This is a genomic window from Phyllobacterium zundukense, from assembly GCF_002764115.1.
Taxonomy (GTDB): domain Bacteria; phylum Pseudomonadota; class Alphaproteobacteria; order Rhizobiales; family Rhizobiaceae; genus Phyllobacterium; species Phyllobacterium zundukense.
In genome coordinates this window covers 288358-402868 of sequence record NZ_CP017943.1, presented here as the reverse complement: position 1 = coordinate 402868, position 114511 = coordinate 288358, and the positions used below count along the sequence as shown (strand labels likewise).

Annotated in this window: 104 protein-coding genes and 17 pseudogenes (2 of these 121 running past the window's edge); 70 read left to right on the top strand and 51 right to left on the bottom strand. The window is 56.8% G+C overall.

Annotated features, from left to right (window positions below):
- From traD to BLM14_RS27610, 3 genes are all read left to right on the top strand, one after another.
- Positions 1-18, top strand: partial view of a type IV conjugative transfer system coupling protein TraD gene (gene traD / locus BLM14_RS27620; protein WP_162293265.1) — the final stretch only. It extends 198 nt beyond the left edge of the window; the window shows 18 of its 216 coding nt (coding positions 199-216); the start codon falls outside the window, past its left edge; it ends in the stop codon at positions 16-18.
- Positions 5-1924 carry a Ti-type conjugative transfer system protein TraG gene (gene traG / locus BLM14_RS27615; protein ID WP_100003244.1) on the top strand — a complete coding sequence of 640 codons (1920 nt, stop codon included), beginning with the start codon at positions 5-7 and terminating at the stop codon, positions 1922-1924. Before traD ends, traG begins: the two co-directional genes overlap by 14 nt.
- A gap of 375 nt (positions 1925-2299) precedes the next feature.
- Complete coding sequence (locus BLM14_RS27610) at positions 2300-2557, top strand: WGR domain-containing protein (RefSeq protein WP_100003422.1); 258 nt, start codon at positions 2300-2302, stop codon at positions 2555-2557.
- Between the two features lie 124 nt (positions 2558-2681).
- Here the strand turns inward: BLM14_RS27610 and BLM14_RS27605 are convergent, their stop codons facing one another.
- Positions 2682-2993, bottom strand: a complete 312-nt coding sequence (locus BLM14_RS27605; protein WP_162293264.1) for a DUF736 domain-containing protein — start codon at positions 2991-2993, stop codon at positions 2682-2684.
- A gap of 454 nt (positions 2994-3447) precedes the next feature.
- Here BLM14_RS27605 and BLM14_RS31640 point away from each other — a divergent pair, with 454 nt between their 5' ends.
- Complete coding sequence (locus BLM14_RS31640) at positions 3448-3624, top strand: hypothetical protein (RefSeq protein WP_165788418.1); 177 nt, start codon at positions 3448-3450, stop codon at positions 3622-3624.
- A gap of 30 nt (positions 3625-3654) precedes the next feature.
- Here the strand turns inward: BLM14_RS31640 and BLM14_RS27595 are convergent, their stop codons facing one another.
- The 3 genes and pseudogenes from BLM14_RS27595 to BLM14_RS27585 all read right to left on the bottom strand — a co-directional run bounded on the left by BLM14_RS27595 (position 3655) and on the right by BLM14_RS27585 (position 5062).
- Positions 3655-3810 carry a zincin-like metallopeptidase domain-containing protein gene (locus BLM14_RS27595; protein ID WP_418314278.1) on the bottom strand — a complete coding sequence of 52 codons (156 nt, stop codon included), beginning with the start codon at positions 3808-3810 and terminating at the stop codon, positions 3655-3657.
- 78 nt (positions 3811-3888) lie between these two features.
- Positions 3889-4141 (bottom strand): annotated as a pseudogene (locus BLM14_RS32265) (cation transporter); the annotation flags it as partial.
- Between the two features lie 55 nt (positions 4142-4196).
- A pseudogene (locus BLM14_RS27585) lies at positions 4197-5062 on the bottom strand (ArdC family protein).
- A gap of 413 nt (positions 5063-5475) precedes the next feature.
- On the opposite strand from BLM14_RS27585, the pseudogene BLM14_RS32260 reads away from it, so the two are divergent.
- The 10 genes and pseudogenes from BLM14_RS32260 to BLM14_RS27530 form a co-directional block, all read left to right on the top strand.
- Positions 5476-5608 (top strand): annotated as a pseudogene (locus tag BLM14_RS32260) (VapC toxin family PIN domain ribonuclease); the annotation flags it as partial.
- A 209-nt stretch (positions 5609-5817) separates the two neighbouring features.
- Positions 5818-6486 carry a GntR family transcriptional regulator gene (locus BLM14_RS27575; protein ID WP_100003241.1) on the top strand — a complete coding sequence of 223 codons (669 nt, stop codon included), beginning with the start codon at positions 5818-5820 and terminating at the stop codon, positions 6484-6486.
- Positions 6487-6673: 187 nt separating this feature from the next.
- Positions 6674-7213 carry a hypothetical protein gene (locus BLM14_RS31635; RefSeq protein WP_204252051.1) on the top strand — a complete coding sequence of 180 codons (540 nt, stop codon included), beginning with the start codon at positions 6674-6676 and terminating at the stop codon, positions 7211-7213.
- On the top strand, positions 7210-7848 hold the full coding sequence (gene bioD / locus BLM14_RS27560; RefSeq protein ID WP_100003240.1) for a dethiobiotin synthase: 639 nt from the start codon (positions 7210-7212) through the stop codon (positions 7846-7848). Before BLM14_RS31635 ends, bioD (BLM14_RS27560) begins: the two co-directional genes overlap by 4 nt.
- Complete coding sequence (locus BLM14_RS27555; protein ID WP_100003239.1) at positions 7845-9116, top strand: adenosylmethionine--8-amino-7-oxononanoate transaminase; 1272 nt, start codon at positions 7845-7847, stop codon at positions 9114-9116. Before bioD (BLM14_RS27560) ends, BLM14_RS27555 begins: the two co-directional genes overlap by 4 nt.
- Positions 9113-9632, top strand: a pseudogene (locus BLM14_RS27550) (3-oxoacyl-ACP synthase); the annotation flags it as partial. The gene BLM14_RS27555 and the pseudogene BLM14_RS27550, both read left to right, overlap by 4 nt.
- Positions 9633-9816: 184 nt before the next feature.
- A complete protein-coding gene (locus BLM14_RS27545; protein WP_100003238.1) occupies positions 9817-10323 on the top strand; it encodes a putative pterin-binding protein in 507 nt (168 codons plus the stop codon).
- Positions 10324-10332: 9 nt separating this feature from the next.
- A complete protein-coding gene (locus tag BLM14_RS27540; RefSeq protein WP_100003237.1) occupies positions 10333-12330 on the top strand; it encodes a putative bifunctional diguanylate cyclase/phosphodiesterase in 1998 nt (665 codons plus the stop codon).
- Between the two features lie 126 nt (positions 12331-12456).
- On the top strand, positions 12457-13164 hold the full coding sequence (locus BLM14_RS27535; protein WP_100003236.1) for an FkbM family methyltransferase: 708 nt from the start codon (positions 12457-12459) through the stop codon (positions 13162-13164).
- Complete coding sequence (locus tag BLM14_RS27530) at positions 13161-13415, top strand: hypothetical protein (RefSeq protein ID WP_100003235.1); 255 nt, start codon at positions 13161-13163, stop codon at positions 13413-13415. The genes BLM14_RS27535 and BLM14_RS27530 overlap by 4 nt, the downstream gene beginning before the upstream one ends.
- A gap of 336 nt (positions 13416-13751) precedes the next feature.
- Here BLM14_RS27530 and BLM14_RS27525 read toward each other — a convergent pair whose 3' ends face one another.
- A complete protein-coding gene (locus BLM14_RS27525; RefSeq protein ID WP_100003234.1) occupies positions 13752-14654 on the bottom strand; it encodes an Abi family protein in 903 nt (300 codons plus the stop codon).
- Between the two features lie 266 nt (positions 14655-14920).
- Complete coding sequence (locus BLM14_RS31365; RefSeq protein WP_133123929.1) at positions 14921-15253, bottom strand: hypothetical protein; 333 nt, start codon at positions 15251-15253, stop codon at positions 14921-14923.
- 602 nt (positions 15254-15855) lie between these two features.
- Between BLM14_RS31365 and BLM14_RS32500 the strand changes: the two genes are divergently transcribed.
- From BLM14_RS32500 to BLM14_RS27500, 4 genes are all read left to right on the top strand, one after another.
- Positions 15856-16455, top strand: a complete 600-nt coding sequence (locus BLM14_RS32500) for a cold-shock protein (protein ID WP_100003421.1) — start codon at positions 15856-15858, stop codon at positions 16453-16455.
- A 127-nt stretch (positions 16456-16582) separates the two neighbouring features.
- A complete protein-coding gene (locus BLM14_RS27510) occupies positions 16583-16879 on the top strand; it encodes a hypothetical protein (RefSeq protein ID WP_100003232.1) in 297 nt (98 codons plus the stop codon).
- On the top strand, positions 16869-17453 hold the full coding sequence (locus BLM14_RS27505) for a type II toxin-antitoxin system VapC family toxin (protein WP_100003231.1): 585 nt from the start codon (positions 16869-16871) through the stop codon (positions 17451-17453). Before BLM14_RS27510 ends, BLM14_RS27505 begins: the two co-directional genes overlap by 11 nt.
- 58 nt (positions 17454-17511) lie before the next feature.
- Positions 17512-17862, top strand: a complete 351-nt coding sequence (locus BLM14_RS27500; RefSeq protein WP_100003230.1) for a hypothetical protein — start codon at positions 17512-17514, stop codon at positions 17860-17862.
- A 346-nt stretch (positions 17863-18208) separates the two neighbouring features.
- On the opposite strand, the gene BLM14_RS27495 is transcribed toward BLM14_RS27500, so the two are convergent.
- Complete coding sequence (locus BLM14_RS27495; RefSeq protein ID WP_100003229.1) at positions 18209-18514, bottom strand: hypothetical protein; 306 nt, start codon at positions 18512-18514, stop codon at positions 18209-18211.
- 67 nt (positions 18515-18581) lie between these two features.
- On the opposite strand from BLM14_RS27495, the gene BLM14_RS27490 reads away from it, so the two are divergent.
- The 17 genes and pseudogenes from BLM14_RS27490 (at position 18582) to BLM14_RS27420 (ending at position 31535) form a co-directional block, all read left to right on the top strand.
- Complete coding sequence (locus BLM14_RS27490; protein WP_100003228.1) at positions 18582-18833, top strand: hypothetical protein; 252 nt, start codon at positions 18582-18584, stop codon at positions 18831-18833.
- A gap of 252 nt (positions 18834-19085) precedes the next feature.
- A pseudogene (locus tag BLM14_RS32855) lies at positions 19086-19280 on the top strand (GntR family transcriptional regulator); the annotation flags it as partial.
- A gap of 24 nt (positions 19281-19304) precedes the next feature.
- Positions 19305-19820: a GntR family transcriptional regulator gene (locus BLM14_RS27485; protein ID WP_237143691.1), complete on the top strand. Its 516-nt coding sequence runs from the start codon at positions 19305-19307 to the stop codon at positions 19818-19820.
- 68 nt (positions 19821-19888) lie between these two features.
- The gene (locus BLM14_RS27480) at positions 19889-20686 is read left to right on the top strand and encodes an ABC transporter ATP-binding protein (RefSeq protein WP_100003420.1); all 798 of its coding nucleotides are present in this window, start codon (positions 19889-19891) and stop codon (positions 20684-20686) included.
- Between the two features lie 64 nt (positions 20687-20750).
- Positions 20751-21605, top strand: coding sequence for a lysine/arginine/ornithine ABC transporter substrate-binding protein (locus BLM14_RS27475; protein ID WP_100003226.1), 855 nt, complete (start codon positions 20751-20753; stop codon positions 21603-21605).
- 81 nt (positions 21606-21686) lie between these two features.
- The gene (locus tag BLM14_RS27470) at positions 21687-22397 is read left to right on the top strand and encodes an ABC transporter permease (RefSeq protein WP_100003225.1); all 711 of its coding nucleotides are present in this window, start codon (positions 21687-21689) and stop codon (positions 22395-22397) included.
- Positions 22398-23123: an ABC transporter permease gene (locus BLM14_RS27465; protein WP_100003224.1), complete on the top strand. Its 726-nt coding sequence runs from the start codon at positions 22398-22400 to the stop codon at positions 23121-23123. It abuts the gene before it with no gap.
- A gap of 70 nt (positions 23124-23193) precedes the next feature.
- Positions 23194-24354, top strand: coding sequence for an enolase C-terminal domain-like protein (locus BLM14_RS27460; protein WP_100003223.1), 1161 nt, complete (start codon positions 23194-23196; stop codon positions 24352-24354).
- A 33-nt stretch (positions 24355-24387) separates the two neighbouring features.
- Complete coding sequence (locus BLM14_RS27455; RefSeq protein ID WP_100003222.1) at positions 24388-25503, top strand: NAD(P)/FAD-dependent oxidoreductase; 1116 nt, start codon at positions 24388-24390, stop codon at positions 25501-25503.
- Complete coding sequence (locus BLM14_RS27450) at positions 25484-25807, top strand: (2Fe-2S)-binding protein (protein ID WP_100003221.1); 324 nt, start codon at positions 25484-25486, stop codon at positions 25805-25807. Before BLM14_RS27455 ends, BLM14_RS27450 begins: the two co-directional genes overlap by 20 nt.
- A complete protein-coding gene (locus tag BLM14_RS27445; RefSeq protein ID WP_100003220.1) occupies positions 25804-27312 on the top strand; it encodes an FAD/NAD(P)-dependent oxidoreductase in 1509 nt (502 codons plus the stop codon). The genes BLM14_RS27450 and BLM14_RS27445 overlap by 4 nt, the downstream gene beginning before the upstream one ends.
- Positions 27309-27596, top strand: a complete 288-nt coding sequence (locus tag BLM14_RS27440) for a RidA family protein (protein WP_335672093.1) — start codon at positions 27309-27311, stop codon at positions 27594-27596. Before BLM14_RS27445 ends, BLM14_RS27440 begins: the two co-directional genes overlap by 4 nt.
- Before the next feature lie 150 nt (positions 27597-27746).
- A pseudogene (locus tag BLM14_RS32245) lies at positions 27747-28025 on the top strand (arginase family protein); the annotation flags it as partial.
- Between the two features lie 102 nt (positions 28026-28127).
- Positions 28128-29201, top strand: coding sequence for an ornithine cyclodeaminase (locus BLM14_RS27435; protein WP_165788419.1), 1074 nt, complete (start codon positions 28128-28130; stop codon positions 29199-29201).
- Positions 29201-30163 (top strand): citrulline utilization hydrolase CtlX, encoded by a 963-nt coding sequence (gene ctlX, locus BLM14_RS27430; protein ID WP_100003218.1) that lies wholly within the window; start codon positions 29201-29203, stop codon positions 30161-30163. The genes BLM14_RS27435 and ctlX overlap by 1 nt, the downstream gene beginning before the upstream one ends.
- A gap of 40 nt (positions 30164-30203) precedes the next feature.
- Positions 30204-31007: a dimethylarginine dimethylaminohydrolase family protein gene (locus BLM14_RS27425; protein WP_100003217.1), complete on the top strand. Its 804-nt coding sequence runs from the start codon at positions 30204-30206 to the stop codon at positions 31005-31007.
- A 108-nt stretch (positions 31008-31115) separates the two neighbouring features.
- Positions 31116-31535 carry a serine hydrolase gene (locus tag BLM14_RS27420; RefSeq protein ID WP_100003216.1) on the top strand — a complete coding sequence of 140 codons (420 nt, stop codon included), beginning with the start codon at positions 31116-31118 and terminating at the stop codon, positions 31533-31535.
- A 107-nt stretch (positions 31536-31642) separates the two neighbouring features.
- Here BLM14_RS27420 and BLM14_RS27415 read toward each other — a convergent pair.
- From BLM14_RS27415 to BLM14_RS27405, 3 genes and pseudogenes are all read right to left on the bottom strand, one after another.
- Positions 31643-32464 (bottom strand): annotated as a pseudogene (locus BLM14_RS27415) (transposase family protein); the annotation flags it as partial.
- A 149-nt stretch (positions 32465-32613) separates the two neighbouring features.
- The gene (locus tag BLM14_RS27410) at positions 32614-33906 is read right to left on the bottom strand and encodes an ISNCY family transposase (RefSeq protein WP_100003215.1); all 1293 of its coding nucleotides are present in this window, start codon (positions 33904-33906) and stop codon (positions 32614-32616) included.
- 420 nt (positions 33907-34326) lie between these two features.
- A pseudogene (locus BLM14_RS27405) lies at positions 34327-34812 on the bottom strand (aminotransferase class I/II-fold pyridoxal phosphate-dependent enzyme); the annotation flags it as partial.
- A gap of 691 nt (positions 34813-35503) precedes the next feature.
- On the opposite strand from BLM14_RS27405, the gene BLM14_RS27400 reads away from it, so the two are divergent.
- Both BLM14_RS27400 and BLM14_RS27395 read left to right on the top strand, forming a co-directional pair.
- Positions 35504-35707, top strand: coding sequence for a hypothetical protein (locus BLM14_RS27400; RefSeq protein WP_237143690.1), 204 nt, complete (start codon positions 35504-35506; stop codon positions 35705-35707).
- A pseudogene (locus BLM14_RS27395) lies at positions 35697-37719 on the top strand (recombinase family protein); the annotation flags it as partial. The gene BLM14_RS27400 and the pseudogene BLM14_RS27395, both read left to right, overlap by 11 nt.
- Here the strand turns inward: BLM14_RS27395 and BLM14_RS32240 are convergent.
- A pseudogene (locus BLM14_RS32240) lies at positions 37717-38337 on the bottom strand (transposase); the annotation flags it as partial. The pseudogenes BLM14_RS27395 and BLM14_RS32240 overlap by 3 nt on opposite strands.
- A 69-nt stretch (positions 38338-38406) precedes the next feature.
- Positions 38407-38609 (bottom strand): annotated as a pseudogene (locus tag BLM14_RS32850) (integrase core domain-containing protein); the annotation flags it as partial.
- Between the two features lie 52 nt (positions 38610-38661).
- Here BLM14_RS32850 and BLM14_RS32845 point away from each other — a divergent pair.
- Positions 38662-38910 carry a hypothetical protein gene (locus tag BLM14_RS32845; RefSeq protein ID WP_418314277.1) on the top strand — a complete coding sequence of 83 codons (249 nt, stop codon included), beginning with the start codon at positions 38662-38664 and terminating at the stop codon, positions 38908-38910.
- Between the two features lie 66 nt (positions 38911-38976).
- On the opposite strand, the gene gabT is transcribed toward BLM14_RS32845, so the two are convergent.
- The 8 genes and pseudogenes from gabT to BLM14_RS27345 all read right to left on the bottom strand — a co-directional run bounded on the left by gabT (position 38977) and on the right by BLM14_RS27345 (position 49043).
- Positions 38977-40305 (bottom strand): 4-aminobutyrate--2-oxoglutarate transaminase, encoded by a 1329-nt coding sequence (gene gabT, locus BLM14_RS27380; protein WP_100003214.1) that lies wholly within the window; start codon positions 40303-40305, stop codon positions 38977-38979.
- 363 nt (positions 40306-40668) lie between these two features.
- A pseudogene (locus BLM14_RS27375) lies at positions 40669-40892 on the bottom strand (SDR family oxidoreductase); the annotation flags it as partial.
- A 46-nt stretch (positions 40893-40938) separates the two neighbouring features.
- The gene (locus tag BLM14_RS27370) at positions 40939-42942 is read right to left on the bottom strand and encodes a CocE/NonD family hydrolase (protein ID WP_100003213.1); all 2004 of its coding nucleotides are present in this window, start codon (positions 42940-42942) and stop codon (positions 40939-40941) included.
- Positions 42943-43533: 591 nt separating this feature from the next.
- Positions 43534-44589, bottom strand: coding sequence for an ABC transporter ATP-binding protein (locus BLM14_RS27365; RefSeq protein WP_100003212.1), 1056 nt, complete (start codon positions 44587-44589; stop codon positions 43534-43536).
- Positions 44586-45602, bottom strand: coding sequence for an ABC transporter ATP-binding protein (locus BLM14_RS27360; RefSeq protein WP_100003211.1), 1017 nt, complete (start codon positions 45600-45602; stop codon positions 44586-44588). The genes BLM14_RS27365 and BLM14_RS27360 overlap by 4 nt, the downstream gene beginning before the upstream one ends.
- Positions 45599-46492: an ABC transporter permease gene (locus tag BLM14_RS27355; RefSeq protein WP_100003210.1), complete on the bottom strand. Its 894-nt coding sequence runs from the start codon at positions 46490-46492 to the stop codon at positions 45599-45601. The genes BLM14_RS27360 and BLM14_RS27355 overlap by 4 nt, the downstream gene beginning before the upstream one ends.
- Before the next feature lies 1 nt (position 46493).
- Complete coding sequence (locus BLM14_RS27350) at positions 46494-47432, bottom strand: ABC transporter permease (protein ID WP_100003209.1); 939 nt, start codon at positions 47430-47432, stop codon at positions 46494-46496.
- Positions 47433-47453: 21 nt separating this feature from the next.
- Positions 47454-49043 (bottom strand): ABC transporter substrate-binding protein, encoded by a 1590-nt coding sequence (locus BLM14_RS27345; RefSeq protein WP_100003208.1) that lies wholly within the window; start codon positions 49041-49043, stop codon positions 47454-47456.
- Positions 49044-49317: 274 nt separating this feature from the next.
- On the opposite strand from BLM14_RS27345, the gene BLM14_RS27340 reads away from it, so the two are divergent.
- Together BLM14_RS27340 and BLM14_RS27335 are read left to right on the top strand one after the other, a co-directional pair.
- Positions 49318-51342, top strand: coding sequence for a CocE/NonD family hydrolase (locus tag BLM14_RS27340; RefSeq protein WP_100003207.1), 2025 nt, complete (start codon positions 49318-49320; stop codon positions 51340-51342).
- A 122-nt stretch (positions 51343-51464) separates the two neighbouring features.
- Positions 51465-52568 (top strand): mandelate racemase/muconate lactonizing enzyme family protein, encoded by a 1104-nt coding sequence (locus tag BLM14_RS27335; protein WP_162293263.1) that lies wholly within the window; start codon positions 51465-51467, stop codon positions 52566-52568.
- On the opposite strand, the gene BLM14_RS32840 is transcribed toward BLM14_RS27335, so the two are convergent.
- The gene (locus BLM14_RS32840; RefSeq protein WP_418314276.1) at positions 52489-52914 is read right to left on the bottom strand and encodes a LysR family transcriptional regulator; all 426 of its coding nucleotides are present in this window, start codon (positions 52912-52914) and stop codon (positions 52489-52491) included. The genes BLM14_RS27335 and BLM14_RS32840 overlap by 80 nt on opposite strands.
- A 385-nt stretch (positions 52915-53299) precedes the next feature.
- Between BLM14_RS32840 and BLM14_RS31360 the strand changes: the two genes are divergently transcribed.
- From BLM14_RS31360 to BLM14_RS27310, 4 genes are all read left to right on the top strand, one after another.
- The gene (locus BLM14_RS31360) at positions 53300-53593 is read left to right on the top strand and encodes a helix-turn-helix transcriptional regulator (protein WP_157929623.1); all 294 of its coding nucleotides are present in this window, start codon (positions 53300-53302) and stop codon (positions 53591-53593) included.
- Between the two features lie 358 nt (positions 53594-53951).
- Positions 53952-54863 (top strand): dihydrodipicolinate synthase family protein, encoded by a 912-nt coding sequence (locus BLM14_RS27320; RefSeq protein WP_100003205.1) that lies wholly within the window; start codon positions 53952-53954, stop codon positions 54861-54863.
- Positions 54856-56373, top strand: a complete 1518-nt coding sequence (locus BLM14_RS27315) for an aldehyde dehydrogenase (RefSeq protein ID WP_100003204.1) — start codon at positions 54856-54858, stop codon at positions 56371-56373. Before BLM14_RS27320 ends, BLM14_RS27315 begins: the two co-directional genes overlap by 8 nt.
- On the top strand, positions 56370-57716 hold the full coding sequence (locus BLM14_RS27310; protein WP_100003203.1) for an NAD(P)/FAD-dependent oxidoreductase: 1347 nt from the start codon (positions 56370-56372) through the stop codon (positions 57714-57716). Before BLM14_RS27315 ends, BLM14_RS27310 begins: the two co-directional genes overlap by 4 nt.
- Positions 57717-58349: 633 nt before the next feature.
- Here the strand turns inward: BLM14_RS27310 and BLM14_RS27305 are convergent.
- The 3 genes from BLM14_RS27305 to BLM14_RS27295 form a co-directional block, all read right to left on the bottom strand.
- Positions 58350-59984, bottom strand: coding sequence for a flavin-containing monooxygenase (locus tag BLM14_RS27305; RefSeq protein WP_100003202.1), 1635 nt, complete (start codon positions 59982-59984; stop codon positions 58350-58352).
- 510 nt (positions 59985-60494) lie between these two features.
- Entirely contained in the window at positions 60495-61262 is a 768-nt protein-coding gene (locus BLM14_RS27300) for an SDR family NAD(P)-dependent oxidoreductase (RefSeq protein ID WP_100003201.1), read from the bottom strand.
- 136 nt (positions 61263-61398) lie between these two features.
- Entirely contained in the window at positions 61399-62172 is a 774-nt protein-coding gene (locus BLM14_RS27295) for an SDR family NAD(P)-dependent oxidoreductase (RefSeq protein ID WP_100003200.1), read from the bottom strand.
- 430 nt (positions 62173-62602) lie between these two features.
- Between BLM14_RS27295 and proX (BLM14_RS27290) the strand changes: the two genes are divergently transcribed.
- Positions 62603-63574: a glycine betaine/L-proline ABC transporter substrate-binding protein ProX gene (proX, locus tag BLM14_RS27290; protein ID WP_100003199.1), complete on the top strand. Its 972-nt coding sequence runs from the start codon at positions 62603-62605 to the stop codon at positions 63572-63574.
- Between the two features lie 122 nt (positions 63575-63696).
- Positions 63697-64446, top strand: a complete 750-nt coding sequence (locus BLM14_RS27285) for an SDR family NAD(P)-dependent oxidoreductase (RefSeq protein ID WP_100003198.1) — start codon at positions 63697-63699, stop codon at positions 64444-64446.
- 343 nt (positions 64447-64789) lie between these two features.
- Here BLM14_RS27285 and BLM14_RS27280 read toward each other — a convergent pair whose 3' ends face one another.
- The 4 genes from BLM14_RS27280 to BLM14_RS27265 form a co-directional block, all read right to left on the bottom strand.
- Positions 64790-65524 carry an SDR family NAD(P)-dependent oxidoreductase gene (locus BLM14_RS27280; RefSeq protein ID WP_100003197.1) on the bottom strand — a complete coding sequence of 245 codons (735 nt, stop codon included), beginning with the start codon at positions 65522-65524 and terminating at the stop codon, positions 64790-64792.
- Complete coding sequence (locus tag BLM14_RS27275) at positions 65511-65969, bottom strand: SDR family NAD(P)-dependent oxidoreductase (protein ID WP_100003196.1); 459 nt, start codon at positions 65967-65969, stop codon at positions 65511-65513. The genes BLM14_RS27280 and BLM14_RS27275 overlap by 14 nt, the downstream gene beginning before the upstream one ends.
- Positions 65970-66223: 254 nt before the next feature.
- Positions 66224-67249, bottom strand: a complete 1026-nt coding sequence (locus BLM14_RS27270; RefSeq protein ID WP_100003195.1) for a quaternary amine ABC transporter ATP-binding protein — start codon at positions 67247-67249, stop codon at positions 66224-66226.
- Positions 67250-67259: 10 nt separating this feature from the next.
- Positions 67260-68222: an ABC transporter permease gene (locus tag BLM14_RS27265; RefSeq protein WP_100003194.1), complete on the bottom strand. Its 963-nt coding sequence runs from the start codon at positions 68220-68222 to the stop codon at positions 67260-67262.
- Between the two features lie 288 nt (positions 68223-68510).
- On the opposite strand from BLM14_RS27265, the gene BLM14_RS32580 reads away from it, so the two are divergent.
- Complete coding sequence (locus BLM14_RS32580) at positions 68511-68729, top strand: hypothetical protein (protein ID WP_335672092.1); 219 nt, start codon at positions 68511-68513, stop codon at positions 68727-68729.
- A gap of 58 nt (positions 68730-68787) precedes the next feature.
- Positions 68788-69165, top strand: a complete 378-nt coding sequence (locus BLM14_RS32230; RefSeq protein ID WP_335672095.1) for an enolase C-terminal domain-like protein — start codon at positions 68788-68790, stop codon at positions 69163-69165.
- A gap of 195 nt (positions 69166-69360) precedes the next feature.
- Here the strand turns inward: BLM14_RS32230 and BLM14_RS27255 are convergent, their stop codons facing one another.
- Positions 69361-70311, bottom strand: coding sequence for a LysR substrate-binding domain-containing protein (locus tag BLM14_RS27255; RefSeq protein WP_100003193.1), 951 nt, complete (start codon positions 70309-70311; stop codon positions 69361-69363).
- A 158-nt stretch (positions 70312-70469) separates the two neighbouring features.
- On the opposite strand from BLM14_RS27255, the gene BLM14_RS27250 reads away from it, so the two are divergent.
- From BLM14_RS27250 to proX (BLM14_RS27240), 3 genes are all read left to right on the top strand, one after another.
- Positions 70470-72020: a trimethylamine methyltransferase family protein gene (locus tag BLM14_RS27250; RefSeq protein WP_100003192.1), complete on the top strand. Its 1551-nt coding sequence runs from the start codon at positions 70470-70472 to the stop codon at positions 72018-72020.
- Between the two features lie 37 nt (positions 72021-72057).
- Complete coding sequence (locus BLM14_RS27245) at positions 72058-73161, top strand: GlxA family transcriptional regulator (RefSeq protein WP_100003191.1); 1104 nt, start codon at positions 72058-72060, stop codon at positions 73159-73161.
- Between the two features lie 303 nt (positions 73162-73464).
- A complete protein-coding gene (gene proX / locus BLM14_RS27240) occupies positions 73465-74436 on the top strand; it encodes a glycine betaine/L-proline ABC transporter substrate-binding protein ProX (protein ID WP_100003190.1) in 972 nt (323 codons plus the stop codon).
- A gap of 339 nt (positions 74437-74775) precedes the next feature.
- Here proX (BLM14_RS27240) and BLM14_RS27230 read toward each other — a convergent pair whose 3' ends face one another.
- Complete coding sequence (locus BLM14_RS27230) at positions 74776-75858, bottom strand: FAD-binding oxidoreductase (RefSeq protein WP_237143687.1); 1083 nt, start codon at positions 75856-75858, stop codon at positions 74776-74778.
- Complete coding sequence (locus BLM14_RS27225) at positions 75848-77101, bottom strand: aromatic ring-hydroxylating oxygenase subunit alpha (protein WP_100003188.1); 1254 nt, start codon at positions 77099-77101, stop codon at positions 75848-75850. Before BLM14_RS27225 ends, BLM14_RS27230 begins: the two co-directional genes overlap by 11 nt.
- Positions 77102-77272: 171 nt before the next feature.
- Here BLM14_RS27225 and BLM14_RS27220 point away from each other — a divergent pair, with 171 nt between their 5' ends.
- Positions 77273-78154, top strand: a complete 882-nt coding sequence (locus BLM14_RS27220) for a LysR substrate-binding domain-containing protein (protein WP_237143686.1) — start codon at positions 77273-77275, stop codon at positions 78152-78154.
- 128 nt (positions 78155-78282) lie between these two features.
- Here BLM14_RS27220 and BLM14_RS32220 read toward each other — a convergent pair whose 3' ends face one another.
- Entirely contained in the window at positions 78283-78498 is a 216-nt protein-coding gene (locus BLM14_RS32220; RefSeq protein ID WP_237143719.1) for a helix-turn-helix domain-containing protein, read from the bottom strand.
- Positions 78499-79434: 936 nt separating this feature from the next.
- Complete coding sequence (locus BLM14_RS27210) at positions 79435-81084, bottom strand: MFS transporter (protein ID WP_100003186.1); 1650 nt, start codon at positions 81082-81084, stop codon at positions 79435-79437.
- 426 nt (positions 81085-81510) lie between these two features.
- On the opposite strand from BLM14_RS27210, the pseudogene BLM14_RS32215 reads away from it, so the two are divergent.
- Together BLM14_RS32215 and BLM14_RS27205 are read left to right on the top strand one after the other, a co-directional pair.
- A pseudogene (locus BLM14_RS32215) lies at positions 81511-81736 on the top strand (hypothetical protein); the annotation flags it as partial.
- Positions 81737-81785: 49 nt separating this feature from the next.
- A complete protein-coding gene (locus BLM14_RS27205; protein ID WP_100003185.1) occupies positions 81786-83261 on the top strand; it encodes an NAD-dependent succinate-semialdehyde dehydrogenase in 1476 nt (491 codons plus the stop codon).
- 439 nt (positions 83262-83700) lie between these two features.
- On the opposite strand, the pseudogene argF reads toward BLM14_RS27205, so the two are convergent.
- A pseudogene (gene argF, locus BLM14_RS27200) lies at positions 83701-84617 on the bottom strand (ornithine carbamoyltransferase).
- A 433-nt stretch (positions 84618-85050) separates the two neighbouring features.
- Between argF and BLM14_RS27195 the strand changes: the two are divergent.
- The 7 genes and pseudogenes from BLM14_RS27195 to panD form a co-directional block, all read left to right on the top strand.
- Positions 85051-85272: pseudogene (locus BLM14_RS27195) on the top strand (VOC family protein); the annotation flags it as partial.
- Positions 85273-85467: 195 nt separating this feature from the next.
- The gene (gene bioB, locus BLM14_RS27190; RefSeq protein WP_100003184.1) at positions 85468-86472 is read left to right on the top strand and encodes a biotin synthase BioB; all 1005 of its coding nucleotides are present in this window, start codon (positions 85468-85470) and stop codon (positions 86470-86472) included.
- Positions 86469-87614 (top strand): 8-amino-7-oxononanoate synthase, encoded by a 1146-nt coding sequence (locus BLM14_RS27185; RefSeq protein WP_100003183.1) that lies wholly within the window; start codon positions 86469-86471, stop codon positions 87612-87614. The genes bioB and BLM14_RS27185 overlap by 4 nt, the downstream gene beginning before the upstream one ends.
- On the top strand, positions 87611-88249 hold the full coding sequence (gene bioD / locus BLM14_RS27180) for a dethiobiotin synthase (protein ID WP_100003182.1): 639 nt from the start codon (positions 87611-87613) through the stop codon (positions 88247-88249). Before BLM14_RS27185 ends, bioD (BLM14_RS27180) begins: the two co-directional genes overlap by 4 nt.
- Complete coding sequence (locus BLM14_RS27175; RefSeq protein WP_100003181.1) at positions 88246-89511, top strand: adenosylmethionine--8-amino-7-oxononanoate transaminase; 1266 nt, start codon at positions 88246-88248, stop codon at positions 89509-89511. The genes bioD (BLM14_RS27180) and BLM14_RS27175 overlap by 4 nt, the downstream gene beginning before the upstream one ends.
- A 2-nt stretch (positions 89512-89513) precedes the next feature.
- The gene (locus BLM14_RS27170; RefSeq protein WP_100003180.1) at positions 89514-90500 is read left to right on the top strand and encodes a beta-ketoacyl-ACP synthase III; all 987 of its coding nucleotides are present in this window, start codon (positions 89514-89516) and stop codon (positions 90498-90500) included.
- Positions 90501-90536: 36 nt separating this feature from the next.
- Positions 90537-90971: an aspartate 1-decarboxylase gene (panD, locus tag BLM14_RS27165; RefSeq protein ID WP_100003418.1), complete on the top strand. Its 435-nt coding sequence runs from the start codon at positions 90537-90539 to the stop codon at positions 90969-90971.
- Between the two features lie 459 nt (positions 90972-91430).
- Here the strand turns inward: panD and BLM14_RS32210 are convergent.
- From BLM14_RS32210 to BLM14_RS27150, 3 genes and pseudogenes are all read right to left on the bottom strand, one after another.
- A pseudogene (locus BLM14_RS32210) lies at positions 91431-91776 on the bottom strand (3-oxoacyl-ACP synthase); the annotation flags it as partial.
- A 325-nt stretch (positions 91777-92101) separates the two neighbouring features.
- A complete protein-coding gene (locus BLM14_RS27155; protein ID WP_100003179.1) occupies positions 92102-93928 on the bottom strand; it encodes a DGQHR domain-containing protein in 1827 nt (608 codons plus the stop codon).
- An 18-nt stretch (positions 93929-93946) separates the two neighbouring features.
- The gene (locus BLM14_RS27150; RefSeq protein ID WP_100003178.1) at positions 93947-94900 is read right to left on the bottom strand and encodes a DNA-methyltransferase; all 954 of its coding nucleotides are present in this window, start codon (positions 94898-94900) and stop codon (positions 93947-93949) included.
- A 550-nt stretch (positions 94901-95450) separates the two neighbouring features.
- Here BLM14_RS27150 and BLM14_RS27145 point away from each other — a divergent pair.
- Together BLM14_RS27145 and BLM14_RS27140 are read left to right on the top strand one after the other, a co-directional pair.
- On the top strand, positions 95451-95705 hold the full coding sequence (locus BLM14_RS27145; protein WP_237143684.1) for a hypothetical protein: 255 nt from the start codon (positions 95451-95453) through the stop codon (positions 95703-95705).
- Positions 95706-96074: 369 nt separating this feature from the next.
- Positions 96075-96653 (top strand): hypothetical protein, encoded by a 579-nt coding sequence (locus tag BLM14_RS27140; RefSeq protein ID WP_133123930.1) that lies wholly within the window; start codon positions 96075-96077, stop codon positions 96651-96653.
- A gap of 35 nt (positions 96654-96688) precedes the next feature.
- Here BLM14_RS27140 and BLM14_RS32385 read toward each other — a convergent pair whose 3' ends face one another.
- Together BLM14_RS32385 and BLM14_RS27130 are read right to left on the bottom strand one after the other, a co-directional pair.
- Positions 96689-97219, bottom strand: a complete 531-nt coding sequence (locus BLM14_RS32385; protein ID WP_157929622.1) for a CHAD domain-containing protein — start codon at positions 97217-97219, stop codon at positions 96689-96691.
- Positions 97212-98270, bottom strand: a complete 1059-nt coding sequence (locus BLM14_RS27130) for a CYTH and CHAD domain-containing protein (RefSeq protein WP_162293262.1) — start codon at positions 98268-98270, stop codon at positions 97212-97214. The genes BLM14_RS32385 and BLM14_RS27130 overlap by 8 nt, the downstream gene beginning before the upstream one ends.
- Positions 98271-98871: 601 nt before the next feature.
- On the opposite strand from BLM14_RS27130, the gene BLM14_RS27125 reads away from it, so the two are divergent.
- The 5 genes from BLM14_RS27125 (at position 98872) to BLM14_RS27105 (ending at position 102864) form a co-directional block, all read left to right on the top strand.
- Complete coding sequence (locus tag BLM14_RS27125) at positions 98872-99114, top strand: hypothetical protein (protein ID WP_100003174.1); 243 nt, start codon at positions 98872-98874, stop codon at positions 99112-99114.
- The gene (locus BLM14_RS27120) at positions 99114-99431 is read left to right on the top strand and encodes a hypothetical protein (RefSeq protein ID WP_100003173.1); all 318 of its coding nucleotides are present in this window, start codon (positions 99114-99116) and stop codon (positions 99429-99431) included. Before BLM14_RS27125 ends, BLM14_RS27120 begins: the two co-directional genes overlap by 1 nt.
- A 128-nt stretch (positions 99432-99559) precedes the next feature.
- Positions 99560-99787 (top strand): hypothetical protein, encoded by a 228-nt coding sequence (locus tag BLM14_RS27115; protein WP_100003172.1) that lies wholly within the window; start codon positions 99560-99562, stop codon positions 99785-99787.
- A gap of 486 nt (positions 99788-100273) precedes the next feature.
- Positions 100274-101449, top strand: coding sequence for an FMNH2-dependent alkanesulfonate monooxygenase (ssuD, locus tag BLM14_RS27110; protein WP_100003171.1), 1176 nt, complete (start codon positions 100274-100276; stop codon positions 101447-101449).
- Positions 101446-102864 (top strand): FAD/NAD(P)-binding protein, encoded by a 1419-nt coding sequence (locus BLM14_RS27105; protein ID WP_157929621.1) that lies wholly within the window; start codon positions 101446-101448, stop codon positions 102862-102864. The genes ssuD and BLM14_RS27105 overlap by 4 nt, the downstream gene beginning before the upstream one ends.
- Positions 102865-102918: 54 nt before the next feature.
- On the opposite strand, the gene BLM14_RS27100 is transcribed toward BLM14_RS27105, so the two are convergent.
- The 11 genes and pseudogenes from BLM14_RS27100 to BLM14_RS32205 all read right to left on the bottom strand — a co-directional run.
- On the bottom strand, positions 102919-104166 hold the full coding sequence (locus tag BLM14_RS27100; protein WP_100003169.1) for an SfnB family sulfur acquisition oxidoreductase: 1248 nt from the start codon (positions 104164-104166) through the stop codon (positions 102919-102921).
- 24 nt (positions 104167-104190) lie between these two features.
- The gene (locus tag BLM14_RS27095) at positions 104191-104994 is read right to left on the bottom strand and encodes an ABC transporter ATP-binding protein (protein WP_100003168.1); all 804 of its coding nucleotides are present in this window, start codon (positions 104992-104994) and stop codon (positions 104191-104193) included.
- Between the two features lie 75 nt (positions 104995-105069).
- Complete coding sequence (locus BLM14_RS27090) at positions 105070-106404, bottom strand: ABC transporter substrate-binding protein (RefSeq protein WP_100003167.1); 1335 nt, start codon at positions 106402-106404, stop codon at positions 105070-105072.
- A gap of 99 nt (positions 106405-106503) precedes the next feature.
- Complete coding sequence (locus BLM14_RS27085; RefSeq protein WP_100003166.1) at positions 106504-107544, bottom strand: branched-chain amino acid ABC transporter permease; 1041 nt, start codon at positions 107542-107544, stop codon at positions 106504-106506.
- A gap of 3 nt (positions 107545-107547) precedes the next feature.
- Positions 107548-108444 (bottom strand): branched-chain amino acid ABC transporter permease, encoded by an 897-nt coding sequence (locus BLM14_RS27080; RefSeq protein ID WP_100003165.1) that lies wholly within the window; start codon positions 108442-108444, stop codon positions 107548-107550.
- Positions 108444-109265, bottom strand: a complete 822-nt coding sequence (locus BLM14_RS27075) for an ABC transporter ATP-binding protein (RefSeq protein WP_237143718.1) — start codon at positions 109263-109265, stop codon at positions 108444-108446. Before BLM14_RS27075 ends, BLM14_RS27080 begins: the two co-directional genes overlap by 1 nt.
- A gap of 230 nt (positions 109266-109495) precedes the next feature.
- Positions 109496-110599: a dimethylsulfone monooxygenase SfnG gene (sfnG, locus tag BLM14_RS27070; RefSeq protein ID WP_100003163.1), complete on the bottom strand. Its 1104-nt coding sequence runs from the start codon at positions 110597-110599 to the stop codon at positions 109496-109498.
- Between the two features lie 23 nt (positions 110600-110622).
- On the bottom strand, positions 110623-111219 hold the full coding sequence (msuE, locus tag BLM14_RS27065; protein WP_100003162.1) for an FMN reductase: 597 nt from the start codon (positions 111217-111219) through the stop codon (positions 110623-110625).
- 400 nt (positions 111220-111619) lie between these two features.
- Positions 111620-111901, bottom strand: coding sequence for a DUF982 domain-containing protein (locus tag BLM14_RS27055; protein WP_157929620.1), 282 nt, complete (start codon positions 111899-111901; stop codon positions 111620-111622).
- A 76-nt stretch (positions 111902-111977) separates the two neighbouring features.
- Positions 111978-112541 (bottom strand): FMN reductase, encoded by a 564-nt coding sequence (gene msuE / locus BLM14_RS27050; protein ID WP_100003417.1) that lies wholly within the window; start codon positions 112539-112541, stop codon positions 111978-111980.
- 400 nt (positions 112542-112941) lie between these two features.
- A pseudogene (locus BLM14_RS32205) lies at positions 112942-113055 on the bottom strand (Tn3 family transposase); the annotation flags it as partial.
- Between the two features lie 79 nt (positions 113056-113134).
- On the opposite strand from BLM14_RS32205, the gene BLM14_RS31480 reads away from it, so the two are divergent.
- Entirely contained in the window at positions 113135-113320 is a 186-nt protein-coding gene (locus tag BLM14_RS31480) for a hypothetical protein (RefSeq protein ID WP_162293248.1), read from the top strand.
- Between the two features lie 65 nt (positions 113321-113385).
- On the opposite strand, the gene BLM14_RS27040 is transcribed toward BLM14_RS31480, so the two are convergent.
- On the bottom strand, positions 113386-113607 hold the full coding sequence (locus tag BLM14_RS27040) for a hypothetical protein (RefSeq protein WP_100003159.1): 222 nt from the start codon (positions 113605-113607) through the stop codon (positions 113386-113388).
- A 272-nt stretch (positions 113608-113879) separates the two neighbouring features.
- On the opposite strand from BLM14_RS27040, the gene BLM14_RS27035 reads away from it, so the two are divergent.
- On the top strand, positions 113880-114511 hold the 5' portion of the coding sequence (locus tag BLM14_RS27035) for a DUF6088 family protein (protein WP_100003158.1). The gene runs 76 nt beyond the window's last position; 632 of the gene's 708 nt are visible here — the first part of the coding sequence; the start codon lies at positions 113880-113882; its stop codon lies off the right edge, out of view.

Here is a 114511-nt window from a genome sequence, read left to right as displayed (position 1 = left end):
CGCCATGACGGTGAATAGGCTCGTGCTAGCCATCATGCCGGCGACGCTGATGATCACCGCTGCGATCTTCGTGCCGGGCATCGAGCATTGGCTGGCAGCCTTCGGAAAGACGGCGCAGGCGAAGCTGATGCTCGGCCGGATCGGCCTTGCCCTGCCCTATTTAATAGTGGCCGCGATCGGCGTGATCTTTCTCTTCGCTGCCAATGGTGCTGCGCACATCAAGGCAGCAGGCTGGAGCGTCGTGGCGGGCGGCGCGGCAACAATCCTGATCGCTGTGACGCGCGAAGCGATCCGTCTTTCTGGCATCGCCGGCAATGTCCCAGCAGGACAGTCCGTGCTCGGATACGCGGACCCCGCAACGATGCTCGGCGCCTCCGCCACGTTGTTCGCCGGCGTGTTCGCACTTCGCGTCGGGCTTCGCGGTAACGCCGCTTTTGCCAAGTCAGCGCCGCGCCGTATCCATGGCAAGCGCGCGGTCCATGGAGAGGCCGACTGGATGGGCATGACGGAGGCCGCAAAGATGTTTCCGGATGCGGGCGGCATCGTCATGGGCGAGCGCTATCGTGTCGACCGCGACAGCGTGATGGCTGTGTCGTTCCGGGCCGACGCGCAGGAGACATGGGGTGCGGGCGGCAAAGCGCCGCTGCTTTGCTTCGACGGCTCGTTCGGTTCGTCGCACGGCATCGTCTTCGCCGGGTCCGGCGGCTTCAAGACGACGTCGGTGACCATCCCGACCGCGCTCAAATGGGGCGGCGGGCTCATCGTGCTCGACCCGTCGAGCGAGGTCGCGCCGATGGTGGTCGATCATCGACGAAAAGCTGGCCGCAAGGTGATCGTGCTGGATCCTTCCAGCCCCGCGACCGGTTTCAACGCGCTCGACTGGATCGGCCGCTTCGGCGGCACAAAAGAAGAAGACATCGTCGCGGTCGCGACATGGATCATGACCGACAACGCCCGGGCCGCCTCGGCGCGCGACGACTTCTTCCGCGCCTCCGCCATGCAGCTCCTGACCGCGTTGATCGCCGATGTTTGCCTCTCCGGTCACACGGCTGAGAGCGAACAGACGCTGCGGCAAGTGCGTAAGAATCTCTCCGAGCCCGAGCCGCAGTTGCGCCAGCGCTTGCAGGAGATCTACGACAATTCGAACTCGGATTTCGTCAAGGAGAATGTCGCGGCCTTCGTCAACATGACGCCCGAAACCTTCTCCGGCGTCTATGCCAATGCCGTTAAGGAGACCCACTGGCTTTCCTACCCGAACTATGCCGCGCTGGTGTCGGGAACGACGTTTTCGACGAGCAATCTCGCCGCGGGCAACACGGACGTATTCATCAATATCGACCTCAAGGCGCTTGAGACGCATGCGGGGCTCGCACGCGTCATCATCGGCGCCTTCCTCAACGCGATCTACAATCGCGACGGCGCGATGCAGGGCAGGGCGCTCTTCCTCCTCGATGAGGTGGCGAGGCTCGGTTACATGCGGATCCTGGAGACGGCGCGCGACGCCGGTCGCAAGTATGGCATCACGCTTATCATGATCTATCAGTCGATCGGCCAGATGCGCGAGACCTATGGCGGTCGCGATGCCGCCAGCAAGTGGTTCGAGAGCGCGAGCTGGATCTCGTTTGCCGCGATCAACGATCCCGAAACCGCGGACTACATCTCGCGCCGCTGCGGCATGACGACGGTCGAGATCGACCAGGTCAGTCGCAGTTTCCAGGCGAAAGGCTCCTCGCGCACGCGATCGAAACAGCTCGCCGCGCGGCCGCTGATCCAGCCGCATGAAGTCCTTCGCATGCGGGCCGACGAACAGATCGTCTTCACCGCAGGTAACGCGCCGCTCAGATGCGGTCGCGCGATCTGGTTCCGGCGCGCAGACATGAAAGCATGCGTCGGCGCGAACAGGTTTCAATCGGAGAAAACATGATAGGGTCTGTAGGTATCACTCTTTTGGGGGTTGTAGTCGCACGCCTCGCTTCACGCTGAGATACATCGCAGCGAAATGGTGTGGGGGATGATTGGGACGCCACCCCGGAACATCAATTGAGCCCATACCATGTACCACGGGACCGGCACCGTGTAGTTTCAGATGACTCCGCTCCGTCATCGCTTTCATGTGATCCTTGATCGTATTGGGCTGGTGCCCGTAGCGCGGGCTGTTTCCATTACCGTGACGCGCCCCATTTCCAGCCAATAAGCATTGGCGGCTTGCGAGCTACTCATCACTACCATGAATCAATTGCGCCTAACCGATTCATAAGTGTCGTTGGACGCAAGGACGAAGATCAACGATTCTGGTCCCGTGATCTTGCAACCTTACCATCTCTATATCGAACGCACCGATGCCTCAAGGAACATGGCACGTTACTATGCCATGTCGATCGAACCCAATCTGTTTGGCGACATCTGTCTCTTGCGCAAGTGGGGCCGCATCGGATCGAACGGGCAAATGATGGTCCATCATTTCGGCCGGGAAGACGAGGCGGTTGGGCTATTTCTCGATCTCCTCCGGCAGAAACGAAAGCGCGGCTATCGCCCTCGGGCTGTGAAAGCGACATGAGAAAGGCCCATGGGTGTCTCTGGCGACGCAACTATCGCGCCTGCGTAAGCGCAAATCCAGCATTTACGGCATTGCTGGGTGTTCCAGAATTTCGGCCCCGCCTGGTGGCGGGGCCTTGGCCGGATCAATCCCGTTTGGGGCGAGACCAGATTAGTTGGTAGCCGTCCTCGCTTTCGACATCGGCGAGTGTTGCGTAGATCGGAGTCGGGAAGCTCGGGTCGTCCAGCTTGACCGAGAGGTAGTCGCGGTCCGTCTGCTCGGAGCGCTTCTGCCAGGCGGCACCCAGCTCGACGTTACCCCCGTAGATGCGAAAGTGCGGTCCTTTGTCGGAGGGGTTGTCGATGCGGGCGATGCGAGCCTTGACGTTGAGCGCGAGGGTGCGGATCGAACCGGTGAAGCCGTTTTCGGTGGAGGTAAAGGTGCCGATGGTTGCCATTGTCATGTGCCTTTCGTTTGTTTCGGGCCGCGCCCTTCGCGGCCTCGATGGCTGTCCAAGGATCGGCGACGATCGGACCGCACCTGAAAGGCCGCAATGAAATGGAGGGCGGCCGTGTGCAACTTTCTTGTTTCGCGAGGAATGGCGGCGCAGCCGACAGGGGAAGAAAGTTGCCAATGGCCGTTGCGGGAGGACGATCGAGGTGAAGCCGCTCTCCGATCAGACATGCCTCATCGAGCCCGCAAAAGGGCTGGTCAGCGATACCGGGGGAAGGAACACGATAATGGTGGCTCGCCAGCAGACTTCGTCGCCCCGACACGGCCCAGCGGCAACCCGCTCGCCTGTCTCTAAGTCACAGCGTCGATTTCGGACGCGACAAACTCGGCCGGCCGGGCAGTTGCCTTCAATCATCAACTCGGTATCGTCGGGCTGCGATTCGTTACCTGGAGGATTTATGCGTCAGCAGACAAAGCCGTTTATCGTTGAAATCAAGCAGTCCCGAAAGCTCAAACCGACCGACCGGAAAACATCGATCTGGGGGAAGCTGGACCTCACGTCGGACGAGCACGCCGTCGCGGAGAGAGAGCCCAACGAGCTGTCGGCCGTTGCGGGTGGCAACGATCGACCTTGACGCCTAAAATCCAACGGGTCTCTGTCGGCCTTAATGGTCGGGCGAGAGACCGTGCAGGAAGCTGACAGCACGCTGGGCATGCGCCGCGGCCTGAAAGATGGCCCGCTCGTCATCGGATACGACCTTCAGCCACGAGGCAAGGTAAGACGTATGGTCCGGCCGTGGCTCCGGCTCAGCGCGACGCATAGGAAGCAGCTTACGAGCTCCACAAGATATCCTGACAGTCAAGCAAGATCCGGCTATCGCCGTAGCTGAGCTCCGGGCCTAAGCCGTCTTATGTTCCTCGCGGGCTGCCTCTCGGATTTCTTTCGCCGCATCATCGTTCATGGCGGCAATGGCGAGGCCGACAATCAGGTCAGGCCATACAGACCGGGTGTATGCCGTCAAGAGGCAAGCCGCGATGATCGCGATATTCGCCAGCGTGCAAAGGAACGCAGCCGTTGTGAGACTACCGCTGTGCCGTTGGAAAACGCATCAGCATGATCGCGCACGTAAGATTAACCTCAAGCGCGGCGACGGGCAGACCATCCAAGTGCCACAAGGATCAGGCTAAGCCGAAGGCGATATTGCGCTCAGCTCGGCGGCTGTTGCGCGTGCATCCAATCGGCGGCAGCCTGCGCTTTGCTCGCAGTCGTAAAGACCGCCCGCGCGTCGTCCTTCAGCACCTTAAGCCAGGATGCCACATAAGCTGCGTGGTCAGGACGGGGATGATGCGCCAGGCCAAGATCGGCCAGGATATAGGCTGAAGCAAGTTCGGCGGTCAGTTCTTCGACTGCCAGGGCCTCGCGAGTAAAGTGTTTGGTGAAGTCTCGATCGAGCCGATGCTTGGCGCCCGTGGCATGCGCAGCCTCATGGACATGAGTGCCGACGTGAGCGACAGCATCGCGGAAGACATCGAAGTCCGGCATAAAAATGTGGTCAAGATCGATGCGGTAGTATGCAGCCTCGGCCCAAAGGTAACAGGGATGCCGAGCGCACTGATGAAGGCCTCGGCATCCGGGATTCGTTCAGAGTCAGGCAGGATGGGAGCGGCGGGAGGCGTGAAACCTTCGACCTGAGAGCTATTGAAGACCGAGAAGGCGCGTGCGAAGAGGCGTCGCGGGGGGCGCTCATCTTCGCCGACGGCATCATCGTCACTACGTGCTGCAAACTCCTTCCAGAGTACGACGGTCGTTGCGCGTTCGCCCTTGCGGACCTGGGCGTCGAGCGCTTGCCATTGCCGGTATGTGCCCCAGATGCCGCTTCCGAAGCCGTTAGCCTGAGCAGCGATCCAAAGAGCGAGCGTATTGACGCCGCGATAGGCCTTTCCGGAAGAGATGTTGGTTGGGCGAGCAATCGAGCTTCCATCGTGGTGCCAAGGCATCCGCCATTCGCCGGCGCCGGCCTCGATCTCGGAGGTGATGCGGGTATAAACGTCGGTGCGGTCTTGCGTATCCATGGTCGGAACTCCTGTCCCGCCGGGGCCAATCCCCGGCGGCGGAGCAGCCACCTGCGATGGCCCAAGGGTCGACCGCGCACTCGAAGAGCCGCAGCGTGAGCGAAGGACGGCGATCAGCCGTTGCGCGGGCGGACCTGACATCGCGCGCTCCGCCGAACGCCCGGGGTTGGTCCGACGGGGATCCGATCAGTGGGAGCAGACGTGGCGCTACGCTGCCTAAGGTCCGACGAACTAAGCCATCAAGAGCCGCCTCGATTCGCTGGAGAACCTGCTTCACGATGGTCCGTTGCAGAGGCAACAGACGCTTCTCCTTCAGCAAAGTCTTGGCGTCCTCAGCAGAGTGTGACCAGGCTGGCCGATGGCGCGGTGATACAGGCATGGGGGTAGCAGGTTGGCTGGCAAAGCACGGAACATTTGGCCGTTTCGTCGCCCATCCAGCACTGCTGAACTTTGGGGATTGCTTCTCTTATTGCCTGTGCGAAGGACTATCGATTGCCCTTGCTTTTCAAGGGCAATGACTTTCCACAAACCGACATGGAGGCGGCGCAACGCCGTCGGAACAGCGGCGACGGTTCGCTCTCGCCCAGCGTCCAATCCTCCCTCGACGCTAATTTCCGACACTTCTTAACCCGCCTTCGAGCCAGCGCTGCACAACTTGCATGACGAAAACCATACCGGCGGCGCATAGACGCTTTATATGTGAAAAACATTCGCCCGGGCTCGACAGGCTCCCGGAAGCAAAATATCTATAATATATGAGCACAACGAATGCAGACACCATCGCCAACCGCATTAGCCGTATTCTTGCTGACAGGATCGTCACCGGCCAGCTGGAGCCGGGTACGAAACTGCGGCAGGATCACATTGCCGAGGAATTCGGGGCGAGCCATGTGCCGGTCCGGGAAGCCTTCCGCAAACTGGAGGCGCAGGGGCTGGCGGTCAGCGAGCCGCGGCGCGGCGTCCGGGTCGCCTCTTTCGATTTTAAGGAGGTGCGGGAAGTGGCGCTGATGCGTGCCGAGCTTGAAGGTCTGGCGCTGCGGCAGGCTGCCCAACATTTGACATCCTCAATTCTCGAACAGGCCGAAGAGGCAACTGTTGCCGGGGACAATTCCCGCGATGTGCGCTCCTGGGAGGAGGCGAACCGGCGATTTCACCGGCTGATCCTCGTGCCATGCGGCATGCCGCGGCTGCTTGCCGCGATCGATGACCTTCATTCGGTAAGCGCGCGTTTCCTGTTTTCCGCCTGGCGATCCGATTGGGAAGTGCGGACTGACCATGATCATCGCGCTATCCTCGGATTTCTGCGCCAGGGTAACGTCGACAACGCCGTTGCCGTGCTTGAGCGCCACGTCCAGTGGATCGGGCAAAAGCCTGTGAGAAGTGCCACAGGTTCGACGCGAGACGCTTTCGCGATCGTCGGCTAGCACACCCACCCTTTAAATCCTGCTGCTGTGCAGCCCTACAAAAGCCGATCAAATTTCGACGGCCGCGTCTAACGCGGTTGCGTTTTCTATCGCGCTGGCTAAAGTTATAGATAAGTATTGATTCTATCTATAATTGCCTTACCCACCTAAGAGTTGAGAAACTCCCCGCATGCCGGAGGCGCCAGAGTTGCAATCCATCGATCCACTTACCTCAGGCGCAATTTTTTCAGAGGTCAAAATAATCTATAATTTACTGTTCGATGAGTTACTGTTTCCGGCGCACATCGTCCACAGGGCGCAATTCGACTCAAACGCAGTACAGATGAGCCAGCTGTTATCCCCTCAACTTGTCGACCAGGCCAGCGATCGCCGTCGGGTGATTTTCGACCTTGCGGCCTATGTTGGCAACACCGTCGCTATCGATGGCAGTGACCCAGTGGATGTCCATGGCGATATCGATGCCGGTATTGATGCGCATTCACCCCTCGGCGAGTTAACCGCAGGCAGGGGTTCAGCCCCCGCCGTCGCCGCCCTGTACAGCGATCAATCGCCAAGCCTGATCGGCGGCCAAGGCGCTGTGCGGCTGCCGGCGGTACTGCCTCCTGACCCATCAATGGTGGCCGGCATGAAAACCATTCCGGCAAAGCCGCCCGGCGGAAAACCTGTCACAGGACAAAGACATCGCAAGGCACCGTCCCCACAGCGTCCGAAAAGCAGGGCAGCATGACGATGCGTTTTGTCGTCACGGGAACGGACACCAACATCGGCAAGACGGTATTTTCGGCAGCATTGGCCGATGCGCTTGGTGCTGCTTACTGGAAGCCCGTCCAGTCGGGCCTTTCAGGAGAAACGGATAGCCAAACAGTCCAGCGTCTCGGACGGATACCGCCTGAACGTATTTTCCCAGAGGCGTGGCGGCTGAAGACGCCGGCTTCGCCGCATGTGGCTGCCAGGATTGCCCAGGTTCGGATTGACCCGGAAGCGCTGTCACCTCCGTCGGTAGAGTCTCCGCTTGTCATCGAAGGGGCGGGCGGCGTGCTGGTCCCCTTGACGCAAAGCCAAGTGTTCGCCGATGTTTTTGCCCGCTGGCAGATTCCGGTGATCCTTTGCGCCCGCACCGAGCTTGGAACGATCAACCACACGCTGCTATCACTTGAAGCTCTGCGCCGGCGTTCCATTCCGGTTTTCGGCGTTGCGTTCATCGGCAACGAACAGACCGATACGCTGGAGATCATCCCCCAACTCGGCAACGTAACCTGTCTTGGACGGTTACCGCTGCTTGCTCCCCTGACGCCTTGTGCATTGCGCCAGGCGTTTCAGATTCATTTCGACATTTCCTGTTTTCAGAAAGGGCTCCTGTGACCCGCTCCGCTGTCTGGCATCCATTTACCCAGCACGCACTTGAACCGGCAATGAAGCGCATTGCCAGGACAGACGGCGCTTATCTCTTCGATGATCAGGGCAATGCGATCCTCGATGCCATCTCCTCCTGGTGGGTCATTACGCACGGCCATCGGCATCTGCGCATCATGGAGGCGATCCGCCGCGCCAGCGAGACCTATGACCAGATCATCTTTGCCGAATATACCCACGAGCCGGCGGAGGAACTGGCGAGAGGACTGGTCGCCATTGCCCCTGCCGGTCTCGACCACGTGTTCTATTCCGACAGCGGCTCGACCTGCGTGGAGGTGGCGCTGAAGATGGCCCTGGGCTTCTTCCACAATTCGGGCACGCCGCGCTCCCGCATTGTCGTCATGGAGTATGGCTACCATGGCGACACGATCGGGACGATGTCGGCGGGCGAACGGGGCGTGTTCAATATGGCCTATGAACCCATGCTTTTCGATGTGGATAGACTGCCGTTTCCAATGCCGGGACGAGAACAGGACACGCTCGACGCCTTCGAGGCATTCTGCCGCGGCGGACAGGTTGCAGCGCTGCTGATTGAACCGCTGGTTCTCGGAGCAGGGGGCATGCTTATGTACCCGGCATCGCTTCTGGCTGAACTGAAGGCGATCGCGACACGGCATGGCAGCCTGATGATCGCCGATGAAGTGATGACCGGGTGGGGCCGCACGGGCACTCTCTTTGCCTGCGAACAGGCGAACATCGCACCGGATATCCTGTGCACGTCAAAAGGCTTGACCGGCGGGTCCCTTCCTCTGGCGGCGACCTTGTGTTCGGCGGAAATATTTGACGCACACCTTTCCACCGATCGAAGCCGGACCTTCTTCCATTCGAGTTCCTACACTGCCAATCCGATCGCCTGTGCCGCAGCGCTGGCCAACCTTGAGGTCTGGAAGACGGAGCCGGTCACGGCACGTATCCAGTCGCTCGTCGCCATGCATGGCGCCAGGCTGGAGCGGTTCAAGGCTGACGCCCGTTTCGGTAACGCGCGTCAGGCCGGGACGATCGTTGCGCTTGACGTCAATGTCCCGGCGACCGGTTACCTCTCGGAGGCTGGGCCGAAGCTCAGGACATTCTTCAAGGCAAGAAATCTCCTGATCAGGCCGCTCGGCAATGTGATTTACCTGATGACGCCCTATTGTGTGACGGATGCGGATCTCGACCGGATCTACGATGCCATTGATGAGGCAGCGGACATGATTGTCCAAGGCGGTGACCGATGAACCCGGTCAAGGCAAGCCGTATCGCCGGGTTTGGCCAGTACGACCCAGAGCGCCGTGTTGAAAATGCGCAGATCGAAAACCAGCTTGATCTCGAACCAGGCTGGATCGAGCGCCGGACCGGCATCCGCGCGGCGCTGGGTCGTGGAAGGAGAACTGCTTACCGATCTTGCAGCAAAGGCGGGTTGGCTAGCGCTGAACAATGCCAGCATAGACCCTGGCGACATCGCGTTGACGATCGTGGCCACCTCGACCCCAGACCATCTGCTGCCGCCCTCGGCTCCGTTGCTAGCCCATCATCTCGGCTTGGCGAATTCCGGTGCGGTCGATCTTGCCGGCGCCTGCTCGGGATTTATCTACGCGCTGACATTGGCCGACGGCTTTGTCCGCACGCAAGGCAGACGTGTATTTTTGGTGGCATCCAATATCCTGAGCCGGCGCATCAATCCCGCGGAACGTGCCAGTGCCGTGCTTTTTGCAGATGCTGCGGGCGCTGTCGTTCTGGTCCCATCAGGAGAAAATGTGGGGCTTGGTCTGGCCCGCGCGATTTCGCAGATGCGTGTGCGGTTCTCAAGCTTTTACCTTCGCACTTCGTTGAAGGTCATTCATCTCACCCAGCCAGCAAGGAGGCGAAGCTATGTCATTTTTTGATGCCGCTTTAGTCTGCTTGCTCTAATAACCTCAATATAACGGAGATATGCAAATGAACTTTATCCGCCTTTTGGTCTCTATCGCGTTGTCGATCATCACGATTTCAAATGCATTCGCCGGGTCGCTTGCCAAGCCTGAAGGCAAGGCAATTCTGATTGTATCCGGAAAAATCGAAAACACGAACAATGGCTCCGCGGCAGAATTCGACCGCGCGATGCTGGAAGAAATTGGCTTGCAGACCATCGAAACGGCGACTCCATGGTACGACACCCGCGTACGCTTCGAGGGCGTACCTCTCGATAAGCTGATGGAACTGGTGGGGGCGACAGGAACGAAAGTGACGGCAGTCGCCCTCAACGACTACGTGACCACGATTCCCCTGGATGATTTCAAGAAATTCAAGGTCGTGCTCGCCCTGAAGCGCGATGGGAATTACATGCCCATCCGCGATAAAGGGCCATTGTTCATTGTCTATCCTTATGACAGCGATCCGCAGCTGCAAAGCCAGACCTATTACACCCGGTCCGCGTGGCAGGTGGCCAAGCTGATAATCGAATAGAGACACAGCGTGAAACGGATACTCGGGATCATCATCTGCTGCTTTGTGGTGGCGACGGCCTACATCGCCTATGTCATTGCCGAGCGGCAAACTGCGCTGCAGAAGTTTGCCCGTTATAACGACTCCTGGGCCGTGGCTCAGACGCTGTCCGAATATATGAGGCTGGAGCATCGCCTCGCTGCCTATGCCTTGGGCATGGATGTTGATCGCGATGAGGTCCGCCTCCGTCTTGATATTATGATTGGCCGCGTGGAACTGTTGAAGCACGGCAATCTAGGTGCTTTTGTGGAGCTGGATCCTCAGCGACGCGAGCTGCTTGTGAAGCTTGGTGATGTTCTAGACATGCTGGATCAGCGTCTGGACAGCCTGGATTCCCAAGGTATCAAGACCATGCTGCAATCGATGACCGCTCTGGATGCATCCATGACTGCGCTTGCATCCACTGCGGTTGAGTTCGATGTGGGCTTGATCGACGCGGCCCAAGCAGAATTAAGACAGCTCCATCTGGTCTATACCGGGCTTGCAGGCGGGCTCATTCTCTGCGGGGTGGGGCTGGTTGTTCTGCTCCTGCACCACAACAGTCTCCTGGACGGTGCTCACCGCAAGATGAAGGATTTGACGGATAACCTCCGCGAAGCGTCAGGGGAATTGACGCTTCAGAACTATCGTCTGAAACATGTTGCCCACCATGACGCGCTCACCGGGCTTCCCAATCGTATTTTGTTTCGCTCAGACCTGGAAGCGCGGTTGAAAACTGCGATAGCTGGCGGACCAACTGCCGTGATCTTTCTCCTTGATCTCGATGGTTTCAAGGATGTGAACGATACGCTGGGGCATGACGTCGGTGACGGTCTTCTCCAGGCCGTCGCAAGTCGCCTCACGAAACTCAGTCGGCAAGGCGACTTGATCTGTCGGTTAGGCGGCGATGAGTTCGCGATCCTCAGCGCGGGTCTGACCGACAAACAGGCTTTCGATTTTGCCCGTCACGTGATGGATGAAATCAGTTTTCCCTACCAGGTCAGTGAACGGGAGATCAAAATCGGTACTTGCGTCGGCGTTGCCATATCGGAAGCGGAACCCGACGCAGATGAACTGTTCAAGCACGCGGACCTTGCGCTTTACGAAGCAAAGTCTCTCGGCTCTGGCCATGTTTGTGTTTTCCAATCCCAGATGCAAACAAGATTGACGGAGAAAAAGTCTTTCGAGGCAGATCTTAAGCAGGCGCTGCGTAATGGAGAGCTGGAAGTGTTCTACCAACCGCAAGTCAACACGATTACACGCGAGATTTGTGGCTATGAGGCCCTCCTGCGGTGGTTCCATCCCGTACGCGGCCAAGTCCCCCCGTTAGAATTCATTCCGGTCGCCGAAAATATCGGGCTGATCCATGAATTGGGGGAGTGGGTTTTAAGAACGGCTTGCCTGGAGGCAGCCCGTTGGCCAAGGTCGCTCAAAGTTGCGGTCAATCTGTCGCCTGTACAGTTCCGCAGCCGAAATCTTATTCAGAGCGTCGTTACCATACTCACTCAAAGTGGTCTCGATCCGAACCGACTTGAGCTTGAGATCACCGAATCGGTACTCCTGGACAAGAATGAACAGACGCTCGACACTTTGACGCAATTGAAGGCAATCGGCATCCAGATTGCGATGGACGACTTTGGAACTGGATACTCGTCACTTGGCAGCCTCAGGAGTTTCCCCTTCGATAAAATCAAAATCGATCGCTCGTTTATCCGCGACGTTACAACCCGCGCGGATGCCTTCGCCATCGTCGAATTGGTGACAGGGGTCGGGCGAAGCCTGGGGATGACCACAATCGCTGAAGGCATCGAAACCGAAGAGCAGTTCGCATGCGTCAAACAGGTTGGATGCGAGCAGGTCCAAGGCTACTTGCTGGGCATGCCCGCACCTGCATCGCGATTGGAGCACCTTCGCCAAGTTGTCAATTACGATGATTCGACAGATTGCGGAAATCTGATCGATGCCAAAACGGCATCTGGCAGAGGATAAAACGTTCCGTTCAGTTTCACATCGTCGTCCTAAGACATAGCTATGCTTTGAAAAAGGAAAGTCGGTGCAGGCGGTTGTTTCCCCGTCTGGCAGCTGCAACCCGATAGGCAACCAAAGGAGTTTGGTTTGGAATTACTGACGGTTCACGGAATTAGGGTACCTCTAACATCTGATGAGGTTTCACCCGCTATCTGGCAGGCGCTTACAAGTGGCAGCTACGAAGCCAAAGAGGCCAAGTCGGTCTTCAAGGCCGTGCGGCCGAATGATCGGGTGCTGGAGCTTGGGACAGGGATCGGCATCATCACGTCGCTTATTGCAAAGGCCCCGGGGGTCCGGGTGTGGTCATTCGAAGCAAACCCATCCACAGCGGCACTTGCCCATCGTGTGATCAGTGCAAACGACCTTGGCAATGTCGTTTTGGCCCAGGGAATATTGACTGCAGGTGAACCGTGTATCTTGCCGTTCTATGTTCGAGAGGATCTCTGGATGTCGTCCATGGACAAAAATCAAGGACCCTACCAGCGCGAAATATCACTGGTGTCGATCAACATCGATAAATTCATTGCGGATCATGCCATCAACGTTCTTGTCATGGACATTGAGGGCGCTGAGCGAGATTTACTTGGACGATCTGAACTCCCCCATATCGAGCGAATCTTCCTTGAACTGCACGACCACCTCTACGGATTGTCCGGCATTCGGGAAATTACACAGGCCTTGGCAGCGAAAGGCTTCGCCTACGACCCTCGTGGTTCCAACGGCCCCTGTGTCCTGTTTGCCAAAGACGAGGGCGTAAGAGAGTTTGAACCGGAGGTTTTCGAAGCGACGGATTGAAAGCAAGCGATTCGATGCGACACTGCCAGCCTTCGAGCGCACCAGAAGAGGCCGATTCCCAGTGGCCGTCGTTCACTGATACCGGCGCCATGGTCAGGATCAACGACAGAAAAGACCGTGAGGCCGTGCGCGCTGCGGTGCAGGAGGAAGGTTTGAATCGCTCCAGCGCAGAAACCGGTATTGCGCTGGAAACCGTGCGGACAAAAACCGAGAACAAGGCGCACCGCGAGACAAGACAGGCCGCGGAATGATCCAGGACCAATGAGAAGCCGATAGATGGCGGCGGCAGCGATCACGCCTATCGCACGCAGGCCGAGGCGGGTGCGGCACAACGTGCTCAAAATGCGGTAGAGATGGATCCGAAGCGGCCTATGCCGACGATATCAACCAGTCACCCCAGGTTGAGCGTCTGGCGCAGGAGCAGGCCGAAATCCTGAAGCAGAAGCAGCAGGAGACCGAAAAAAGCGCAGACGCAAAAAACGTGCATCGGCAAAAACAGTGAGACTAGAGATCAGAGAACCGGCCATTGCCGGTTCTCGTTCGGGGGGCGTCGCTTGTAGGCGTCACCGCTTGATGAGCATGGCGACTCAACGCCATACCGCTCTTTGCTGCCACCGGTTCGGAAAATGAAGGCGGGCAGGGGTAATTGCCGGGTATTCATCGAGCAATGCCTGCAGTCGGTCCGACCATTGAGACATTGGTGATATCTTCTTCATGAAGATTTGCGCGACCGCCAGTTGCGCGTATATGCGTCCCTGATCAGCAAAATCATCGGCGAACTCTCGCGGCGCGAATGGCCTGATTGTGAAGGTTCTGTTCCACAGCCTGGAATGGTGTGCGCAGAGGTTTCGGATGTAAGACAAACAATGCGGCCATGATTTCATCGCTGGCTCAGGAATGCTGAATTCTCTGGCTATTCTCTTCCGGTTTCCCTTTTCCAGACCTTTTATTGCCATTGAAACAGGCCCAAAGGAAAGCGCTTCGAATAGCATCCAGCTTGGCGGCATAGGAGGATTCGAATAGTGATCGTAATAGTGGGCCATAAACAGATCGCGGCGTCTTGGCTCGTTGTGTCCAATGTCTTTCTTCGCACGCTCGAGAAAATCGCCGTGGTCGTACCTTGGATCGAAGTGCGTGGGGTCCAGATACCAATGCGGCCCATGATCAACTGCAAGTACAGTCGAGAGCGCCGCGCGCAACGCGATCTCGATACGCTCGATGGCGTCCAAGAGCAACAACCGCAGCTTCCGGTCAAAGGTATAAAGATCGACGATGTCGTGGAAGCTTGGAGTATTAACGAACCTGTGTCTGTCTTCGCCTTGTCCGCCTTTTTGAAAAGGCAGCATGTACCCTGAAAGCCTGTAATATCCTACATATCGCAGATACTCTCTAGCCAACGCTTCGTCAGTGATCGCCAGCCCTCTCTCCCGCAGGAGTTCGATATGCTGTTTAATCGATAGAGCTGGCTTGTCGAACTGAATTCGGGGCAAAAGAAAACCTCCCTGGTGCGCATTGTTAAGAGGCGTGGGAGGTGTTGTTAGGCTTAATATCGTTGTGACCTCCCTTTATGTCAAGCACTTCTGACAACGCCGATCATTATTTACCGCGACCAAGCGAACCTTGATCTTCTAAAATGCTGCGCCCTGACGCGAAGAGCGACAAGAGGTTTCGGCGACCCATTCTATTCCGATCCTGTGTCGAATTCGGCCGAGCGCGACCCCTTAGCCTGCAGATCGTGCGGAATCCGAATAATTACTCATCCGGTTCCAGTCTGTTCATCCTCATGATCCGTTTCGGCAGATACCTCATCCTCCAGCATTTGAATTTTATCGGCAGCGGCATCAACGAAATGGGACCATATCTTTGCAAGGTTGTCTGCGGCATTGCGGTATGTCTCGTCGACATCCTGTTCATTCATCAGCTCAAGAACTTCGTTAAAATCACGCTGCCCTTTTTGAATGACTGCGCGCAAACGTTTGGCGTGATCGAGACTTAGCCCAGGTCGGTCGAGAGCCTGAGGCACTTCCTCCACCAGCCGTTTTACAAGATCCGCGTGTCCTCGAAGTCTTGGGATCCAGTCAATCGACATCGTTTCATTCCCCAAACGTTTTGCCACACCCTCAGCAACTAAAGAAAAACCGGTATGATGACAACTTGTAAAGCGGCGGTGCTTTTGAGGTTGTTCCCGCTGGCAAACTTCTCTTAGGTGGAGACACTATTGTTGAAGGATTCGATCAGAAAGTCGTTGTTGCCCACGTTCGGCTTCTCCATACCGAAGGCTTCCTGGAGAATTCACCACCATTGGCTGGCTATCGATTGACTTGGAAGGGACATGATCTTCTGGATGAGATCCGCGCCCCTATCTATCGCATGTGAAAGATAGCGCGCGTACACGAATCTGACCGTAAGTCAGCCTTTCGGCCTGGAGTTCGCGGTTGAGTCATACTTTTCAGCGGGAGCTAAAATAGAAACGTCCATTTTGCGGGAGTTTTCGTAAACCGGTGAGCCAGGCTTTTGGAAGTCGTTACAACGATTGTACGTGCAGCCGATATTCTGAGCCTGTCGCGACGTCAGGATCTCATTGCGAAAGCGAGACATGCGCCATAATTGCATTTGACACGACCGCGTCGTCCGATGGTAATATTATCCTCACGGAAGCGCAGTGTGCCCTCCATGCCAATCGAGACGATCATGGGCAAATATCGAGACCATCGCGAGCCACGCCGGCATCGGCATGACGATGACCTCGTTTCCTTTTCGGAACGGACGTCCGAGCCAAGCTACTTTCAGCGCGCGCCGACTATGACCGCAGACCCTGTCGACGCGGAGGTGATCTGGTTCAACGCCAGCAAGGGTTTTGGCTTCGTCAAACTGTCGGATGGCACGGAGGCCTATCTGCACGTCCGACAGTTGGAGGCAGCCGGAAGCCGCGGTGTTTCCGAGGGGACGCGTCTCAAGGTCACGGTCGAAGAAAGTCCAAGAGGCCATCAGGTTGTGCAAGTCCTGGAAATCGACCACCAGATCGCTAAAACTCCAGCACATCCGCACCGCGCGGGAGGGTCCAATGCCGAGACAGGTGACCAGCTGGAAAGCGCGGGCACGGTCAAATGGTACAATTCCGAAAAGGGCTTCGGCTTCATTGCTCCCGATAACGGTGAGAAGGACGTCTTCGTCCATGCCACAGCGCTGACCCGCTCAGGGCTCAGCGTGTTGGTGGAGGGACAGAAGGTTTTTGTCGAATGCGGGCAAGGCAAGAAAGGCCCGGAAGTCCAGAGCATTCGCCTGGGCTAGACGCCAACGCATGGGCCATGCCCCGAAATGGCCCTTCATACAAAGAAAAAGCCCGCGGCCGACCTAAAGATGCGCCTTGCTTTCATGTGGAACGGTATCCGTGTTATGTTGAACACAGGAGGCATGCATGGGTACCCAAATCCGTTCCGCTGCAGAAAGCGAGGCAAAGGTTGCGTTGACCCGCAACAAGCTCGTGCTTGAGCAAGCGCGGGCCGTTGGCCTTCTCGGCACCGCGAAAAATACACGGTTGTCGGGGCGTGTACCATCGGAGTTGATCGAAGCCGCGAAGAAGCGAGCTCACGTTACTTCCGACACCGAACTGTTGGAACTGGCACTCTCGCGGTTGGCACTGGGGGACGATTTTGGCGCCCGCCTCGTCGGCCGGAAAGGCAGCATTCCAACGGACATCGATCTTGGGGTTTGATCTGTTCGAGACGCTCCGATCACTGAAGCCCCAGAAACGCCTGGGAAGGCTCGAACGTCGGGCCGATGATGATTTGCCTTGGGTAGATGGCGAGCCAACCATTGGTGGTCCATTGTTTCTTGACACCAGCGTCTATCTGGATGTGCTGCAGGGGCGATCGCCGGCAGAGGTCGATGCGCTTCTAACGTATCGGCTATGTCACCATTCGGCTGTGTGTCTCTCTGAGTTGACCCACGCGTTTGGCCGCCTGGATCCGAAACAGGCTTCAACGAAGTCGGCCCTGGAAACAATTCAGGCGACGGTAGAGGACATACCGGAGCACAGACTTCATGCGCCGGACGCAGCTACCTGGGGGCAAGCCGGCGTCCTCGCCGGGTTGCTCATTCGGTTGAGCAACTTGCCAAAGGGTAAGGGTCTCGAGCGCCGGTTTGTCAACGATGCTCTGATTTTCCTGCAGGCGCGGCAATTGGGTGCGAGTGTGCTTACCGGAAACATCCGGGATTTCGACTATCTTTCCCAGATCATTCCAACCGGGCGCGTCATTCTGTACCGATCTCCTGCAGCGCCACGATGAGGCGGAAGGCAAGACGCTGCTGTCGGCGACCCAGGCTATTTTGTCGAGCTTTAATTCAATGATTGTGAAGATGGGCGATGTCCCGACGGAAAAACAGCAGGGCGAACCGCTAGTGAGCTTGCCGGTGCGCATGTTTTCTTGGTGCTTACGGGGACTCCTGAGAATGACCGCTTGCCGCGTGAAAAAACCCAATGGAGGGAAAGAAATGGACAACAGCGAACTACTGGCCAGGCTTAAGGTCAGACGGTCTATCGCAATAACTGCGATATTAAAGAGCGGAGAGAATGACAAATCGCTTATTGCACTCAGTGCAATACAGGGATCGATCAGCGCCATCGAAGCATACATGGCGGAAAAAGCGGAACCTACTGGGTCGCCTTGGAACGATCCGGACTTCAAGCTGGCTTAGTGGCCGGCCCAAATGAATGACGCCCTAACCGGAGCAGGGCGATTAGTGCGAAATGGGTCAGTTGGCTGCGGCCAACAGGTCTGCGATCCCGCCAGCTTTGAGGGTCGCGTAACATGGGGGCGGAAAGAAGCAATGTGGCTTCCAAACCCGTCGCTAAGATAATGCCAGAAAGAGAACCCGAGCTTTTTGCAGATCTTCATCAGCCGTAGCCATGGTATCGGGCGTAAGACGGAAGTATCGGCTGACCGGACGCTTGCATTTCCATCGCGAAGGATGAAGCTGGATGCTCAACTGGATTTTGCCGCTTGCCGCGTATCGATTCTTCGCAACATGGCGACGCGAGTTCTCAAATCCCTGATCCGTCGAGCTCTTGGGCGTCGTCGCCTTCCCAGGGTGAGGGCATTGAGGTGCGATTGAGATTGACCGAGGGCATCGGCATCCAGCACTTCAATTCCGGCTCGGCATATTCGATGATGTGCCCGGGAGAGGAATCTGAAGCACGCCAGCCTTCTGCACCGAACTGATCGCCATGCGACCAATACGCGAGGTCAACTTCTGCCGGCCCCTGTTCGGACGGGCGGATCGTGACGAGGATCCGACTGCCGTCCTTCGGCGCGGTTGTCATGTGGTGCCAGCGGTCTGGCTCGTCCATCGTTTTCCTCCTGCTTTGCTGCAGGTTGTAAGTGTCGCCTCGCCATCGAAAACGGTCAACTCAAAGTTTGCACAACCCATCCTGCGTATTCCGCTGGATATCCTTCTACCACGGCACTTTCCCGCTCCTAGACATCCTGTTCGGCCTCGACGATGGCGACGAAGCGGCGCTTACCGACGGCATCACAGGAGCCGAACGGCTGGTTTGCCGCTGGGCGATGATCGTCCCGTCCTCAAGGCCTCTCGATGACTTGCGATCCGGTGATTGCCTGGTGATCTGGAAACTCGACCGGCTTGCCGCTCTCTTTCGCATTTGCTGACGATTGTCACCGATTTGAAACAGCAAGGCGTCGTTATGGCGTCTTCCATTAGAACTTCATGGCGCAACTTGCCGGGTGCAGGATTGTGATCCCGATTAAACGGACGTGCTCTAGCGTCCAACATTGGTGCTTCAACCTGGCCAAAAGGCAACTTCGAGCCATGGCATGCTTGACACAGACGATTGGTTAGTGCAGATTGCCGGCAATCGGCATTCGGCAAGCTATGCCTGACAAAGTTCATTGAGAGGTCCCATGCAGAATAGCCAGGCTGAGAAACAAAGTGTCACCAGCAGCCTTAACGTTCTCCGGAATGTTTCCATCTCGGAACTCGTCTATCAGCAGGTGCATGAGAAGATACTGTCAGGGGAGCTGCTGCCCGGTGAGCACATGAACGAGAACCGGCTGGCTGCCTCACTCGGCGTTAGCAGGGCATCCGTTCGTGAGGCACTTCGGCAGCTCGAGAAGGACGGGTTGATCGAAATCACCAAGAACAAAGGGCCGTTTGTTCGCGACATGCCACCTGAAGAGGCGTGGGAGCTTTACGACATTCGCGCTTGTTTGGAGGCGCTCGCTGCAGAATTGGCTGCGAAAAACCGCACCGAAAACGATCTGAACCTCTTGGCCCAATGCCTGGAGAACATGGACCGCGCAATTGATCGTGGCGATGAGGCGGCCATTTTCGAGTACGCGGTCAACTTTCACCGGATCGTTGCGGCCATGTCCGGCAGCCAGAACCTCGTCGAAATGTTGAAGGGCGTTTGGGGGCAGATTGTCCTGTTTCGCCGGAAGTTTTCGCGCCTAGGACTGGGGGAGCCGGGGAACATCGAAGAAAAGCGCGTCTTGTCAGCCATTCGGGATCGCAAGGCTGAAGAAGCAGCAGCTCTTATGAGGGCTCATGTCCTGGGTGGGAAAGAGGGCTTGATGAGGCATGCCCAAGAGCATGCAGCAACAAGCGGGCGCAAGGCCGCTGCAAATGGGAGGAAATAATCATGAGGTCGTCAAGCCCGTTTCTTGCGGCTGCCTCAGCCACGAACGCTAAGTCTAAGGATGCTGTGATGCTCAATAGGAAGGCTGCTGAGGAGGATGTCGGCCAGCCAACCCTCATTGCGGAAGACATACATAAGAATTTCGGGCCCCTGGAAGTGCTCAAGGGAATCTCGCTTGAAGCCAGCCGAGGCGACGTGATCTCGATTATCGGCAGTTCAGGGTCCGGCAAGAGCACGTTCCTGCGCTGCATGAATTTTCTCGAAACGCCGAGCAAAGGCCGGATCGCGGTCGGTCAGGACGAAATCACCGTGGAAACGGACCGCAAAGGCCGTCTGGTCGGGCTCGATCGCAAGAAGATCGATCGAATGCGGATGCAACTCGGCATGGTGTTCCAAAGCTTCAATCTATGGTCGCACATGACCGTTCTTGAGAACGTCATGGAAGGGCCAGTCCATGTGCTCAAGCAGCCGAGGAATGAAGTGCGCGACAGAGCCATGGATTTCCTGAGGAAGGTCGGAATTGCCGAAAAGCATGCGAGCTATCCCTCCGAGCTGTCTGGCGGGCAACAGCAGCGCGTGAGCATTGCCCGCGCACTTGCGATGCAGCCGTCGGCTCTCCTCTTCGACGAGCCGACGTCCGCACTTGATCCAGAGCTGGTGGGCGAGGTTCTCAAGGTCGTGCGGCAGCTCGCGGAAGAAGGCCGCACCATGATCGTGGTCACACATGAAATGGGTTTTGCGCGCGACGTTTCAAGCAAGGTCATCTTTCTGGAGAAAGGGAGGATCGAAGAGCAAGGTACGCCAGACGAAGTATTCCGGAGCCCTTCTTCGCCGCGGTGTCGAGAGTTCCTCGCAAGCGTTCTGTGAGGGAACATTATCGCTGCATTGATTGGCAACATCTAACAAAAAACGAAACAACAGAGGTGAACAGATGAAGATCTTCAAAATGAATGTCCTGGTTGCTGCAATGCTAGCCGGCGCCGTGGTCCTTGCCGGGCCAGCAGTGGCAAAGGACTACAAGAGCATTAAGATTGCCACCGAGGCCTCCTATGCTCCATTCGATTACAAAGACGCCAGCGGCAACCTAATGGGTTTCGATATCGACCTGGGCAAGGACCTGTGCAGTCGCATGAAAGTCGAGTGCACGGTCGTTGAACAGGCTTGGGACGGGATTATTCCGTCACTTGTCGCCGGCCGCTATGACGTGATCCTCGCCGCGATGGATATCCAACCTGCTCGCGAAAAGGTCATTTCCTTCACTCAGCCATATATCAGGACACAGATCCGCTTCATCGCCCCGGCTGGCAGCCCGTTGCTTGAAGTCAAGAGCGAGTTGGACAGCCTTGCATTGGATGATGTCAGCCCAGAGGAACGGGCGGTGCTCGACCAACTGGCTGCTGCCTTCAAAGGAAAGAAAGTCGGTGTGCAGGTCAGCACGACGACCGAGGCTTTCATGAGAGAGCTGCTGCCGAGTGTTGAATTGGTGAGCTACGATACTGCCGACAACATGATCCTCGATCTGAACTCCGGACGGATCGACGCGAGCTTGTCCTCTCTGGCTCGTCTCAAGCCTTTGCTTGAGAAACCCGAAGGGAAGAATCTGAAAATCTTCGGCCCGAACATGACCGGCGGACCTTTTGGCAAGGGCACCGGGATCGGCATCCGCAAGGAAGACGAGAAGCTGCGCGAGATGTTCAACAAGGCGATCAGCGAAGCGATTGCCGATGGCACAATGCAAAAGCTGTCGACGAAGTGGTTCGGCTACGACGCCACGCCACAGCAATAATTTTACGATGGTACCGGAGCGCGGGCCTGCTTCGCTCGGCGCTCCGGCATCACCGCTATTTCAAAAAATAGGGTGCAAACCATGGATCTCACACTACTTGGATGGGGTGATGCCGGCTGGGGCGACGAGCTGGCGCGTGGCGCGGTCATGACATTTGTGATTGCAACCTGCGCCTTCGCCATCGGCATCCTTCTTGGTTCAGCTTTTGCCGCTGCAAAGCTTTCCAGGTTCTGGTCGCTTCGACTTCTTGGTGACGTCTACACGACCGTTGTGCGGGGCGTCCCGGAGCTTCTCGTAATTTTCCTCGTCTTTTTCGGGGGTGGATCACTGCTCCGTTACCTCGGCAATTCGCTTTTTGGCTTCGAGGGATATGTCGAGCCGCCGGTATTTGCCATCGGCATATTGTGCATCGGTGTAAGTGCCGGCGCCTACGCGACCGAGGTTATCCGTGCCGCTGTTCTCGCAGTACCGAGAGGGCAAATCGAGGCGGCAAGAGCGATTGGGATGGGACCATCCCTTCGTCTGCGTCGAATCCTAATCCCACAGGCAGCGCGATTTGCGCTGCCGGGCATGGGAAACGTCTGGCAGTTCACGTTGAAGGATACGTCACTGATATCGGTCATCGGCCTGGTCGAGATCATGCGCGCCGCCGCTGTTGCGGCTGGTTCCACAAAGGAACCGTTCACGTTCTACCTTGCAGCTTTCCTCCTCTTCCTCTTGCTGACCTCCGTGTCCAACCGAGGGTTCATCATGGCCGAAAAATGGGCCAACCGCGGAATAAGGAGCCAGTAAATGGATTTCGATCTTATCCGGGAGTCCTTTCCGAGACTTCTGTCAGCCGTTCCCACGACACTCGCGCTTGCTTCCATATCGATTTCTCTCGGTTTTCTGGTCGCCTTGCCGATCGCCTTGATGCGACTGTCGAAAAGCCGTGTACTGGCTTCATTCGGCTATGGTTACGTCTATGTCATGCGGTCAACACCGTTATTGGTGCAGATGTTTTTGATCTATTACGGTTCTGGGCAGTTCAGAGCCTTCTTCGAATACTTCGGTTTGTGGACGCTCTTCAGGGATGCATGGTTCTGCGCGATCCTGGCACTCACCCTGAACACGGCTGCCTATACCAGCGAGATCATTCGGGGTGGCATTCGAGCCGTGCCGTGGGGGCAAATCGAAGCGGCCCGAGCAGTCGGGATGTCCGGTATCCTCCTGTTCAGACGCATTGTCTTCCCAATCGCAATGCGGCAGGTCCTCCCTGCGTACGGCAATGAAATCATCATCATGATCAAGTCGACGTCGCTTGCTTCGACAATCACGATTGTGGAAGTCACCGGTGTGGCGAAACAGATCATCTCCAACACGTTTCAGCCAGTCGAAATCTTCGTGATCGCAGGCGCAATCTATCTGTCGATCAATTTCATCGTCACCCGTGCCGTCATGTTGATTGAGATATGGCTCAATCCGCACCTGCGCTCCGACCGTGCGTTGCGGTCCACGGCCGCCGTGGCAACGCATTAGTGGCGTGGTGGCGCCACGGGCTTGGGCCCATCCTGCACGATTAACATTGTCCGTAGTTTCAGGAATCAAAATGAACGAAAGATCACCCAGCAAGACAATGGCCCCGATCGTAAGGGCTGAAGTGTTCGAAATAGAGGCGAAGCTCTCCACGCCTTACAAGCTGACTGAGGGTGTGTTGATCGCAACTCAGGCGGTGCTTGTCAAATTGACCGATTCCGACGGCGTGGAGGGTTGGGGAGAAGCCAACCCTGCTGAAACCGTAGATGGCGAAACGCCCGCCGGCGTGATGCAGGCCCTGAAGGACACACTATTGCCCGCAGTTTTCGCCGCATCGGAACCGGCGCCCGGCGCAATTGACGCTTTGCTCGACTCGCTTCTGCCGAGCCACCTTTGCGCCAAAGGTGCGGTTACCATGGCGTTGCTGGATATTCTCGGCAAAAGGATGGGTGTATCAATTGCGACGCTGCTTGGCGGGCCGATCCGCCGCTCACTGCCGGTATTGTGGCCGTTGAGCAATGGCACTGCCGAAGACGATATCCGAATCATCGAAGAGCGGGCCGCGCAAGGCTTTTCCAGCTTCATGTTGAAGATGGGCACGTCGCCGATCGGCAGCGAGATCCAGCGCGTTGCTGCACTCGAGGCACGCTACGGAGAACGCATCAAGCTCATAGCAGATGCCAACCAGGGATGGAGCCTGGATCAGGCGCGTGAATTCCTGGCGGGGATCGCCGGCTCGAAAGTTGCCTTTGTCGAAGAGCCCCTGGCCATCAACGTCGTTGAAGGCATGTCTCTGCTGTCTGGCGAAAGCCGTCTCCCGATATCAGCCGATGAATCGATTATCGACCTCACCGACGCTGCGCGGCTTGCTCGCAGTGGGGCGGCAAAGGTCTTCAGCATCAAGAGCAGCAAGAACGGCGGCCCCTTGCGGGCGCAGCGCATTGCCGCAGCCGCGGAGGCCTTCGGCATCGACTGCTACATGAATTCGATGATCGAATTCGGCATCACGCAGGCGGCCTCGCTCCAACATGCCGTCACTGTCAGAAACCTCGTGGACGTCGGGCACGCTTTCATGTCGACCTTGCGGTTGGCCGAAGACCCGACCGACTTCTCGTCTCTTGTGCGGAACGGGATCGTTCATTTGCCGGAGCGTCCAGGTTTGGGCGTCGGGATCGATGAGGCACACGTGCGTCGGCTGACGACCTCCAGTTTCGTGCTTGGAGCGTGGAAATGACCAGCCCTTCAATCACGATGTGGTGGCGATCGAATGCAAGAAGCTGACATGACCATCATTGGCGGCGGCCTCGTTGGTGCGTCCATTGCCTGGGGACTGGCTCGCTCAGGCATGAAGCCGCTCGTCCTGGATGGCTCGGATCTGGACCTCAGGGCGTCGAGGGCGAACTTTGCATTGGTCTGGGTGCAAGGGAAAGGACTGCATGCTCCTCATTACGCTCTGTGGTCGGACAGGTCTGCGAAAATGTGGCCTATCATGGCCGAGGCGCTGTCTCAGGATAGCGGTATCGACGTGGGCCTCGTTCAGCAGGGCGCCTTCACGTTTGCGTTGTCGGATGAGGAACTCGAGAGCTTTCGAGTGGATATGGAGTGTATCGCTGCCGAAACCGCTGGCCGCGCTCCCGCCTTCGAGGTGCTGACCAGAGAAGAGACACGCGACCGGGTCCCGCACCTCGGACCCGATGTCGTTGGGTCTGTCTATTCCGCGGCAGATGGGCACGTTAATGCGCTGCGGCTGTTTCATGCGCTCCACATCGCAATGGATAGGAAAGGGGCGAGCTATCGGCCCAATCACAAGGTGAACGCCATCCAGCCGGTTGCCAATGGATTCATCCTGCAGGGCGACGGTTTTTCCATTCTGTCCCGCAAGATTGTGCTGGCGGCCGGTCTGGACAATGAAAGGCTTGCCCCAATGGTCGGCCTTGCCTGTCCGCTTAAGCGAAGCAAGGGACAGGTTCTTGTCACCGAGAAGTGCAAACCCTTTTTACCCTGTCTGTCGCCAACGATCCGCCAGACCGATGAGGGCGGCATTATGATCGGCGACAGCGAAGAGACAGACACTTCGAACATCGCGACGTCTTCGGACATCAGTGCCGTTCTTGCGAGCCGCGCTATCCGGATTTTCCCGGCCCTTGCAGACTTGAATGTGGTGCGCAGCTGGTCCGGTTTCAGGGTCAAGACTGCGGATGGTGTGCCCATCTACGATCAGTCGGCATACCATCCGGGTGCTTTCCTGGTGGCTTGCCATTCGGGGGTGACACTGGCGGCGAACCATTCGCTGATCGTGACGCCGCAGATTGCCGCCTCGAAGCTTGGCGAAGACCTTTCCCCATTTTCCGCAAGGAGGTTTCATGCTCAGCAGATTGCGTGAGATCGAGCAGCCCATTTCCTTCACCTTCGATGGCGTGCAGATGCAGGCGGAGCGGGGAGACATGCTTGCCACTGCCTTGCTTGCCGCCGGCGTTGATTATGTCCGTCGATCCGTCGTCAGCGATGCGCCACGTGCTCCCTACTGCCTGATGGGCGTCTGCTTCGAGTGCCTCGTGACAGTTGATGGCGTTCAAAACCGCCAAGCCTGCCTTGTCGAAGTTGAGGAGGGGATGACGGTGCTCAGCCAACAAGGTGCATCGCATCCGATGGCAAGTCTCGATGGCGGCGAAGGGCGGCAGCCATGACCGTGCGGCTTGTGTCCAAGGCAGAAGACCTGCTCCCTGTATACGATCTGATCGTTGTTGGCGCCGGGCCCGCGGGGATGGCCGCTGCCATAGAAGCATCAAAGGCCGGCGTACGTGTCGCCGTGCTGGATGAAAACCCCCGTCCTGGTGGCCAGATATACCGGGAGATTACGCGCAACCAGCCAAGCAAACGGAAGTACCTTGGCGCCGATTATTGGCAGGGAAAACCGCTCGCGGGTTCATTCGCGGAAAGCAATGCCGATTACGTTCCGAGCGCTGCGGTCTGGAGCATCGAACCCGCGGAAGAGGGTGACGGGAACGATCATCATCGTGTCGGTCTAACTGTAGCTGGCGCCGCGCGTATAATCGAAGCGGCTGGCATAATCCTTGCGACCGGCGCACAGGAACGACCCATGCCTGTGCCTGGTTGGACACTACCGGGTGTGATGACGGCGGGCGCAGCCCAGATCGCACTCAAATCCTCCGGCGTCGTGCCGAGTGCTCCGATTGTTCTCGCGGGCTGCGGGCCCCTTCTTTACTTGCTAGCGAGCCAGCTCATCGATGCTGGCGCGCGCGACATGACCCTGCTCGACACGTCGCAATCGCTGCTCCGGTGGGGTGCATTACGCCACCTGCCAGGCTTTCTGCTTTCGCCTTACCTGTCCAAGGGGCTTAGCCTGCTGCTCAAAACGAAGCGCAATATTCGTGTGGTGACCGGAGTCCAATCGCTCGCCATTCTGGGGGGAGAACATGCTGAAGGTGTTCGTTTCGCAACTCGCCATGAAACGGATACACTTCAGGCCGAGACCGTGCTGCTGCACCAGGGGATTATCCCCTCCATCAATCTGGCAAGTGCAGCCGGTTGCCCTTTGACGTGGAATGAGGGCCAACGTGCTTTTCAGCCGGCAACGGATGCCGAGGGACGCACGCTGAAGCGTGGCATCCTCATTGCGGGAGACAGCGCCCGCATCGAGGGCGCTCAAGCGGCGGAAATTTGCGGACGCGTTGCCGCGCTGGCTACTCTTTCAGACCTCAGGCTTACGGAACGTCATGCTGCGGATACAGCTATCAAGCAGCTTCAACAACGGCGTCAGCGCTATTTTCGGGGACGGGACTTTCTGGATGCACTGTACACCCCGCGGCATGCTTTTCTTGCCCCTCCCGATCCTCAAACAATCGTTTGTCGATGTGAGGAGATTACGGCGGGCAAGCTTCGCGAGGCTATTGCGCTCGGACCACCTGGTCCGAATCAGTTGAAGACTTTCGTTCGCTGCGGGATGGGGCCGTGCCAAGGGCGGCTCTGCGCTGCCACCGTCACCGAAATCATGGCAGACGAAAAAGGAATGAGCCCATGCGAGGTGGGCACGTACCGGCTTCGCTCACCGGTAAAGCCAGTCCGCCTCGCCGAATTAGCGGGCCTTCCGCATGCGCCCCGCGCCTTGAAGGCCGTGACCGGGAGAGATCCCGTCGATCACCAATTGAAAGAAACAGGACATTCATCATGACCGAACGGCTACTTCGTACGCCCACCTTGCACCGCGTCGTCAAGCACAATGGCATAGCCTACATCGGCGGTATTGTGGCCGATGACGATAGCCTCGATATGGCCGGCCAGACCCGAGAGGTCTTGGCCAAGCTGGACACGTACCTGAGAGAATCGGGGTCTGATCGATCGAAGCTACTCTCAGCAACGATTTTCATCACGGACATGAATGTCAAACCGGACATGGACGCAGTGTGGAAAGAGTGGTTGGCACCGGACGATCTGCCGACGCGGGCGACGATCTAGGGAAACGTACCCTAATCGAACTCATTGCCACTGCGCACTACTGAGTACCGCCACTTGGAACGGCCTTCGATCTCAATTTGGGGAGAACGCATCGGTTTCCGAGCGAACTTCACAGCCGTAGCGTAGTCAGGGCCGAGAATTTGCCGAGGGATGCAGCCCGATATCGTCCCCTGCAATCAATCTGAAACAGCAGAGCACCAGAATGACCAGTATCATTGTTTCCCCGGCCTCGAATCGAGGCAACCTGGCTGCCGTCGAACAGACACCGACGGCAGCCCCTTTTGGCGAGGCCGATTCCTCGACCTCGCCGTTACCCCGGCGGTCGGCGCCGTGACGGGCGGACCCACCTTCCGTGAAGCACATCTGATCATGGAGATGTTTCGCAATTCCGGCCTGGTGACCAGCCTCGATCTGGTCGAACTCAACCCCTTTCTGAACGAGCGTGGTCGCACCGCGGTCCTCCAGGTCGATCTTGTCGCGAGGCTCATGGGCCGCCGCATTATCGACCGCCCCACAAGGAGCTATAAAGCCATGCAAGAAAAACTCAATATTGTCCCCTTCGTCAGCGTTGACCATATGATGAAGCTCGTGCTCGCGACCGGCGTCGAACGCTTCCTCATCGAGCTTGCCGCCTACATCGAGGAAGATTTCCGGCGCTGGGAGTCCTTCGACAAAACCCCGCGCGTCGCCTCGCACAGCGCCGAGGGCGTCATCGAGTTGATGCCGACCAGTGATGGTGAGACTTACGGCTTCAAATATGTCAACGGCCATCCCAAGAACACGCGCTCCGGGCGGCAGACCGTGACGGCCTTTGGTGTCCTCGCAGACGTTGGCAACGGCTATCCGATGTTGCTTACTGAGATGACGATCCTCACGGCACTTCGGACCGCAGCCATGTCCGCCGTCGCCGCGAAATATCTCGCGCCCAAGGGTGCGCGTATCATGGCGATGATTGGCAACGGTGCGCAGTCGGAATTCCAGGCGATCGCCTTCAAGGCGATCCTCGGCGTCGACAAACTCCGTCTTTATGACATTGATCCGTCCGCCACGGCCCGCTGCCAGAAGAACCTGGCCGGCATGGGCTTCGAGATCAAGGCCTGCTCCTCCTCGCAGGAGGCTGTGGAGGGGGCGGAGATCATCACCACCGTCACGGCCGACAAGCAGAATGCGACGATCCTCACCGACAACATGGTCGGCCCCGGCATTCACATCAACGCCGTTGGTGGTGACTGCCCCGGCAAGACGGAGCTCCACCACGACATCCTGCTGCGCTCAGACATCTTCGTGGAATACCCTCCCCAGACACGGATCGAAGGCGAGATCCAGCAGCTCGATCCGGACCACCCGGTGATCGAGCTCTGGCAGGTCATTGCAGGCAAGGCGCTAGGTCGCACTGGAGAACGCCAGATCACACTGTTTGATTCTGTCGGCTTTGCCATCGAGGACTTCTCCGCGCTTCGATACGTCCGCGACCGACTCAAGGAGACTAGGCTTTACGAAGAGCTCGACCTGCTCGCCGACCCCGACGAGCCGCGCGATCTCTTCGGGATGATCCTGCGGGCCGCGAAAGCGGCTCCAGTGGCAGCCAAGGCTGGAGCACTATGATGAGCAGACAGTCTGTGCAAGCCCCGAAGTCCGTGGTGATGATCCGGCCGCATCATTTTACCCCGAACCCAATGACCGCCTCGGACAATGCATTCCAGTCGAACGACGAGAAGCGTTCCGCCGCGGCCATTGCGAGCCGGGCCTTCGACGAGGTAACCCGCATGGCGGAAGGTCTCGCCGATGCTGGCGTTACAGTTCACGTTTTCGAAGACAAGACCGTCACGACGCCCGACTCCGTCTTTCCCAATAACTGGTTCTCGACCCACTCCGGCGGGCATGTCGCGATCTACCCGATGTACTCGGCCAATCGGCAAAACGAGCGTCGCAGCGACGTGATCGAGATGCTGAAAAGCGAGTACCGGGTCCAGGATGTCATCGACTATTCGGGCCTCGAGAAAGACAACGTCTATCTCGAAGGCACCGGAGCCATGGTACTCGATCACATTGGCCGAGTCGCTTATGCGGCACGCTCCAACCGGACCAACGAAGTCGCGCTCGAACGGTTCTGCACACATTTCAACTTCGAACCGATGGTCTTTGACGCCGTGGATCGCAGCGGCAAGCCGATCTACCACACCAACGTGCTGATGTGCATCGGGACGGATTTTGCGCTGCTCGGGACGCAGATGATCCCCGATCTTCGGCGTCGGCAGGAGATCGTTGCTAGGCTCGAGGAGACCGGACGCAAGGTCATCGAGCTTTCGATCGGGCAGATCGAGAGCTTCACCGGCAATGCCATCGAGCTGGAAGGCAGGGAAGGCCGCGTCGTCGTACTTTCGGCTCGTGCCCATGCGGCGCTCGACCAAAACCAAATCAAGATAATCGAGCAGTCTGCACAGTTGCTGCCCTTCGACGTTTCGACGATCGAACTTGCCGGAGGCTCGGTTCGATGCATGCTCGCCGGAATTCACCTGTCACGGCGCACAGCCCTGACGGAACACCTGTTATTCGCGGCCAAATGAGTGGCGGCAGACCATCATCGAAACTAAAGGATAGCAAAAAATGTCGCAGACCAGATCTGTCTATGAGTTCAACTCCGCAATCGTGCGCCAGCCCTCCACCTCCGTCGTAAACGGCCTGCGGACAGACGATCGGGGTGGTCCGACCTATGAAGGCGTCAAGGCCGAGCACGATGCTTATATTGCGGCCATGCGCAACGCAGGCGTTGAGGTGACCGTCCTTCCTGCTCTTGAGTCCTTCCCGGACTCCATCTTCGTCGAGGATCCTGCACTCGTTTTTACCGGCGGCGCTATCCTGCTCCGTCCTGGCACGCCAAGCCGTGTCAATGAGACAGCGGAAATTGCACCAACCCTGCGCGAGATGTTCGAAACGGTGCTCGAATTGCCGGCTCCGGGGCAGGCGGACGGCGGCGACATCATGTACACGCCGAAGGGCGTACTGATCGGCCTCTCCGCACGCACGGACAAGATGGGCGCAGAGGCACTTGTTTCCTGCATCGAGAAACTCGGCGGAAAGGCCCAGGTTGCCGAAACCCCGAAAGGTGTTCTGCACTTCAAGACGGCTTCCTCGCTGCTCGACAATAGAACCGTCATTTCCACGGCTGCACTTGCCGACGCTGCCGTGTTCGAGGGGTTCCGCAAGATCGTTGTCCCGCAAGGTGAAGAGCCGGCGGCGAATGTGCTGCGAGTCAATGACGTCGTGTTCGCAAGTGCCCATTACCCGCGCACCCTCGAGATGCTCGACAGGGAAGGCTACAAGGTCGTGCCGCTGAAGACTGCCGAAATCGAAAAGATCGACGCCGGGCTCTCCTGCATGTCACTGCGGTGGTACCGCAATGGCAGATAGGCCGCCGCTGTCCATCTGTGTGATCTGCTGCAACGCAGTGAGTGGAGCCGACCCAGCGGATCAACCGCGTCACTAACTCAAACCACCATCCGGAGAGGGAACTGGAACATGACGATCTCCCGACGCAACCTCGTTAAGGGGCGCATAGCCGCCGGAACCGCCTCAATCGTTCTGGCAGCAAGTAAAACTGCCGCAAGCGGCGCCAGCGAGGTAACTGTTCGCTCGCATGGAGCTTTGGGGCATCGATACGAGAACATTTTCGAGAAGCTTGTCGGGTATACGAAGGAAGAGATTGCCGAATTCGGGCTGCCCGGCAAGACGTTCTGCCTGGTCGACGCGGTCCATCCGTCTCACCTCTTTCAGATCGGCTCGATCAGCAAATCTTTTACCGGGTTGTGCGTTCATCGGCTTGCCGACGAGGGAAAGGTTGCCCTAACAGCCATCATGCGCAAGCTTGCAATCATCGCCAATGCGCTTTTGGGCGAGGGGAGAAAATGGTCCGAAAATAGGACCCACCCGGCTACATGAATGTTGCAACCAATTAGAAATGTCGCATCTCTCGCAAAGTAGAAATGTCATCCTGACAGCCGCCGAGGCTCGTCGCCGGGTAGGGCGGAGACCTCAATATCGCAGCCCTACCCGGCGACTGTAGAAGGAGCACTTGCCACTTGTTCACGGGCGCGGCGATCAATCATCTGGCCAACCCAGCCCTTTCGTCCAGGTGATTTGCGGCCACGTTTTTGATAGCCATTGACCTCACTGTTGGTCTTCACCTTGGGGGGTGGCAGAAACTGATCCTGTCGCTCCTTGATAAAGGCAAGGACATCGCCGAGTCGCTTGCTCTCGGTAATGGCAGCTGGGTGACGCGCTGCGCACTGTCGAAGAGCGTACAGGGCTGGGTAACACCCTTCCAGCGAACCTGGAAACGCCCATCAGCAAAGGCATAGAGATCAACATATTTGCCGACCAGACCCCGTGTGACCTCATTCTCCTCCAGCATGGCCCGCTGGCGCTCGAAGGAGAACGTCACTTGCTGCCCGAACATACCGTTGTTCTCGTCGGCATAGCATCTCTTGCAGGCTGTTGGGCGCAATGTTCAAGGGCCGGTGCAAATTGTCTGCCTTGATGGGCTTGATCCCAAACCTGGGGTTGAACCGCTCAATGAAGCCGGGCAGGAAGGCGTTGCCGGCGGCGATGTCGCTGATGCCGGTCAGCCGCAGCTCCTTGACCAGGCGGTCCTGCAAGGTGCTATTGACGCGCTCGACCCGGCCTTTCGCCTGGCTCGAATTGGCACACAATATCTCAATGAGTTCCGACAGCGCCCGGCCGAACTGGGTCATAGCCTCATCACGCTTCACGTCCGTCTTCCCAACCCGGAACACCGAATGCTTGTCGGAGTAGAACGCAACCGGACGGTCGTGTGCCTGGCGATACAACTCCAGCGCCTCAAAATAGCCGCGCCTTGCGCTGGAAATCCCGTGCACATACCAACCGAAGGGAACAGCCGGGATCATAGTTGCCAGTTGGTTATGTTATGACATAACTGTCAAAGCCAGTTAGTTTTGTCTCTGAGTGTGCCAATTAGAAATGTCACACAGGCTGGCATTCAACCAAAGGCAGAGTTGGCCTGTCCTCGCCGCCGTGGTGCACTTTTTGCACGCAACGAGGGCCGTTCCTTTTGCAATTCGGCAATGTAGGCGAGGGCTTCTCCCAACCGCTTATTATCCACGATCGCTCCTTGTTCCACCCGACGCACCTTGTCGAATACCGTGAACGGCAACGCGTCGCCATCATGCACGACCTCAAGCCGACCATCAGGATAGTCATGCACCATGACCTCCTTGCGCTGCAGCGAGCGGCTTTTCTCCGTCTCATCGAGATGAATGTGCATGCGGTCATATTGCAGCGTGAGCTGATACGAGACGGTCCGCTTCTCCTTGATACACAGCGCCGCATCGGCATCTTCGTATTGGGCGAGGGGCCGATGCATGTTGTGATCGGAGCGCGGCAGTTTGGCGAAGCGGCTGTTGTAATCCGCCACGAAGGTCGGAAGCCAGGCATTCGCGGATCCGATGTCGCAGATGCCTTGTAGTCGTAGTTCCTTCACAAGCCTGTCCTGCAGGGTTTTGTGTGCACGTTCGACCCGGCCCTTGGCCTGGCTCGAATTGGCGCAGATGATATCGATGTTCAGCTCGGCGAGAGCCCGGCCGAATTGCGTCATCGGGGGCTGTTCAGCCTTCCTTGAAGGCTTGTAGACACGGAAAATCCCGTGCTTGTCTGAATAAAATGCGACTGGCTTGCCGTGCTGATCGACATAGGCCCGCGTGGCGCGCATATAATCGAAAGCGCTTTCCGATGCGGCAAATTGCAGGTGTTGAAGCTGGCTCGTCGCATCGTCGATAAACACCAGCAACGTGCATTTGCTGCCACGATCCTCAAACCAATGGTGCGTGGAACCGTCGATCTGGACCAGCTCGCCATAGCAATCACGACGATACCGTGGCTGCTGAATGCGCGGCCCGCGATCCCGCCGCGTAAGCCACAGGCCAGCATCTTTCATCCACAACCGCAATGTCTCGCGGCCAATGCGCATGCTGTGCAGTTCGAGGAGTTTCTCCGCAGCCAGTGTTGGACCGAAATCGCTATAATGCTCACGCACAAGAGCAAGCGCATGCTGACGGAATGCCGTTGAATGAGCGCGATTGCTGGTGCGGCCACGCTTCTTCGAAACCAGCCCGGACGGTCCATCACGTTGTAGTGTCGCCAGCAAACGGTGAACCTGACGTCGCGACAGGCTCAGAATATCTGCTGCACGTACAATCGTCAGGCGTCCTTCCAGAACCCGACCAAGCGTATCAATCCGTGAAATCTCTCGTTCGCTCACACTCAAAACCTTCATAAGCAAAGCCACCCGCCAAGAACGCAAAAACACGCGGGCAGTGTGACATCTCTAATCGGGCCGAGTGAGACATTACTAAACGGGCGCTACAATAACAGATCACATAAGGATACTTATGGAACTGGACGGTCATTTGGGAAGTGTTGCTTTTCTGAATGAGCCGAGCGCCTTCGAAGCCCGATTGTTCTTGGGCCTGTAAGGATCGGGCCGAAGCTAAAAGCAACAAACAGCCTATTTTGACGCGTGCAACAGCCAATCTTACGAGCGAAGTCGCCACAGCATTGTCTTCCAAAGCAAATCTTTCACTCACTCACCCAGCTTCACTGCCGAAACTGCACTCTTTGGAACTATCCGGTCAGGGTGTAACCGCTGCCAACAATCACCGCAGTCACTCGGACGTGGCCGGAAACATAGCTCCAGCTATGCGACAGAAACGACGTTTACTGGGTGGCGACCCAGGATCTCGCGCAAAATCTGAAGCACATCGGTGAGTTCTCTAAGATCTTTCGGCGCGCCAAGGCAGATGCGGACTGCACCGGGATCAGCCTCTCCCACCGCGGAGGCGATGGGCGGGGTTACAAGTATGCCGCGACCCCGCGCAGCGGCGGCAAACTGATGTGCGGACCACTTTGGCGGCAATGGCAACCATGCGTAAAAGGCTGGAAACTGAAGTTTCGGAGCTTCGGGGAACACATCCAGGAACACGCGGCAACGCTCCAGCGCCTGCCGCCGCCGCTCACGCAGAAGTTCTTCCAGCTTTCCGCTTTCAATCAGCCGCACCACTGCCTCGCTCAACATGGGAGCCACAAACCAGGTGGAGGCGTGCAGGAGGAGCTCAGCTTGAGCAATATAGGCCGTTGGGACGGTCAATGTGCCGAGTCGGAAGCCGGGCGCAACGCATTTGGAAATATGCCTCTAATTACAGAACTGCTGCGGGCTTATCATTAGTCTCGACAGCCTCGATGAGAGATGCATTCGCCTCGACATAGTGCTCGTGCAGATGCAAAGAATCCTCAAATTGCCCGAACACCAGGCGAAGTTCGGCGAGTGACGTGCTACCCGTCTTTAGGCCACCCGGAGCTGGAATTTTCCGGGGTTATGAACCGCCCCCACACTCTGGACTGAACCGCCCCCACACTCTGGACCAGCGGAAGCTAGAGTTTTCCGGCTTCATTCAGGGAGGCGGGCTGGTTGCACTTCCCGAATTCATTAGCGAGATCGGCACCTTATTGCCGATTGCACCATGAGGCCGTTCTTCGTTGTACAACACGACAACAAAACACCCACGGGACGGAGCTTCGCGAGCTTCTCTATCCGTGGCATCCCTGGAGCGGACAGCTTGTCCATATCCATGCAGTGCTGGACAAGGGAATGGCAGTGTTCCGGTGCAGCCTTTCCGGGACAGCATCGGGTCGATTGCTTGAAGTTCCGGAGTGGATGTTCGATCGCTCACTAAGCGCGCGGTGGCTGACCATGTTGGTCCCCCATGTCGAACTCGCCAGCATATTCGCATTGGTCAGGTTGCTTGAAGAAGCAGGCTCCTCACAAGACGCGAAGATAAGCGCAGCATTGAGCTCTCACGAAGCGAGTCGGGGAGATGTCCCTGCCACGCCAGTTCATGATATATCAATTCGATCTGTTCTCAGATCCGTACAGGGGGAAGACGCCGGCGATGCCGCAATGGCAGGACTTCCCGGAAGGAACACGCCAGACGCTGACTGCGCTCATGGTGCGCCTGTTCGTCGATTACGCAAACGACGTGAGCGCTTCCCAGTCGATGGAGGCCAGCCATGATGCATGAGAAGATCGGTTCCCACCATCGTGAGCGCAAAGCCATTTTGTATGTCCGGCAATCGTCGGTCCATCAGGTTCTACACAATCGCGAAAGCAGCGTGCTACAATATGCCGTGCGCGATCGCCTGAAGGCACTTGGCTGGTCGGATATTGAAACGGTTGATGACGATCTTGGCTGCTCAGCGGCCGGCGGCGTGACCCGCGCTGGCTTCGACCGAATGGTTGCCGAGGTCTGTCTTGGCAAGGTAGGAGCAGTTGCGGCACGCGAAGTGTCTCGCTTTGCTCGCAACAGCCGCGATTGGCAACAACTCATTGAGATGTGTCGCGTCGTTGATACCGTCCTGATTGACCAGGAAGCAGTCTACGCGCCGCGTCAGGGTAATGACCGCCTGCTTTTGGGGCTGAAGGGTAGCCTCAACGAATATGAGCTCGATCTTTTGCGCCAGCGTTCCCTTTCTGTGCGCTACGAGAAGGCCCGCCGTGGCGAGCTTGTTGTCACTGTTCCTGACGGTTTCCAGAAGGTGGGCGACCTGATCGAGAAGGATCCCGATCATCGCGTTCAGGAAGCCATTGTACTCGTCTTCAACAAGGTTGCCGAACTCGGCAGTGCACGCCAGGCCCTACTGTGGTTCCTCGAACACGGACTGGATCTGCCTGTCAGGCACGCTAATGGTGATGTTGTCTGGCGCAGGCCCAATTATGATCGTGAACCCGGTCTACGGCGGCGCTTATGCTTATGGTAAGAGTCGTTCTGTGTTGGGATACGGCGGCAGCCGATCTGGAATTCGTCGCAAGGCGCGCGATGAATGGCTTGACCTGATTCCCGATTCGCACGAAGGCTATGTCAGTTGGGAACGGGCGGAGGATATCCGCAAGATGGTTAGCGAGAATGTCCCTACAAGCCATCATCACGGAGTACCGAAGCATGGCGACGCTCTGCTAGCTGGCCTTTTCCGCTGCAAACGGTGTGGTCGGAAGCTGACGGTCCGTTATACAGGCAACAAACACAACATTCCGCGCTATTCGTGCTGGCGTGGCCTGCTCGATAATGGCGAACCACGCTGTATCGCCTTCGGCGGTCTGCGGGTTGATGACGCGATCGAAGAGGCGCTGCTCGGTGTCGTAGGACCGGGAGCCATCGCTGCCTCGGTCGAGGCGGAGCGTAATATTGCCAGCCGGCGTGACCAGGTCCAAGAGGTTCTGCAACGGGACCTTGCGGCGGGCACGCTATGCCGCCGATCGCGCTTTCCGACAATATGACGCAGCTGATCCCGAGAACCGGCTGGTGACGTCGGAGCTTGAAGCGCGCTGGAACAAGGCCCTCAACGCGTCGGTGAGATTGAGAACAAGATTGTCACCCACCAGGCCGCAGTGCCACAAACGTCATCTTATTCTACATCGGAGATGGTCGACCTTGCAGGGAATCTTCGTGCCGTCTGGTTAGCGCCGTCGACCGATGCAAGGCTCAAAAAGCGCATCGTGCGCACGCTCATTCATGAAGTAGTCGCCGATCTCGATGATGCACCCTCAGAGATCGTGCTGGTCATTCACTGGGTTGGTGGAGTCCACACCGAACTTCGATTGCCGAAACGACGTCGAGGACAACGAAACGCTACGCCCGATGACATCGTCGAGGCGGTGTGGCAGCTCGTTCGCATCGCCAATGACGATGTGATCGCAGGGATACTCAATCGCAATGGATTGACCACCGGCAATGGCAACCGCTGGACAAGGGAGCGTGTCACGGCACTCAGGTCATATCGCAAGATCCCGGTCTTTCGTCCGCAGGCGGACGGCAGCGAACCCTGGCTCAATCTGGGAAAGGCGGCGAAGCTACTTGGCATTACGCCAAAGACCCTTAGAATTGCTGCCGAAGCGGGCGAGATCGAGGGCGTCCGCCTTCTACAGGAGAGGCCATGGATCTTCAGCCGCCAGGCACTTCACAAACCGGCCGCTCAGGATATTGTTCATCGTGCTCGGCAGAACCCAAAATACCCCACGGGATCGCATCCCGATCAAGGCGGGCGAATAGCGCGAGAAGGTGTCGACGATGGTCAGCACCCAGATTTTGCGATCCGTGGCGAGTTCGTCATGCACGAAGTCCATGGCCCAGGTTTCGTTGTGCCGGACCGCTTCACTGCGATCCTCCCGCAGCTTGGCGCCGCAACAGCACATGAATGCGCCGATAGCCATAACGCATCCGCGTCTCGGCGACCTCCTTGATCCTGGCCTTGAGGTCAGCCTGCTCGCCACGTAGACCTAAAGGGCACCCGATCCACCTTCAGCGTCGAACAGGCGCGACGCGTCGACACCTTCCAGACCGATCGCATCTCGTCGACAAGCTGGCGCTTGCGCGCAGGCCTCACAGCTTTTTTGATAGAACATCCCGCAGCATGGCCTTGTCGAGACTGAGATCGGCAACGATCCGTTTCAGCTTGACGTTCTCCTCCTCAAGCCCTCAAGCTGCCGCAACCGTCGCATCTCCGATGGCATCAGGCCCGCATATTTCTTGCGCCAGTTGGAAAATGTCGCGTCGGAAATCCCGGCCTTGCGGCAGACCTCCGCCACGGCAACACCGTCTTCTGCCTGCTTCAGAATGAAGGCGATCTGCGCTTCTGTGAACTTCGTCTTCTTCATCGAATTCTCCTCAGCCCGTAACCGGGGCATTATTGGAAAATTCCAGTTAAGTTGGCGGGAGCAGGTCACAAGGGATGAATGTGGGTGTGGGGTATTATAATAACGGAGATACCGGCCGATCCAAGCTCGGGCCTCCGGCACGCTGTTGTAGCCGTGCAGATAAGCCTCCTCATATTTGATCGACCGCCAGAGCCGCTCGACGAAGACATTGTCGCGCCATGCGCCGCGACCGTCGATGGACGTGAACTGCGACCCTGGTCCGTATTGAAGATGCCGAGCGCATCGGATAAAACATTCTTTAACGTCAGTTCTCCGATCTTGGCATTGAAGCGTTTTGACATCGACGGTCGGACCTGCCGGTTCTGCTTTAGCTTCATCGCCAAACACGCCTGTCTCCGCCTCAAGGAGCTGGTCTTTCCACTGCTTGGTCTGGTTGACGTGCACATCGAACTGCTGGGACAGTTCTACCAGCGTCTGCTCGCCGCTGTTGGCTGCAAGCGCCACCTTCGGCTTGAAAGCCAGGTATGGTTCCGGCGCAAGTCGTCTCGGCTCTCTCCTTTTTCCGGCAACTAAGCCAAAGTCAGGCAGAAATTCATTAAGTGAAATGCCTCGGATAGACTTTCGTAGATCATGGCTCCCTCATCCGTCTTGAGCGAACGCCGAGTTCCTGGAACCAAGATCGTCGTCAACGATGAAGCCAATCGATTGATCGATGATCTCCAAGGCTTCGTCGATGAGATCGTCCGGCGTGGTCAAGGGAACCAAGAGCCGGATAACGTTGAAGTGACGGCCTGCCGACGCAAGAAGCAATCCGCGACTTGCCGCTTCCTTGATCACTTTGGCGGTCAACGAGCGAGCGGGTGTACGCGCGGCGTTGTCTTCGACCAATTCAACGCCGATCATCGCGCCAAGGCCCCGAACGTCGCCGATCACAGAGTGATTTCTCTTCTTCTGCATACGGTGGAAGCCGTGTTCAAAACGAGCACCGATCTCCTGGGCGCGAACAAGGAGGTTTTCTTTTTCGAGTACATCAAGCACGGCAAGTGCCGCGGCGCAGGCGAGCGGGTTTCCGGCATATGTACCGCCCAACCCACCGACGCCGACGGAATCCATTACTTCCGACTTGCCGACGACGGCGGCAATCGGAAGGCCTGCTCCCAAGCTCTTGCCCATGGCAATAAGGTCAGGCTCGATGCCGAAGTGTTCCACCGCAAAGAGACGGCCGGTTCGTCCGAAGCCGGACTGGACTTCGTCAGCGACGAGGACGATTCCGTGGCTATCGCAAAGTCTCCGGATGCCTTTCATGAACTCGGCAGGAGCCGGGATGAAACCACCTTCACCCTGAAGCGGCTCAATCACGAACGCCGCCACGGCCGCCGCCTCTATTTCGGTTTCAAAGAGGGTTTCCAACGCTGCAAGGCACTGCTCGGCACTGATTCCCCGGAACGGCTCGGGAAACGGCGCGCGATAGATATCTCCAGGGAAGGGTCCGAATGACTGCTTATAAGGGTTCACCTTTCCCGTCATGGCCATCGTGAGCAGCGTGCGACCGTGAAAGCCGCCCCCGAAGACAACGATACCCCGGCGCTTGGTGTACGCGCGGGCGATTTTGACAGCGTTCTCGACCGCCTCGGCTCCAGTGGTAACGAGGAGCGTCTTGGCTTGCCCTCCGACCTTGCAGCACTCGTTCAGGCGCTCGGCCAGGGCGATGTAACTTTCATAAGGAGCGGTGCCGAAGAATGTGTGGCTGAATCTATCGAGCTGGGCCTGAACGGCACCGATAATGTCCGGGTGAGAGTGCCCCACCGCCAAGGCACCCATTCCGCCCACAAAATCAATGTAACGCCGTCCTTCCACGTCCCATAGCTCAGCATTCCGTGCGCGATCCGCGTAAATCGGAAAAGAACAAGAGACTCCTACCGGGATAGCTTCCTTCCGGCGCTGGTCCAGAGAAACATTTGATACCATCTATCGTCTCCACGAAATAACTTCCAATAAATACTCAAACGCAGAACAGCGTTATTCATGAGAAATACGCAATCGTACGCCCTTGTTGCTTTCATTCTACTACGATTTCTACACTTGCACTCTTTAAAACTCAACGATTTAGGCTCTGCAAAAAACTCAATCGTCAGTTCTTGAAAACTCAATCGCAGTCCAGATCAGGCGCTCCATAAAACATCCTGCCTTAGAATGACGATGTCTCCGCTCATGCACGTCTTCTCGAAGGGGTTCAGCACCTTTAGCGACCGCCGTATCCGCTCATGAAAACCCGACGGTCTTCTTTGGACCGAGCATCGTCTCACCGCCATCTGCCAAATTCAGCTTGATCTACTGTGGCAAGCTCAGTTTCGCCATACGGCCTCCGTCAACTGTCAAACCTGACCTGTGACGAAGGAGGATTCGGAAGAAGCCAACCACACAACCAGGCTCGCGACCTCTTCCGGCTTTCCAGTTCGTCCGACAGGACGTATTTTACCTATCGTCCGACGGAAACCCACCGGGTCAGGCATACTCTCGATGAACTTGACGTTTAGATCGGTGTCTATCCACCCATTGTGGATCATTCGGACTGTCTTATTCCGACAGCCGAGATAAATATCAGACAAGCATGCGCGGGATCGTACGATTCCAGGTCCTCGTAAAGATTTCGGCGTCGTGGTCTAGCGCCCTAAGCTGACCCACAAGCAAAAAGCTGTCCTTGGTCAAGCTCATACGCAGGCTACTCTCGACGCGGACGTTCCAGTCGCCGCGTTTCAGCGTCTCAATATACTGCGTTTGGACGTTAGCGCTGGTCGGATCCTGGTCAAGTATTTCAACCACCTCGCTTGTTATCGACCCCACTTCTGTGCCGATCGCTTCAATCCTGTATTGTCCGCCGTCCCAGGCGGTGCGGATGGTAAGTTTGCTCGTTGCAGCATCCCATTCAGAGACTCGGGTTGGCGCTGGCGCTTCCTGTAACACCGTTCGTCCGGAGGTGGGTGCCGGCACAAATGCCGGGCCGAAGGGCTTCAAATTCCCGTCCTCGGCGCGCGGCGGTCGTACCGGCAGTTCGAGTTCGGACCGACCGGCATAAACTGTCAGCGTCACCGGTTCTGGCGACGGCCAAAACGCCGGCCAATACGTGGTTGATACTGCAACACGGATGCGCCTGCCCGTTTTGAAAACATGGGCACAATCCTGCAGCGGCATGCGAATGCGGTAACGTTTGCCGGGCTCCAGTGGTTCAGGAAACTCATCGCTATCCCGGTGCGTCAGATTCAGCACACCATAAGTGATTCGTTTCGATAGGCCGTCCGGCTCGACCTCGTTGAGCCGAACGGCCAGAAACGCAACCGGCTTATCGACCGCTAGTTCGATAGTGACTGCCGGCTGACCGAGAATTTCGAGATTTCCCTCAAGCGGCTCGGAATCGAATGTCAGTGAGCGAGCGTCGTCAATTCGCTGATCGGTGGGCGCCTCCGTGTCGATGTCTCTCCAATGCCGACGAGGCGCCGTTATTCCCACCGTTTGCAAAGGGTTGAGAACATGTGCCGATTCAGCGCCGGCATCGCTCTCCAGTCCGTGGTTAGTGAGATAGAGTTGGTGCGGCTTGATGCGCGGGGACGGCCAGCTATCCTCGGCCACCCAACAGCCGGGACTCTGGTGTATGCCGCGCATTGTCGACTCTTGCTGCATCCACACCCGGTACATCGGCTCGGTCATGATGCCCGTATCAATATCCTTAAGCCAGTGATCCCACCAACGCAGCGCTTCGGTGAGCCAGTCTATCGCCGGCCCCGGGTCGCCATTGTTTGGATGTTGGTGCCCCCACGGGCCGATCAGCCCTTTGCGCGGGCATTTGAGGTTAGCGAGCATGCGCGGTATCGCGCGGTAATAAATATCGTTCCAACCACCCACGGCATACACGGCGCATTGAATGGCACCGTGGTCTTCGCTGATCGACCTATGCTTCCAAAACGCGTCGCGGTGCTGGTGGGCAATCCAGTTTATGGGGTAGTAGTCCAGGTTATTGAGACGCTCGATCCACATGTCGCGCCAGCGCTCCCCAACGATTGCCGGATCGGGCGGACGTCCACAAAAAGCGGGCCAACGCACCCCCCACTCAAAGAACACAGTATCGTTGAGTAACCCGCCGGTGTAGGGCTCTTCGGGATAGAGGTCGTCAGACGAGCAAACCGTTATGATCGCCTTGAGCTCAGGTGGACGTCGGGCAGCCACCTGCAGTGCACTATTGCCACCCCAGGAGATCCCGAACATACCGACCTTACCGGTACACCAGGGCTGCCTGGCGAGCCAAGCGATGATCTCGACGCCGTCGTCCTGCTCCTGTTTAGCATACTCGTCTTGGGGGCGTCCTTCGGAATCTCCCGATCCACGAATGTCTGGCCGCACACAAGCATATCCATAGGAAGCCAAATAAGGGTACATCCCGTTAGTATTCTCACGCTTGCGGTAAGGGATGTAGTCCATCAGTACTGGCACCGGATTGTGATCGGCATCCTCGGGTAGCCAAACCTTAGCGGCCAGACGCGTCCCGTCCGAAAGTGGAATCCATACGTTCTCTACTACAGTAATTGGTCGTGGTCCCAACTCAATTTTCAAAGTTCACCGTCCAGGGTTCTAGATTTCCACATTTCTATTTCATTTGGTGCGGCGACGGTGAGGTCATGCTGATCACCGCTTTCAGCGCAGCTGAACGGCGATAAGCCAGTTGCAAAACCGTTGAAACCGCCCCACTAGATGCCCAGCATTCCAACGCCGCCGTCGCACCATTCCTGTGCTGCAATCCAGGCCATACCTTCCCTCAAATTCCCGCTCGGAACAAATACTCGTCGTCGAACTGCGCCTCCTATCGCCCGCTTCAGCAAAAACACGATGCGTCGTCTCATCGCGCGCTTCGGTGCCATGGTCGCTTGCGATAGGTTAGTTACTCAAAAATAGCAGGGTTGGCGCTCCAGAACGGGAAGCAAAATTCTGCCCGCCAATCTGTGTCCATCCGGCATTTGAGTTCATTCGTTCTCAACGACTGCAATCATATTTGAACTCCACGCCTTTTGTTTAATAATAAAGATCCGGTCTTGGGTGAACTGAAGCTGTACCGCTTAAACGATCGGACTAGCGATCCAGTAGTGGTCGCGTCAAAGAACCTTCACACTAGCGTTAAAGTGGAGCGATGACATCTATAGGGGCACACTATTGGCTACCGTTGATTGACGTTGGTGCCACGACAGAAAGTGCCAGCTGCTTCAGTTGCGACGCCCCCTTCCTTCCCAACGGGAAATGACATTTGACGCTGTGCTCCGCGTTCTCTTGGCATGCTGAAGGCTCGGGGAGCACGCGACTGCAGATGTCCTGCGCGTAGCGGCAGCGCGTGTGGAACTCACAGCCTAACGGACGTCTCAACAAGCTCGGCATCTCACCCTTGAGTTCGATCCTGTTGAGCACTGCATCGGGGTCAGGCTCCGGATTGGCCGCAAGCAGCGCCTCCGTATAAGGGTGACGCGGCTGATCGAAGATACCGTCGGTAGCGCCAACTTCAATGAAGCGGCCGAGGTACATGATCGCCATGCGGTCGGTCATGTGGCGCACAACATTGAGATTGTGGGAGATAATAAGGATGGCGATGCCGAATTCACCCTGAAGCCGCGCAAGAAGGTTGAGTACCTCGCCTTGTACCGAGACGTCGAGACCGGCCGTCGGCTCGTCGGCGATGATTAAGTCAGGATTGAGCGCCAGGGCGCGCGCTATACCAACGCGTCTCGCTTGACCGCCGGAAAGTTGATGGGGATAGCGGCGAGCGAAGTCAGCGGGCAAGCCGACCATGCGCAGCAGGCGCGTTGCTTCAGCTGCGGCGTCGCGATCCTTCAGTCCATGGATGCGAAAAGGCTCGGTCAGGAGTGATTGCACCTTCAGCCTGGGTGAAAGTGAACCGACAGGGTCCTGAAACATCATCGCCATGCGCCGCAAATAGGGCCTGCGTTCGGCTGAACTCAGTCCCGTGAGTTCCTGTCCATCGAAGTTGATGCTGCCGCTTACAGCCCGCTGCAGGCCGATGATCGTACGCGCGATGGTGGATTTGCCTGAGCCGCTCTCGCCGACAAGGGCCAGTGTCTCACCCTTGTGGATTTCAAAGGACACACCGCATACTGCATCGAGAAAGGGCGCTTCCGTTCCGGTGGCGAGCGCGGTTAGCGGACCCATAGTCCGGAAGCGGACGCCGAGGTCCTGAACGCGGAGAAGAGCACTCATGCCGACACCTGTCGTTCTTCATCGAGCAGATGGCATCGCGCGACCTGTCCTGTGCCGATGCTGTACTCCACCGGATTCTCGTGCACACACCGGTCAAATGAGTGAGGGCAGCGCGAGCTGAAGATGCACCCCCTGTGAGAACCGAGGAGACTGGGCACCTCGCCAGGGATTGTCGGCAAGGTCCGCGTTCTTTGTTTGAGCCGCCCAGGATCGCACTCGAGCAGCGCCCGCGTGTACGGATGAGCGGGATTGTGAAAGATCTCCCGTACAGGCCCCTGCTCGACCACCTCGCCCGCGTACATGACGACGACCCGGTCGCACAACTCAGCCACAGCTCCGAGATGATGGGAGACGAACAGAATCGAGCAACCCATCTCCTTTTGCAGATCTTTGAGTAGATGGATGATTTGCACCTCCAACGTTGCATCGAGCGCAGTGGTTGGCTCGTCGGCTATGAGGAGCGCAGGTTTCACAAGTAACGCCATAGCGATGCAGATGCGCTGGCGCATGCCACCTGAGAAGTGATGTGGATAACCGCCGATGCGGCTTTGCGGGTCGGGAATTCCGACCCGGTGAAGCATTTTGATGGCATTTGCGCGCTTTTCGCTCCGACTTTTTTGTTCGTGGTGCTGGACATCGATCATCTGACTTTCGATGGTCCGCACCGGATTGAGTGCGGTCATCGGGTCCTGGAATATCATCGAAATGCGATCGCCGAGGAGATTCCGGCGCATCTGAGCAGTCATATTAAACAACTCTCGTCCTTCAAACAAAATGCTGCCGGCCGTCACATCTGCATTTTCTGAAAGCAGGCCCATCACCGTATAGGCGAGCGTTGACTTACCCGATCCGCTTTCGCCGACAACACCGACCACTTGTGCGTCTGGGACTTCGAGAGAAACGTTACGCAAAGCATGGATACGACCGCGCGGAGTACCAAAATCGAGGTTTAGGTCACGGATCACAAGAAGCGGACGGGCAGACGTGTGAGGTACCGAATCGTCGCGTCTCATAGATCTTTCCTCAGCTTGGGATCGAAAATGTCGCGCAACGCCTCGCCGAGAAAAGTGAAGCCTAACGTTGCGAGAACGATTGGAATACCGCCAGCGATGACCATCCATGGCGTCTGATTGATGTAGTTATAGCCATCGTTGAGGATCGCTCCCCAATCGGGCGTCGGCGGACGCACACCCAAGCCGAGAAAGCTAAGACCGGCCTCTACGGCAATAACGGCCGGCACGTCCATGCTCACCAGAATGAGGAGCGGGCCGATAACATTGGGCAGCACGTGCACGGTGAGGATGCGGGTCGTCCCCGCCCCCATGCTGCGCTCCGCGGCGATGTACTCGCTCTGGCGAAGTGCCTCTGTCTGGGTACGCACAACACGCGCGTAAATAGGCATAGACGTTATTGCGATGACAAAAATGACGCTCCCCAGACTGGGCCCAAGTAACCCAATTACGGCCAGTGCAAAGATGATGCCGGGAAAGGAGCGGATTGTATCGAAGACCACCAGAAGCAAATTGTCGAGCCAGCGTGGCCCGAACCCTGCGATGAGACCAAGCACGAGGCCGACTGCCAGTGAACTGCCAAGGGAGACGAACGCGACAAGAAGCGGGACGCGGCCGCCCATGAGGACGCGCGAGAATGTGTCGCGCCCCATGTGATCCGTGCCCAGCAGAAACTCCAGCGAAGGATCTGCCAGACGCGGCCCGACCATGATCCGAATTGGATCATGGGTAATAATGAACGGACCAAGGATTGCACTCGCAAACACAAGAACGACCAGCGCGATCCCAAGTACGCCAAGACAGTTCTTGCGCAATTGTCGAAGCAATGTGAGAGAGGCGCCGGGGCTTGGCACTTCGTTCCCTTCGTCACGGATAAGTTCAACGCTCGACATGCTAAAGGTTCTCGCGAGTTCGAGGATCGAGGGCTGCAGCGACCAAATCCGAGATTGTTGTTCCGACAACGGTAAGAACGGTAGTGACGAGGACAACCCCCATTACTATCGGATAGTTGCGCGTAGTGACTGCATTCACGATCAAAGCGCCGATTCCAGGTCTTGCAAGAATCACCTCGATGAAAACGGCAGATGAGAGAAGCCACGCTATGCCTACGCCAAGAATGGTCACAGTCGGCAGGATCGCCAGCGGCAGCGCGTAACGCATAACGATGCGCCATTCCGGAATCCCAAAGGAGCGAGCCATACGAATATGGTTTTCACTAAGAATCTCGAGCATGGATGCCCGAATCAGTCGAGAGATATAGCCAATCCAGCCAACTCCAACGGCAAATGCCGGTAGAATAAGGTGAACCACTCTACCATAAAAACCCTCCCCGGCCCCGATCGCCGGCAGCCAGCGAAGCGCGACAGCAAATATCAGCAGGGCGTAGACTGCTATCACAAATGAAGGAATGGCGATTGTGGCGACCGATAAGACACCAATGACTTGGTCTGTCATTGAATTGCGTCTCATGGCTGAATAACAGCCCAGTGGCACCGCAACTGCGACTGCCCACAAGATTGAGCTCAGGATAAGCTCAAGCGTATAGGGCAATTGCTCGAAGACAATGTCGGCCACGGGCCTCTGGCTGAACACGTCGAAACCGAGATTGCCGCGGACGAGCCCGCCGAAGAAGGTAGCGATCTGCACGATCAACGGCTTGTCCAACCCCATCTGCTGATGGAGTTGCGCCTTCATTTCCGGCGTCGCGCGTGGGCCGAGTAGCGCCGTGGCGGGGTCACCCGGCACGGCATGGATCATCAGGAACACAAGCGTCACCGCGATCACTACAATTGTGATCGCGGTGACAACTCTTTTACAAAGGTAAAGCCACATGCTTTCGGACCTAACCCTTAGTCACGCCGAAACTGGCTTGAAATTGATATAGAGGGGGGTGCCGTCCGGGCGGGTTGTAGCTTCGATTTGTGTGGTGCGGTACACTATAGGCGTCGCCCCATTGGTCAGGAACCGATAGGCGCCGGAGTCTTCCATGAGATCCTGCATCTCGTAGTACAGCTTCGCCCGCGCGTCCGGGTCGTCGATCGTAACCGCCTTAGCGCCCAGCTCGTCAAAACGCTCGCTGCGGAAGCGTTCCCAGTTCCAGATACCCACTTGATCTTTGACGAACCAGCACAACGCGTAGTACGGGTCCGGCAGGCTCGAGAAACCATTTAGGATAAGCTGCATATCCTTCCAGCGGTCGCCGTCCGGCTCATTGGCGAGCGTCCAGAATGTGCCTGGATCTCGAGCATTTACGTTGACCGAAATGCCGATTTGAGACAACTGTGCTTGCACCGTCTGGGCTATAGTTAAACTTTGGCTATCGTTTATGCAATCGATGCTCAAGGTCAAATCGCTCACGCCGGCCTTTTCAAGAAATTCCTTTGCCTTTGCGAGATCGCCTTCCGGCGGAACGAGCGCCTTCGCGCGGTGCCCGACAAGGCCGGGAGCAACAGTCCCTGTCGCCACCTGGGCTTGGCTCGCATAGGCAGCATCCAGGATCTGCGGAACATTGATCGCCCATTGGACCGCCTTGCGGACGTTGAGGTCCTTGAGCTTCGGGTGATCCATATTCATGCCTATCCAGGTGTAACCGAGCGAGGGTCTGTTCTCGACCCTTGTGCCGGCGGTCGGGTTGCCCTCGAAGCTCGCAAGCGAATCCGGACTGATATACGTGAAATCGACATCGCCTGCCTGATAAGCACGTTCCGCGGCCTTGAGGTCGCTAACTGGCAGGATACGAATTTCGTCGAAGCCCGGCTTCGGACCCGACCACTCCGGATTGCGTGTCAAGAGTGTATATTGATTCGGCTTCCAGTCTGCGAGCACATAGGGTCCGGAGAACGCCAGCGGCTTCATGCCGAAATCACCCCCGTCCTTGGTTGCCTTCATTACTGCTTTCTCGGAAACGATTTGGCCTGCGCCATAGGAGAGCGAAACGAGCCAAAGTGGAACATATGGTGTCTTTAGGACGATCACCCCAGTATGGTCGTCCTCAAGCTCGACATGGTCGAAGGGACCCCAGTCGGGCTTGGTTGACCCGTTAAGCTTGATCACGCGTTCGAATGAGAATTTGACGTCCTTGGCGGTCATTTCGCCGTAACCGCCGGTGAATTTGATGCCTTTCTTCAGGCGGAAGCGGATATGCGTCGGATCGATCTGTTCGATATTTTCTGCCGCCTCCAGCTCCCAGCCCCATTCGGAGCCCGGCTTGTAGCGCGTGAGCTTCGAATAAATGCAGTTCATCACGTCCACTTCTGCGGATTTCGTTAGGAAGGAGGGATCTAGTTTGCCGAGGTCACCATTGGAGCGCACCCTTAGCACCTTGCCTTCGGCTGCCCAGATAGCTTGCGACAACGGCATGCCGCCAGCGACTATACCCCCACTTAGCGCGGCGCCAGCCTTGAGCAAGGTGCGACGGCTTACGCTTTCTTTGATATCAAACATGTCTCATCCCCCTTTGTTTAGCGATTTCCGATCCGGAACAGGTCGCTTTAGATTTCGGGCGAGTATAGGAGCCGTTTCTCCGCCTGAAAGCGAAATAAACTCAACCGGCGAGCGATTTTTTTTCCATCGATTCCGCCATTGAGTTTCGAACGAAGTTGCCTCAAGCATTGTGATCTTGGGACCCTTTAAGTGGGTAACTTGCCGATATCCCAACGAAAGTCCCGCTGGAGGCGGGCAGACTAAATTCAAAACTTGCAAGCCTGGATGGTGAACAATGAAAATTGCTCTGGGGCCGAGACCCGTTATGCTCTTGGAGAACGTATGGATTCCGCTTGCCGACGGAACCCGTCTCGCGGCTAAAATCTGGTTGCCTGAGGACGCAGCTTCCGATCCGGTTCCGGCGATTATCGACTACATTCCCTACCGCAAACGCGATGGCAGCCCTGTGAGAGACGAGAGCATATTCCGCTATTTCGCATCGCATGGATACGCAAGCATCCGTCTAGACATTCGGGGCACTGGCGATTCTGAGGGACTTTTCGAGGATGAATACGTCAAGCAAGAGCAGGACGATGCGGTCGAGGCCATCGAATGGATCAGGCAACAGGCTTGGTGCAGCGGCAATGTGGGGATGATCGGTATCTCGTGGGGCGGGTTCAGCGCCTTGCAAGTCGCCGCCCGCCGACCCACTGGCCTGAAGGCGATTGTCACACTCTGCTCGACCGACGATCGCTACTCCGATGACGGGCATTACATGGGCGGATGCGTCCTCAATGACACACTATCTTGGGGCACAACGTGCTTTGTATTGATGACCCAGTCACCCGACCCCGAGATTGTCGGCGAGGAACGCTGGCACTCGATGTGGATGCAGCGGCTGGAAAATGCGCGGCCCACTATGATCGATTGGATCACTCATCAGCGCCGAGACGACTTCTGGAAGCAGGGTTCAGTTTGCGAGGATTACGACGCAGTTGATTGCGCAGTTTTCGCGGTCGGCGGGTGGGCAGATGGCTTCTCCAGCGTCCCATTCCGGCTTCTCGCGAACCTGAACGCACCACGTAAAGGGCTGATTGGACCGTGGGGTCATAAATATCCTCATGTGGGTGCCCCGGGTCCCGCTATCGGATTCCTGCAGGAATGCCTGCGCTGGTGGGATCACTGGTTGAAGGGTAAGGATACCGGCATTATGCAGGAACCGATGCTGCGCAGCTGGATGCTCGACTCGGTGGAGCCTGCTGCCCACTACGATGAGCGGCCTGGGCACTGGGTCGCGGACCCGAGCTGGCCGTCTCCTTACGTGTCGCCACGGATTTACCACATGGGCCTCGGCAGACTATCTCAGCAGCCGCTGCCTGAAGCCACCCTTGAAATCAATTCACCCGCGTCGGTTGGGATCGCGGCTGGCGAGTGGTGCCCCTATGGACTTGGTGGGCTTGGTCCGGAGCATCCGCTGGATCAGCGCTGGGACGATGGGGGCTCGTTGATTTTTGACAGTGAGCCCTTGACGGAGGCTGCACCAATCCTGGGTGCGCCTATCATTGAATTAGAGATCACTTGCGACAAGCCTACCGCGATTCTCGCAGCACGTCTTTCCGATCTAAGTCCATCAGGTGAAGCCACACGTGTCACCTACGGGCTGCTCAACCTGTCGCACCGCGATGGACACGAAGATCTGCAGCCTATGAAAGCTGGAAAATCTTACCGCATCCGCCTTGCAATGAACGACGTCGGGTATACCTTTCCGCCAGGTCACCGGATTCGGCTGTCTATTTCAACGAACTATTGGCCCATCGCACTTCCCGCGCCGGAGCGCGCCACATTGACGATACAGGCGGAAGCTAGCCAGATGCATCTGCCGATCCGAATGCCTCAACCCAGTGACGACGAACTACCAGCCTTCGACGCGCCTGAGGCTTCTGCGCCAATGGCGACTACGGTGCTGAAGCCCTCAAGTCTCGAGCGGTTCATTCGGATCGACCTGGTGCCGAGTCGGGTCAGCCTTACGGTTAAGACCGACGGTGGCTTAGTGCGTCTCGATCCTATCGGCACGGTCGTTGGGCACGAGAAGCATATGATCTATTCGGTCGCCGAAAATGATCCCTCGACAGCCCGCACGGAGATCTATGAACGGTTCGATTTAGGTCGCGGAGCTTGGCAGACAGCGGTGCAGGGGCGAACGGTCTTGACCGCGACCAAGTCGGATTTCCACCTACAGGTTGATTTCGACGCTTTCGAAAGCGGCGAGCGTATCTTCAGCAAGTCATGGGCGGAGAAAATTCCCCGCGACCTCGTCTGATATGGCAAGCGAGTCTAACGTACCGATCGAAGAAAGGTCACCCGTGAGGTGATTTTATTTCAGCTTTCATCGTCCCCTCGACGCGCCATAGTTTCGGCCCATCTGCAATGATGGAGACTTCGATGAAGCTGACCGGGATAAATGTGTATAATGTCGATCTGCCCGTTGCGGGCGGGTATAAGATGGCGTCCGCAACGGTGACGTTCCTGCAGAGCACCGTGGTCGAACTCATCACAGACCAGGGCATCACCGGGTACGGAGAGACGTGTCCCGTTGGCCCGGTGTATCAACCTCAACACACGTTAGGCGCTCGCGCGGCACTGCAGGAAATCTGCCCCAGCCTGATCGGCCTCGATCCACGCAACATCGGGCAGTTGAACCGCACCATGGGTGCCGCGTTGAACGGCAGCAGATACGCCAAGGCCGCCGTTGATGTCGCGGCGTGGGACATTTGCGGAAAAAGCTACGATCGGCGGGTATGCGATTTACTCGGCGGGGCCACCGGAGACACGATTCCGACCTACTATTCGATTACGACGGCTTCACCTGATGAAATGGCGACAGAAGCCCGCGAGCGCCAGCTGCAGGGCTATGCCCGCATTCAACTCAAAATCGGCGGCCGCGATGTCGAGGCAGATATCGAGACGCTGCACAAGGTTAACGAGGCTGTGAAACCAGGCATTCGGATCGCGGCGGATGCGAATCGCAGCCTCACGAGCAGGGACGCAATGTTCCTGTCCCATCGGTGCCGGGACATCTCTATGGTCATGGAGCAGCCGTGCAATACGATGGAGGAGATCGCTGCGATCCGACACCAGTTGTGCCATCCGGTCTACATGGACGAACTCGCCGAAGACGTGAACAGCGTGATGCGGGCTGTTTGCGGCGGATTGGTCGATGGCTTCGGCATCAAGCTGACGAGGGTCGGAGGCATCTCGGCATTGAGGACGGTCCGCGACATCTGCGATGCGCGAAGCCTTCCGCATACATGCGATGACGCGTGGGGTGGCGACATCATCGCCGCGGCTTGCGTGCATGTCGGCGCTACGGTGGCTCCCTCCCGATTCGAAGGCTCTTGGATTGCCGCCCCGTACACTGAAGGGCATTACGATGAGGAGAACCCGGTTCGCATTGAAGGAGGCCGCATCAAGGTCCCGACAGGGCCAGGCCTTGGGGTAACACCGGACACGCGGAAACTCGGCTCACCAATCCTGTCGTTTGGCTGAGCCCTCGCGCAGCCAATCGCGGAGCACACTCGCCGCGACCGAAAGCTCGCGTTTTATTGTTCCATCTGGTCTTCGCTAGTGAGGGCCACGCCCTGCCGTGGCGAAGGAACAGCGGCACGCCCACTTCGTTTTCGATCGCATTGATTTGACGGCTGACATCGCCCGGCGTCACGTTCAATTCACTGGCCGCCAGCTTCAAACTTAGGTGGCGCGCAGACGCGCCGAACACAGGGAGTGCTGTGAGTGACGGAAGGTCGTAAAATCTTCGAACCACGTTCCTCACCTCCCAAAGCGATGTTGACTCGCACGCTAGCCTAATAGTTACTGCCGCGTGAGACTTTTGCATTTGGTTATTCCAAACGCTCGGTCATTAGTCGAGCCATGCGCGACGTCGAGTTTTCCGCACATCCAGAGAAATTGTAGGGAGAACAGGCGCTACGAACGTGCAACCCAACGCGGCAAGAACGGGCAGAGGAGACCCTTAGCACCACCCCGAAATTCCAGATGCTTCCTACGTTGAAGCGAAGGCTTCCGAACCTCGAGTCACGGCGCGTAGATAGAGCGGATTCACAATGCGTCGATGGACATTCTCGAGGAAGTCGGCGTCGTCTTTCGCGATCCAATCCGCTTGAGGATTGGAAGCGCGCCGGGCGGTTTTCAAGGCGAGCGCTCCATCTCGACGGAGCGCTCGTCATTGAGCTGACCGAGACGATCCCGCCGGAAATCAAATATTGCGCCTTTGCGCAGGGGAAACCGCGGCTATCGATTTCGGCGTGGCGCTCCTCAAGCGTTTCCTCGGCACCCTCTCCGCACAAATATTACGTCAAATTGCGTCTCAACCGCGGGCGGCAGCTGGTGGAAGCATCAACAAACTTATCATCGACGCCGCGATTGCCTACGGTTTGTCGGCATCCCATTTCTCGAAATGCTACCGCCTCCAGTATGGGCACAGCCCGCAACAAACAAGGCTCGAACGCTGGCACGGTGTCAGCGGCAAAAAAATGCAGACCCGAGCGGTGCGCTGAGCCGGGAACAGCTAGGAACTTGCATGCGCTGGCTTTTCGACAAATAGGGCCCCACGAGCTTGCGCACCGCACAGCCTGATTGAAGGCTCCGCTTTTTCTTCGCAATAACGCGACGCAACCAGTGCATTAAAGTCATCTGGCAGTCAATTTTTTTGCGGCGTTACGTTCGAGAAACATGTGCTACGCAAAAGAGGGGACACAGAGCCCTGCTCTGGCGGCAACGCTCGTCCCGCCGCGGCTGCAAAACTTAGACCGCGGGACCGACGACATTTGGCCGTCCCTGAAATCGTGAAACCAGCGCGGCGAATACATTGGTCACCATAACAGAGGTAACTGCAGCGATGATGGAGAAGACACCTTGAATTTCGAGGGCATTTACACGCCGGCAATCACGCCGCTTAGCCCGGACGGGCAGATAGACAAGAAGGCGTTCGCAGCAGTGCTCGAATCGCTCATCGAAGCCAAGATCCATGGCATCATCGTCGGCGGATCGACCGGCGAATACTACGCCCAGACCGCCCAGGAGCGCTTCGATCTCGGTTCCTACGCGAGAGAAGTTATCGGCACACGTATGCCTCTCATCCTCGGAACGGGCGCTACCCGGACTGAGGATTCCGTCGCATATGCGACGGCGGCCAAGGAGATCGGCGCTGACGCAATCCTCGTCTCTTCGCCTCCCTATGCGCTCCCCACCGAGCGGGAGAACGCCGTCCACGCGCTGACGATCGACCGCGCCGCGAACCTGCCGATCATGCTCTACAACTATCCCGCCCGCATGGGCGTGATGATGGGCGACGAGTACTTCTCGCGCGTCGGCAAGTCCAGGAATGTCGTGGCCATCAAGGAGAGCTCCGGCGACACGGGCAACCTGCACCTGCTCGCCCGGAAGTTCCCTCATATCTCGCTCTCCTGCGGCTGGGATGACCAGGCGCTCGAATTCTTCGCCTGGGGCGCGAAGAGCTGGGTCTGCGCCGGCTCCAACTTCCTGCCGCGCGAGCATGTCGCCCTCTACGAAGCGTGCGTGCTCGAGAAGAACTTCGACAACGGCCGCGCGATCATGACCGCGATGCTGCCGCTGATGGATTTCCTCGAATGTGGGAAATTTGTCCAAAGCATCAAGCACGGCTGCGAGATCATCGGCCTCAAGGCGGGCGGCGTCCGCGCGCCGCTCCGCCCGCTGAACTCCGAAGAAAAGAGAACACTCGAAACCGTCGTCGCGACTATCAAGCGCACGGTCGCCCAGATCACCTCGGGAGCCAATCATGCATGAACCTTTGACCGCCGCCGAATACCGGGCCATCGCGGCGAACCTTCAACTTCCCAGCAACGCGTTCGTCGACGGCTCCTTTCGGCCCGCCAACTCGGGCAAAACGTTCGAGACAACCAATCCCGCAACTGGCGAGACATTGGCCGAGATCGCAGCCTGTGATGCCAGCGACGTGGACTTTGCGGTCGCCAAGGCGAAGGATGCTTTCAACGATGGCCGTTGGCGTCAGCTGACGCCCGGAGAGCGCAAGGCAACCTTGATCAAGTTCGCAAAGCTGCTCGAAGAGAACCGCCATGAACTTGCTGTCATGGAAAGCCTCGATAGCGGCAAACCCATCCGCGAGTGCCAGACGGTCGACGTGCCAGACACGATCCACACGATCCGCTGGCACGCCGAGCTGATCGACAAGCTTTACGACAACACGAATTCCGTTGGTCCCAACGCTTTGGCAATGGTCGTCCGCGAACCCATCGGCGTGGTCGCATGCGTGCTGCCGTGGAACTTCCCCCTCCTGATGCTCGCATGGAAAATAGCGCCGGCGCTCGCCGCTGGATGCTCGGTTATCGTGAAGCCCGCGCAGGAAACAACCCTCACCACGCTTCGTGTCGCCGAACTGGCACTTGAAGCCGGCATTCCGGCAGGTGCTTTCAACGTCGTCACCGGCAGCGGCAAGGATGTCGGCGAGCCGCTCGGCCTTCACATGGATGTAGACATGGTGGCGTTTACGGGGTCGACGCCGACGGGACGCCGCTTCCTCCGCTATTCGGCGGATTCCAACCTAAAGAAGGTCGTTCTCGAATGCGGTGGCAAGAACCCGGCCGTCGTCCTTGAGGATGCCGAGGACCTTGATCTTGTCGCCGAACAGGTGGTCAACGGCGCGTTCTGGAATATGGGCGAAAACTGCTCAGCCACATCGCGGCTAATCGTCCAGTCCGGCATCAAGGACGAACTGCTTCAGCGCATCGGGGCCTACATGCGAGAGTGGAAGACTGGCGACCCACTCGATCCGGAAAACCGCGTTGGCGCGCTGGTCAACAAGAACCACTACGAGAAGGTGAAGTCGTTCCTCGATGACGTTAAGACCGAGAAGCTCTCGATCGCCTACGGCGGCGAGACGTACAAGGGCATCTTCATCGAGCCGACAGTCGTCGATGGCGTCACACCTTCGAGCCGCTTGTTCAAGGAGGAGATTTTCGGGCCGATCCTGTCGGTCACGACATTCGAGACCCTGGCTGAGGCCGTCGCCCTTGCAAACGACACCAACTACGGCCTGACGGCGGCGGTTTACACCGGAAGCCTGCGGAACGCGATCCGGGTCTCCCGAGACATCCGCGCGGGCCTGGTCACCGTCAACTGCTTCGGCGAAGGCGACGCGAGCACGCCCTTCGGCGGCTACAAGGAGTCCGGCTTCGGCGGCCGCGACAAGTCGATCTTCGCGCATGACAACTACTGCGAACTGAAGACGATCTGGATCGACATCTCCGATCGCTCCGTCGACGAGACCGTCCGATGATCGAGAGGACCGTCAAGCGACTTCCGGCGGAGAACGGAAGGTCAGGTTGGGAGGCGATCAGCAAACGCGCCTTCCCGGTCCGCAGCCTCGAAGGGAACGTAAATGCCGATTGGCTGATTGTCGGCGCTGGCTTCGCCGGGCTGTCGGCCGCGCGCCGTCTCACCCAAGTCCGGCCCGGCGACCAGGTCGTCGTACTGGACGCGCGCGAGGTAGCGGTCAGCACTGCGGGGCGAAATTCGGGTTTCATGATCGACGTTCCACATAACCTGTCGTCGGGTGAATATGCCAGCGCGGGTGCGGACACAGCCAGGGCCGAAATGGCGCAGAACCGCTTCGCTATCGGCTTCGCGGCTGAGATCGCGGACGAGTTCGGCATGTCATTGGAGACATTCAACCGCTCCGGCAAGATCAATGCCGCGGCGACCGAGCGAGGTCTGAAGCTCAACGAAAGCTTCGGAAAGTCGCTCAAAGCTAACAATGAGCCCCACAGGTATCTCGACGCTGCCGAAATGCGGGAGCTCGCCGGAACATCGTATTACATTGGCGGCCTATTCACACCCGGCGCGGTTACAATCCAGCCTGCTGATTATATTCGCGGCCTTGCAGGCGGCTTGTCTTCAAGAGTCGACATTTTTGAGAATTCTCCCGTCACGTCTCTCAGGCGCGAGAACGGCAACTGGACTGCAATCACGCCTCGCGGCACCGTAACCGCCCCAAAGGTCATTCTGGGCGTGAACGGACATATCGAGGATTTCGGTCACTACGAGCGTCGGCTGATGCACATCTTCGCCTACGCCTCGATGACGGCTCCCTTCCCGGCCGACGGCCTCGGACGCCGCGCGTCCGGCCAGGACCGCTGGGCGTTGCTGCCCGCTGACTCCATGGGCGCGACAGTCAGAAAGTTCACGACTGACGGGCAGGCACGGATCGCGATCCGGACCAAATATACCTACGAGACCACCATCACTGCTTCGCCGTCCCGGATGGAGAAAATGGCGAGAGCTCACCTGCGCTCTTTTGAAGCTCGTTTTCCCGGTCTCAGTGGTGTGCCGTTTGAGAATACCTGGTCCGGCCGCCTGTGCCTCAGTCTAAACCACGTACCCGCCTTCGGAGAGATCGACGAAGGCCTCTATTCGGCATGTTGTGAAAACGGACTTGGTACCGTCAAGAGCACGCTCGCGGGCATCATGGTCGTCAATCTAGCAACGGGGGTGAATTCGCCTCAGTTGGCAGAGTTCATGGACAATCCTCTTCCGTCAAAGTTGCCGCCTGAGCCGTTGGCCTGGATCGGCATAAATTCCGTTATCCGATATCAGGAGTTGCGGGCAGGGCGCGAAGGGTGATCCAAGTTCGTTTGCAGACTACTTGTCGGATACTTTGGAACGGGAGTTGAATTTCTATTTGGAAGGGCGCGCGGCATAATGAGACAGCGGCCTTGACCTGGATTCAGGACGGTCGACGAGAGTATTCGCTGACACGCACGAGCCATCTGGGCGAGGAGTACCGATGATGACACCGGTGGACGTCTGGTTTATCCCCTTCCACAATTGGCATGTCGCGTTGTGCAAACAGAACAGCGTGGCTTATGTTGCGTGGATCAGCCCAACAGCATGCATACGTATCCACGCCGAGCTTCTAGCACAGTACCGTCAATAATACTTAGTTCGGCGGATCAGATCGTCACGGACAACCTTGTGGGTCACGGCGCTAGTGCGCGGAAAAGCATGGCGGATTCTGTCTCGGCGCTTTTCGACTGGTCTGACGTAACAAGGCGAGCGAACAGCGCAACGCATCCCCTTCCCTACGTGCGCCGCAGAACTGAGCGCAGCGCCCCCAATAACGATCGAGTTAGGGACTGGACCAGTGTCGCAATTAGAGCCCAGGAGTGCTAACTCCGCGGCCCATGTCAGGTACTGCGTACATCTGTCTAGCGCGGACAATCAGGCCGCGCTACCACCTGCGTCAATGATCGCTTGCTAAGCGATCTCAAAGCCTCGATAACCCTCCGCCGCTACTTGATCACAAAGTTCCTGGTATTTAGGCAGTCCGCCAACGTAGGCCAAAAAGACATGAGGCTTTCCGGGCTTGTTATCGCCGAGGTACCAGGATTTGGCCTTGACCATAAGTGTTTTAGCGGCTTCGGCTGCTACTGTTGCGACCCATTCGTTTTCAGCAAGCTCTTTTGGTTCTATAGAATTCGCCTTAACCGAAACCATGTGCGAAATACACTTAGAAATCCAATCGACGTGGTCCTCGATTGCGACGATCATATTCGTCAAAACCGACGGACTCCCGGGACCGGTTACAATAAATAAGTTCGGGAAACCTGCGGTCATGAGACCTAGATAAGTCTTTGGACCATCCTGCCACTTATCGCGCAGGCGCCGGCCATTCCGACCAAATATCTGCACTTTATCAATCGCGCCAGTCATCGCGTCAAAGCCTGTTGCAAGTACAAGGCTATCGACTGCAAATGAGTGCCCCCCGGCAGTTCGCAAGCCTTCCTCGATGGCACATTCTATTGGGTCCGTCCGCAGATCCACAAGCGTTACGTTTTCGCGGTTGAAGGTATCGTAATATTGAGTATCCGCGCAAATGCGTTTGGAACCGATTGGATGGTCTGTTGGAGTAAGGCGCGCCGCGACCGCCGCATCCTTCACGATCTCCTTTATCTTCGTGCGTACGAAAGCCGCCGCTGTTTCGTTTGCATCAGGATTCAAAAGAAGATCAGGATACGCTGCCATAAAATTCGTGCCGCCCGCGTTCCAGCGTCGTTCGTATTCCTTGCTTCTCGTTTCCTCGTCCACTTCCAGCGCGGAAGACTGGCCGCGCTGAGCCAAAATTCCGCTGACTGCCAAGCGCGCAGCTTTTCTGCGGTCTGAATAATCGCGCTTCCATTCTGCCTCATATTCAGGCGAGATCGGACAATTACGAGCAGGAATACTGAAGTTGGGAGACCTCTGAAACACGAAGAGGTGTTTTGCCTGCTTTGCAATTTCGGGCGTCGCCTGAATACCTGACGACCCAGTACCCACTAAACCGACGGTTTGCCCTGTGAAATCAACTCCTTTCTGTGGCCAGTTTCCAGTGTGATAAACGTTGCCCCGATAATTCTCTAGCCCGTTTATCTTCGGTGCCAACGGAACGGAAAGACATCCTGTCGCCATGACTAAGAATTTGGATGAGAAACGACCGCCCTTGTCCGTGACGATCTGCCAGCGAGAATCGGCCTCGTGGAATTCCGCAGCGACAACCCTGGTTTCAAAGCGAATATCGCGGACCAGATCAAACTTTTGCGCCACATGGTTGGCGTAAGCCAAGATCTCACTCTGCGGGGCAAAACGCTCCCGCCATTTCCACTCCTGCTGGAGGTCATCTGAGAAGGAATACGAGTACTGCATGCTCTCAACATCGCAGCGGGCGCCAGGATACCGGTTCCAATACCAGGTTCCGCCCACCCCCCCTCCCGCTTCCAGTACAAGGACCGACAATCCAAGGGAGCGCACGCGATGGAGCATATACATACCAGCAAAACCCGCCCCGACAATAATGACATCAATTGACTCGGGGACGGTACGCTCTCTGTCTGCATGTATGCCAGCATCCGTCATGTGATAACCTCCTGTGATGTGCAGCCTTTTTACAGAGCGCCAGCGAAGGACTCAACGGTTGTCTAACGGTAAAAAAGTCATCAGTCTCATTAGTTTTTTGCGAGTTCCTTGATGCTGTAAGACTGACAACGATGGCATCGCCGGAATTTGAGAATCTTGAACATGGAAGTCACTATCGTACCGGGGGGTGTTGATGCCCTCCGCGGATTCCGCACGGGTGGGGCTGAGATCAGTGAAAACGTACGACGCTGCAAGCGTGGACTCGCACGCCACGAGTATTTCAAACCGTTTGCACCCATGAAACGGAAAATGCGCCGAAAAATATGCCTCGTTCATACGTGGCACTGAGGTGCGATCCCCTTACGCTGGCCGAACAAGACGCGTGCGATGTCGGCTCTGGTGATGATATCACCGAGTACTCCTTGCCGAGAAAACGCGAAAGACCGGACGGCAACAACCCGGCCCTTGGGTAAAGGAAGCCGGTTTGATCAACAATTGGTTACGCCCGGCCTAGGCCGGCAGTGAGTTCATTAGAAAACTGTCCGCCATCATGCCGCCGTCTACGATGAGGTCAGATCCGGTTACGCCGCTGGCGTCCTCGGACAAAAGGTAGGAGCAGGCTTTAGCAATCTCCAATGGCTGCATCGCGCGCCCCATGGGCACACGCCGGAAATCTTCCTGAAGGTGCTTCAGGATGGCAGGGTTGGATGAGCTGTGCGCTACCATCGGCGTTAAGACAAGCCCCGGACTGACTGAGTTGACCCTCACTCCCTGTCTCCCGAGTTCTACGGCAAACGACCTCGTCAAACCCAGTATGGCCGCCTTCGATGTGTTGTAGCTTGCGAAATCTGGGTCCGCTGCATGGGCATCGACGGATGCGATGTTTACAATCGAACCTCCGCCCGTCTTGACCATTGCCTTGGCAGTTTCCCGGCTAACAAGGAACGTCCCAGTCAAATTAACGCCAATCACCTCGTTCCAACTTTTCAGCGAGGTCTCGAGAATGCTAGATTTGTGGCTGATGCCAGCACAATTGGCGAGCATATCGATCTTGCCGAGCCGTTCAACAACCATGCTCACAGCCCTTTCGATGTCGCTTTCGGAGGCCACATCGACACTGATGGACTCGTCGACGATGTCGCCGTCCGGCGCTGCTTTATCGAAGACCACAACTCTCGCGCCCTCGGTGCGCAGAAGCTCCGTGAGGCATTTACCGATACCCGAAGCGCCGCCTGTGACGATGGCGGTTTTATTCAGAAAGCGTAGCGATTTTTCCAAAGATTTACTCCTTTAGCAAAGAGCCCGGCCGTAGCCGCTCGCGATAGGTTGGGCATTGACGTAACATTATTCCGGTGGTGAATATGATGCATGACAGCTGGCTACGCTGTAGAATTTAGTGGGGATGTATCTTCCATTACCAGGAGGTATAGCCACCATCGACCGCCAGAATAGTACCTGTGCAATAGCTTGCCGCGGGACTGGCAAGAAATAGCACCGCGGAGGCGACTTCGTGGGGCTCGGCGAGCCGGCCTAGCGGAGTCTGCTCGACCCATCGATTATGCCAGGAGGAGTTTTCGATCTTTAAGGGCAGTGTCATTTCTGTGGCGACGTAGCCTGGCGCAACGGCATTCACCCGAACATTGTGCTTTGCATAGGCGCAGGCCAGTGACTTCGTCATCATGTGGATGGCGCCCTTACTGGTGATATAGGCGGTGTTATTCTGGGGCTGGGTGACCACTGTGCCGCACATGGATCCGATGTTAACGATGTTGCCGGAGCGGCGAGCGACCATGTGGCGGCCGAAGGCGCGCGAGCACCAGAATGCCGCATCCGAATTCACCCGCATCGTTGCCAACCAATCTTCGTCGGAGGTGTCAAGGGCCTCGGCTGTCCGGGCGATGCCGGCATTGTTGATGAGAATATCGATCGGTTGGTCGGCATTTAGGTGATCGGCGAGTGTTGTTACCGTATCCGGCTTCGTCACGTCTATAACGCGGTAGCTCGCCCGCACGCCTTGCGCTTCGAGACCGGCTGCAGCAGCAGCCGCACCATTCTCGTCCAATTCAGCGATGATCACTGCCGCGCCGGCCTGGCCGAGAGCGCGGGCGATTTCGAGTCCGATACCGCGGCCGCCGCCGGTTACAAGGGCGCGCTTGCCGGTAAGTCCGAAGTTTGCCATGTAGTCCATGATGGCATTGCTCCCAGTTTCGCTCTTATTGCGCTCTCCATGACGTTTTCGGCCGCGGTCTAGTCCTGTTGTGGCGATAGCGACAAAAGACTGCCCTGCCGATTTGTGCGCTATACCCCGACAAAAATGACAAGGGCTAAGAGCCAGGTGGAGGTTTTCTATAGAGCGCCAGCCAAGGACTCAACGGGATACCCGTGGCAAAAAAGTAACCAGTCTCATTAGTTTTTTGCGGGCTCCAGGGCGCTGCCGGACATTGCCATCGATGGTAACGCCGTGCATCGTTCCATGCGGACGCAGACATCGTTTAGTCAATGCGACCCATAGGCGCTCACGTAAAGCAACAGCGGCCTGCTCATAAAAGTAAAGCCACGGCACTTCGAACTTCACAAGCACGTGCCGCCAGGCCAAACGAGGGAAACTGGAGGTTATAATGAAATTGACTAGATACGCGATAATCATGATCGCCGCATTGTCGACTTCGGCGGCTTCGGCAGCGGACAAGGTGATTCCGCTTTGGGACGGAATCACCGAAAATCTCACACAAACACTAATTGTAATGCAGGGCCTAAAGGATATGGGTTATGACGTGGCCGAGCCGGTGCAAACCCAAATTCAATTAGGTTATGTCGCGATCGCGACTGGGGATGCGACGTTCTTCGCCGCTTCCGCTGCACCTCTTCACGATAAATATATTGAAGAGAACGGGGGGGCGGCTCGCCTGACCCGTCTTGGGCACATTTCAGCTGACAATTTGCAGGGCTACCTGATAGATAAAAAGACCGCCGATGCGTATGGCATTAAGTACCTGGAAGACCTGAAAGATCCAGAGAAGGCGAAGTTGTTCGACATCAACGGAAATGGCAAGGCGGATCTTTACGGCTGTGAGCCAGGTTGGGGTTGTGAACGTGTAATTGAGCATCATCTCGACGCATACGGCCTGCGTGACACTGTAGAGCACAATCAAGGAGGCTATTTTGCCATTATCCCTGATGCGATCGAGAGGATCAAGGAAGGTAAGCCTACCCTCTACTACACTTGGACACCGCTTTGGGTGTCGAGTATTCTCCGCCCTGGACACGAAGTGACGTTTTTGAACGTTAAAGAGACCCAATTACCTGACGGCCTGAAGAGTGACACAACCGTGCCTGGATTAGGAAACTTAGGCTTTTCAAAGATTCAACAAAGTATTGTAGCCGCGACGAGTTTCATCAACGATAACCCCCGTGCAAAGAAGCTTTTCGAACTCATACAAATTCCGATTGAGGACTCGAATTCGCAAAACCTTCGAATTTACAAAGGCGAATCGTCTCCTTCGCAGGTTCAAGAGCTCGCCAAAGAGTGGATCGACAAGAACAAGAGCACTTGGGACAAGTGGATAGCTGACGCGAAAGCGGCAAAATAGAATATATAACTGGGCGGCGTGAGCATTAACATTTCGTACGTCTTACCGGTCCGAAACGTTTAAATTGGTTGGCCGCCAAACAACGGCTTGGCCCTTGTAGCTAGTTCCTGAGGAGGAGTTTCATGAGTTTCATCAATTTTTCTGACCAGGTTATTCTTCTGACTGGAGCTGCAGGAGGGATCGGGAGCGCGATTGCAAGTGTGTGTTATGGGCTTGGCGCGCGCATGCTGCTGGCTGATTTTGACTTCAAGCGAGCCGGAGAACTAGCTGACTCGCTCGACCCTACTGGAAGTCGGGCTAAGGCGATTGCGTATGACGCAAGCAATTCGTCTGACGCAGAAGCCGCGGTGTCAGCGTGCCTTACTCATTTTGGTCGACTTGATCACGTCGTGCCAGGCGCAGCGGTATTCGAGGAACATTCTTTCGCGTCGATGTCAGATGAAGAATGGCGCCGCACAATCTCAATTAACCTGGACGGAGTCTTCTACATCTGCCGCCGTGCTATTCCACACCTGCCTGCTGGTGGAACGATCGTGACCATTGCCTCGAGCGCGGCACATGAAGGTTGTTCGCCTTTACACGTCCACTATGGAGCGTCGAAAGGTGGTGTCCTGGCCTTCACCAAGTCTCTTGCAAGAGAAGTAGCGCCTAGAATTCGCGTCAACACGGTCTCGCCCGGGACTATTGAAACGCCCATGGTCGATGAGCTGTTGCGCCTGCGCGGAGACAAGTTCCTGTCTGTCACGCCAGCGGGAAGATTCGGTACCGCCGAAGAGGTCGCGAAAGTCGTTGCGTTCCTCTGTAGCGACGCGTCGAGTTATATTACTGGCTCAACAATACACGTGAACGGGGGGTCGTATATGGGCGGCTAATTTGGACGTCGGATAGTTTGCGCAAATAAGTAATCTCTGGTGCTCTACTCAAATGGACATGTGCTACGCGCGCTGGTCGTGAGAGACGCACGCAATCCGCCACGTGGAGGGAATACCCTACGACGTGCCTGTTTCGGCGCCTTATAATGAATACGCGGCGTTTTTAGAGGAAGGCGCGTTGATAGCGGTCAACCAAAGAAATGCGATAGAGTGGCTGTCAAATGAAGATGCCTTGCCGACCAATTCCGTTCCCGGAAACGGGCGCGATTAAGTAATCCAGGTCCGAGAGTCCGGACCGAACGTATCGCGCTGGGCGAGGTTGACGTCAGCCTTGCCCAGTAATTCACGGTAGGCTGAGCTTGGCCATTCTTCCCCCATCAATTGTCCAGACTTGTCCGGTCACAAACGATGCCTCTGATGAGGCCAGCCACGCCACAAGGTTTGCCACTTCCTCCGGCTTTCCGGTGCGCCCGACAGGATGGATCTTGCCGATAGTATGACGAAACACGTCGGGGTCCGACATACTTTCGATGAAGTCGACATTAAGTTCGGTGTCGATCCACCCGGGGGCAACGGCGTTGCAACGGACGCCCTCCGCACTGTGGTCGATGGCAACCGCGCGGGTCAGCCCATGAAGGCCAGCCTTAGATGCACAGTAGGCAGCATGCTTGGGGTTAGAGCCCAACCCTTCGATCGAGCCAATATTGACGATGGATCCGCCCACGGAACGCAGATGCGGAAGAGCCGCCCTGATCAGCATGAAGGGCGTGGTCAAATTCACCGTCATGGTACGTTCCCAATCCTCGATACTTGTTTCCTCGACGAGTGCCTCCTGCATCATTCCTGCATTGTTGACCAGAACGTCGAGCCTTCCGGCGCGACTGACCGTGATCTCTACCGCATGGGCCGCCGTCCTGGCATCGGCAAAATCGACTGTGATCCCTTCGAACTCGTGATCCTTACCACGCTGTGCGGTGAACACCCGCGCGCCCTCGTCCCGCAGCCTGCGAGCAACCGCACGACCAATCCCACTACGTCCGCCCGTGACCAGAGCTACTTTTCCATCAAACTGCTTCATTTTTCCTGACTTTCCTCCGTTGACCTCGACGAGCGTAACGCGCGGCGTTCGAGGAGAAGACCACAACGACATCGGCGATATCTTCGGGCTCCGCAATGCGTCCGAGGGGAACCGTCCTGCCCAACTTGGTTACGGCCGTTTCGGGATCGAAGCCACGCTTAACGAAACCGGTACGCAGCATTGGGGTGCCCCGCGTGTTAACGCCGGGATTATTGACGACGATGTCGAGCCCCCCAAGTCCGTGAAAGGCAGCCGTAGGCAGGCTGTTGGCATAGCCAGAGTCCTGCAGGTCGCCTAGCAAATGCGCCGCACCTTCATTTCCGGCGCAATCCCGGTCAGCGACCGCGGCGTCCGCCCCTCCAGATCGGAGCTGCCGTGCAATCCCCTCACCTATCGCTCCCGCGGCACCAGTCACGAGGCCGGCTTTCTCGCGAAAAATATCCATAATTTCCTTTCCGAAATGAGATCTGTGTTCAGTTGAGCACCGATCGCTGGCGGCTGCCCAGCGTCCTGCCATCGACGAACGTTACATCCAAGCATTGGGCGATATCGAAAGGCGTTATGTCGAATCTCCAAGGCAATGGCCTCAACGTGAAAAAAGCTGGCAATAATTGAAGCATCGCCAGCGAAAGTGCTTGTCGGGAAGAGAGGAACCCAACAAGTCGGGAACACCTAAGTGGAGCTTTGTCCAATCAGCAGTTACCCAGTAACCGCATTTAAGAGATCGTGCCTGGAAATCACGCCTACTGGCCGACCACCGTCAACGACCGTGATTACACCGTCGTGCTCTTTGGCAATTTGTAAGAGTTTCGACAATTTATCTGTCGCGAGCACGGTAGGACTAGAATGTGCAAAGGCCTGGACCTCGCCGAGAGGCCGCATCACTTTTCTAGCAGAAACCAATTCCAGTCGGGAAATGCCTTTGACAAAATCGGCGACGTAACTATCGATCGGCTCCGTCACGATTTCTTCGGCGGTTCCAACCTGCACGAACCGACCGTCCTTCATGATCGCGATGCGAGTTCCCAAACGGATCGCCTCATCCAAGTCATGCGTGATGAATACGGTTGTCTTCTTTAGAACTTTCGATAGTTCCAAAAACTGTTCTTGGAGTTGTCTCCGGATCAAGGGATCGAGCGCTGAGAACGGCTCATCCATGAGAAGTATCTCGGGATCTGCAGCCATTGCGCGAGCCAATCCGACCCGCTGTTTCATGCCACCGGAAAGCTCGTCCGGATAACGGTCGCCCCAGCCGTCCAAGCTGACCAGCCGGAGCTTTTCCAACGCTACATCATGGCGACTCCCCTTCGCCATCCCACGCAGTTCCAAGCTTAAGGCGACGTTGTCGACGACAGTCCGGTGAGGGAGCAGCGCCATATTCTGGAAGACCATACCCACGCTTTGAGAGCGCATTTGCCGAAGTTGCGTGCCGTTGAGAGAATTAACATCCTGATTAGCCACGCGGATCGAGCCAGCGGTCGGTTCTACAAGGCGGTTGATATGGCGCACGAGCGTGGACTTCCCGGATCCGGAAAGACCCATGATACAGAATATCTCACCCTTGCCGACCGTAAAGGAGACATCCGCGACCCCGACGACGCAGCCATATTGTTCCAGGATTTCTTTTTTGCTCAAGCCGCGCTCGTTGACGACCTTATGCGCTTCTTTTGACTTATCACCGAAAATCTTCCAAACATTTCGGCATTCAATGACCGCGTCAGTCATAGCAATCTCCTCAATTGTCGATGGCCGGCGTCGGCAACTGTTGCGCCGAATCCGTCTGGGACGTTTTGGTGATTGAATGCACGAGCCCGATGGGACCCCTGTTTAGCCACTCGCCCTTCTTCCGGGGTGTCGCGAGCGCTTGCGTCAGGCGGTCCAGCACGATCGCGAGAGCAACGATCCCCAGGCCGCCGACGGTCGCAATGCCGATATCGAGTCTGCCAATGCCACGTAACACCATCTGACCGAGGCCGCCGACGGCGATCATCGAAGCGATCACGACCATCGAAAGCGACATCATTAGAGTCTGATTGACGCCAGCCATGATCGTCGGCAGGGCCAATGGCAATTGCGCCTTCCAGAGCAGTTGCGACTCCGTAGCACCGAACGCTCGCATCGCTTCGACCACATCTTCGGGAACCTGCTTCATCCCCAAGTATGTCAATCTGACGACGGGTGCGACAGCGAATATGACAGTGACGATGACGCCTGGCACATTACCGATTCCGAACAGCATCACGACAGGAACCAGATAGACGAATGCCGGGATTGTCTGCATGCCGTCTAACAGAGGCCGAAGAATCGCATAGAGGGTTTCCGAGCGGGACGACCAGATACCAAGCGGGATACCGATTACGAGGGAGAATATCAGTGAGGTGAGTACGATGGCCAAGGTGAGCATCGTTTCCGGCCACACGCCGATAAAACCCACGAAGAGCAAAGTCGCGGCAAGTCCGATGGCCAGCCTGATACCGGCTATCTGCCAGGCGATGAGCGCGATGACAAGTATCACCACCAAAGGAGGTACCGCGCCCAGCGCAACCGTAAAAGACTGCAACATCGAATCGATCGGGGCCTTCACGGCCTGGAAGAAGGGGCGATAATTGTCTACGACCCAGCGCAAACCGACCGACATCCAACTGTCGAGCGGAAGCTTTCCGCATGCGAATGGATCGAGAATTGTACATTCTGGCATCTGTTCCCTCTTTTTGTTAGGTCTTCTCAACAGACTTGAATATCACATCGGGAACTTGTTAATCGGTGCAAAAAAATAGCATCCCAGTTGACTTTATTTCGGCTGTCTCGCCATCGAAGCATCTAACATCGGCTCAACGACAATCATGGGAGACTTCGATGAAGCTGACGGACCAGCGTTTACAATGTAGACCTTTGCTGTTGGAAAGTACAAGATGGCAACGACCTCGGATTCGTTGCTTGAGAGAACGGTGGTTGAACTTATCGCCGACGAGGGCATCCGGATTCGATGAAACCTGTCCCGTCGGTCCAGTCTACCAGCCCCAGCATCACTCGGGGCGCGCTTGAAGAGACGGGTAGAAGCCTAATTGGCCTTGATCCGAGAAATTTTGAACAATTGAATCGTGCTATGGAGTCCGTGCTGAGCGGCAGCAGGTACGCCAAGGACGCAATCGACATTGCCGCCTGGGATATCTACGGTAAGAGCCTATGGACGAGGGGTCTGTGACCCGTTGGACGGAGCGACAGTGCGGGGAACGCCGACTCCAAGGCTATGATCGTATCAGATTAAGATCTGGGGGCGTGGGATCGATATCGAGACGCTCCACGGGGTAAAGGAGGCTATCAAGCCCGGCATACGCATAGCCGCTGACCCCAACCGAAGCCTAACAAGCAGGGACACACTCTTCTTATCCCAAAGGCGCCGGGACATCTCATTCGTTCTGGAACAGCCCTGCAATTCGATGGAGGAGATCGCCGCTGTCCGCAATCAGCTTTGCCATCCAGTGTACATGGCCAAATTGGCCGAAGACGTGAACAGTGTGTTGCGTGCTAACTCTACCGGGCTTGTCGATGGTTTCAGCATGAAACTCACCCGGGTAGGCGGCATTGCGGACCATGCGGGATATCTGCGATGCGCGCAGCCTGCCGCATACATGCGATGACGCATGGGGCGGAGATATCATCGCCGCGGCGTGCGTGCATGTTGGCGCGACGGTCACTCCGTCCAGATTTGAAGGTTCCTGGATCGCCGCGCCCTACATCGACGGGCACTATGATGAGGAGAATCCTGTCCGCATCGAGGGCGAGTTCCGACTGGACCGGGCGTTGGTGTCGTTCCTGACATGGCGAAGTTTGGCTCACCAATCGCGTCTTTTGGCTGACGCCAAGTTGTCGGGTGCTATTTTTCGCTCTTGTTCGGCCATCTCGAGTAACCAATCCTTGAAGACAACCGCGGCAGTCGATAGCTCGCGGTTGTTGTTGCTTGTGAGATAATAAGCGCCCGGTGCCGGAAGCATCAATTCGGTGAGCCTCACGAGCTTTCCCTCGTCGATCAAATTCCGGACCAACCGATCCCATCCCACAGCAACGCCTTGGTCCGCCATGGCAGCCTGCAGGGCGACATTGAATTTGCCGAAACGACGGCCGCCGTGCAGGGCGTGGGGAATGCCTGCGCGCAATAAGACTTCTTCCCATCCAGCCCAGTCCGGATCGACCCAGTCGACATGCAGGTGAGGGAGCTCAGCCAGCTCCGCCGCGGTCACGCCCTCGTGTGCCGCCGCAAATCCCAGTCCGCAGACAGGATAAATTGTGTCGTCGAACAGCAACTCGGCCGTCTCATCGAGCCAGGCACCAAACCCGTATCGTATCCGCAGTTCGACCTCGGCACGGCGGTAATCCTTTGCGCTGTCGGAAATCAAATGATCGACAACGATGTCGGGATATCGCCGCCAGAAATCAGGCATTCTTGGGATCAGCCACATGGTCGCAAAAGCGTCGGAGCAGGCGATCGTCACATTCCGCGCCCGATCACCACGTTTGATGGAGCGAACGACATCTGAGGCCTTGGAGAAACCGCTGGCGAGAACATTGTACAGCTCTTCTCCGGCATGGGTGAGCGCGACCCCCTTCCCACTCCGCACGAAGAGCGGAACGCCAACTTCTTCTTCTATCGCCTTCACCTGTCGGCTGATCGCGCCAGGCGTCACGTTTAATTCGCTGGCCGCCAGCTTAAAACTAAGGTGACGCGCCGACGCCTCGAAGACGGCGAGCGTCGTGAGCGACGGAAGATTGTAGAACCTGCGAACCATTTCGCCCTCCCAAAGCGATACCCCCCCCCCCCGCAAGCTAGCATAATAGTCAACTGCCGCGTGAGACTTTTGCATTTGGTTATAGACCGCTCGGTCATTAGTCTAGCTCCTGCGCGACATCAATCGCACAAGACAACCCTGCGGGGAGAACAGGTGCTATGAACATGCAATCCAATGCTGCCAGAAGAGGCGGTCGAGATGCCCGCCGAGTGCTTCGCACCACTCCAAAGTTCCAGATGCTCCCGACCTTGAAGCGTGGGCTTCCTGACCTGGAACCCATGAACGAGGAGCAGATCGAGCTCATTCACAACGCGTCGATGGATATTCTCGAGGAGGTGGGCGTCATCTTCCGCGACCCGATTGCGCTGGAGGATTGGAAGCGCGCGGGGGCAGATGTCCGCGGCGAGCGTGTCCACCTCGACCGTGCGCTCATTATGGACTTGATCAAAACAATCCCTCCTGACATCAAGTATTACGCTCGGAATCCCGACAATAATGTTGAATTGGGAGGCAAGAACTCGATCTTCGTCCCGATGACCGGCGCACCCTATATGCGCGACCTGGACGATGTCCGCCGCGGTCCAACCATCGCCGATCTCGGCACCTTCCACAAGCTCGCCCACATGATGCCGGCGCTGCACTCTTCCGCGCATCACATCGTCGAGCCGATGGACATCGTGGTGGCCCACCGCCACCTCCACATCACGTACTCGTCGATGAAGTATTCAGACAAGATGTTCATGGGTATGACCACGTCGGCCAAGAACGCCGAAGATGTCCTCGATATGTGCGCTATCCTTTTCGGCACGGAGTTCCTCGAAGACCATGCTGTCGCCACGGGCAACTGCAACGGAAACTCGCCTCTCGTTTGGGACCAAACGATGCTTGGAGCTATGCGTGCGTTCTGTCGCCGGAACCAGCCCATTTTATGCTCGCCGTTCGTCCTGGGCGGCGCGAACACGCCCGCGTCGACAGCCCCGGCGGTTGCGCAGCTGAACGCCGAGGCACTATCGGCGCTCGCCTATACCCAGGTGATACGCAAAGGATGCCCCGCGATCTACGGACACTTTCTATCGACAGTCTCAATGCAATCGGGAGCGCCGATGGCCGGAACGCCCGAGATTTCCCTGATGAACTTCATGATCGGCCAGATGGCCCGGCACTACAATGTCCCGTGGCGTACCTCGAATCTTCTGGGCGGTGCGAAGGTCTTCGACGCCCAATCCGGCTACGAAAGCGCTATGACGATGATGGCTGTCCTCATGTCGGGGGCCAATTACATCTGGCATTCGGCCGGCTGGAACGAGGCGGGCATGCATTGCTCCATCGCCAAATTTTTGGTCGACTCGGAAGTTTGTGCGATGGGATACCGTATGGCGGAAGGCATCAAGTGGGATGACTTCGACGAAGGTCTCGCCGCGGTCCGCGACGTCGGACCAGGCGGTCATTACCTCGGACATCCCCACACACAGGCAAATTTCGAGAAGGCTTTCTTCATTCCGAAGCTATTCGACAACAACAACGTCGAGCAGTGGGTCGTCGACGGCTCGAAGGACATCAAGCAGCGCGCGCTCGAGCAGGCACGCTATCTTCTTTCGGAATATCAGGAACCGAAACTCGATGTTTCGGTCGACGAGGAGCTATGTGCCTATATCGACCGCCGGAGTCGCGAAATCCCAGCCGTCGATGCGCTGAATGAGGAGCACTGAAGAGACGGCCCGGCACGTTGGTGAGGAGATATGACGCATGAGAACTTGGGAATGGACGGATGGCATGGCCGCTTACTCAGTGGATGGGGTGGCGACCGCCAGCAGATCGAACGTCACTGACTTCGACGAGGTGAGCACGATCGCGATCCTTTTGTTCCCAGGTTTCTCTCTTCTTAGCCTCTCATCCTTTCTTGCACCGTTCGAGAAAGCGAACGCCATATTGGGGAGGCAAAGATTCCGCTGGACGTTTGCCAGTAGTTCAGGGGTATCCGAGACCTGCGGCCTAGGACTGGCGATGCCCGCCCCCCTTCGCTTTTCGGAGGTCATGCCGAAAATACCGTTGTCCGGCAATACAGAAATGGTCGTGATGGTAGCCGACGGCATCACCGATAACGGCGCGTTAAGTGAGCTGGCGGGCCCGATACGCCTTTGCATCCGGCAGAACATTCCGATCGTTGCCCTTGGAACGGCCACATGGCTTTTGGCCGAGATGGGTGCGCTGAAGAATATCGAGTGTACGATTCATTGGGAGAAAATGGCCGCATTTTCGGAAACCTTTTCAGGACCGCGGATGACAGACGCCATTTATACCACGGACGGCGGCATTTGGAGTTGCGCTGGCCAAATCTCCGCCTTCGATCTCGGAGTAGCCCTACTCGAGCGCAACCTGGGATCACACTTGACCACCGAAATCTGCAAAAGCAACGTTGTCCAAGGGGTAAGGGACCATACGCATCGCCAGACGAACTGGTTTCGGTGGAAGTCATCTTGTAGAAGCGAAAAACTGCCTCAAGCCATTTCTTTGATGGAGACCTGCCTCGACGAACTGCTCCCTCTCGAGCGTATTGCCGCAACACTGACTATCTCCCGGCGGCAGCTAGAGCGTCTCTTCGAGACTTATCTCGGCACCTCGCCTCACAAGTTTTACCTCAAGTTGAGGCTGGATCGCGCAAGGCAGTTGATCGAATCGACAAACACACCGATCCTCGAAATCGCCGTTGCCTGCGGATTTGTTTCGTCCTCTCACTTTACCAAATGCTACCGCGTTGAGCACGGGTGCACCCCAACCGAAACAAGGTTCTCGCGCATGAACCGGGCGATGATGCCAAGGATGGCGCGGCGGCGCGTCACCTCCGGGTAATAGGAAACCGCGCAAAGCCGGAGTGCAGCCATCCGGCCGGTCATTGGAAATAACCATCATCCACACGCCGAATGGCAATCAAAGCGTTGAACGGGACCGGTCCCGCAATAAGTGCAAACAACTCAAGCGGATCAGTGCGTTAAAGTCACCTGACGGTCTACTTTTTTGCGGCGCTGGGTTCGAAAAACATGTGTTACCAATCTGCTTGCTCCTCGGGAGCAAGAGCTACGGCACAGACTCAAGACGCTGAGTAGTGCGCAGTCAAATATGGTCGAGCATCAATCAAAAGCAGGGGACTGAGTCATGAAATTCAAGACTGCCGCATTGCTTGGATCACTCTTAGGAATGACTAGTACGGCGTTCGCCGCTGACCAGGTTAAACCAGCCTGGAGCGGAATTGTCGAAGAACTGTTCCAAACGTACGTCGTCTCGCAGGGCTTGAAGGATCTTGGCTACGACGTCGCAGAACCCACTCAGGCTCAAATTCAGCTGGCTCATGTGGCTGTCGCCAACGGCGATCTCACATTTTTTGCGTCTCATTGGGAGCCTTTGCACACAAATTACTGGAAAGAGGCCGGCGGAGACAAAAAACTTTTGCGCATCGGCAAACTTGCAACGAACAGCCTCCAAGGCTACCTTATTGACAAGAAGACTGCTGACGCCACGGGCATCAAATATCTCGAAGATCTGAAGGATCCGGAAAAGGCGAAGCTTTTCGACATCAACGGCAATGGTAAAGCGGATCTCTATGGCTGCGAGCCCGGGTGGGGCTGTGAACGCGTGATCGAGCGTCACCTCGACGCCTATGGACTCCTCGATACAGTCGAGCACCAGCAGGGCGGTTACTTCACCATTATTCCCGACGCGATCGAACGCATCAAGGAAGGCAAGCCCACGCTCTATTACACCTGGACACCTCTTTGGGTATCGGCAGTGCTGCAGCCGGGCAAAGACGTGGTGTGGCTCAACGTCAAGGAGACCGCCCTGCCGGAAGGTGAAACGGGTAACACCACGGTGGAAGGTCTTGGAAACCTCGGCTTTACGGTCAACGACCAAATGGTGGTCGCTAACACGGCTTGGGTGAATAAAAACCTTGCAGCCAAAAAGCTTTTTGAGCTCGTCAAAGTTCCCATCGCGGATATCAACGCAGAGAATAAGCTCGTGAACGATGGCGAGAAGTCGAACGAGCAAATCATGAAGCACGCCTCCGACTGGATCAGCACCAATAAGTCTGAATGGGACAAGTGGATCGCAGAGGCCAAAGCTGCCAAGTAAATTCGTCAATACGCTGCCCCTCGGTGTGGCAGCGTCTATGTCCCGAATAAAAGGCGGTTCCAAACGGTATCCCAATCACAACCATGCTTTGGAGGAGACCTATCTCGTGGAGTTCATGCAAGAAATAAGTGACCTCCCCCTGGTATCGGGGGATCTTTTTTCAATCCGCCGGCATAAAGCACGCGATGGGGTCAAACTCTAAGCCTCTGTTAGCCTTATGGGCTTTGCTTCCTGACCAGCAGCGACATTGAGGCCTGGTGTCTGGAGCGGACAAGCTACGGCATTGGGCTAGGGTAGGCCTAAAGTCCCCGGCCCGACTTAGTACTGCCTAAGCAAAGACTAGCGTTCGATGACGAGATCACTTAGCGGTCTGGAACAGCACGGCAGGAAGAAACCAGCGTCGATCTCTCTTTGCCTGATTCCACCATCGTGCTTCATATCGACGGTTCCGCTTATGAGCTTGGACTTGCAGGTGCCGCAGATACCACTGGCACATGATGATGGAATCCTGACACCGGATTTTTTGGCACAGGAAAGTACGGTCTGATCAGCACGGACTTCGATAGACTTTCCCTGTTTCGAAAACTGCACGCTGAACGATTTCGTTTCGACAGCCTGTGAAGCCGGCGCTGGGGCTTCCTCGATGACCCCGGCGTCAAAACTTTCTTCATGGTAGTTGGATTCGGGAGCACCCAGTTCGACGCTGATCTTTCTCGCGGCCGCCATGAACGGTGCTGGTCCGCAGCACATGACGACGCGGTCAGCGATATCCGGCGCGGCCAGCGAAAGGAACTCCTTGGATATCCGGCCCGAAATGCCCGGCCAACAGCGCTCGGTTCCGATGTCTTCAGGAAGCATCAGAATCCTGAACCCTTTGACACGTCGCGCGATATTGGCAATCTCTTCGCGGAAGATAAGGTCTTTTGGACTTCTGCCCGCGTGCAGGAAGATGACATCGGTCGACACGGCCGTGTCAGCAAGCTCCCGCGCCATCGACATGAGTGGCGTAATCCCGGAGCCACCCGACAGGAAAAGGAATTTCTTGGCCGCGGGCCGGACGAAACGGCCGAGTGGCCCCGACGCGCAGACAGACGTGTTCGGGGTCAAATTGTCGTGCAGCCAGTTCGACACCTTGCCTCCCGGGACACGCTTCACCGTGATTGTTATGGCGTTCCTGCGAAGTGGAGAGGACGAGACGCTGTAGCAGCGCCCGTCGTCCTCGTTGTCGAGACCGAGCTCGAACTTGAAATATTGCCCGGCACTGAACTCGAATTGTTTCCGGTCGGGCGACACGAACGTGAAACTTTTCACGTCATGCGTTTCGTCATGAACGTCGATGCAAACGAGTCTGTCGTCAGTTTCCGGGTCCCAATACTCACCGCTTACTTGGCTCATGGCTTGAGGCAGAAGATCAGTAGCCATGGGCCCGCATCCGTTCAATGTACCAGCTCGCGAAGTCGTCGAGAGCGCCTTCGGTGAACCTGGAATAAACGCCAGGCTCATAGCCCGGGTCCTGGATGCCGGCTTGGGCGCGAGCGACGAGCTCAGCGTCCTGTTTGGTCGTCTCGGTCCATACGTGGGTGAGTTTGGCAAGATCGTAGTCGACCCCCTCGACCGCATCCTTGTGAACAAGCCATGTCGTCCGGATCAGGGTTGTGTCGGCAGAGAGCGGGATTGCAATCGAGGTCACGGCATGGTCGCCCATGAAGTGACACCAGCTGTTGTGCCCCCAAAGATGCGTGTCGCCGAGATCCTTGCGGGTCATTGTCCCCAGAAGTTTCGACGAGGCAGCGGTCGAGTCTTCCGTCTGGGACTCGCCGGCCCCGGCGATAATCAGGCGCTGGGTACGGAAATTGGTTTCGCAGTTTCTCACCTGTTCGACCGGAGATGATGGAAATCCGTCTGCCTCCCAGTCTCTCGTGCGCTCGGTGTACATCGCGAAATGCGCTTCCGCCTCCTCCCGGTCCTCTGGGCTAAGACTGTAGGGATCGTATCCGAAATCGAGGTCGACGAACGAGACACACAGCTCGGGGTGGTTGGCCGAGCAGTGATAGCACTCTCGGTTGTTCTCCATCGTGAGCTTCCAATTGCCCTTTTCAATGACGTCCAATTGGTGAGCGACCTTGGCACTGCGAATATCATAGGGCGCAAGTCGCGGCTCCATGACTTCTTCCAGGCGTTTAATGTCCTGCGGAGGATTGTCGGAAAGACAGACATAGATCAGGCCGCTGATGGACTTGAAGTTGACCGCCTTGAGGCTCCGGCAGCTCTTGTCGAAGTCCTTGCCCATATGCGGGGCATAGCTGAGCTTACCCGAAAGCTCGTAGGTCCATTGGTGGTAAGGGCAGACAAGTTTGGAGACGACGGTTGACCCGGCGTCCAGCAGTCGCGCGCCGCGATGGCGGCAGACGTTGCGGACCACCCGAATTTCGTTGTCGTCATCCCTCAGCAGGATCAGGCTTGTCGATCCGATGTCGATGACCAGAGCGTCGCCGGGCTCCGGGACATCGCACTCAAGCCCCAGAAGAATCCAGTGCCTGGAAAAGAACACCTCCATGTCCGCTTGGAAAACGTCCTCGCGGGTGTAAAGTCCAGCAGGAAGAGAATGCCCATCGATACGAGTGTCGAGCAAGGAAGATATCGGTGATGGGAGCGTGTTTAGCATAATAAATCCTTATCGATGAATTACTTTTAGAATCGCAGCAAACGGCAATATTGCAACTGCACAAATGCTCACCATTGACATTACCGTATGTAATGTGAGACTGCGCCAAGTGACCGTTGCTGAGCTAGGTCGAGGTGAAGAGTGAAAAGTCTGAGGAGTCAGCTGCCACCGTTGACGGCGCTTACCGTATTTGAAGCAGCGTCACGGTTTTCGAGCTTTACCAGGGCCGCCGAGGAACTCGGCGTCACCCAGGCCGCCGTCAGTCGCCAGATACACCTTCTCGAAGAGGACTTTGGCTTTCCTCTTTTTACGCGGCTGCACCGGCAGGTGATATTGACGGACAAAGGCAAGGCGCTTTCGGCGGCCGCCAGCGATGCCTTCAACCTCCTTGCGGAAGCTGTTACCGACCTTCGCAGGGACGCTTCCAGCGACGAGCTAACGATCTCTGCGACGATCGCATTCTCCCATTTCTGGCTGATGCCCAGAATCTCGGAGTTTTCGCGCCATTATCCCTACATCAATCTCCGCATCGTCACTCAGGACAACATGCCGAACCTCCAACGGGGTGAAGTGGACGTCGCGATCAGATTCGGCAACGGCATGTGGCCCGATGGTCATGCAGAACCGCTGTTCGAGGACGAAGTCTTCCCGATCTGCAGCCCCGAGTACGCCGGGACAGACGGGCGCATAAAAACCCCGGCGGATTTGACCTCCTACTCCCTCATCTCCAATGAAACGGACGACCCAATGTGGACTGGTTGGAACGAATGGCTCTCGTCATTTTCTATCGTGGTTCCCAAAAAGACGCGGGGATTGCGTTGCAGCTTTTACACCGAAGCGATTTATGCCGCGCTCAACGGTCAAGGGATTGCGCTGGGCTGGACACATCTTGTGGAGGATTTGTTGCGGCAAGGACGACTGGTGCGCCTGACCGACGCCGCGATCAAACCCAGAGGAGCGTATTTCGTCGTGGTCCCTACAAGGCAACGGAGTAAGGAAGCTGCAAACCTCTTCGTCAAATGGCTGCAGATAGTATCGCAGGAACCGAAGTGACGAGCGGGTAGATGGGATTCATTGGCACAATGGTGAAAATTGAAAAAAGGAGTACGAGGTGTGATCCAATCGGTCGTGCAGGTAATGAGGGGAGAGTTGAGATCGGCAGTTGCGCAGGCCTCGTCCAATCAACGCCGAGCAGCGCGCTGCTCCCTCGGCAGTGGTTCACCTTCTCGTGCGAAGGCCCTGTTCAGTGTTTTGGTGCCTAATAGTCCGCAAGCGACGGCAACTTCGGTAAAATTCAGATCTGTATCGAGAAGCAACTGCTTTGCTTTTCGTACCCTGAGTTGATCCCGCACTCTCAAAAGTGATTTTCCGAGTTCTTCCCTGAAAATTCTCTCCATCTGTCTGCGCGTTGTTCCTATTCTCCTGGCAACTTCAGCCATGCTGATGGGGTCTTCCATCGTGACTTCAAAAACCCGCAGCGCTTGCTTGACAACGCGGTTTGATACCCCTGAAAAAATGAGCGCTGGTTGCTCATTTTTTTCGCCGTTCGAATGGGATCATCAATATTGAGGCACATTTTCTCGCAAGTTCTTCGCCAAATTCTGCGGCAATGATTTCCAGTCCGAGATAGGCCGACCCATTCCTCCGGCACAGGTGTAATGCCTGCCGTTCGCCCGATAGAGGCTAATCGAGTCCGCCGAAAACTCGGCAAATTCCTCTCCGAACTCCTCCGTATGAAGCCAACTGACACAACATTGATCCTCCGGAAGAACGTCCGCCTCTGCCAGAGCAAAAGTACCTGTGCAAAGTCCGACAATACGTATTTGCCTTGTGTGTAATTTTCCGAAGCAAATCCAACAGCGCAGCTGGCGCCTTCTTATGTGGACTGATCAATCCTCCAACGACACGACATAATTGCATTCCAGGACAGAGCTAAGCTCGGCTGTTGGCTCGACAAACATCCCGGTGCTCGATTGTACGCTGCTGCCTGAAAGAGGAGTTATATCCCAGCTACACCTGATCTGACGGCTTTGGTCTTTTCATCGGCGGCAAGCCGGAGGCAATCAACGAAGAGGCTCAAAGCAGACAAGTAAACTGCGGAAGTAGTATTATGCCGAACCTTAATTTCTAGTTGGGAGTCTTCATTTCCACCTCATCTCGCCCAAAAGTTTGCTCGAGGAGGTAAGCTATATTATTCTGGCGTCGCGCCGGAGAAGACGCTACGCCTCGGTCCTGCGTCACGGAGTCTAACTTGTCTGATTGCGACGAGCACACATTGAACTGCGCAGGCCAGAGTATTCACCTCTTCGTTGTACATTGGCTTCATCTTAAGGTCATCTTGGGGGCCCTGAACCGAATGTCATCGGTTGCGCACGGGTACGGGCCGCATCTGTCGTTCGCTCGATCGAAAATTCTGTGCGTGGAGGAAGCTCTCCATCATGCAGGGCCACGAGATGCTGGCCTATCTCCTTGTCGGCTGGCGTGAGTCGATGATTGAGGCGAAGAAAGTCCATCCACGTTGGCGTGCGGAATGTCTCCGTCCATAGTGAAGGCGTTTGCAGGTTCCGCTGAAGCGTCCAGTCTCGTGCACCGGCGCGGCTCTGAGCATACCGCCTTGCCCGCATGCAGCCCAGGAAGGCCTTGATGTTTTCCTCCGCAATGGAATACTCGACTTTGACAACGATGGGGCCACTCCTGGGCTTCACGTCGAGTGCCAGTTCCGGGGCATGAAAATCCGAACCCTCTTGGTCCGACTCTTCCCAAGGATGCATTGGTAACACTATTCCCGCTGCGGCGACCAGCAACAGAGCCCCTGCGGCGCCCCCTAAAGCCAAAGTCAGTGAGTAATTCTCTGCGAGAGTACCCCAAATCCAGCTGCCGGCTGCCATACCGCCATAGGTCAAGGCGTAGTAGATCGAGAGCGTCCGACCGACAACCCATCTTGGGCTTGCCAGCTGCACCCAAACGTCAGTCCCAGTCCAGGTGATAAGCCAGCCCGCGCCCCCGACTGCCATGAAAATGACCGCTACAGCCACCGACGATGTAAGCGCCAGTGAAAGGCAACATGCCGCACAGGCGAGGGATGCGAACGCCAGCAGCCTGTTCTGAGAAAAAGTTCGTCGCAGGAAGCCGTTGCTCATCCCTGCGGTGAAGGCGCCCATGCCGAAACCCGCCAAGAGAATGCCGTAGACAATAGGCCCGCTTGCCAGCCTGTCCCTAACGACGAGGGGCAGCAGCGCGAGAATGGAAATGCTGGCCATGCCGAAAAGGCTTGCGCGGGCAATTGCCGCTCTGACTTCCGAGGACAATGCCGTGAAGCGCACTCCGTCATGAATAGCCGTCGTCATTCTCTCGCGCGGGAGAGGAGAAGAGCGAACGCGCCATTTGGTGCGCCAGATGGCGATTGGAGGCGCCAGATCAGTCAGCGCCGCGAAGGCGAAAACGACCAGCGGGCCAAAGAAGGCTAGCATCACACCACCCAGAGCCGGGCCTATGCTGCGCACGATGTTATATCCGACCGACATGAGCGTCACCGCAGCGGGAATATCGCGCTTGTCGAGAATGTCGCCGACTGAGGCATGCCAGGCCGGATCATTCAGCGCGAAGCCGCAGCCGGCCAGGAAGCCAAGTCCGAGTATGAGCCAGGGACTGGCAAATCCCAATCCGACTGAAATCGCCAGCATCAGGGATGCCACTGCGACCAGGCATTGCCCGGCAAACATCACCCACCGGCGGCTGAAATTGTCGGCAATCGCTCCGGCAAGAATTGAGAGGAAGAATGCCGGCAATGTAGAGGCAGCCTGTACGAGCGCGACCATCAGGTCGGAAGCGGAAATCGTGACCATCAGCCAGCTGATAGCCACCGTTTGCACCAGCAATCCCAGGCTTGATATCTGTGTGGCTGTCCAGATCGAACGAAATACCGGGTTCCGAAGCGGGGCAAGTGTGGTTGAATTGGACGGATGAGGATCTGCGCGCTGCATGATGTTTTTACTTTCGACGGTGCGGTAGTTTTGGCTGCGGTTAGCACAAAGTAAGTACCAGTGTTATAGGACGCTGTTTACCTGGCTTGTAGACATCCAGTATTGGCCCTATTAGAACATTACCGCACCAACCTTGTAGCTCGTCGTCACCTCAAACAGCAGGCTACCGTTAGTCCCCTGCTCATCCTCTTTGAGCGGTTTTGAGGCCTACAAAAAAGCTGGCGGTGATTGCTCACGGCCAGCAAGATTTTGTCAGTCTCGGGAGACCTTACTGTTATCCGTTCAAAGAGACATCGGGAAGCCGCTACCCCGTGCAAAAAACTAGCCTCCGAGTTGATTTTTTTTCAATAGGTACCTGCTGGGTCTCAAGAACGAGGAAGATAATATGAGCAAGATTTGGATGATCGCTGGAGCCGGTCGCGGCATGATCACAGGCAGGCCCTTTGTTTCTTCGCCGGAGCCGATTCCATCTTTGTCGGCGACACGCTGCTGACATCCGAAAAATCCCGGCGAGGATCATGATGCCGAAGGGCGTGAAAGTCGAGATCGAGGCTGTCATCGCGCTTGGCTAGTCGATCAGCAGCGAAGGCGCAGAGGCCGGAGCGATCTTTCTTGGGTGGCTCCAGCACTACCATTTTATGCGTTAACCTGATATTCGCTGCGGCAAACTTCCAAACTTAAAATCATGAGGGGACCGCGGCATGACCGTGACACAGTCGCTGACCAGGCATCTGAAAAATCCCGAGCTATTTGTTGATCTCGCCTCGGTGCCTGATCCAACCTCGGCGAAAGCCACGAGGCGTTTTCCTGTCTTTAATCCCTCCACAGGCGAGCTGTTGGCGGAACTTCCAGACATGGATGCCGTGGATGTTGCCAAGGCAATAGACAAAGCCCAGTCAGCAAAGGAACAGTGGGCAGCGCTGACCGCGCGCGAGCGTTCCAACACGTTATGGATTTGGCACGAGCTGATCCTCAACCACAGCGAGGACCTTGCCGCCGTTTTGACGGCTGAAATGGGCAAGCCGCTCGCAGAGGCGAAGTCTGAAATAGCCCACGCGGCAGCCTATCTCCAGTGGTATGCCGAGGAGGCCAATCGCATCTACGGCGAGACGATTTCAGCGCCGTCCAACGACAGGCGTATGCTGGTGATCAAACAGCCGGTCGGTGTCGTCGGTGCAATCACCCCGTGGAATTTCCCCGCCTCGATGGTCGCGCGCAAGGTCGCGCCGGCGCTCGCCGCCGGTTGCGTGGTCATCCTGAAACCCGCAGAGCAAACGCCACTTATCGCCGGGGCCATGTTCTCGCTTGCCCGGATGGCAGGATTTCCTGATGGTGTTCTTAACTTGGTCTATGCATCGGAAGGGGATGCGGTTGGCCGTGAACTTTGCTCCAATCCCAAGGTTCGCAAGATCAGCTTTACCGGGTCAACAGAGGTCGGGCGGCTCTTGATGCGGCAGTGCTCGGACCAAATCAAAAAGATAAGCTTCGAGCTCGGTGGCAACGCCCCCTTCATTGTTTTCGATGATGCGGATGTCGATGCTGCCGTCGAGGGCGCGATCCAGGCCAAGTTCCGCAATGCCGGCCAGACCTGCGTTTCAGCCAACCGGCTTTACGTACAGTCCAGTGTGCACGATGAGTTCGCCGAAAAATTCACCCAGCGTGTGCGTGCATTACGCGTCGGTGACGGCTTTGAGCCCAATGTTGCGATCGGCCCTCTTATCGATACCCGCGCCCTTGCAAAGATTGAAAACCATATTGGCGATGCCGTAGAGAAGGGTGGGAAGATCCGTTGCGGTGGCAGCCGTATCGGCCCATCGGGAACATTCTTTGAGCCCACGGTGATTACCGACGTGGTCAGCACCATGCGGCTAGCCCGGGAAGAAACCTTCGGACCGCTCGCGCCGATCATCCGCTTTGATGATGCCGAGAAGGTGGTACGCGAGGCGAATGACACGATCTACGGTCTCGCAGCCTATTTCTATGCCTCCAATCTCAAGCGTGTCTGGCGCGTTGCCGAAACCCTTGAATATGGCATGGTCGGCATCAATACGGGACGAATGTCCTCTGAGGCCGCACCCTTTGGCGGCATGAAGCAGTCAGGGATCGGTCGTGAGGGTTCGCGCCACGGTCTTGAGGCTTATCTCGAGATGAAGTACCTGTGCATGGGTGGGTTATAGTTCGCCGGAACGACACGTCTGACGTGCGCCAAGTGTCGGCCTGATCAGCCTTTCACTCTTGCCGCTATTGCCCAAACCATCAGGGTATGAGATCTGTTTCGGACCATCGTTGGTGAGCCTTTTTGATAGACGGATTGAGGTGGCTCTTTTCATTAAAGTGATCCGTCGGCAGTACCGGTGGTCGTGCAAGTACGGCACCAGTTCCGCCAACCGCAAAATTATGCCGTGTTAGATGAGGAATAGGCCCTTACGCAAGCTTCGGTGAAACTAGCGATCACATTGCGGAGCAGATCGATGACGCCTGCTTGGGCTTGCTCTATGCACTCACCTTGCAGAGGCGGTTCGTCCGTGCGCATGGCCTCGCCGTCAATATCCTCAGCCGTCGCATCAACCCTTCAACAACCCAACTGGCAGAATCAAACGCTGGCTCGCATTCGTTTCAGATCAGGCCCAGGCACCAGGCCAATACTGATTTTTGAGCATGCAAGCGGTTTTCCGCTTCATCGAAGACGACAGACTGCGGCCCGTCCATCACCTCATCAGTGACTTCCTCGCCGCGATGGGCGGGCAGGCAATGCATGAAGAGTGCATGGGGGTTGGCCTGCTTCATCAACTGGCGATTGACTTGGTAGGGCTGAATTATATGGTCACCTCGCGCTTTGTGTTCCTGGTTCATTGAGACCCAGCTATCAGTCACTACGAGATCGGCATCGGTCACTGCGTGTTTGGCATCATGACAGAGCATTATCTCGCCGCCATGGTTGCGCGCCCATTTCAGGAACTTGTCATTTGGTTCAGAGCCCAATGGCACGGACACATTCATTCTATAGCCGAAACGGGCAGCACCCTCGATAAATGAATGCAGGATGTTGTTGCCGTCGCCTGTCCAGGCGACGGTCTTTCCCTTCACTGAACCGCGATGCTGTTCGAAAGTCATAATGTCGGCCATAATCTGGCAGGGATGTGTGTCGTCCGTCAGGCCGTTGATGACCGGCACGGTCGCATGTTCGGCAAGCTCCAGCAGACGCGAATGATCCGTGGTGCGCATCATGATCGCATCCACGTAGCGCGATAGAACCCTGGCGGTATCGCCGATGGTCTCGGCGCGGCCGAGCTGCATCTCGGTGCCCGACAGGAAAAGCGCCTCGCCGCCGAGTTGGCGCATGCCGACCTCAAAGGACACGCGGGTGCGCGTGGAGGGCTTCTCGAAGATCATCGCCAGCATCTTGCCCGCAAGCGGCTTTCCAGCGGTCCGGCGCTGGTCGCCTGTTTGCGGGTCTTGGCGTCATCGAGGATCGAGCGCAGGTCTTCCGACGAAACGGCGGAAAGGTCGAGAAAATGCTTCCGGGATGCCATCTTGTATTCTCTGTATGGGCGACACCAACTCTGTACACTTCCTGCACCGAGGCGCGCTTTTAATGAAGGAGCGAATAACTCTCCTGAATGAGGTCGGGCCTTGGATGACCAATTCCGCCGTCAGCGTCAGGCGCTACAGCCTTCGCCTCTTTGTATCGAGAAGCAAATTCTTCCAAACCAGCTGCTGCCTTTTCACATATTGGAATCCATCTACTCACGTAGTCAAACGCGCACACCCAATCTCCGAAACGTAAAACACCCTGTTTCTAACCTTGTCATTATGACAGGTGTTTTCTGTTTAACCAAAGATTAGAGCACCGCGCAGGGCGGTCTGTTCATCAAGTATATAGACCGAGAGAAAACGACCTTAGGCAAGCCTTTGCGATTGTCCAATACATATACCAGCATCCTTCCATCTTGAATCCAGCTGAGATCGCCGATTGCATCCTTCCTCGCCAGGAATCCGGACGGCGGGATGCACCATATCTGCTACGAGGTGACGGACATCAACGCCGCCCGTGATCAACTCAAGGCGGCCGGAGCTCGCGTCATCGGCAGTGGCACTCCCAGGATCGGCGCACATGGCAATCTTGTGCTCTTTTTGCATCCAAAGGATTTCTTCGGGACGCTGATCGAGCTGGAAGAGGTGAACTGACATCGGCAGCTCCAGCCTCATATATTTCGATGCGCTTCGGCCATGAATTGCGTGATATCTAATGTCTTTCCGTTGCTCTGTTTCCCCCTGCCAGGTCGAGTTCATTTTCGCCGAAAGAGCTGTTGATAATGCTGCGCCGCACAATTATAGATAAAAATAGATTGCATCTACCAAAAGATGACGACGAGTGCGAGAATGTGGGAGAATGTAGCCGTGGCGAGACGTGATTCTAAGAAAAACCCGTCCTTCAGCACCTGCAATTCATTAAAAGAAGCCAGAATTATCTATAATTTGCCGTTCAACGACCTCGTCTTCCGGGCTCAACAGGTTCATCGGGCGAATTTCGATCCGAACGCTATTCAGATGAGCCGGCTTTTGTCGATCAAGACCGGTGGCTGTCCGGAGGATTGCGGCTATTGCAGCCAGTCCGCCCATTATCCGACAGGCCTCAGGGCCTCCAAGCTCCTGGAAGTCGAGCGTGTAGTGGCAGAGGCACGCAAGGCCAAGGAGGGCGGCGCGACGCGCTATTGCATGGGCGCTGCCTGGCGCAATCCCAAGGATCGCGACATGAATGCTCTGGTTGCCATGGTCGAGGGCGTGAGAGCGCTCGGGATGGAAACCTGCATGACGCTCGGCATGCTGACACCGGAGCAGTCCAAAAAGCTCGCGGGTGCCGGCCTCAATTACTACAATCACAATGTCGATACGTCCGAGCGCTTTTATTCGCAGATCATAACCACCCGTACATTCGAAGACCGGTTGGAAACGCTTAGCAATGTCCGTGACGCCGGCATCAAGGTCTGCGCTGGCGGCATTCTCGGGTTGGGTGAGACAGTCGATGACCGCATCTCAATGCTGGTTACGCTCGCCAATCTGCCGGAACCACCGGAGAGCGTGCCAATCAACATGCTGATCCCGATCCCCGGCTCCATGCTCGCCGATGCGGCGCCGGTCGATCCCATCGATTTCGTGCGCACCATTGCGCTGGCCCGTATCCTGATGCCGCGTTCGCACGTGCGGCTCTCCGCCGGCCGCACGGAGATGGGCGACGAGATGCAGGCTCTTTGTTTCTTTGCCGGAGCCAATTCGATCTTTGTCGGCGATACGCTGCTGACGGCCGACAATCCCGGCGAGGATCATGACGCCGCACTCTTCCGCCGACTTGGATTAAAGCCCATGGAACTGGAGCCAGCGTCTTGAGTTTGCCGGCGCTCGCCCGCTACGAGGCCACGCTTGCCGGCCTCAGGCGCCAGTCGCGGATCCGCGAACTTGCACCGCAGCAAGGCGTGGACTTCACCTCCAATGATTATCTGGGGCTCGCCAATGCGCCCCGCCTGAAGGCTGCAATATCGGCTGCGATCGACCAAGGTGTGCCGGTCGGCGCCGGCGGCTCGCGGCTCCTGCGCGGCAATCATGCCGAACATGAGGCGCTCGAAGCGGAGGCGGCGGCGTTTTTTGGCGTTGAGAAAGCCCTCTATTTCGGCAGTGGATTTGCTGCCAATGTTGCGCTCTTCTCTTCCCTGCCGCAGCGCGGCGACCTGATCGTCTGCGATGCGCTGATCCATGCCAGCGCCCATGACGGCATATCAATGAGCAAGGCAGAGGCGGTCGCCGTGCCGCATAAAGAGGTTGAAGCCTTTGACCAGGCGATCCGCAACTGGCGCGAAGGCGGTGGCAAGGGGCGTCCGTGGATCGCGGTCGAGAGCCTTTATTCGATGGACGGTGACCAGGCGCCGGTCTTCGCGCTGGCCGATCTCGCCCGCCGGCATAACGGCTTCCTCGTCATCGACGAAGCGCATGCCACCGGCGTGTTCGGCCCCGGCGGCCGCGGCATTGCCTCAGGGCTGGAGAGCCGCGGCAATATCCTGGTGCTGCACACGTGCGGCAAGGCGCTTGGCGTCTCCGGTGCGCTCTTGGGCCTGCCTTCGGCACTCGCCGACTATCTGATCAACCGTGCACGCAATTTTATCTATTCGACCGCGCCCTCCCCGCTGATGGCCGCTGGGGTGCGAGAGGCATTGCGTATGATTGCCGACGAACCGGAGCGTCGCACGCGACTGGAGCGCCTGAAGGATTTCGCGGGCGAACAATTGCACTCCAGGCTTGGCGTCAGCCCCAGCGGTTCGCAGATCCTGCCTGTCATGATCGGCCACAATGGCCGATCGCTCCGGATCGCCGGCCGGATGCAGGCCGAGGGTTACGACATCAGGGCAATCCGGCCGCCGACCGTGCCGGAAGGCACGGCGCGTCTTCGAATTTCCATCACGCTCAATGTCAATGAGGAGCAGATTGCGGGCATGGTCGGGCAACTGGCGGCAGTGATCGAGGAGGACCAGCCATAAGCCCCCGCTTCGTGATCTCCGGCACCGATACCGGCATAGGCAAGACCGTCTTTTCCGCGGCGCTCACTGGTGCGCTGGACGGATACTACTGGAAACCCGTCCAGTCGGGCCTCGACGGCGAGACCGACAGCGAGACGATCGCCCGACTGAGCGGTGTTCCGCGCGGGCGCATCTTGCCGGAAGCCTATCGCCTTTCAACGCCCGCCTCGCCGCATCTCTCGGCTCGTCTCGACGGCGTTGCCATCGATCCGGGGAAGCTCGTGCCGCCGATGACCCGCCGGCCATTGGTGATAGAGGGAGCAGGCGGGCTACTCGTGCCGCTCTCGGACGACCTCGTCTTCGCCGATATTTTTGCCCGCTGGCAGATTCCGGTCATCCTTTGCGCGCGGACGTCGCTCGGCACGATCAACCACACGCTGCTGTCGCTCGAATTAATGCGGCACCGCGCCATCCCGGTCCTCGGCATCGTCTTCATCGGCGCTGAGAACCGCGAAACGCAGCGTATCATCGTCCAAATCGGCGGCGTTCGCTCGCTCGGCCGACTGCCTTGGCTTGAGAACACCACCCCCGAAGGGCTTCGCCGGACGTTCCGCGACAACTTCGAACTTGCTTCCTTTGCAAAGGTGCCCGCTTGAACCGGTCGACCATCTGGCACCCTTTCACCCAGCATGCGCTCGAACCGCCGATGAGACGCATCGTGTCGACCGAGGGTGCCTATCTGTTCGACGAGGATGGCAAGCGCATTCTCGACGCGATCTCGTCCTGGTGGGTGATCACGCACGGGCATCGTCATCCTGCGATCATGGAAGCAATCCGCACGGCGACGGAGACTTACGACCAGATCATCTTTGCCGAATTCTCGCATGGGCCCGCCGAAAAACTGGCCAAGGGCCTGATAGAAGTGGCGCCGGCTGGATTGAGGCACGTCTTCTATTCCGACAGCGGCTCTACCTCGGTCGAGGTGGCGCTCAAAATGGCGCTCGGCTATTTCCACAACTGGGGAGAATTCCGCGACCGTATCGTCGTGATGGAACATGGTTACCACGGCGATACGATCGGCACCATGTCGACCGGGGAACGGGGCGTCTTCAACGCCGCCTATGAACCGCTGCTGTTCGGCGTAGACCGGCTTGCCTTCCCCGAAGCGGGCCAGGAACAGCGGACGCTCGACAGATTCGAAACATTCTGCCGTTCCGGCCGCGTGGCGGCACTGCTGATCGAGCCTCTGGTTCTCGGCGCAGGCGGCATGAAGATGTATGGTGCCGGCGTGCTTGCTGGGTTGAAGGAGATCACTGAGCGCCATGGCTCACTGCTGATCGCCGATGAGGTGATGACCGGCTGGGGCCGGACGGGAACGATGTTTGCCTGCGAGCAGTCCAATATTACACCGGATATCTTGTGCACCTCCAAGGGGTTGACGGGCGGCGCGCTGCCGCTCGCAGCAACGCTCTGCACCGGCGCGATCTTCGACGCTCACCTTTCCACCGACCGGCGCAAGACCTTCTTTCATTCAAGTTCCTATACCGCCAATCCGATCGCCTGTGCCGCCGCTGTTGCCAATCTCGAAATCTGGCGCAGCGAACCCGTCCTTGAGCGGATAGAAAATCTCGCGGGGCTGCATCGGCAGAACCTTGAGAGGTTTCATGGGGACCGACGTTTTGCCGCTATTCGGCAGATCGGGACGATTGCGGCGCTCGAGCTTGCGGTGCCGGCCGGCGGTTACCTCGCCGAGGTCGGCCCTCGCATGCGGCAGCTGTTTCGCGAGCGCGCGCTGCTCATCCGTCCGCTCGGCAACGTGATCTATCTGATGCCGCCCTATTGCGTGACGGCGGAGGAGCTCGGCTGCGCCTATGACGCCATAGATGAAGTGGCATCGATCGTTCTCGGAAAGGTCTGACGATGCTGACCTGGTCTTCCCACATGGCCGGTTTTGGTCATGCCGTTCCGGCGCGATGCGTCGAGAATGCCGAGATCGAGGCGCAGCTCGGTCTGGGCACAGGCTGGATCGAACGCAGGACCGGCATCCGCACGCGCTACTGGGCCCAAGACGGCGAGACGCTGAGCGGCCTCGCCGCCGAAGCAGGACGAATGGCGCTCCAGGATGCCAGGATCGCCAGTAATGAGGTCGCACTCACCTTGCTTGCGACCTCGACACCGGATCATCTGTTGCCACCTTCGGCCCCGCTGCTGGCCCACCGGCTGGGACTGGTGAACTCCGGTGCGATCGATCTCGCCGGCGCCTGCTCCGGCTTTCTTTATGCGCTCGTCCTCGCCGACGGCTTCGTCCGCGCCCATGGCCGCGCCGTGCTGGTGGTCGCCGCCAATATCCTCAGCCGCCGCATCAATCCCGCCGAAAGGGCAAGTGCGGTGCTTTTCGCCGATGCGGCGGGCGCCGTCGTGCTCGCGCCCGGTAGAGACCGGCAAAGCGGCCTTCTCTCCGCCGATCTCGCATCGGATGGCAGCGGCTACGATCTGATCAAGATACCTGCCGGAGGCAGCAACCGGCCTTTCGCCCGCGATATGAGTGCACAGGACTTCCTGATGACCATGCAGGACGGCCGCGAGGTTTTCTCACGCGCAGTCGCGCTGATGACAAGAACCTCGAAGCGGGCGCTGGAGCAGGCGGGGATTGGAGCAGCAGCCGTGGACCGTTTCGTTCCGCACCAGGCGAATGCGCGCATGTTCGACCTGATTTGCGGCAACCTTGGAATCGAGCCGGAAAAGACGATCCGCACGATTGAAACCTTCGGCAATTCGTCGGCTGCCACCATTCCGCTCTCCCTTTCTGTCGCCAACATCAAGCGAAGGTTTGTGGAAGGTGAGAAGCTTTTGCTCACCGCGGCCGGGGCAGGACTGACAGGCGGTGCGATCGTGTTTGCCGTTTGAAAAAATTCAGTGTTCGAAAAAAGGGAGAACGTCGGGGTGAAAAAGTTCGTAGGCGCCAAACTGCATGGTCTGCGGGTAACGGAGTCGAAGCTCGACTACCACGGATCAATAACGATCGATGCAGAGTTTTGCCGCGCGGTTGGAATCGTCCCGCTCGAATACGTGGAAATCTGGAACAAGATGTCGGGTGCTCGGATAAGCACCTATGTCCTCTACGGGGAAGCTGGCTCGCGCTGCTGCATACTCAATGGCGCAGCGGCGCGAACGTGTCAGCTTGGGGATGAAATCATCATAGCATCCAGCGTCTATTGTCAGATCGATGAAGCGATCGAGATGAAGCCCAAGGTTCTGGTGTTCGGCCAGGAGAACGAGATTATCGACCGGATTACCTACGACCTCTTCCGACAACCGGACGGCACACTGGATATGACGATAAAGAGTTCGGCCGACGGCTGCGAATCCGACTGGTGACGAACAGAGTCGATCTAGAACTCCAGCCGAACCGGGCGAACAAGCCTGTTGTAACCTGAACGGCGCCGCCTGCTATGAGCACTTGACGAAGGGTGGCTGCGCAACGCCAACCGCCCTGATCAATGCGCCCAAGAAGTGCGTCGGACTACGGCGTGGATTTCGATTGGCGGAGCTTGTCGGGATCTTCCTTCGGGCTGCGCGGATCGGCAAATATCAATTGCACGGGATGTCCTTTCGGGTCGGGCGGACGCGCTGTCCATCCCTTCTTGTCTTCGTCCCGAAGACATCCCCGAACCGCCGGTTGCCATTGCGGCGGAGCTTGCGGATAAGCGAGGCTAGCCTTGGGCCTAGGCCCGGGCCCGGCACTGCGACCGGCGCGATTGCAGAAACCGTCAGCCGACGGGCCGTCGTGCGAACCGGTTCCCACTTCCCCTGATTTCATTGTCCAACGTCTGTCACGGAGCAGGCTCCGGCAAGATCGATCGCGCCGGCGTTCGCCAGGCCCAGATGATGGGCAAGCAGCGGTGCCGAGGGCGGCAGCAGATGGTCAGGGGTCGAGGTGGCCAGGATCGTCAACGCGATGTCGCCAGGGTCTATGTTGGCATTGTTCATCGCTAACGAACCCACCTTTGCTGCAAGATCGGTAAGCAGTTCTCCTTGCACGACCCAGCGCCGCGCGCGGATGCCGATCCAGCGCTCGATCCAGCCGGGTTCGAGATCAAGCTGGTTTTCGATCTGCGCAAACGCGGCGCTCTGGAGCGTAATGGCAGAACCCGGCGATACGGCTTGCCTTGACCGAACTCATCGGTGACCGCCTTGGACAATTATGTCCGCGCCTCATCAATGGCTTCGTAGATCCGGTCGATATCCGCATTCGTCACGCATAGGCGTTGCGGGACCAAGTAAATTGCCTCTTTCGGCCAAGACAAAGTACGCGCCAAGGTCACCCCATCTGGCGGGCGTTTTAAGGGACCGGTATTGATGCTGGAGCAAGGTCGGAGCGAATCCACAGTCGTTCGGCAACACGTTATTTCGGGGGGAAACGCTCGGTGCCAACATTCGACTGGCGACATCGAAAGTCGGTTCAAATGTGCCTTACTTCTTCAGCTGCCTACGCGACCCTGACACTGTCAGGAGGTGGTCTCAGGTTCCAGCTCAGTCGGAACTGATTTGTCTTCTGCTAGTTCCTTTTTTCCGTCAGGCTTAAACTTTGCGGCAAAGATTTCCTGAGCCCTGCGATTGTACTGGCTCGAACGGAATTCCTTGAAGGGGAAATTGCCGACCCCCGCCAATTTCGCTTTAAGAGTCGCGAAATCTGTTGGCATATCGTTCTCAATAATCAGTCTGAGGATTATCAAAAATGTATTGATATAGGTCACTGTAATCACACGGTCAGCCACGGAACGATCAGCCGTCCACCGCTCGGTCCCTACATCGCTTTTCACTGCATTGAGAAATGCGTTGATCTTGCTAGTTGCAAATTGCAAGTACGCAGCAAGGGCTTCGGAAGAACCTTCGCTTGCGATAGTGTCCTTCTGGGGGTGCTCAAATAAGCGAAACAATGAATCTTGCCCGCCCAATTTAATAAGTGGACCCAAGCCATAGCTGACAATCGAAGTACTCTTCAGCTTCCCATGGTCGAATGCGTGGGTTTCAACATAACCTGAAAGCGGACCTGCGCTCGCTAGCCTCTGCATAATTTGCTTCCCGATAGCTGTGGGACTGTAAGGACGCAGAATTACTTCAATCTCCTGCCGGAGAGCTGGTGGCGCGTTTGTCTGGTTGGAGTTAATTGCAAGAAACAGGGTCGCTTCAAAACGCTCCGCATCTTCCTTTACTGTGTCTGGGGGATATATGATCCCTGTGACCAAGAGGTTTTGCTGGTGCCTCAGATGCTTGATCTCTGGATCGTCTTCTTTCAACTCATAGTAAGAATACAGGCGATGCTGCCCATCAATTAGACCTATTGAATTGGCACGGAGCGGGAGATTTATCGATACCGCCTGGGTATTCGTCAATTCTGAGATTTCGATGGTTTTATCATCCTTCCCGACCGGATGGACATCCGATGGAAGCGTTGCAATCAGATTGTTTACGAAGACCTGCCTGTCTGATTTAAGCTTCTTTCGTATGGCCTCAATCTTCTTTTTCTGGATCATCCGTTGGTAAGCCTGATAGGAACCTCTCCAGCCATCCCGGCGTAGCACATAAGCCCTGCCAAGCAGCGCCGCGGCATCGGCATAAAACGAAACAACTTTGTATCCAGCGGGAAAACCAGAGGAAGATTCTGGGAGGATAGAACCTTCGTATGTCTCAATAGCTTTCTTTTTTGAGAATACACCTTTTTTGGCAACGTCTGCAGGGTCCACTTCGAGAAAGTCCAACATTTCAGGAATGGTGGATACCTTAATAGTCGACGCCAGTTTGTCGAAATACTTCAGCTGGGGGAAATCAAGGTATATGGGTTCAGTTACAACCTGTTTGGTTGACTCATCAATGTCGTAAACTGAGCAGTATATAATGCGGACAATGAGATTGTCTGGATGGAATTTTGCGCCCAGGCGGGCGTCAAAATCAGGGAACATGGCACGAAGATAGGCAACAAACGCCTTTGCATCGTTCAAGACATTGGAGAAAAGTATTTTCTTTTTTTTCAGATGAGACGAGGTGTCCGAAGATTGCGAAGTCGTATATTCGGCCAAGATGATGAGATTCTCGTATATGAATGCATCATCAAATTCGCCGGCCTGCTTTCCCCAAATGATATCCTTATTAGCTATTTCAGAGACACGGTCGAAGCCCGTGTTCAAAAACGTACGCCTCACGCAATTCATGTGATTGCGCTTAATGCGTTTTTTCTTTTTTTCCTCGGGTGACTCCTTTGGCTTTTTCGCCTTTTTGGCTTTGATCACCGTTTTTTTGGCTTTGATCACCGTTTTTTTGGCTTTGATGGCCATCTTTCCCCTCACCCGGTCTTATTCGGCAGCTTCGGTCAGCCACTCTGCAGGAACAGTTGCTACTCCTTCGCCTTCCTTGGGGCGGCGAACCGGTCTCCCCATCGGTCGCGTAAACAGCCGCCCTGATTTGTGATTTTCCAGCCGCTCTTTCGCTAAATCCACGTAGGCTGCGCTTTGATCTATCCCTATACCGATGCGCTTGTGCTTATCGGCGGCAATAACACTGGTACCAGTGCCCACAAAGGGATCCAAAACATTATCACCGGTCTCTGTTAAAGCCAGGATACAGCGCTCCACCAATTCACTAGGGAATGGACAAGGATGTATTGTCTTTTCAGGGTGGTTGGCTTTGACGTTTGGAAGCTCCCATATAGGACTATCAACGAACGCCTCACTTGGTGAAAAAGTCCAGAAATCGGACGGATTTTTGCCCTTTGGATTTCCGCTAGGCGTGCCAGCCTTTGCCCCCTTTGATCGAGAATGACGTTTTCCTGGGTATATTTGAGGAACAAGCACAGGCTCAAGTTGAAAAAAGTAGTCATCCGAACGAGTGAACCACAACATCGTCTCATAGCGTCCAGAAAAACGCTTCATGGCGTGCAGACCGAAGTTGAAGTGCCAAATAATCCGGTTTCGAAGTTTGAAACCAGCGGAAGTGAACATCTCGTAGAAATAGTAGTCGAGAGGGAACACTTCACCGTTGTTGACGTAGTTTCCAACCTGCCAACAAACGTGCCCGTCGTCCGTAACTTTGTCCGTGATTTTTGACACTATCGGTCTGAGCCATTCCAAATATTCATTGAGGGAACGCTTTTGATCACGTTCATATTCTTTGCCAATATTATAGGGCGGGGAAGTAATTATAAGTCGGCATGAATTGTCATCGATTAAATCCAAGGCATCGAAGGCGTCACCCTCGATAAGGCGATGCGGGAGGTTTTCAGTTAGGTCACCTGCACCATTTACATCCACGGTATTTTCGCCCCCGAAATGCGAATCGAATCGCGTTCATTACTCGACATAGTTACTCGACGAATTCACACATGTGCAACTCACAGCAGTCTGAACGTTGAGAACTTAAGTTTGTCAACTTTGCCCGCCACCTTCCAACGCTTCGAAACGCACTCCGCTGGTGCCTTCCGGCGACCATTGCCGCCTCCGGAGCTGACATTCCTACCTCGATTGCCTTTGACAAACGCTTGCGGGATGCAACTTGCTTAGCCATGGGAATGTTGACGGCTCATTCATCTCAACCGTTGGCTAGGGATCGGAAAATTTACTATCGGCCGCCTGCTGGCGGAACAGATCAAGGGACGTTTGATTGACAATCATTTGCTTCACGACGTTGCAATTCCGCTGTGCCGGAACCAATGACCCGCACAGATGGCCGCACTACGAGACAATCCGTAAAGTTGCATATGAATCCAGCCATGTCGTGTGGCTGAAACTGAGCGGCCTGAAGGACTAAGAACTGAAGCCGATCATCCTCGATGGTGACTGGACTTTCGTCACCAAAAACTCGGTGGATTTCCGGGGGCCGAAGGACAAGCCCGGAACGAAGGGCCAGTATGCGAATGTCGCCATTCATGCGGGGCTAGTCTGCCTCAACGGTCCACCCGGCATGGACCTCGACCTGCAGGTCGAGTTATTCGAGCAGGCGCTGCGCGAAATCGGTGACAACAATGACCTTCTAAATCAGATTCTTGAAGTCACAGCCGAAGACGACGAAACACTTCACATTCTGCGTTACGCGCTGCCAACTTCGCGAACGCTATGACGGCTGAAACCGCATCGGCCATCCGCACTTTCGGGGCCTACAGCGCCGGCGTTGATGCGGCTGACATCGACCCGGAAACGAGCTGCCGAGGCACGCTCCTGCTTCTGGCCGAATTGCGCTGCGAGGAACAGCACGTGGAAGATCTAGTCACTCACGGCTCATCTCCACGGTCGGTTGACGGATGGATGAAGTGTCATGCCCAGAATGCAGGCAGAATGTGACAGTTGCGTAACAAACAGTTCGTTCGAACCTCCCCAATGTATTTATAAATTGCCTCGAATTTACATAAAATTACGCCGTTATTTCATGGAAGAAAGTCGCCTCTGATGAATGGCAACTGCCGTCAAAGCACTGACAGGAGTAGTCCGAGTGGCCGACATGACCAGGCTCAGCAAGGCAGCGGTATCCACGCAGGTTCGAGATACTGCCTGGCTTGCGCACATCAAACAGATCCGTAGGCAGCTGTCCTTTTCGAAAGGCAAGGCGCTTCTTCACCAGATTTTCGACGATGCAGAAGTCGCCCGTCCCTTTGTCAAATGCCTGCCGGCGCATCATCGCACCTTGGGATTTGCGACACAGGAACACGAGATTTTCTTGCAGGACGTGACATGGGACGACATCGTCATTCAATGCGCGGCAGAGCTGCTGCTCGGTCCGGCAGATAACGGAGCGCTCAACAATGCAGACAGTGTCGGGCATGAACAGCTGGAGAACTATTTGTACCTTGCAACATGCTACACGGGATTGAACCGGAGAGCGCTTGACGCCTATGCATCGGAATTATCCGCGGTAGCTGGCCTTATTGTCCGGCCTCGCCTCACAACCGGGCCGACACATTCGTCCTGGGCGAAAATCAAACCAGGTGACAGCCTCTACGAAACAGCCATCGGCACCGGATGCCGGCTTTACAAACGCTCCGGTGAACCGCAGCCGCTGCGCGATACGTAACAGGGAAATGCGCTCCTTGTCGGACGCAGGGCATTTCAGGAGGGCCAGAACGGCGCAGCGCGTTTGAATCTGCACCACCTGTCGTGCAGCCGGTCGGCTCCGGCAAGCTCGAGATGTCCTTGCCAGCCGGTTACCACGCCGATGGCGCGATGCACATCGGGACTATCCACACGTTCCCGGATATCGGACAGCAATGTTCGCGAGGTCCGGATGTCATTGGTTTCGCCCAATGCATCCTGCAGCCGCGACAGTTGCCTGAGATATTTCTTAGTCGACGCCTGACGGGAATAAAGCGGCAGAAAGAACTCCGTGGCGTAGCGCAATTTCTTCAAGGTAAGCCGCAGCTTGTGGCGCGCTTCTGGTCGCATCTGCCAGAAACCCCGCCCGCACTTGAATGCCTTGCGCTCTAAACGGGCAAGGAGGCGGGACGCAAACTTTACCAGCGGCTCGGTCAATTGGCCGAGGTCCTGGCTTGCAACATCGTTTCGCCAGCTTTGCTGCTCAATGGCGAGCCCCAACGACAACAGGAAGCGGTTGGTTTGCGGGTCGGCAATGCTTTCACGCACTGGGCTTGATCCCGGAGGGAGCGCTGGCGTTGCCCAAGGTGGAGAATTCGATATCCCGCAGATTGGCCTTCTCGATACCGGCAAGCGTTGAATCGATAAAGACATCCCAATTGCGAGCCGGTCCGAGCGTCCGGGCGAAGCGCTTTGCTTCTGAGTCTAGCGCCTGCAGCGAAGGTGCGTCCAGCTCACGCCGCAGAATATAGAAGGCCGTGTGCAGTCGCCGCAGGGCCACACGCAACTGATGGACGCCTTCGGGTTCATGACCGCTTGCGGCGGGGCAAAGATTGGCCAGTATTTGCTGCTGACAGCCCGACAATAGTTTGGCAATCCCCTCATCGGCGCTGTCTTCACGGCGCAGATTTGACGAACCAGCCTTCACAGCGGATGGACTGATCTTCAGTGCCAACGCATAGCCGCGCGCGGATTTGCTCTGCGTTTCAAGGCAGAGCGGCGCAACATCCAGCAAGCCGAGACCGAACTGGTAAAGCGCCGCGGCCCTGCCCTGTTTCAGTTCAAGCTCGATTTCCGACACCGGCTCCTGCTCGGCTCCGGTCACACCGTCGTCGAACGCAACTTCGATCTGCCCATCCGGCACATCGAGGGCAATCGCATGCCGCCGTATCCTGGCGACAAGGATCGGGACAAGCTGATCAACGGCGATCGTGTTGAAAATCCCGTCAATTTCGGCCGTTGGCAACACGCTAAGATCCGGGGCAAGCGTCCCGACCAATGCTTCCCATTCCTCGCGTACCAACGGACCGTTGATTGTCGGCCGCTTGATTGTTTGCGTAAACTGTTTGCCGCTGCGCCGCACCCGTAAGCACACGCCGGCGTCAAACAGCTGGCGATCCGTCGTGTCGTAATACGTCGCTTCCAACCGGCGGATTGTTCCCTTGTTGCGCGCGCATTGTAGTATGGCGGGTGAGGTTCGAACCTGATTGAGGACGCTCGGTAAGGCACGCAGCTTCAGCTCAGTTTCAATGGGCGCAAAGCTGGGGGCAGCTCCGTTATTGCCGTTGCCTGCCTGGTTTCCGGTGCCGCGGACTGACATTGTCGTTGCCCCCCTTTTCCCCATTTGCTCCCTCAAGAGAGAAATCAGCCAAGCTGTTCGACCGCCACATCTGGCCGCTCCTCCTTCGAGGACGTGGCAGGATCAACATCGCGAAACGATAGCGCGCAGCGATCAAACCCGCTTGGGCTACAACGCACGTCGACTTGGGCGGTGAAGAACTAACGCCTTGCCAATGTGTTGCCGATTAGGAACAGATCATCCAATTGACCTTGGTGCCGCTATCGCGGTCGACGACCTATTTGATTTGGTACCAAAGGAGCAGGAGCGGCGTGGCTGGCTATCGCCTTCAAGATTGCGGCGGGCGCATTCTTTGCCTGGATGACGTGGCGTATTGTGCGTGAACCAGCAGTCCAGACATTGACCAGGGTGACTGCCTTTGAAGCTGGAGCATGCCAATTCCGGCCGGTATGCGTTGTTGACATCGATTTCTGCAATTGCAGTGCGCAGGGCAGCAAACCCCATCGAGGTGGAGGCGTCCGTTTCCTGCCGTGATTAAGATTTGTCGATCGCCCTTTACCCGATGGAATAGTTGACACAATGCTCTGGCAATCTGTCTGCGCCCACTGGAACCATCCCCTTCATGACCCAACCCCCTCGGCTCATTGTTGTCATGGCATTCTTCAGGTCGGATGACGGTGAGCTCGTGCCGGCGTTTGACGCTGCAGAGTTTGACAGCGAAGAGCAGGCACTTCGCACCGCACGGCAGTTGGCTGGCAATTACGTCGGCGTGATCGCCTGGAGCCGGGAGGCAGAACCCGGTATGGATGGTTGCGGGCCGCCGACAGTTTTGTTTCAATCTGGCGAAATACCCGATGTGGAGTGATGATGCGAGTACGCGACGGGATCAACCGCGATCTGATCAGCTACGCTAACGATGCATTTTTTCTCTTAACCCATGAAAAACAAGCGCTTCTTCGCGAGGCATCTGCCGCGATCCGTTGTTACCAGACACTGGTTGCGATCTCGGGTCAGACTGCGAACGATGCTGATCTCGCAGCTCGGTTGAGCCGGTTCGCCGACGATATCGATTTCCGCTACGCTGACGAAACGAAAGCGATCATGCTTGAGGCGGCAGGCACAATCAGAATCCTGCGGCTGATGCTCGGCATCAAGCAGGAGATCCTTGATAGAACCCCTTGAGCCTGAAGCACGGATCGCTCATTTGCCCGGAAAACCGAAGTCTTGGCAGCCTGTCAGAGATGGGAGCCGGCTGTCTGAAAAATGATACATGCCGATCATATGATTTAGTCTTTAATTTGGGATCTCGCATGGATCATATCCGCTTTACTGAATGTCTCGCCTACCTTTTCTGGTCGCAGGAAACCCTTGCCGACATACTCGAATGCGATCGCTATCTCGTGCGGGCATGGGCGGAAGGCACGCGGCCGGTCCCGGCATGCATCGCCGCCTGGATTGAAACGCTCGCTCTCGTGCACGAGGTGACGGGGATCCCGGATGGTTACAAGGGAAAGCAACTTTGCGAGTGTATGCATTAACCCGTCTCCGGAGGAGATCGCCATCGAGCTGTAATATAGTCCTGCCGCCATTGCCCGCCTATGGCGTTGCGGCTTTAAGAAGAGTGGGTTGCGCGCTGAGTTTTGAATTGCGGGATTTGGCAACCTGGCTCGTGTCAGCGCCCGGCGAAGATAGACTGACCTTCAAACCAGTTTCTAAAGTTATGTAACTGGGCCGGTTCTGCCGGTCGGAATCGAATTTTGCACCCTCCCGATCCGGATCAATTGTAACAAGGATTTTCGGGACTCAAGTATTGGTCGCCATTTTGAAAATTTGAATTCCGCCCAAGCAACGAGATTAGCAAATCATTTCTTCTTAGCCACCGGCTGCCAATTTATTCTTTCGTTTTCCGACACGATCGGATGTGCGGTTAATTTACAAGGACAATCTCGATGGTCACGTTCGGCTCGCTCAACTCCACCCTCGCCTCGCACAAGATTGCTTCCTGAAGCTCCAAAGGATTGACAATGACCATCTCTGTTTCAGACAAAATCAAGGTTCTTTGGTTTCTTCCCACGCACGGCGACAGCCGATATCTCGGCACCTCGGAGGGAGGCAGAGCCGTTGACCTTCCCTATCTCAAGCAGGTGGCGCAGGCGGCCGATACACTCGGCTACTATGGTGTGCTGTTGCCGACCGGCCGCAGCTGTGAGGACAGCTGGGTTGTCGCCTCCGCCCTGGCACCACTGACCGAGCGGTTGCGCTTCCTGGTTGCCGTCCGTCCTGGCCTGCAATCCCCGACGCTTGCGGCGCGCATGACAGCAACGCTCGACCGCATTTCCGAGGGGCGATTACTGATCAATGTTGTCACCGGCGGCGATCCGGTCGAAAACAAGGGTGACGGCATCTTCCTCTCGCATGACGAACGCTATGAGGTAACGCGCGAATTCCTGGATATCTACAAAGCTGTGCTCCGCGGCGAAACGGTGGAATTTACGGGAAAGCATTTTAAAATCGAGGACGGGCGGTTGCTCTTTCCGCCGCATCAGACACCGCACCCGCCGCTCTATTTTGGCGGCTCATCCGAAGCGGCCAATGCTGTTGCTGCCGAACAGATCGACAAGTACCTGACCTGGGGGGAACCGCCATCGGCGGTGGCGGAAAAGATCAACAGCGTCAATGCTCTGGCCGAGAAAACTGGACGCAAGGTCAGTTTCGGTATCCGCCTGCATGTCATCGTGCGCGAAACCAATGAAGAGGCATGGGCCGCGGCGGACAAGCTCATCAGCAAGCTTGACGACGATACTATCGCCGCGGCGCAGAAAGTCTTTGCCCGCATGGATTCGGTCGGCCAGTCTCGCATGAGCCAGCTGCATGGCGGGCGCCGTGACCAGCTCGAAGTCAGCCCCAATCTTTGGGCCGGTGTCGGACTTGTGCGCGGCGGCGCCGGAACTGCTCTGGTTGGTGATGCGGCAACAGTGGCAGAGCGCATGGACGAATACCGCCGGATTGGCATCGACACCTTTATCCTGTCCGGGTACCCGCATCTTGAAGAGGCCTATCGTTTCGGTGAACTGGTGCTTCCGAACCTGCCGCTCGACCATGAAATTCGATTGAGCCCGACGTCAGTCAATATGGGACCCTTTGGCGAAACTGTCGCCGGGGACCATCGCCCGGCAAGCTTGAGGGCAAGCCAATCGTGACAGCAGTCGTCGTTGCGATCATCGGCGGCGGTTTTTCCGGAACCGCCATTGCCTATCATCTGGCGGCACAGACACGGCGCAGCGATGTCGAGATAGTCGTGATTGAACCGAGGGAACAGCTTGGCGGTGGTTTGGCCTATTCAAGCAAGGATCCGGCCCACCGGATCAATGTCCCCGCCGCCAAGATGACGATGATCTCTGCTGAGCCAGAGCATTTCACCCGATGGCTGGCAAACGATGTGACCAGTGTCGGAGATGTTCTGGCGCGGACGACCAGGGGAGATGAATTCCCGCAGCGTTCGGTATTCGGGCGCTATGTTCACAATCATGTCGGGCCTTTCCTCGAGACGGGCCGTATTTGGCACGAGCGTTCAACGGCATTGAACATCACACCTGTCGGCCAGCGATACTCGATTGCCCTGACCGACGAAAAGAATGTCGACGCTGACATTGTTGTCGTCACCACCACCCACCCGCTCCCCTCCATCCCAAATGCCTTGCGACCCTTGATTGGCTCGCCCCGCTTCATTGCCGACCCCTATGCTGAGAATGCGCTTCAAGAAATCGAACAGGATCATGCGGTTCTTGTCGTTGGCACAGGCCTTACCGCCGCCGACGCGATCGCCTCGCTCGACAAAAACGGGCATCGCGGTGACATCGTCGCTCTCTCGCGTCACGGTTATCGCTCTCGTGGACACGCCACACAAGCCGCTGAGCCATTCGGCAGTTTTGGTAATGACGAAACCGCATCCAGTTTATTGAAGACAGTGCGTCAGGTATTAAAAGGAGCGCAAAACCAAGACTTGGCCTGGCACCCCGTCCTTGATGCCCTGCGCGATCAGGCACCGGTGATCTGGGCCACATTGCCTTCCGACGAGCGACGGCGGCTGGTGCGGCATTTGAGGGCACTTTGGGATGTCCACCGCTTTCGCGTGGCTCCACAAGTGGAGGATGTGCTTGATCGCCGTTTGGGTGAGGGCACACTTGAGATTGTCGCAGCTTCACTGCATTCAGCGCACCAAGCGAGCAGGCGATTCAAAGTCTCATATCGACGCCGATATACCCAGAGCCTTGAAAACGGAGGCTTCGATGCCATTGTCATCACCACTGGGCCTGCCCATGCCGCGATTGACCAAAGTAATCCGGTGGTTCGGTCGCTGTTCAATCAAGGCCTGCTCGCCTCTGACCCTGTCGGGCTTGGCCTTCATACGGCGAAGACCGGGCAAGCAATTGGCAAGAAGGGCGAGATCGCCCGCAAACTCTTCATCGGCGGGCCGCTGGCGCGTGGTACCTTCGGTGAATTGATGGGCGTCCCGGAAGTCACACGGTACGCGGAATTCATTGCCGAACGTGTAAAAGAAAGCGCCTTTGAAGCACGTCAGGACAAATCGGTAGCATCACAGAAAAGGAATTGAGGGCCATTCCGGCCCTCAAAATTTGCTCCCGCAAAGTCTGTCGAACGGCGTCGTTCAGCTCCAGGCGTGAAGCGGAGGCTTTTCGCCGTTAAGGAAATAATTTCCAAGGATCGCATATTTCCAGCGGACCGGATCATGCAAGGTATGGGTCCGAGCATTGCGCCAATGCCTGTCCAGATTGTGTTCGGCTAGGGTTGAGCGTGTACCCGCTAGTTCGAACAGCTTGTTTGTGGCGGCAATAGCGATTTCTGTCGACAGTATCTTCGCCTCAGCCGTGACAATCTGGGCCTCGGCCACCGTTTCTGCATTCGGGTTCAACACCGCGCGGTCGATGGCATAGCCCGCCTTCTCGAGAATCGCCTGCGCTGCATGCAGACGCAGAGTGAGATCACCCACCGCCTGGAGCGTATAGGGATCTTCCCAGGCATGATCCACACCGCTGTCAACCCAGGCACGGCTTTTCGTCCGCACGAAGCTCACCGTTTCATCGATCGCCGCCTGGGCGATGCCCGTATCGACAGCCACCTGAATAATCTGGAAAATGGCACCATCGGCGGTTGGTTTGTCGTAGCCCTTGTAGCCGGGCACCAAATGTGATTTCGGTACTTTGACATTGTCCAGGATCACTGTTCCGGACAGTGTGGTGCGTTGACCGAAGCTTGACCAATCATCAATGACAGTCAGACCTGGCGCATCGCGTTCGGCTATCGCATACCAGGCTCGGCCTTCGTCATCGAGGGCGACGATCGGAACCAGGTGCGCCAGAAGCGCACCGGAAGAGTAAAATTTCTGGCCGTTGACGATGACATGGTCGCCTTTATCGGTGAACCGTGTCTCAAAATCGGCCGCGCGCTTTGACCCGAATTCAGAAAAGGCATTGCCGAAACGCGTACCTTTCAGGACTTCGGCAAACAGTAGCTTCTGCTGATCCGGATCCGAAACGGTACGGATCGCTGCCACAACGCCAAGATGGTTCTGAGCGATCTGACCAATGGAGGAATCCGCAGCGGAAATGATTTCGATCACCTTTGCAAGTGTCGCGTAAGAAACCTCCGGGCCACCGAATTCTTTCGGAACGTTGATTGACCAGAGCCCGCTCTGCGAGAACGCATCAAGTTCGGCAACAGGCCAAATTCGTTCGCGATCACGCTGTGCGGACTCTTTTATGAATGTCTCTGCCAATGTCCGCGCGACAGCTATTGCCTCGGCATCGCTGCCGACAACATGAGCGGGCTCAGCAAGCCTTGGAACCGGCGGGACCGCTCTAGCAGCATTGTCGATGTTGACTTGGGAAATGGTCATGGACTTCTCCTTTTCGATATGGATTCAAATGGCAACTGCAGGCGCAGGGCGAACGGGTGCAGGAGCCGCGAACGACACGGTCTTCTGGCCAAGATAGAAGTTCTTGATGTCCTCGTTATCGCGAAGCTCGTCTGCCGCGCCGCTTAAGACGGCAACACCGTTTTCGAGGATTGTTGCCCGATCGGCATATTTGAGTGCGACTGTGGAATTCTGTTCAGCCACGAGGATGGCAAGGCCGGTTTCCCGGTTGAGCCGGCGGAGCGTCTTGAAAATGTCCTGCACGATCAGCGGTGCAAGGCCCATCGACGGCTCATCGAGCACCAGCAGCCGTGGACGCGACATCAGCGCCCTGCCAATTGCCGTCATCTGTTGCTCGCCACCTGATGTGAGGCCAGACAGTGTCCGGCGCTTTTCTTTAAGGCGCGGGAAATACGCATAGATATTTTCCAGATCATCGGCAATTTCTGCCCGCTTGGCGCTCCGGCCAATCCCGCCGGTAATGAGATTTTCCTCGACCGTCAGGCTGCGGAAACAATGACGGCCTTCCAGCACCTGCACGAGGCCGGACCGGACGAGATCTGCCGGGCTGATGGCAGACACGTCACTCCCATCGAACTTGATGGAGCCGGCTGTGATCTGCCCCCGCTCCGCCGGAAGCAGGTTCGAGATCCCCTTGAGCGTTGTTGTCTTCCCCGCACCGTTTGCTCCAAGGAGTGCAACGATTTCGCCATGCCCGACGGTCAGGCTCACCCCATGCAATGCCGTGATGGCGTGTTTGTAGGTGGCTCTGACACCATCGATAGCAAGCAGAAAGTCTTTGTCGGCCATACGATCATCTCCTGAGGTTGGGCTGAAGCAACGGCAGTCGAACCAGGCAGCGACGCTGCCCGGTTCGACTTGGCTTCAGTTGGTTGCAGCTTCAGCCTGTTCGGAGGTGCGTAATTTGATACCTTTTTCTGCCGCGTAGGCTTCGGCAGACTTCTCGATGATCGGGCGAAGGAGGGCCCAGTCTGGAGCTATCCAATCCGAGACGACATTCCATTTCTTGCCGTCCCACTGCTGGAAGGTGACGTAGCCATTGCCCTCATGATTGTCCCAGGTGACATTGATCGAATGGAACAGGCCTTTGGCACCCAGTGCCTCAACGCGTGCCGGATCGAGTTGCAGATGCTCGAAACCCCAACGCACCTCGTCGCCTGTCAGCGTCCGCTTGCCGAATTTTTCCTGAGCGATGCGGATAGCCTCGACATTCAAGATCCCGTTGACAATGCCAAGGTTGTGGTAGACCGAGCCGATGCGGCTCTTGTCCTCAAGGTTGCCCTTGCCATTGTCATAGAGTGTCTTGACGATCTCTTTGACAACCGGATATTCGGCGCCGGATGCCTGTGTGGTGATAGCCGTATAGCCTTTAGCGGCATCGCCCGCCGGAATGGCATCTTCTTCGGAGTTTGACCAGACATTGCCAACAATATGATCAACCGGGAAGCCAACCTTGGCTGCGCTTTTCAATGCAACGGGGTTCATCACTCCCCATCCGCGCAGCACCACGTAGTCGGGTTTCGCGCGGCGGATCGTCAGCCATTGCGCCTGCTGTTCATTCCCGGGATGCGGCACTTCGATCTGCTGCAGTTCGAAGCCATATTTCTTCGCCAGAAGTTCGTAAATCGGAATGGTTTCCTTGCCATAGGGTGAGCCGTGATAGAGCACGACAATCTTCTTGCCCTTGAGGTTTTCCAGGCCGCCTTCCTTGGAGGCGATATAGTTGACGATGCCTGACGTCTCGCTATAGGGGTTGAGCAACAGTGGAAAAACATAGGGGAAAACACGCCCATCGGTTGAATCGGTACGGCCGTGATTGATGGTGATCAAGGGTACCTTGTCCTTTGTAATGCGGTCGATCATCGCGTAGGCAATGCCGACGGAAAGTGGGTTCCAGGCAGCGACGCCGGGATTGTTTTTGAGACGCTCATAGACTTCAACGCCGCGTTCCACTTCGTACTGCGTTTCGCCTTCCGACCAGGTGAGCTTGACGCCATTCACGCCGCCGTCGCGGGTGTTGATGAGGTTGAGGTAGTCAATGAACCCACCAAAGAAGCCGGTGCCGCCGGCCGCATAGGGCCCGACACGGTAGCTTTGCAGCGGAAAATACTGCTGGTCCGCATAGGCTGCCGGCAGCGCGATGGAAAGGCTCAGCCCTGCTGCAATCGCAGCGACTTTGAGTTTGTTAAAAATCGTCATTTCTGGATACACTCCTCTCGTTGACCGGAGAAATTTGCCGGTCGGATGTTGATTACTAGGTAGTTTTATTGCGGGAGAGCGGTCAGGCTCCGGCATGGATCACACCCGTCCGAAGACGGCGGCAGATCGTTTTCGAATTCTGTCCCAGAGCGACACCAGACCGTCGGGCTCCAGAATAAGAAACAGAATGATCAAGGCACCCAGAACGATGCGCTGGCTCATGTCGAGCACGCCCGAATTGAAAACGTCTCCGAGCAAAAACGAACCGAGCCTGGAAAGAGCCAATGGCAGGACCACCAGGAGGGCAGCGCCGAAAAACGCGCCGCGAATGGATGCGAGCCCGCCAATGATAATGATGAACAGGATCTGGAAGGACCGGTCGAGATTGAACCCGGCAGGCTCCACTGTTCTCAAGTAAGCGAAAGCCCAGAGCACCCCCGCAACGCCGATAATGAAAGACGATATGGCAAAGGCCAGGAGTTTCGTCTTCAGGACGGGAACGCCGATGATCCGAGCCGCCGCTTCATTGTCGCGCACGGCAATAAAATTGCGGCCTGATTGGGAGGACACCAGCCGATAAGCAAGAAAGGTCAGCAGGACTACGACCGTCAACGAGAACAGGTAGCGCCCGGCGGCTCCGTTGAATGCAATGCCGGCGATCGACAGTGCCGGCGCATCGATCACACCCGAGGCGGAATCGTTGGAAAACCAGCTGAATTTCGTCAGCGCCCATTGCACGAAGAATTGCGCGGCAAGGGTCGATACCGCGAGATAGAAGCCTTTGAGACGCAGGCTCGGCAGGCCAAAAACAATGCCGATCGCTGCAGCAGCAAGCCCCGCCAGAATGATACTGCCGATGAGCGGCAACCCCTCGACGCGAAGGTTGAAATTATACGCGGCGAAGGCACCCACCGCCAGGAATGCCGCGCTGCCGAGCGACACCTGCCCGGCATAGCCGGTCAGAATGTTGAGCCCCACTCCAGCCAGGCTCAACGCCAGGAAGGGCAGCAGGATGGCTTCGAACAGATAGCTCGTACCGATGAACGGAATAACGAGATAGGCCACGCCAAGCAGCAGGACCGGAGGCAGCCATCCCGGAATCCGATGGGATGAGGAAAAATCGGAAGCGATAGCGGTCATTGCCTACACCCTTTCCACCAGCTTTTGTCCGAAAAGTCCGGAGGGGCATACCAGCAGGAACGCGAGCGCGACGACATAGGCAAACCAGCTTTCAATGCCACCGCCAACATATTCACCGATATAGACCTCGGCGAGCTTCTCCGCGGCACCAATCAATAGCCCGCCAACAATCGCTCCCGGAATGGAATCGAAACCACCCAGGACCAAAACCGGCAGGGCCTTCAGCACGACGAGCGACAGCGAAAATTGCACGCCCAGCCTTGCGCCCCACAGCAAACCGGCAACCAGCGCGACGATCCCCGCGGCGGCCCAGACGGTTGCCCAAATCCATGGCAAGCGCAAACCGACTGCGAGAGCAGCGAACTGATCATCCGCGACTGCGCGAAAGGCGAGCCCGACACGAGTATACCGGAAGAAAACCGATAACAGCGCCACCATGCTCGCTGCGACAGCGGCAGCAAAGAGATCAAACTGGCTGATGAAAATGCCGCCTAAGTCGAAGGGAATGTCTTCAATGCCGAGATCGAGGCCGTGAACCTGGGTTCCCCATATCAGCTGCGCCGCACCCTCGATGATATAGGAGAGCCCAAGAGTGGCCATAAAGAGCGTCATCGGCGATCTGTTGGTTAGAGGCCGGAGAACAACGCGCTCGATTGCAATCCCGATGGCGACCATCAATGCAAATGTGATTGCCAGCGCCAACGCAAATGGGACAGCTCTCTCCACCAGGCTGACGAAGGTGAGTGCCGCAAAAAGCAGCATCGCCCCTTGAGCAAAATTCAACACGCCCGAAGTCTTGTAGATCAGCACAAAACCGATCGCGACGAGTGAATACATGACGCCTGATAGCAGGCCGCCAATCAAAACCTCGAAGAAGAAGAGCCAATCGAACTCAACCATCAAATCCCCTCACCATCGATATTTTCCGGAGTAACGCCGAGATAGGCATCAATCACGCCCTGATCGGCGCGGATTTCTTCGGGCGTGCCATCGGCAATTTTGCGACCATAGTCGAGAACGGCAATATGGTCGGAAAGGCCCATGACCACGCCGATATCATGTTCAACGAGGATAATTGTCGTGCCATATTCCCGGTTGGCGGCACGAACGAATTCGCTCATCTCGGCTTTCTCTGGAGCGGTCATTCCAGCCATCGGCTCATCAAGCAGCAGGATCGCCGGTTCCGCGACCATCGCGCGTGCGAGTTCGACGCGCTTTTGCAATCCATAGGGTAAACTACCTGCCAGACGATCGCTGACGTGGGTAAGATCGAGGAAATCCAGTATTTGGGCCGCACGTTCGCGGGCATCTACCTCTTCGCGGCGCGAGAGACCAAGTCCCAGTACCTGCGCGAGAAAGGTCGAACGGACCTTATATGCTCGACCGGAGATGACGTTGTCGACGACGCTCAATCCCTTGAACAGCGCAAGATTCTGGAACGACCGCGCAATTCCAAGGTGAGCAAGTTTTTGGGTCGGCACCCGGGCGAAGCGATTGGCCCCGATCCGAACCTGGCCGCGTCCGGGCCTGTAAACGCCACTGATGATATTGATCAAGGAGCTTTTGCCAGCACCATTGGGACCAATAATCGCGCGTATTTCGCCCGATCGCACAGTGAGGTCAATATTATGGAGTGCAACGACTCCCCCAAAGGAGAGGCTGATCCCCTCGAGACCGAGAATAGTATCCGGCTGTTGGGGTGGCCACTCGACCTGCCTCATCAGCTCGATTTCCGGGGTGGCCACCGGCTCCCGAAAGGCAACGGTGGCGGGACCTTCGTGAAGGTAGTTTATCGAATGCATTTTCTGCGTCTCTCCAGGCCCATTTCCCGTTCGATCAAATCGATACGACAGAACACAAAATCCCCTTCGCAGACCCGATACGATACGGGCTACGATACAGCGCTTGGTTTGGCTGACAGAACAGGTCTGCCGGTCTTGGTCGTTGTGGATTATTCGGCTGCCACGGCCGTAACCGTTTCCGCCTTTTCCAGTTTCCGGATCAACGGGATCACATGCTTGCCAAAAAACTCGACCTCTTCCTGGAAATGCAGGAAGCCGAGCAGGATAAGATCTGCACCAGCATTCTTGAGATCGATCACGCGCTCCGCAATCTGCTCTGGCGTGCCGATGAGATTGCTGCGGAAGCCGTCATTGTATTGTACCAGATCCTCGAAAGACGACTTGGCCCAGTTCCCCTCGCCTTCCGGCGAGGCCTTACCGGCATTCTTCACCTGATCGGCAAAGCCCTGCACCGCCTCCGGGTTCGCCTTGGCAATGATCTCGTCCAACACAGTGCGGGCTTCCACTTCCGTGTCGCGAGCAATCGCAAAGGCATTCACCCCAATTTTCACCGAATGGCCGTTAGCGGCAGCCTTGGCTCGGATGTCATCCACCTGCTTCCTGATTTCCGCTGGCGTATTGCCGTTCGTAAAATACCAATCGGAAACACGCGCGGCCATGTCGCGTGCGGCGCGCGAGGAGCCGCCCTGGAAAATTTCCGGTAGTGGATCAATCGGCTTCGGCTTCATCGAGTATTCGTTAAACCGGTAGAAATCGCCCTTGAACGTGAAGCTGTCCTCTGTCCAGATACCACGCAGAGTCCGGATGAACTCCTCCGAGCGTCGATAGCGCTCGTCGTGATCAAGCCAATGCTCGCCAATTGCTGCAAATTCACCCCGGAACCAGCCGCTGACAATATTGACTGCAACACGTCCGTTGGTGAGATGGTTGATGGTGGCAATCTGCTTCGCAGCCAGCGCCGGATTCCAGGGTCCCGGCAAGAGGGCAGCAATCACTTTCAATTTCGTCGTCGCTGCCAGCAGCGCGTGGCTGAAAGACACGGATTCATGCTGATTGTCAGCACCATAACCGGCTGTGAACCTGATCTGGCTCAGCGCATAGTCAAAACCGTTTGCTTCGGCGATCTGGGCCAGTTTGCGATTGTAATCAATATCCCAGCTCGTGCGCTGTTCGATATTGGATATGACCAGACCTCCCGATACGTTCGGGACCCAATAGGCAAATTTAACCGGCTCTCTTTTTATCTGTGACATGTAAATTCCCCTTCAAGATGAAATCAGGTTTGCGCCAAAACAATTTCCCGCTGCGGACTTGAGCGGCTGTTGCCGGAATTGGCATCGGCACGACGAAACAGCTGGGCGAGTTCCGTCACCGAACGATCGATGCGTTTCGCGACGTCGGGACTGGTCAGCTCGTGTCCAGTAAATTCGGCCTCAGTCGCATAGACCGCCGTCGGAATTGTCAGCGCATTGAAAAAGCCGAAGAGCGGACGGAGCTGGTGTTCGGTAACTAATCCATGCAGCTGCGTGCCGCCGGTAGCAGCAAGGATGATGTGTTTTCCCGTCAATGCGCGGAAGTGCACAAGATCGAACAGATGCTTGAGAGCACCCGTATAGGAGGCTCTATACACAGGCGAACCGACGACGAGGATATCTGCCGCTTCGACGGCATCAATAATATCGCGCCCCGCCTTGTCCAGTTGATCAGCTCTTAAAGCACGGAAAAGGACCGGCGCCGCATCGGCGAGTTCAATAACCCGGCCATCAACATCGAATAGCTTTCCAACCGCCGCGGTAATTGCCCGGACAAGGGACGCCGTGCGCGATGGCCGGCTGATATTGCCTGACAAACCCAAAATTTTTAAGCGCTGCATACCACATTGCCTTATCTATACCACTTTACTGGAGATTAAGGATTTGGCGGCCTCCGTAAAAGAAAGGCATTCCAAAATGAACGCCCGACGTGAAACGGCTGATGCGTATATTTGGCAGCGACGATCTAATTGTATGGCTGGGGCTAAACTTGGATGCGGTCCAATTTCCGTTGGCGCATGAATGTGTGACCGAGCGAACCGACGTATGAACCACGCGAAGGTGCAGGCGCCCAAATCCGGCCCAATGGATCGTGACATCTCTGCCGACATGGCGGACACGGCACTGGCCTTAGCCCATGACCGCAGTGATCCGAATGCTCTCCAGCACTCTGCGAACCACGGTCGCTCTGGGAAATCGGCTGCGATGAACCGGCTCAGGCGAGACCAGGGAAAGAGCTGACTAAGCGCTCTTTCTCAGATAGTCGTGGAAGATGTTGGCTTCTTTCGCTGCACCAATAAATGCCGAACGCGCATCCGCAGCGCTCGCTTTCCCTTCGAGGGCGTCAAAGCACAGCTGGCGGGCAATCTTTAATTTGGGTCCGTCATGTATCGGCCATTTCATAAGCAGAAACTCGGCTGCTTGCGTGACGGAACAGATATTCGTTGGCTTGCCCAACCAGGCGGCTTCGATTGTTACTGGAGGGAAGGATTTGATCATGCGCTGAAAACGTTCCTGTGACATTCCGGTTCCACGCCGCTTCGCAAGATAATGCTCCAGTTTCTTCACACACATATGACACGAAGAGAGGCCGATCCCGTTATTCCGCAGCGCTATTTACAACGGACCTTTCGGCCGCCACAAACGGACGGACCTCACTTACGGCCTGGGTGATCCGTGCGTCGATGTGGGCAGTTGCAATTTCGTAGTCCAGAAAGTCGCGATCTACAGCAAAAACACCCGTCGGCAATGTGTGTGCCATGAAGAAACCAAAGAGCGGTCGCAGCTGGTGTTCGACAATCAACGCATGGCGGTCACTGCCTCCCGTGGCGGTCAGGAGAATGGGTTTGCCCTGCAAGGCCAGCGGATCGATTAAATCGATGAGGTGCTTGAAAAGCCCGGTGTAGCTCCCCTTGTATGTCGGGGTCCCAACCACGAGAACGTCAGCCGCCAGGATCTTCTCGACAATTTGCGTTGAGGGAGCGTCAAGATCATTGGCGTAGCGGGCCGCGCCAAGGTTGTCACCGAAATCAACCAGATCGAAAACTTCGGAAGCAAGCCCATATCGATGACTGATCCGGCTGACCACGTTGGCGACAAGTGATCGTGTTTTTGATGGGCGCTGGAAGTTGCCGGAAAGGCCGACGACGGTCGGATTGGACATGGGAGGATCCTTTGAAACAAAACAGCGCACATGCTGCCGCGCAGGAACACTAACAAGAGCCGTGAGATAAAGAAGGAAAACCAAGCCCGAACTTCGCCGCTATCGGGACAAAATATTCTCAACCAAGGCGCGCTTGTGGGACGATGCATGACTGCTGACCTCGGAGCGGTGGGACAGACTGCCCATGACGGGATTGGACGAGTGAGGGGTTGCAGGCCGTCAGATTGTCGCCAATCGGTCCATTTTGTATTGTGCGTGGCAGAACGAGCTGAATGGGGCCATGACAAGAACACCCCGAAATTGTACGGGACCTTGGATGAACCGTGAACAGGTACGAACGACGGCTCATGCTCGATGAAGTACCGCGGCGGTTTCCCGCAATGGCCGGGTTCCGGGGGTATTTGGCAAGGTAGTCTGTATTCCACTGAATAATGGCGCTGACGACGAGATTCCGACCGGAAGCACGAAATGATTGGCTGTCGAGTGAACGATCGCGAATCTCACCACGCTCATGACAGTCAATCTCGCCCTCGAGGCAGGTGGGAGCCGGGCAACCGCGAACCGCGCTTCCAAGGTGCTGGAGGCTTTCCGCCATGCGGTTGCCGAGTCCAGGGAACGGTACAACACGGCGGATCAACGGGCTGATGCCACCCGAGCCGAACAGTGCCATCAATGACATCCTTGCCCAGCATCATCAAGTTCGTGCGCTATGCGAGCTCATGGAACAACGACGTTACGGCTACGACGTCATCCCGATCGCGGGACGAAAAGGCCTGTGAGACAGGTTGACTGTTCAGATAAACTCCGATCTGTCCTTCGACCTCAAAGAGGGTGACCGGGACCATCAGGGTCCGGGCAAGATCGAGTGCGTGGTTTTGCGCGAGGCTGTTATGCCGATGGCGGCGTTAAGGCTGAGGTCGTTCGACATGACCGCGGCCGGGCCCGGATCAAACGGGCGGGATGCCAGACAAGAGAGCGGGATTGGCAACGCCCGGTTGGTGCGGCTGCTTGTACGCAGCGGATCGCGTTGCACCAGCAGCTCTTTTTCGAAGGGACCGCTGGTCATGGGTCCGCTCCCTGTGCAGATCTGAGCGATGAGCGCGTCAGGCATGGCAGCCCGCATGAGTGAAGACTTGAAACCAAGGCTTCAGCGCAGCCATCCGCCCGGCCTGATCGGGCGACGGCAATCTGGACCGAAAAGGACTTGGCTTCGATACCGGCGAGTGGGTCCTAAGCCCGCTACTGACCAAACTTTCGATATAAATTTTGGTCAGTAAGATTGATTGGTTGCTACTGACCAAAATTTATATATAATCTTCGGTCAGAAGGTTGAGAGACATGCCTGATCCGACGTCCGACACTCTTGAACGCATTCGCGATCGCATAGCGGCCGCGTCCCCCGGGGGCGTATGGTCGCGTGACGACTTCCTCGATATCGGAACACCCCACGCCGTCGAGAAGGCGCTGCAGAGGCTTACCAGCCGGGGAGATATCCGGCGCCCATATCGAGGCTTCTACGATAAGCCAGGCATCAGCCAGCTGACTGGAAAAATGGTGTTCCCGCCGCGCGCCGCATTCATCGATGCAATTGCGCGGCGTGACAAGTTGCGCGTCCTTGTCGACGGAATGACAGCCGCGAACGACCTTGGTTTGACGACAGCTGTCCCCGCCCGTTCGACGATCTATGCGGATACCTACCCCCGTACGATTGAGATCGAAGCCAATTCCGGCGATCCGAACGCAGCGAAGCCGGTAATCTACCGGCTCGATTTCAAGCGAATAGCGGCAAAAACGGCATTTTGGGCGGGGCGACCCGCCATGCGGATCGTCCAGGCCCTCACCTGGTTTCGAGATGAACGATCGAATTTCGAGACCATCGTCGATGGTATTGTCCGTCACCTCGCGCAAAGCTCGCAAAAGCGATCGATCGTCCAGGACCTGCGCGATAACATTCGCGCGCTTCCTGCCTG

Bases quoted from the DNA above. Each gene is read 5' to 3' on its own strand.
- BLM14_RS27230 (WP_237143687.1), bottom strand. From the start codon at position 75,858: ATGGCTACTGATCTTCTGCCTCAAGCCATGAGCCAAGTAAGCGGTGAG.
- BLM14_RS27245 (WP_100003191.1), top strand. From the start codon at position 72,058: ATGAGAACTTGGGAATGGACGGATGGCATGGCCGCTTACTCAGTGGAT.
- BLM14_RS27445 (WP_100003220.1), top strand. From the start codon at position 25,804: ATGACCGTGCGGCTTGTGTCCAAGGCAGAAGACCTGCTCCCTGTATAC.
- BLM14_RS27360 (WP_100003211.1), bottom strand. From the start codon at position 45,602: ATGAGACGCGACGATTCGGTACCTCACACGTCTGCCCGTCCGCTTCTT.
- BLM14_RS27345 (WP_100003208.1), bottom strand. From the start codon at position 49,043: ATGTTTGATATCAAAGAAAGCGTAAGCCGTCGCACCTTGCTCAAGGCT.
- proX (WP_100003190.1), top strand. From the start codon at position 73,465: ATGAAATTCAAGACTGCCGCATTGCTTGGATCACTCTTAGGAATGACT.
- BLM14_RS27440 (WP_335672093.1), top strand. From the start codon at position 27,309: ATGACCGAACGGCTACTTCGTACGCCCACCTTGCACCGCGTCGTCAAG.
- BLM14_RS27465 (WP_100003224.1), top strand. From the start codon at position 22,398: ATGGATTTCGATCTTATCCGGGAGTCCTTTCCGAGACTTCTGTCAGCC.
- BLM14_RS27340 (WP_100003207.1), top strand. From the start codon at position 49,318: ATGAAAATTGCTCTGGGGCCGAGACCCGTTATGCTCTTGGAGAACGTA.
- BLM14_RS27450 (WP_100003221.1), top strand. From the start codon at position 25,484: ATGCTCAGCAGATTGCGTGAGATCGAGCAGCCCATTTCCTTCACCTTC.
- BLM14_RS27455 (WP_100003222.1), top strand. From the start codon at position 24,388: ATGCAAGAAGCTGACATGACCATCATTGGCGGCGGCCTCGTTGGTGCG.
- BLM14_RS27115 (WP_100003172.1), top strand. From the start codon at position 99,560: ATGGATCATATCCGCTTTACTGAATGTCTCGCCTACCTTTTCTGGTCG.
- BLM14_RS27155 (WP_100003179.1), bottom strand. From the start codon at position 93,928: ATGGCCATCAAAGCCAAAAAAACGGTGATCAAAGCCAAAAAAACGGTG.
- BLM14_RS27495 (WP_100003229.1), bottom strand. From the start codon at position 18,514: ATGGACGAGCCAGACCGCTGGCACCACATGACAACCGCGCCGAAGGAC.
- BLM14_RS27475 (WP_100003226.1), top strand. From the start codon at position 20,751: ATGAAGATCTTCAAAATGAATGTCCTGGTTGCTGCAATGCTAGCCGGC.
- BLM14_RS27305 (WP_100003202.1), bottom strand. From the start codon at position 59,984: ATGACGGATGCTGGCATACATGCAGACAGAGAGCGTACCGTCCCCGAG.
- BLM14_RS27285 (WP_100003198.1), top strand. From the start codon at position 63,697: ATGAGTTTCATCAATTTTTCTGACCAGGTTATTCTTCTGACTGGAGCT.
- BLM14_RS27420 (WP_100003216.1), top strand. From the start codon at position 31,116: ATGACGATCTCCCGACGCAACCTCGTTAAGGGGCGCATAGCCGCCGGA.
- BLM14_RS27100 (WP_100003169.1), bottom strand. From the start codon at position 104,166: ATGACCATTTCCCAAGTCAACATCGACAATGCTGCTAGAGCGGTCCCG.
- BLM14_RS32840 (WP_418314276.1), bottom strand. From the start codon at position 52,914: ATGCAAAAGTCTCACGCGGCAGTAACTATTAGGCTAGCGTGCGAGTCA.
- BLM14_RS27315 (WP_100003204.1), top strand. From the start codon at position 54,856: ATGCATGAACCTTTGACCGCCGCCGAATACCGGGCCATCGCGGCGAAC.
- bioB (WP_100003184.1), top strand. From the start codon at position 85,468: ATGTGGGAGAATGTAGCCGTGGCGAGACGTGATTCTAAGAAAAACCCG.
- BLM14_RS27435 (WP_165788419.1), top strand. From the start codon at position 28,128: ATGCAAGAAAAACTCAATATTGTCCCCTTCGTCAGCGTTGACCATATG.
- BLM14_RS27210 (WP_100003186.1), bottom strand. From the start codon at position 81,084: ATGCAGCGCGCAGATCCTCATCCGTCCAATTCAACCACACTTGCCCCG.
- sfnG (WP_100003163.1), bottom strand. From the start codon at position 110,599: ATGTCACAGATAAAAAGAGAGCCGGTTAAATTTGCCTATTGGGTCCCG.
- BLM14_RS27605 (WP_162293264.1), bottom strand. From the start codon at position 2,993: ATGGCAACCATCGGCACCTTTACCTCCACCGAAAACGGCTTCACCGGT.
- BLM14_RS27125 (WP_100003174.1), top strand. From the start codon at position 98,872: ATGACCCAACCCCCTCGGCTCATTGTTGTCATGGCATTCTTCAGGTCG.
- BLM14_RS27470 (WP_100003225.1), top strand. From the start codon at position 21,687: ATGGATCTCACACTACTTGGATGGGGTGATGCCGGCTGGGGCGACGAG.
- BLM14_RS27075 (WP_237143718.1), bottom strand. From the start codon at position 109,265: ATGAGGCAGGTCGAGTGGCCACCCCAACAGCCGGATACTATTCTCGGT.
- msuE (WP_100003162.1), bottom strand. From the start codon at position 111,219: ATGCAGCGCTTAAAAATTTTGGGTTTGTCAGGCAATATCAGCCGGCCA.
- BLM14_RS27355 (WP_100003210.1), bottom strand. From the start codon at position 46,492: ATGTCGAGCGTTGAACTTATCCGTGACGAAGGGAACGAAGTGCCAAGC.
- BLM14_RS31480 (WP_162293248.1), top strand. From the start codon at position 113,135: ATGCGGTTGCCGAGTCCAGGGAACGGTACAACACGGCGGATCAACGGG.
- BLM14_RS27095 (WP_100003168.1), bottom strand. From the start codon at position 104,994: ATGGCCGACAAAGACTTTCTGCTTGCTATCGATGGTGTCAGAGCCACC.
- BLM14_RS27280 (WP_100003197.1), bottom strand. From the start codon at position 65,524: ATGAAGCAGTTTGATGGAAAAGTAGCTCTGGTCACGGGCGGACGTAGT.
- BLM14_RS27270 (WP_100003195.1), bottom strand. From the start codon at position 67,249: ATGACTGACGCGGTCATTGAATGCCGAAATGTTTGGAAGATTTTCGGT.
- gabT (WP_100003214.1), bottom strand. From the start codon at position 40,305: ATGGTATCAAATGTTTCTCTGGACCAGCGCCGGAAGGAAGCTATCCCG.
- bioD (WP_100003240.1), top strand. From the start codon at position 7,210: ATGACGATGCGTTTTGTCGTCACGGGAACGGACACCAACATCGGCAAG.
- BLM14_RS27545 (WP_100003238.1), top strand. From the start codon at position 9,817: ATGAACTTTATCCGCCTTTTGGTCTCTATCGCGTTGTCGATCATCACG.
- BLM14_RS27205 (WP_100003185.1), top strand. From the start codon at position 81,786: ATGACCGTGACACAGTCGCTGACCAGGCATCTGAAAAATCCCGAGCTA.
- ssuD (WP_100003171.1), top strand. From the start codon at position 100,274: ATGACCATCTCTGTTTCAGACAAAATCAAGGTTCTTTGGTTTCTTCCC.
- BLM14_RS27575 (WP_100003241.1), top strand. From the start codon at position 5,818: ATGAGCACAACGAATGCAGACACCATCGCCAACCGCATTAGCCGTATT.
- BLM14_RS27120 (WP_100003173.1), top strand. From the start codon at position 99,114: ATGATGCGAGTACGCGACGGGATCAACCGCGATCTGATCAGCTACGCT.
- BLM14_RS31640 (WP_165788418.1), top strand. From the start codon at position 3,448: ATGCGTCAGCAGACAAAGCCGTTTATCGTTGAAATCAAGCAGTCCCGA.
- BLM14_RS27365 (WP_100003212.1), bottom strand. From the start codon at position 44,589: ATGAGTGCTCTTCTCCGCGTTCAGGACCTCGGCGTCCGCTTCCGGACT.
- BLM14_RS27510 (WP_100003232.1), top strand. From the start codon at position 16,583: ATGGGTACCCAAATCCGTTCCGCTGCAGAAAGCGAGGCAAAGGTTGCG.
- msuE (WP_100003417.1), bottom strand. From the start codon at position 112,541: ATGTCCAATCCGACCGTCGTCGGCCTTTCCGGCAACTTCCAGCGCCCA.
- BLM14_RS32220 (WP_237143719.1), bottom strand. From the start codon at position 78,498: ATGGAGAGAATTTTCAGGGAAGAACTCGGAAAATCACTTTTGAGAGTG.
- BLM14_RS27335 (WP_162293263.1), top strand. From the start codon at position 51,465: ATGAAGCTGACCGGGATAAATGTGTATAATGTCGATCTGCCCGTTGCG.
- BLM14_RS27400 (WP_237143690.1), top strand. From the start codon at position 35,504: ATGTCCCTGCCACGCCAGTTCATGATATATCAATTCGATCTGTTCTCA.
- BLM14_RS27500 (WP_100003230.1), top strand. From the start codon at position 17,512: ATGATTGTGAAGATGGGCGATGTCCCGACGGAAAAACAGCAGGGCGAA.
- traG (WP_100003244.1), top strand. From the start codon at position 5: ATGACGGTGAATAGGCTCGTGCTAGCCATCATGCCGGCGACGCTGATG.
- BLM14_RS27055 (WP_157929620.1), bottom strand. From the start codon at position 111,901: ATGTCACAGGAACGTTTTCAGCGCATGATCAAATCCTTCCCTCCAGTA.
- ctlX (WP_100003218.1), top strand. From the start codon at position 29,201: ATGAGCAGACAGTCTGTGCAAGCCCCGAAGTCCGTGGTGATGATCCGG.
- BLM14_RS27350 (WP_100003209.1), bottom strand. From the start codon at position 47,432: ATGTGGCTTTACCTTTGTAAAAGAGTTGTCACCGCGATCACAATTGTA.
- BLM14_RS27090 (WP_100003167.1), bottom strand. From the start codon at position 106,404: ATGACGATTTTTAACAAACTCAAAGTCGCTGCGATTGCAGCAGGGCTG.
- BLM14_RS27295 (WP_100003200.1), bottom strand. From the start codon at position 62,172: ATGGACTACATGGCAAACTTCGGACTTACCGGCAAGCGCGCCCTTGTA.
- BLM14_RS27255 (WP_100003193.1), bottom strand. From the start codon at position 70,311: ATGGTTCGCAGGTTCTACAATCTTCCGTCGCTCACGACGCTCGCCGTC.
- BLM14_RS32500 (WP_100003421.1), top strand. From the start codon at position 15,856: ATGGGCAAATATCGAGACCATCGCGAGCCACGCCGGCATCGGCATGAC.
- BLM14_RS27480 (WP_100003420.1), top strand. From the start codon at position 19,889: ATGCTCAATAGGAAGGCTGCTGAGGAGGATGTCGGCCAGCCAACCCTC.
- BLM14_RS27130 (WP_162293262.1), bottom strand. From the start codon at position 98,270: ATGTCAGTCCGCGGCACCGGAAACCAGGCAGGCAACGGCAATAACGGA.
- proX (WP_100003199.1), top strand. From the start codon at position 62,603: ATGAAATTGACTAGATACGCGATAATCATGATCGCCGCATTGTCGACT.
- BLM14_RS27225 (WP_100003188.1), bottom strand. From the start codon at position 77,101: ATGCTAAACACGCTCCCATCACCGATATCTTCCTTGCTCGACACTCGT.
- BLM14_RS27250 (WP_100003192.1), top strand. From the start codon at position 70,470: ATGAACATGCAATCCAATGCTGCCAGAAGAGGCGGTCGAGATGCCCGC.
- BLM14_RS27410 (WP_100003215.1), bottom strand. From the start codon at position 33,906: ATGAAGGTTTTGAGTGTGAGCGAACGAGAGATTTCACGGATTGATACG.
- BLM14_RS27265 (WP_100003194.1), bottom strand. From the start codon at position 68,222: ATGCCAGAATGTACAATTCTCGATCCATTCGCATGCGGAAAGCTTCCG.
- BLM14_RS27425 (WP_100003217.1), top strand. From the start codon at position 30,204: ATGTCGCAGACCAGATCTGTCTATGAGTTCAACTCCGCAATCGTGCGC.
- BLM14_RS32580 (WP_335672092.1), top strand. From the start codon at position 68,511: ATGAAACCTGTCCCGTCGGTCCAGTCTACCAGCCCCAGCATCACTCGG.
- BLM14_RS27310 (WP_100003203.1), top strand. From the start codon at position 56,370: ATGATCGAGAGGACCGTCAAGCGACTTCCGGCGGAGAACGGAAGGTCA.
- BLM14_RS27170 (WP_100003180.1), top strand. From the start codon at position 89,514: ATGCTGACCTGGTCTTCCCACATGGCCGGTTTTGGTCATGCCGTTCCG.
- BLM14_RS27040 (WP_100003159.1), bottom strand. From the start codon at position 113,607: ATGACCAGCGGTCCCTTCGAAAAAGAGCTGCTGGTGCAACGCGATCCG.
- BLM14_RS27595 (WP_418314278.1), bottom strand. From the start codon at position 3,810: ATGCGTCGCGCTGAGCCGGAGCCACGGCCGGACCATACGTCTTACCTT.
- BLM14_RS27085 (WP_100003166.1), bottom strand. From the start codon at position 107,544: ATGACCGCTATCGCTTCCGATTTTTCCTCATCCCATCGGATTCCGGGA.
- BLM14_RS31365 (WP_133123929.1), bottom strand. From the start codon at position 15,253: ATGTCGATTGACTGGATCCCAAGACTTCGAGGACACGCGGATCTTGTA.
- BLM14_RS27080 (WP_100003165.1), bottom strand. From the start codon at position 108,444: ATGGTTGAGTTCGATTGGCTCTTCTTCTTCGAGGTTTTGATTGGCGGC.
- BLM14_RS27275 (WP_100003196.1), bottom strand. From the start codon at position 65,969: ATGGATATTTTTCGCGAGAAAGCCGGCCTCGTGACTGGTGCCGCGGGA.
- BLM14_RS27460 (WP_100003223.1), top strand. From the start codon at position 23,194: ATGAACGAAAGATCACCCAGCAAGACAATGGCCCCGATCGTAAGGGCT.